At 39.5% G+C, this 115,343-nt stretch carries 86 protein-coding genes, 1 tRNA gene and 1 pseudogene (2 of these 88 running past the window's edge); 47 read left to right on the top strand and 41 right to left on the bottom strand.

Annotation, left to right across the window (positions count from 1 at the left end; translation table 11 throughout):
* Both porK and porN read left to right on the top strand, forming a co-directional pair.
* Positions 1–943: the 3' portion of a T9SS ring complex lipoprotein PorK/GldK gene (porK, locus tag AC06G9_RS20810; protein WP_480957096.1), read on the top strand. 341 nt of this gene lie to the left of the window's left edge; 943 of the gene's 1,284 nt are visible here — the last part of the coding sequence; its start codon lies off the left edge, out of view; its stop codon occupies positions 941–943.
* A gap of 13 nt (positions 944–956) precedes the next feature.
* The gene (gene porN / locus AC06G9_RS20805; RefSeq protein ID WP_480957095.1) at positions 957–1,907 is read left to right on the top strand and encodes a type IX secretion system ring subunit PorN/GldN; all 951 of its coding nucleotides are present in this window, start codon (positions 957–959) and stop codon (positions 1,905–1,907) included.
* A 151-nt stretch (positions 1,908–2,058) separates the two neighbouring features.
* On the opposite strand, the gene AC06G9_RS20800 is transcribed toward porN, so the two are convergent.
* Positions 2,059–3,159 (bottom strand): nucleotidyltransferase domain-containing protein, encoded by a 1,101-nt coding sequence (locus AC06G9_RS20800; RefSeq protein WP_480957094.1) that lies wholly within the window; start codon positions 3,157–3,159, stop codon positions 2,059–2,061.
* A 121-nt stretch (positions 3,160–3,280) separates the two neighbouring features.
* Here AC06G9_RS20800 and AC06G9_RS20795 point away from each other — a divergent pair, with 121 nt between their 5' ends.
* The gene (locus AC06G9_RS20795; protein WP_480958199.1) at positions 3,281–3,802 is read left to right on the top strand and encodes a hypothetical protein; all 522 of its coding nucleotides are present in this window, start codon (positions 3,281–3,283) and stop codon (positions 3,800–3,802) included.
* 222 nt (positions 3,803–4,024) lie between these two features.
* On the opposite strand, the gene AC06G9_RS20790 is transcribed toward AC06G9_RS20795, so the two are convergent.
* From AC06G9_RS20790 to AC06G9_RS20770, 5 genes are all read right to left on the bottom strand, one after another.
* Positions 4,025–4,132, bottom strand: a complete 108-nt coding sequence (locus AC06G9_RS20790) for a hypothetical protein (RefSeq protein ID WP_414713152.1) — start codon at positions 4,130–4,132, stop codon at positions 4,025–4,027.
* A 276-nt stretch (positions 4,133–4,408) separates the two neighbouring features.
* Positions 4,409–4,990 carry an ORF6N domain-containing protein gene (locus tag AC06G9_RS20785; RefSeq protein WP_434438983.1) on the bottom strand — a complete coding sequence of 194 codons (582 nt, stop codon included), beginning with the start codon at positions 4,988–4,990 and terminating at the stop codon, positions 4,409–4,411.
* 326 nt (positions 4,991–5,316) lie between these two features.
* Entirely contained in the window at positions 5,317–5,967 is a 651-nt protein-coding gene (locus AC06G9_RS20780; protein ID WP_434438981.1) for an HIRAN domain-containing protein, read from the bottom strand.
* Entirely contained in the window at positions 5,960–7,000 is a 1,041-nt protein-coding gene (locus AC06G9_RS20775) for a HipA domain-containing protein (RefSeq protein ID WP_480957093.1), read from the bottom strand. The genes AC06G9_RS20780 and AC06G9_RS20775 overlap by 8 nt, the downstream gene beginning before the upstream one ends.
* Before the next feature lie 85 nt (positions 7,001–7,085).
* On the bottom strand, positions 7,086–7,625 hold the full coding sequence (locus AC06G9_RS20770; protein WP_480957092.1) for a hypothetical protein: 540 nt from the start codon (positions 7,623–7,625) through the stop codon (positions 7,086–7,088).
* A gap of 895 nt (positions 7,626–8,520) precedes the next feature.
* Between AC06G9_RS20770 and AC06G9_RS20765 the strand changes: the two genes are divergently transcribed.
* From AC06G9_RS20765 to AC06G9_RS20750, 4 genes are all read left to right on the top strand, one after another.
* Entirely contained in the window at positions 8,521–9,138 is a 618-nt protein-coding gene (locus AC06G9_RS20765) for a hypothetical protein (RefSeq protein ID WP_480957091.1), read from the top strand.
* 112 nt (positions 9,139–9,250) lie between these two features.
* The gene (locus tag AC06G9_RS20760; RefSeq protein WP_480957090.1) at positions 9,251–10,621 is read left to right on the top strand and encodes a TlpA family protein disulfide reductase; all 1,371 of its coding nucleotides are present in this window, start codon (positions 9,251–9,253) and stop codon (positions 10,619–10,621) included.
* Positions 10,618–13,791 carry a SusC/RagA family TonB-linked outer membrane protein gene (locus AC06G9_RS20755; protein WP_480957089.1) on the top strand — a complete coding sequence of 1,058 codons (3,174 nt, stop codon included), beginning with the start codon at positions 10,618–10,620 and terminating at the stop codon, positions 13,789–13,791. Before AC06G9_RS20760 ends, AC06G9_RS20755 begins: the two co-directional genes overlap by 4 nt.
* Positions 13,792–13,802: 11 nt before the next feature.
* The gene (locus AC06G9_RS20750; RefSeq protein WP_480957088.1) at positions 13,803–15,161 is read left to right on the top strand and encodes a RagB/SusD family nutrient uptake outer membrane protein; all 1,359 of its coding nucleotides are present in this window, start codon (positions 13,803–13,805) and stop codon (positions 15,159–15,161) included.
* Between the two features lie 82 nt (positions 15,162–15,243).
* On the opposite strand, the gene AC06G9_RS20745 is transcribed toward AC06G9_RS20750, so the two are convergent.
* Together AC06G9_RS20745 and AC06G9_RS20740 are read right to left on the bottom strand one after the other, a co-directional pair.
* Entirely contained in the window at positions 15,244–15,615 is a 372-nt protein-coding gene (locus AC06G9_RS20745) for a hypothetical protein (RefSeq protein WP_346568664.1), read from the bottom strand.
* Between the two features lie 301 nt (positions 15,616–15,916).
* A complete protein-coding gene (locus AC06G9_RS20740; RefSeq protein ID WP_248755297.1) occupies positions 15,917–16,522 on the bottom strand; it encodes a Crp/Fnr family transcriptional regulator in 606 nt (201 codons plus the stop codon).
* 446 nt (positions 16,523–16,968) lie between these two features.
* Between AC06G9_RS20740 and AC06G9_RS20735 the strand changes: the two genes are divergently transcribed.
* The 4 genes from AC06G9_RS20735 to AC06G9_RS20720 all read left to right on the top strand — a co-directional run bounded on the left by AC06G9_RS20735 (position 16,969) and on the right by AC06G9_RS20720 (position 19,954).
* The gene (locus AC06G9_RS20735; RefSeq protein ID WP_480957087.1) at positions 16,969–17,208 is read left to right on the top strand and encodes a hypothetical protein; all 240 of its coding nucleotides are present in this window, start codon (positions 16,969–16,971) and stop codon (positions 17,206–17,208) included.
* 1 nt (position 17,209) lies between these two features.
* Complete coding sequence (locus tag AC06G9_RS20730; protein ID WP_248755299.1) at positions 17,210–17,647, top strand: RrF2 family transcriptional regulator; 438 nt, start codon at positions 17,210–17,212, stop codon at positions 17,645–17,647.
* Positions 17,648–17,700: 53 nt separating this feature from the next.
* Positions 17,701–18,906 carry an NO-inducible flavohemoprotein gene (gene hmpA / locus AC06G9_RS20725; protein WP_480957086.1) on the top strand — a complete coding sequence of 402 codons (1,206 nt, stop codon included), beginning with the start codon at positions 17,701–17,703 and terminating at the stop codon, positions 18,904–18,906.
* Positions 18,907–19,027: 121 nt separating this feature from the next.
* Positions 19,028–19,954, top strand: a complete 927-nt coding sequence (locus AC06G9_RS20720) for an Rpn family recombination-promoting nuclease/putative transposase (protein WP_480957085.1) — start codon at positions 19,028–19,030, stop codon at positions 19,952–19,954.
* Positions 19,955–20,084: 130 nt separating this feature from the next.
* Here the strand turns inward: AC06G9_RS20720 and AC06G9_RS20715 are convergent, their stop codons facing one another.
* From AC06G9_RS20715 to porL, 8 genes are all read right to left on the bottom strand, one after another.
* Positions 20,085–20,285, bottom strand: coding sequence for a hypothetical protein (locus AC06G9_RS20715; RefSeq protein ID WP_293926758.1), 201 nt, complete (start codon positions 20,283–20,285; stop codon positions 20,085–20,087).
* An 838-nt stretch (positions 20,286–21,123) separates the two neighbouring features.
* A complete protein-coding gene (locus AC06G9_RS20710; RefSeq protein WP_248755303.1) occupies positions 21,124–22,626 on the bottom strand; it encodes an alpha-L-fucosidase in 1,503 nt (500 codons plus the stop codon).
* 70 nt (positions 22,627–22,696) lie between these two features.
* Positions 22,697–24,691, bottom strand: a complete 1,995-nt coding sequence (locus AC06G9_RS20705) for a RagB/SusD family nutrient uptake outer membrane protein (protein ID WP_480957084.1) — start codon at positions 24,689–24,691, stop codon at positions 22,697–22,699.
* Between the two features lie 8 nt (positions 24,692–24,699).
* Positions 24,700–28,122, bottom strand: a complete 3,423-nt coding sequence (locus AC06G9_RS20700; protein WP_480957083.1) for a TonB-dependent receptor — start codon at positions 28,120–28,122, stop codon at positions 24,700–24,702.
* A gap of 244 nt (positions 28,123–28,366) precedes the next feature.
* On the bottom strand, positions 28,367–29,506 hold the full coding sequence (locus AC06G9_RS20695; RefSeq protein ID WP_480957082.1) for a FecR family protein: 1,140 nt from the start codon (positions 29,504–29,506) through the stop codon (positions 28,367–28,369).
* 67 nt (positions 29,507–29,573) lie between these two features.
* Positions 29,574–30,152 (bottom strand): RNA polymerase sigma-70 factor, encoded by a 579-nt coding sequence (locus AC06G9_RS20690; protein WP_293926769.1) that lies wholly within the window; start codon positions 30,150–30,152, stop codon positions 29,574–29,576.
* A 292-nt stretch (positions 30,153–30,444) separates the two neighbouring features.
* On the bottom strand, positions 30,445–31,977 hold the full coding sequence (porM, locus tag AC06G9_RS20685; protein ID WP_480957081.1) for a type IX secretion system motor protein PorM/GldM: 1,533 nt from the start codon (positions 31,975–31,977) through the stop codon (positions 30,445–30,447).
* A gap of 29 nt (positions 31,978–32,006) precedes the next feature.
* The gene (gene porL, locus AC06G9_RS20680; RefSeq protein ID WP_045752197.1) at positions 32,007–32,819 is read right to left on the bottom strand and encodes a type IX secretion system motor protein PorL/GldL; all 813 of its coding nucleotides are present in this window, start codon (positions 32,817–32,819) and stop codon (positions 32,007–32,009) included.
* A 1,938-nt stretch (positions 32,820–34,757) separates the two neighbouring features.
* Here porL and AC06G9_RS20675 point away from each other — a divergent pair.
* The 3 genes from AC06G9_RS20675 to AC06G9_RS20665 all read left to right on the top strand — a co-directional run bounded on the left by AC06G9_RS20675 (position 34,758) and on the right by AC06G9_RS20665 (position 37,177).
* Positions 34,758–35,813, top strand: coding sequence for a hypothetical protein (locus AC06G9_RS20675; protein WP_480957080.1), 1,056 nt, complete (start codon positions 34,758–34,760; stop codon positions 35,811–35,813).
* A gap of 12 nt (positions 35,814–35,825) precedes the next feature.
* Positions 35,826–36,578 (top strand): LytR/AlgR family response regulator transcription factor, encoded by a 753-nt coding sequence (locus AC06G9_RS20670; RefSeq protein WP_480957079.1) that lies wholly within the window; start codon positions 35,826–35,828, stop codon positions 36,576–36,578.
* A 152-nt stretch (positions 36,579–36,730) separates the two neighbouring features.
* Positions 36,731–37,177 (top strand): hypothetical protein, encoded by a 447-nt coding sequence (locus AC06G9_RS20665; protein ID WP_480957078.1) that lies wholly within the window; start codon positions 36,731–36,733, stop codon positions 37,175–37,177.
* A gap of 266 nt (positions 37,178–37,443) precedes the next feature.
* On the opposite strand, the gene AC06G9_RS20660 is transcribed toward AC06G9_RS20665, so the two are convergent.
* The gene (locus tag AC06G9_RS20660; RefSeq protein WP_480957077.1) at positions 37,444–37,599 is read right to left on the bottom strand and encodes a hypothetical protein; all 156 of its coding nucleotides are present in this window, start codon (positions 37,597–37,599) and stop codon (positions 37,444–37,446) included.
* A gap of 228 nt (positions 37,600–37,827) precedes the next feature.
* Between AC06G9_RS20660 and AC06G9_RS20655 the strand changes: the two genes are divergently transcribed.
* Positions 37,828–38,775 (top strand): Rpn family recombination-promoting nuclease/putative transposase, encoded by a 948-nt coding sequence (locus AC06G9_RS20655; RefSeq protein ID WP_480957076.1) that lies wholly within the window; start codon positions 37,828–37,830, stop codon positions 38,773–38,775.
* Positions 38,776–38,916: 141 nt separating this feature from the next.
* Here the strand turns inward: AC06G9_RS20655 and AC06G9_RS20650 are convergent, their stop codons facing one another.
* From AC06G9_RS20650 to AC06G9_RS20635, 4 genes are all read right to left on the bottom strand, one after another.
* Positions 38,917–40,881 (bottom strand): RagB/SusD family nutrient uptake outer membrane protein, encoded by a 1,965-nt coding sequence (locus tag AC06G9_RS20650; RefSeq protein ID WP_480957075.1) that lies wholly within the window; start codon positions 40,879–40,881, stop codon positions 38,917–38,919.
* Between the two features lie 12 nt (positions 40,882–40,893).
* Positions 40,894–44,337 (bottom strand): TonB-dependent receptor, encoded by a 3,444-nt coding sequence (locus AC06G9_RS20645; RefSeq protein ID WP_480957074.1) that lies wholly within the window; start codon positions 44,335–44,337, stop codon positions 40,894–40,896.
* Between the two features lie 155 nt (positions 44,338–44,492).
* A complete protein-coding gene (locus tag AC06G9_RS20640) occupies positions 44,493–45,554 on the bottom strand; it encodes a FecR family protein (protein ID WP_480957073.1) in 1,062 nt (353 codons plus the stop codon).
* Between the two features lie 74 nt (positions 45,555–45,628).
* The gene (locus AC06G9_RS20635) at positions 45,629–46,150 is read right to left on the bottom strand and encodes an RNA polymerase sigma-70 factor (RefSeq protein WP_281046656.1); all 522 of its coding nucleotides are present in this window, start codon (positions 46,148–46,150) and stop codon (positions 45,629–45,631) included.
* 160 nt (positions 46,151–46,310) lie between these two features.
* On the opposite strand from AC06G9_RS20635, the gene AC06G9_RS20630 reads away from it, so the two are divergent.
* Together AC06G9_RS20630 and AC06G9_RS20625 are read left to right on the top strand one after the other, a co-directional pair.
* Complete coding sequence (locus AC06G9_RS20630) at positions 46,311–47,711, top strand: alpha-L-fucosidase (protein WP_480957072.1); 1,401 nt, start codon at positions 46,311–46,313, stop codon at positions 47,709–47,711.
* Positions 47,712–47,721: 10 nt separating this feature from the next.
* Positions 47,722–49,209 carry a sulfatase gene (locus AC06G9_RS20625; RefSeq protein ID WP_480957071.1) on the top strand — a complete coding sequence of 496 codons (1,488 nt, stop codon included), beginning with the start codon at positions 47,722–47,724 and terminating at the stop codon, positions 49,207–49,209.
* A 744-nt stretch (positions 49,210–49,953) separates the two neighbouring features.
* Here the strand turns inward: AC06G9_RS20625 and AC06G9_RS20620 are convergent.
* The 5 genes from AC06G9_RS20620 to AC06G9_RS20600 are packed head-to-tail and all read right to left on the bottom strand — an operon-like array spanning position 49,954 to position 56,398.
* Positions 49,954–51,396 carry a SusD/RagB family nutrient-binding outer membrane lipoprotein gene (locus tag AC06G9_RS20620; RefSeq protein ID WP_480957070.1) on the bottom strand — a complete coding sequence of 481 codons (1,443 nt, stop codon included), beginning with the start codon at positions 51,394–51,396 and terminating at the stop codon, positions 49,954–49,956.
* The gene (locus AC06G9_RS20615) at positions 51,299–51,793 is read right to left on the bottom strand and encodes a hypothetical protein (RefSeq protein WP_480957069.1); all 495 of its coding nucleotides are present in this window, start codon (positions 51,791–51,793) and stop codon (positions 51,299–51,301) included. The genes AC06G9_RS20620 and AC06G9_RS20615 overlap by 98 nt, the downstream gene beginning before the upstream one ends.
* Positions 51,794–51,805: 12 nt before the next feature.
* Positions 51,806–53,239 carry an outer membrane beta-barrel protein gene (locus AC06G9_RS20610; RefSeq protein WP_480957068.1) on the bottom strand — a complete coding sequence of 478 codons (1,434 nt, stop codon included), beginning with the start codon at positions 53,237–53,239 and terminating at the stop codon, positions 51,806–51,808.
* Positions 53,179–55,200, bottom strand: coding sequence for a TonB-dependent receptor plug domain-containing protein (locus tag AC06G9_RS20605; protein ID WP_480957067.1), 2,022 nt, complete (start codon positions 55,198–55,200; stop codon positions 53,179–53,181). The genes AC06G9_RS20610 and AC06G9_RS20605 overlap by 61 nt, the downstream gene beginning before the upstream one ends.
* 22 nt (positions 55,201–55,222) lie before the next feature.
* On the bottom strand, positions 55,223–56,398 hold the full coding sequence (locus tag AC06G9_RS20600) for an ROK family protein (protein WP_094773309.1): 1,176 nt from the start codon (positions 56,396–56,398) through the stop codon (positions 55,223–55,225).
* A gap of 712 nt (positions 56,399–57,110) precedes the next feature.
* On the opposite strand from AC06G9_RS20600, the gene AC06G9_RS20595 reads away from it, so the two are divergent.
* The 4 genes from AC06G9_RS20595 to AC06G9_RS20580 all read left to right on the top strand — a co-directional run bounded on the left by AC06G9_RS20595 (position 57,111) and on the right by AC06G9_RS20580 (position 64,694).
* The gene (locus tag AC06G9_RS20595) at positions 57,111–58,304 is read left to right on the top strand and encodes an exo-beta-N-acetylmuramidase NamZ family protein (protein WP_480958198.1); all 1,194 of its coding nucleotides are present in this window, start codon (positions 57,111–57,113) and stop codon (positions 58,302–58,304) included.
* A gap of 125 nt (positions 58,305–58,429) precedes the next feature.
* Entirely contained in the window at positions 58,430–60,862 is a 2,433-nt protein-coding gene (locus tag AC06G9_RS20590) for a TonB-dependent receptor (RefSeq protein ID WP_480957066.1), read from the top strand.
* A 206-nt stretch (positions 60,863–61,068) separates the two neighbouring features.
* Positions 61,069–61,317 carry a hypothetical protein gene (locus AC06G9_RS20585; protein ID WP_045753003.1) on the top strand — a complete coding sequence of 83 codons (249 nt, stop codon included), beginning with the start codon at positions 61,069–61,071 and terminating at the stop codon, positions 61,315–61,317.
* Between the two features lie 896 nt (positions 61,318–62,213).
* Entirely contained in the window at positions 62,214–64,694 is a 2,481-nt protein-coding gene (locus AC06G9_RS20580; protein ID WP_480957065.1) for a glycoside hydrolase family 2 TIM barrel-domain containing protein, read from the top strand.
* A gap of 519 nt (positions 64,695–65,213) precedes the next feature.
* Here AC06G9_RS20580 and AC06G9_RS20575 read toward each other — a convergent pair.
* On the bottom strand, positions 65,214–65,357 hold the full coding sequence (locus tag AC06G9_RS20575; RefSeq protein ID WP_293926887.1) for a hypothetical protein: 144 nt from the start codon (positions 65,355–65,357) through the stop codon (positions 65,214–65,216).
* 40 nt (positions 65,358–65,397) lie between these two features.
* Here AC06G9_RS20575 and AC06G9_RS20570 point away from each other — a divergent pair, with 40 nt between their 5' ends.
* The 4 genes from AC06G9_RS20570 to AC06G9_RS20555 all read left to right on the top strand — a co-directional run bounded on the left by AC06G9_RS20570 (position 65,398) and on the right by AC06G9_RS20555 (position 67,078).
* On the top strand, positions 65,398–66,030 hold the full coding sequence (locus AC06G9_RS20570; RefSeq protein ID WP_480957064.1) for a fibronectin type III domain-containing protein: 633 nt from the start codon (positions 65,398–65,400) through the stop codon (positions 66,028–66,030).
* A gap of 9 nt (positions 66,031–66,039) precedes the next feature.
* Entirely contained in the window at positions 66,040–66,495 is a 456-nt protein-coding gene (locus AC06G9_RS20565; RefSeq protein ID WP_248755325.1) for a DUF5675 family protein, read from the top strand.
* Between the two features lie 108 nt (positions 66,496–66,603).
* Positions 66,604–66,924, top strand: a complete 321-nt coding sequence (locus tag AC06G9_RS20560; protein ID WP_480957063.1) for a hypothetical protein — start codon at positions 66,604–66,606, stop codon at positions 66,922–66,924.
* Positions 66,911–67,078 (top strand): hypothetical protein, encoded by a 168-nt coding sequence (locus AC06G9_RS20555; protein ID WP_293926898.1) that lies wholly within the window; start codon positions 66,911–66,913, stop codon positions 67,076–67,078. The genes AC06G9_RS20560 and AC06G9_RS20555 overlap by 14 nt, the downstream gene beginning before the upstream one ends.
* 24 nt (positions 67,079–67,102) lie before the next feature.
* Here the strand turns inward: AC06G9_RS20555 and AC06G9_RS20550 are convergent, their stop codons facing one another.
* Entirely contained in the window at positions 67,103–67,555 is a 453-nt protein-coding gene (locus tag AC06G9_RS20550) for a nucleotidyltransferase family protein (protein WP_480958197.1), read from the bottom strand.
* Positions 67,556–68,007: 452 nt separating this feature from the next.
* Here AC06G9_RS20550 and AC06G9_RS20545 point away from each other — a divergent pair, with 452 nt between their 5' ends.
* Positions 68,008–69,105, top strand: a complete 1,098-nt coding sequence (locus tag AC06G9_RS20545) for a sensor histidine kinase (protein ID WP_480957062.1) — start codon at positions 68,008–68,010, stop codon at positions 69,103–69,105.
* Here AC06G9_RS20545 and AC06G9_RS20540 read toward each other — a convergent pair.
* Positions 69,102–69,437, bottom strand: coding sequence for a hypothetical protein (locus tag AC06G9_RS20540; RefSeq protein ID WP_480957061.1), 336 nt, complete (start codon positions 69,435–69,437; stop codon positions 69,102–69,104). The two genes, AC06G9_RS20545 and AC06G9_RS20540, sit on opposite strands and share 4 nt — an antisense overlap.
* Before the next feature lie 445 nt (positions 69,438–69,882).
* Between AC06G9_RS20540 and AC06G9_RS20535 the strand changes: the two genes are divergently transcribed.
* From AC06G9_RS20535 to AC06G9_RS20520, 4 genes are all read left to right on the top strand, one after another.
* Positions 69,883–70,458, top strand: coding sequence for an RNA polymerase sigma factor (locus tag AC06G9_RS20535; RefSeq protein ID WP_094773101.1), 576 nt, complete (start codon positions 69,883–69,885; stop codon positions 70,456–70,458).
* Positions 70,459–70,566: 108 nt separating this feature from the next.
* The gene (locus AC06G9_RS20530) at positions 70,567–71,757 is read left to right on the top strand and encodes a FecR family protein (RefSeq protein ID WP_480957060.1); all 1,191 of its coding nucleotides are present in this window, start codon (positions 70,567–70,569) and stop codon (positions 71,755–71,757) included.
* 183 nt (positions 71,758–71,940) lie between these two features.
* Positions 71,941–75,276 (top strand): TonB-dependent receptor, encoded by a 3,336-nt coding sequence (locus AC06G9_RS20525; RefSeq protein ID WP_480957059.1) that lies wholly within the window; start codon positions 71,941–71,943, stop codon positions 75,274–75,276.
* Positions 75,277–75,284: 8 nt separating this feature from the next.
* A complete protein-coding gene (locus tag AC06G9_RS20520; RefSeq protein ID WP_480957058.1) occupies positions 75,285–76,961 on the top strand; it encodes a RagB/SusD family nutrient uptake outer membrane protein in 1,677 nt (558 codons plus the stop codon).
* 149 nt (positions 76,962–77,110) lie between these two features.
* On the opposite strand, the gene AC06G9_RS20515 is transcribed toward AC06G9_RS20520, so the two are convergent.
* From AC06G9_RS20515 to AC06G9_RS20505, 3 genes are all read right to left on the bottom strand, one after another.
* A complete protein-coding gene (locus AC06G9_RS20515; protein ID WP_480957057.1) occupies positions 77,111–78,247 on the bottom strand; it encodes a helix-turn-helix domain-containing protein in 1,137 nt (378 codons plus the stop codon).
* Between the two features lies 1 nt (position 78,248).
* Positions 78,249–78,422, bottom strand: a complete 174-nt coding sequence (locus tag AC06G9_RS20510; protein ID WP_248755334.1) for a hypothetical protein — start codon at positions 78,420–78,422, stop codon at positions 78,249–78,251.
* A gap of 161 nt (positions 78,423–78,583) precedes the next feature.
* The gene (locus tag AC06G9_RS20505; protein ID WP_260947914.1) at positions 78,584–79,540 is read right to left on the bottom strand and encodes a fasciclin domain-containing protein; all 957 of its coding nucleotides are present in this window, start codon (positions 79,538–79,540) and stop codon (positions 78,584–78,586) included.
* A 306-nt stretch (positions 79,541–79,846) separates the two neighbouring features.
* Between AC06G9_RS20505 and AC06G9_RS20500 the strand changes: the two genes are divergently transcribed.
* From AC06G9_RS20500 to AC06G9_RS20490, 3 genes are all read left to right on the top strand, one after another.
* Complete coding sequence (locus AC06G9_RS20500) at positions 79,847–80,380, top strand: RNA polymerase sigma factor (protein WP_293926928.1); 534 nt, start codon at positions 79,847–79,849, stop codon at positions 80,378–80,380.
* Positions 80,381–80,649: 269 nt separating this feature from the next.
* Entirely contained in the window at positions 80,650–83,100 is a 2,451-nt protein-coding gene (locus AC06G9_RS20495; protein ID WP_480957056.1) for a TonB-dependent receptor, read from the top strand.
* Between the two features lie 30 nt (positions 83,101–83,130).
* Complete coding sequence (locus AC06G9_RS20490; RefSeq protein WP_480957055.1) at positions 83,131–84,372, top strand: hypothetical protein; 1,242 nt, start codon at positions 83,131–83,133, stop codon at positions 84,370–84,372.
* A gap of 411 nt (positions 84,373–84,783) precedes the next feature.
* Here AC06G9_RS20490 and AC06G9_RS20485 read toward each other — a convergent pair whose 3' ends face one another.
* The 5 genes from AC06G9_RS20485 to AC06G9_RS20465 form a co-directional block, all read right to left on the bottom strand.
* Positions 84,784–85,842: a hypothetical protein gene (locus tag AC06G9_RS20485; protein WP_480957054.1), complete on the bottom strand. Its 1,059-nt coding sequence runs from the start codon at positions 85,840–85,842 to the stop codon at positions 84,784–84,786.
* A gap of 62 nt (positions 85,843–85,904) precedes the next feature.
* The gene (locus tag AC06G9_RS20480) at positions 85,905–86,528 is read right to left on the bottom strand and encodes a helix-turn-helix domain-containing protein (protein WP_480957053.1); all 624 of its coding nucleotides are present in this window, start codon (positions 86,526–86,528) and stop codon (positions 85,905–85,907) included.
* A gap of 1,560 nt (positions 86,529–88,088) precedes the next feature.
* On the bottom strand, positions 88,089–89,666 hold the full coding sequence (locus tag AC06G9_RS20475) for a RagB/SusD family nutrient uptake outer membrane protein (protein WP_480957052.1): 1,578 nt from the start codon (positions 89,664–89,666) through the stop codon (positions 88,089–88,091).
* A gap of 10 nt (positions 89,667–89,676) precedes the next feature.
* Positions 89,677–90,669: a TonB-dependent receptor domain-containing protein gene (locus tag AC06G9_RS20470; protein WP_480957051.1), complete on the bottom strand. Its 993-nt coding sequence runs from the start codon at positions 90,667–90,669 to the stop codon at positions 89,677–89,679.
* Positions 90,636–92,807, bottom strand: coding sequence for a SusC/RagA family TonB-linked outer membrane protein (locus AC06G9_RS20465; RefSeq protein WP_480957050.1), 2,172 nt, complete (start codon positions 92,805–92,807; stop codon positions 90,636–90,638). Before AC06G9_RS20465 ends, AC06G9_RS20470 begins: the two co-directional genes overlap by 34 nt.
* 703 nt (positions 92,808–93,510) lie before the next feature.
* Between AC06G9_RS20465 and AC06G9_RS20460 the strand changes: the two genes are divergently transcribed.
* Positions 93,511–94,695, top strand: a complete 1,185-nt coding sequence (locus AC06G9_RS20460; RefSeq protein ID WP_480957049.1) for an acyloxyacyl hydrolase — start codon at positions 93,511–93,513, stop codon at positions 94,693–94,695.
* A 421-nt stretch (positions 94,696–95,116) separates the two neighbouring features.
* Here AC06G9_RS20460 and AC06G9_RS20455 read toward each other — a convergent pair whose 3' ends face one another.
* Positions 95,117–96,289, bottom strand: a complete 1,173-nt coding sequence (locus tag AC06G9_RS20455; RefSeq protein ID WP_480957048.1) for a thioredoxin-like domain-containing protein — start codon at positions 96,287–96,289, stop codon at positions 95,117–95,119.
* Positions 96,290–96,488: 199 nt separating this feature from the next.
* Here AC06G9_RS20455 and AC06G9_RS20450 point away from each other — a divergent pair, with 199 nt between their 5' ends.
* The 3 genes and pseudogenes from AC06G9_RS20450 (at position 96,489) to uraH (ending at position 97,491) form a co-directional block, all read left to right on the top strand.
* Complete coding sequence (locus AC06G9_RS20450) at positions 96,489–96,749, top strand: hypothetical protein (protein WP_480957047.1); 261 nt, start codon at positions 96,489–96,491, stop codon at positions 96,747–96,749.
* 15 nt (positions 96,750–96,764) lie between these two features.
* Positions 96,765–97,037, top strand: a pseudogene (locus tag AC06G9_RS20445) (heme-binding protein); the annotation flags it as partial.
* A 46-nt stretch (positions 97,038–97,083) separates the two neighbouring features.
* Complete coding sequence (gene uraH / locus AC06G9_RS20440; protein ID WP_281046701.1) at positions 97,084–97,491, top strand: hydroxyisourate hydrolase; 408 nt, start codon at positions 97,084–97,086, stop codon at positions 97,489–97,491.
* Between the two features lie 65 nt (positions 97,492–97,556).
* On the opposite strand, the gene AC06G9_RS20435 is transcribed toward uraH, so the two are convergent.
* Together AC06G9_RS20435 and AC06G9_RS20430 are read right to left on the bottom strand one after the other, a co-directional pair.
* Positions 97,557–97,631, bottom strand: a tRNA-Val gene (locus AC06G9_RS20435).
* 302 nt (positions 97,632–97,933) lie between these two features.
* Positions 97,934–98,518, bottom strand: a complete 585-nt coding sequence (locus AC06G9_RS20430) for a TetR/AcrR family transcriptional regulator (protein ID WP_260947931.1) — start codon at positions 98,516–98,518, stop codon at positions 97,934–97,936.
* A gap of 504 nt (positions 98,519–99,022) precedes the next feature.
* Here AC06G9_RS20430 and AC06G9_RS20425 point away from each other — a divergent pair.
* Both AC06G9_RS20425 and AC06G9_RS20420 read left to right on the top strand, forming a co-directional pair.
* The gene (locus AC06G9_RS20425; RefSeq protein WP_045752771.1) at positions 99,023–99,982 is read left to right on the top strand and encodes a glycoside hydrolase family 43 protein; all 960 of its coding nucleotides are present in this window, start codon (positions 99,023–99,025) and stop codon (positions 99,980–99,982) included.
* A 601-nt stretch (positions 99,983–100,583) separates the two neighbouring features.
* Positions 100,584–102,341: a family 16 glycosylhydrolase gene (locus tag AC06G9_RS20420; RefSeq protein ID WP_480957046.1), complete on the top strand. Its 1,758-nt coding sequence runs from the start codon at positions 100,584–100,586 to the stop codon at positions 102,339–102,341.
* A gap of 139 nt (positions 102,342–102,480) precedes the next feature.
* Here the strand turns inward: AC06G9_RS20420 and AC06G9_RS20415 are convergent, their stop codons facing one another.
* Positions 102,481–105,201, bottom strand: coding sequence for a DUF5695 domain-containing protein (locus AC06G9_RS20415; RefSeq protein ID WP_480957045.1), 2,721 nt, complete (start codon positions 105,199–105,201; stop codon positions 102,481–102,483).
* Positions 105,202–105,404: 203 nt separating this feature from the next.
* Here AC06G9_RS20415 and AC06G9_RS20410 point away from each other — a divergent pair, with 203 nt between their 5' ends.
* The 8 genes from AC06G9_RS20410 to AC06G9_RS20375 all read left to right on the top strand — a co-directional run.
* Positions 105,405–106,268 carry an AraC family transcriptional regulator gene (locus AC06G9_RS20410; RefSeq protein ID WP_248755377.1) on the top strand — a complete coding sequence of 288 codons (864 nt, stop codon included), beginning with the start codon at positions 105,405–105,407 and terminating at the stop codon, positions 106,266–106,268.
* Between the two features lie 112 nt (positions 106,269–106,380).
* The gene (locus AC06G9_RS20405; protein ID WP_346573376.1) at positions 106,381–107,283 is read left to right on the top strand and encodes a dihydrodipicolinate synthase family protein; all 903 of its coding nucleotides are present in this window, start codon (positions 106,381–106,383) and stop codon (positions 107,281–107,283) included.
* 92 nt (positions 107,284–107,375) lie between these two features.
* Complete coding sequence (locus AC06G9_RS20400; RefSeq protein WP_281046736.1) at positions 107,376–108,860, top strand: aldehyde dehydrogenase (NADP(+)); 1,485 nt, start codon at positions 107,376–107,378, stop codon at positions 108,858–108,860.
* A gap of 21 nt (positions 108,861–108,881) precedes the next feature.
* Positions 108,882–109,880 carry a 4-hydroxyproline epimerase gene (locus AC06G9_RS20395; RefSeq protein ID WP_045755845.1) on the top strand — a complete coding sequence of 333 codons (999 nt, stop codon included), beginning with the start codon at positions 108,882–108,884 and terminating at the stop codon, positions 109,878–109,880.
* A gap of 23 nt (positions 109,881–109,903) precedes the next feature.
* On the top strand, positions 109,904–111,163 hold the full coding sequence (locus tag AC06G9_RS20390) for an NAD(P)/FAD-dependent oxidoreductase (protein ID WP_480957044.1): 1,260 nt from the start codon (positions 109,904–109,906) through the stop codon (positions 111,161–111,163).
* A gap of 16 nt (positions 111,164–111,179) precedes the next feature.
* Entirely contained in the window at positions 111,180–112,955 is a 1,776-nt protein-coding gene (locus AC06G9_RS20385; protein WP_480957043.1) for a DUF885 family protein, read from the top strand.
* A gap of 21 nt (positions 112,956–112,976) precedes the next feature.
* Positions 112,977–114,398: an APC family permease gene (locus AC06G9_RS20380; protein WP_480957042.1), complete on the top strand. Its 1,422-nt coding sequence runs from the start codon at positions 112,977–112,979 to the stop codon at positions 114,396–114,398.
* A gap of 69 nt (positions 114,399–114,467) precedes the next feature.
* Positions 114,468–115,343, top strand: the beginning of a protein-coding gene (locus AC06G9_RS20375) for a S9 family peptidase (protein ID WP_480957041.1). 1,368 nt of this gene lie beyond the right edge of the window; the window shows 876 of its 2,244 coding nt (coding positions 1–876); the start codon lies at positions 114,468–114,470; the stop codon falls past the right edge of the window.

Genomic DNA, 115,343 nt, shown 5'->3' with positions numbered 1-115,343 from the left:
TAATGATGGTGCTCCTGCCGAAGAACGTAAAATTGACTGGAAAAAGGTGAAGAAAGTATCTCCCTTATGGAAAAGTAATGATCCAACAGTAAGAGAGCGTTTAGCGCCGATGTTGCTCGTACAGGGAACAAAAAGAATCCTGAATCCCGAGATGCTGCGCTACGAGTTTTCCTATCAAAAATCAAAAGGTAATGCCAAAAAAGAGTTTGTCACAGAACGCGTTCCGGTCATGCCTGTCAACGATATCTGGTCGAGTGATTTCCCCAATGCACAGCTCGCTTCCCTCGATATGAACTATTTTACCCATGAGTCTTTTGATTATTACCCGGTAGTAGGTGTAACCTGGAGACAAGCGCGTGCTTTCACCGACTGGCGCGGTAAGGAGTTTATGGCTACGATCATGAAGAATTCATACCTGAGTGGTTACCAGTTGACATTAAGTCTCCCTACAGAAGCGCAATGGCAATATGCTGCGGAAGGCAAGTTGGATCCGAGAGATACGACGACCACAAAACGCTTAACGATTGATGGTGCCGAAGGTAAAGACAGATTAGCGGTCAACTTTAAGCAAGGGGATGGTACTTATGCACGTGATGGTGCTACGTTTACCCTACCGGTAAAGTCCTATACCCCAAATGCATTTGGACTTTATAATATGGCTGGGAATGTGTCGGAATGGACCTTAGATGCTTTTAGTCCGTCTGCAACGGTATTTGTCAATGATCTGAATCCTGCACTTTTATATGATGCCGATGAGCAAGATGCGGATGCACTCAAAAGAAAGGTCGTCCGTGGTGGTTCTTGGAAAGATAATGGGGAGCAGCTGAATACGGATACACGCAATTATTCGGTGGACTATGAGCCACATTCGTACATCGGCTTCCGCTGTGTAATGGCTGCCTTTGAAATGCCTACGGTACAAAGTAAGACTAGAAAATATTAAAAGCATAATGCTCATGAAGATATGGATAACAATGGCAATGGCTGTAGGATTGATGCCAGCCTTTGCACAACAAGAGATACCAGATAGTTTAAGATCGCAACAGGTCACTGCTGCTGCCCAGGGAGAGATATTAATGGATACCATACCGACAACGGATGGTTTTTACCAAGCGAATAACTTGGAAGATGCCGTTCCTTTTGCGTATCCGGAAGTGAATATGAAGAATATCCGCTTCTATAAACGGGTATGGCGCGATATTGATCTAAAAGATGAAAAAAATGCGCTTTTGGCGACACCGGGGAATTCATTGATGGAGATTATTATGAAATCGATCGAAACAGGCAAATTGTCCCTGTACAGTCCTGATGACGATTCTTTTAAATCGAGAATGAATGCCAATGAGGGCATGGCTCGTTTTACCGATAGTGTACTGGTGCCCATATTTGACGATGAAGGAAACCAGATCGACTCCAAGATGACCTTAAATGAATTTGATCCGACCCGCGTCACGAAATTCCGGATCAAAGAGGATATCTTCTTTGATAAACAACGTAGCCGTTTAGAAAGCCGGATCATTGGCGTAGCGCCCTTAATGAATATCACGACTTCTGCGGAATTGGCTGAATCGGTGGGTTCAACTCCTGCATTTTGGTTGTATTTCCCACAATTGCGCTATAGCTTGGTCAAAGTGGATATTACAGATCCGGATAAAGGTTTGTATGATATGACGATGGATGATCTGTTTGTTCAAAAAAAGTACGCCAGTACCATCATCCGTGAATCCTCTGCGGGTGCCCTTAAATTGGGTGATGAAGCACAGCAGGCACAAGATGCACAGCAGATCGAACAAAAGATCGACGCGTACAAAAAGCAATTGTGGACGAGCCCTAAAGGTGTAAAAGAAGAAAATTTGGAAGAGTTTATCCCAAATGCACAGAAACAGAAAAAAGCAAAGAAAAAATAAGCGCAACTTAATTTTGCTATTATAAAAAAAGCATTCTCAATTTGCTGAGGATGCTTTTTTTGTTTACTGAGCCAATTACTATATAGTTTTTCGAAGTGAATATCAACGACTTTTAAATTATGTCGAATTTTCGTTTTTCAATCTTATAATCTTAATCTTCATCCACTCCAAATAGTTTGGAATAGAGCTGTACAAATGGATAAAAAAATACTTCTTGTGGCGCGTATTTAAAATAACGCTTCATGTTAGACCAAATCCGATGTGCTCCTGCTGGTCGAGCAGATAATGGTGAAAATGAGCCATCTTTATAGCGATCATCATGATATCCGAAATTACCAGAATAAAAAATTTCATCCATCATCCAGTCAGCCTGCCAGTTATCAGGATAGGGAAAGGGAAGGGATTGTGAGGGCAAACCTAGATACTTGACCAAAATAATATGTAGTAAATGTGTCCAACCTAAAATTCCGGTATGCTTGTAGATCTCTTTCAACGCTCCAGAATCAATTTGTGAAGAGACCGTGTAATAAAGACGAGCAGAGTCGCAGAGTTGTCGTAACCCTATTCCGAAGGAGAGTAAATGTTTAAAGATGTGTACATTAACTTGTAGTAACTGTAATTCTGGAGCCAAGGTTTTAATGGTCGTGCCATTTATTAAAAGATCTTGTTGCTGCTTGTGATATATTTTCTCGAGCTTCCTTAGATAGCGATATTGAAGTGGATTGCGAATATGAAAGAGGCGTTTATGATGCTCAATCGTAATGCTCTTCCAATCATAAAATAGACTGAATCCAGCAGTATCCTGAAATGGTATATTTTTTTCTTTTAATAATTCTCGCGCTTGTGCATAACCTTTATTTTCAAAATACCAATCGATATCACCGGACATACGATGTTCGGGAATATCGTAACAGCAAGCAACACCTTGTCCTTTTTGTAAGATAGGCTGAAGGCCCATTTTGGTGAAAGCGGTATATTGAGCTGCAATTACTTCATTCATTTTCTTATTATGACGTTCGATCTGATCGACTCTAACTGTCCATTTTATAAGTAGTGCTTGTGGAGGAAGTTGATCATCTTTAAGATATTTGAAGCTATCATAAATTAGTCCTTCAACGGTATGGTTTTTAGCATAGCATTGAATCTGTGACCAATCACTTTCATTTAATGGTGTTTCAATTATAAGAGATTCTTTCCCCCATAATCCAATCCGCAATAATTGAAAAAAGATATCTTTAAGTTTATTGTCCATTTACTTTTAAGTAACGTTCATTTCAAAAATAATGATTTTATATGATTTTTGTTATAATTTAATTATGTTCATATGATAACCAATTAGGCAGGACCCTCTTTACCGATAGTCTCCCGGTTCCATTTTTGACGATGAGGGTAACCAGATCGATTCCAAGATGACCTTAAATGAATTTGATCCGACCCGCGTCACGAAATTCCGGATCAAAGAGGATATCTTCTTTGATAAGCAACGTAGCCGTTTGGAAAGTCGTATTATTGGCGTAGCGCCCTTAATGAATATCACGACTTCTGCGGAATTGGCAGAATCTGTGGGTTCAACTCCTGCATTTTGGTTATATTTTCCGCAGTTGCGCTATAGCTTGGTTAAAGTGGATATTACCGATCCCGATAAAGGTCTCTACGATATGACCATGGATGGTCTGTTTGTACAAAAGAAGTACGCCAGTACCATCATCCGTGAATCATCTGCGGGTGCCCTGAAATTGGGTGATGAAGCACAGCAGGCACAAGATGCACAGCAGATCGAACAAAAGATCGACGCATACAAAAAGCAATTGTGGACGAGCCCTAAAGGTGTAAAAGAAGAAAACTTGGAAGAGTTTATTCCGAATGCACAGAAACAGAAAAAAGCAAAGAAATAATAAGCTCAATTTAATTTTGCTATTATAAAAAAAAGCATGCCCACCTACTTTGAGCATGCTTTTGTTGTTTCATGAGTTTTCCCTTTAAGATTTCATGGTATTTGATTTTCCCTTCTTTTTTTCGGTAACAAGCCAATATCTGGACGCTCACTGTTTCTAAGCGTTAATAACTCAAACATAAATTCCTTAGGGAATCAATTTCACAATCAATCGTGCAAGGACTTATTGTACTTTTTTATCTTCAAGAATTGTTATCAATTTTTTATTTAGATAGAGTTTTTCTTTACCAACTTTGACAGATTGAAGGATATCTGCTTTTTCTAATGCTATTAAATAGTTTTTTTATACGAGTAAAAATAGCAAAAATTTACTCTCGTTTATCAAATACAGGTAATATTACCCTTGTTTATATATTGTTAATAATTTCTTTAACTACCAATAGCCTTATCCTTCACTGTCATTTCCATCAATTGGTTTCCGTGATAAGCCAATAACTGGACGATCATCGTTTTTAGATATTAAAAGGTATTGAGGTGAGTAAGTTAGACTCTAATGTCCACCAGACAATTCATGTTGTGATTAAAAATAAATTCTAACCATTATGAACTACTCCTGTTTATCACCAACATTAAATCCTATCTTTTTTCTTTCTTTTGGGATGGGTTCCTCTATCTTGTCTTGGAGACGGTCAATGTATTCGAATACAAGCTCCATATTTTTATCTTGACCATCTTGTTTTCTAGAAATTTTTTCGACAGCATTTTTTATTTCAGCGATTTCGAGACGGAGGTCTGTGTTATCCGTTAATAACTGACGCATGCGTGTAAATACACGCATTATCTGTATGTTTATCTTGATAGCAATGTCGCTTTTCAATACGGAAGATAGCATTGCGACTCCCTGTTCAGTAAACATCATTGGCAAATATCGACTACCACCTCTTTTATCAGCTTTTGAGGTCACAATTTGTGACCTCAAAAATTCAAACTCATTTTCTAATAGCTCAAACATGAAATCATCAGGGAAACGGCTTATATTTCTTCGTACTGCTTGTTTTAAGACCTTAGTTTCAATGCCATATAATTCTGCGAGATCACTATCCAGCATTACTTTATGCCCTCGGAATACATATATTTTATTCAGGACCACCTCTTCGGGTAGTATTGATAGCGTTTCTTGTTTCGCCATAATTGGTTAAATGTATTGGTGTTCAATGTCTAAGATAGTCAAAAAGTAATGATATAACTTAACCTTTAGACTCATCTCCCGTATGTGGTTGAGCTAATCCTAGTATAGGCCGTTCACCATCACCGTAAAATTGTCGTTGCGACAATCCATGATGCCTATTGAAAGTAAATCAACTTATTATGAACTATTCGAAGAGATAGTTGAATTTTAATACTTTTTGGTACACCTTTTTAGAAATAGTAGCGGTGTAGTTGGTCTTTTTATTTAATTTTTAATTCCATCAAAGCCGATGGAATTAAAAAATCATGGGAAGTCGTGTGTCTACGCTAATTAGATACTTTAACGAATATTTTTCTGATTACGCCATTTTGCTCAATAGCCTTTACACTCAATAATAAATTTGGAGCCTCTTGAAATACTCGACAATGTATTCTTTTTATATATCCAAGCTTCGTACCGTTGAATGTTACAATTACAGCTTCTTTATCATGTTCATTATCTTTTTCCAACGCATATTGGAGTAAGTCTCCGTTCTTTACAAAGTTTCGAGGAATCTGAGCATAAGAAAGACCTGAAATATCGGTTAAGAAATGAAGGTCTGTAGTAGTATGGTATTCTGCCAGAAATTCAAAGTTGTCAGTTGCCGTTAAACCTTGAGTTTTGCCAAGCAAATAAAATTTGTCATCTGCCTTATCAGGATTAACTTCCCAAAAGTCTAAAAAATTTTTAACATCAGGACGATCCGTTTTTATTAATCTATGGGAGAAAATAGAAAGTACATTTACATCATATATCTTGTCCAAGTTTTGAAACTCGAAATAGGGTATAAATCCCTCTTTATTTCTTAATGCTTTAGCTTCAGGTAAATATTTAAAGGTAACGTTATTATCGTTGTCTTTTTCCAAAAGTCCAACAATATGCCTACGGGATCCCGACCCCTTACGCCATGCAAGATATATTTTTGAAAACTCACTCATTGATAATAGATATTATGTTTTTGTACCGCAAAGTTAGCAATTTTAATATCAACTCCTTCCTCATAGAAGATAATTTATAAAAGGAGTGCTCTTCAGGAAGCACATGATCTATATTAAGTATAATTTCCTCAATCTTTTGAAAATCCCAATTTTTTAAAAAAGCCGTTGCTTGCTCGAAGTCGGACTTCAGCTCCAGCTTTTTAAAGTGACGTAGTAAATCAAAATGTGGCACCTTACGCTTATCTTCCCAATGCAATTCGGAGGTTCCTCTTCGGACATAAGCATCCATCATCTGTTTATCCTTCAATATCTTTTCAATTCTATCTTCAGTAAGTTCTCGACCTAATGAACTCCCACTATCGTAAATTGGCGCCATATTTTTTATGGTTAATTTTCTAAGTTCAAACTCTTTACTGACTAATTCTCGACTATAGACAAATCCTTTTTCTTTCTCTTTTTGAGCTCTTTCGAGCATATTACCTATGTCAACGTCTTCTTCGGAGATAAATGAATCTGATATAAAAGCCCAATTTTCTTGATGTCGGTCGGAATTCCCAATTAGAGCATCAAACATCAAAGTCTGTAGGAAGTTGTGTATATGTTTTGACAGATTGAAATGATGCAGTGTATTTTTTAGAAGCTGATAAGAATATTCATTTCTCGTTTCATTTTGCTCCGGTATAAATTTAGGATTGAATGTGACCATATAACGTCCAACTTCTACAAGTTGTTCATTATCTCTGTTAATCATGGATCTGCTTATACAGCCGATCTCACCTTTGCTTTTAGCCACGTCATATCTTAATACTTCTAAATTGAGTAATTTACCTATTTGATATGCAATTATTTCAGACCAAAATTCGTCTTTATAATACTTTTCTGGATTATTTCCTTTACCAGGCTTTCGCTCAGATCGTTTAAAATACCAAAGATCATCATTCTCATCCTGTAGAATATGTTTTTCTCGCGTACCTCCACTATTAAGCCAATAAGTTTCCTGCCAGCCAGTTGTATCTATAAATTTAACATCCATCTATGTTTTTAATATTACTTGTTACGTATTGGTTTGATTTTTAAATAGATAACCTAAATGATAGTATTATTTATAATGATCATCCTTATCCCTCAGCTGATTTCGATAATAAGCCAATAACTGGACGTTCGCCATCTCCGTAAAAGTATTCGAATAGTTGGCTAGGTAGAAGATTGAAAGCGGTGGCTAATCCATAAACTTCGTCAGCATATAGCTCATTTAGTTTATTAAGTTTTAGCAAACGACTAAACCTAGTTTTATCTATGTCAGCAGCGTTATAAAAATCCGACTGTGAATGTAAAAATGGATGGACAAGTGCTTTTAGTAAATTCTCTGATTCAATTACAAGATTCAATTTATTAGCTTTTGATGACGCAAATACTTTTTTACACAATATATTTAAGTCAAAATTATATTCGACAGAAAAATCATAAAAACGTTTCCCCATTAGAAATACTTTATCTGACAACAACTTTTCAATATTGTCTATTTCTTTTGTGATTTCTCTTTCAGCATGCTTTTTTTTACTGATGAAATCTATAAGTTCATTCTTGAATATAAGAATATACTGTTTTTTATATTCAGGAATTTCTCTTGATTTTAAAATCTGAGAATTTTGTTGCATATTTATTTTATTATTCTTATATTTGTTAAACAATCAGTTAGCTGATTGAAGTCTCGTTAACGAAACCAGCAAATTTTATTAACGCGAGACCTTTAGGAGCATATTGTCCCAATTTTGTATATTCGTACATTATTTGGGAGTAGCTCCTACTGGAAATCGTGTTAGGCCCTTGCTGGTGCCAGTTAGCGATGGAAGGTAGGAGCTATTCCCTTTTTATATAAGCCCTTTTTCTTCCGCGCGAGACTTATTTTCATTGACCAATGTTTTATTAATCAAATCATGATGAAAAGAAAAGAGTCCACAAATCCGATTTTACATCTGCCGATCCAGGATCGGGCAGGGCAAAGCGCTATCAATGCACTGATAAAAAACAAGCTCCGCCAGCCGGAATAACTTGTATACCACTAAAACCAAAAGGACCCCATCTACCGATGAAAGGCGATCAATAGGAATGGCGAAGAGCCACCTTGATAGCTAAACCCCTTGTTGGTTTTACCGATTCATCTATGCAGTCTATCATGCTATAGCAATCAATTTTTGTTCTTTTATTCTTGACACACTAAAAGTAATGAATTATTTACTGCAAAGCAACACTATAGCTGCTCGATGTATAGAAATTCTGTATAGAATGAATCGGTTTTTTAATCTAGTATAACACAAAATGCAATCGCGTACACGAATGATAACCCTTGATGATGACCATTTAATTGCATTTTTTCACCTTATTTTTTAACTGTTGAGCTGTTGTAGCAGATCGTTGGATTGCTAGCGTCCATCCCGCTTAACTAGACTTAACGTAATCTTTAAAAATATGCTAAAAAATAGCAAAGGGGAAAGGTATGCCCTGTCCCCAAAGGAAGAAATATGCTTGGATGTAAGTCAAAAACGGGATCTAATGACTAAAAAGAAGCCTATGATAACAGACTTACAAGAACACATGCAGGCACATGCTCCTGTGGAATGGAAGGACAGCCTCCTCGATCCACTGGGCATCGCGGGCCATACCTATGCGGAAAAAAAGGAACACTATGATTCCCTGCTGATCCGTACAACTGGCCAGGGGGACCCCTGGACTGCTGTGGTGCGGCATGAACGCGCAGATATGCTTCGGATATCGCTGGTCAATATGACCCTCTGCCAATGTTACCTATTTGCGCTGGATCTACCGATGGACTTTCCGCTCGATCATATCCTGGTACTGGGCGGACCGCGACATGCCTATATCCCTGATGCCACAGATGCCCCAGCGGATCTGTACAGCTATGAGCTGACGGTGCCCGCAAATACCGAACGGGAAGAATATAGGCAGCGGATATTGAATGAGCTGAATGCCCACTTTGAACTCGAAGTGCGCACGGAAATGCTTCATATCGTAAAGGGAAGCCGTCCGATAAGCCATCTGGAGCATGAGGAGGTTGAGATCCTATGGGATGAGCAACTGACCGTGATCATGAAAACAAAAAAAGGAGCGCGAGTAGGGAAGACCTATCCTATACTGGCGCAAAGCAATTAAATAGTCAAGTTTCAGTGTTTATAAATCCCCTTTCTACCGAGGGCTAAAAAAGACCTTAGGATCAGGTCTACCCTCGGCATGAAAAGGGTATAGGCACATTATGTCTAAAAATATGATAAAATTATTAAATATATATAGCACCAGTTTTTGGAAATTGATCCAGAAGCAGCCTGGGGGAAAGGATTTTCTGTTTGCTGGAAAGATGTTGCTCGTGATCCTGATGATGGGAGGTGCCATGGAAAGCGGGGCGCAAGTTGATGGGATCAGACCACTGAAAATTGGTGATACCATTCCTGAAGCATTATGGAATATGCCCTTGTCAGCTACGAATATTCGATCTGGAGAAAAAAGTATCAAATTAGGTGATTTCAGAAATAAAAAATTGATTATTCTCGATTTTTGGGCGACATGGTGCAGCCCCTGTATAAAAGGTATGCCCATATTAAATGATATTGTAAAATCTAATAGCAACATCACCGCGATCTCGGTGGGAACTGAAGATCGGCAGAAAATCGAAAAATTTTTAGAAAATCAACCCTTGACATATCAGACTGGATTTGAACTCCCCGTGCTCGTTGAGGATAAGCACTTAAAGCTATTTTTCCCTCATGCACGTATACCACACTATGTGTGGATAGATGCAGATGGAAAGGTAATGGCATTTACTTCTTCTGATGCGCTATCGGCAGAAAATATCACCAAGGCGCTGGAAATGGGACATGTAAAAACTGAAATGAAAATCGATTACGATAAAACAGGTCCCTTATATGTAGTGGATAATAGATTGCCACAATGGGGGGACTTGCAGTATTTTTCGCTGCTCAGTAAAGGTTATAAAGAGGGTATGGGATCGAGTAATCGCCGCCGCGTAGTAGATGGCAAATTGGTCGGCAATTTATTTACCAATGCAAGTATCTATAAAATGTATAGCTACCTGATTGATCAGATCGACCCGGACAATTTTAAAAATGAGTTTCAATTTGACGTCCGAGACATGGAACAACTGATGGTAACCCCTCATTCGGGAAGGGACATCGAATGGAAAAAAAAATATTTTTATTCTTTTGATTATTGGAATTTGAATTCAGCACCTTCAAATCAATACCTCGATATGATCCAGGCACTCAATTTGGCCTCTCCGTATGAGCTCATCATTTCCAAGAAAAAAAGATCTTTTTATGTACTGCAAGATAGAAATAAAAAGACGAATAAATCTGCAGATGCACATCTGGATCAATCAGACTTTGCATTTGACGTTAAATCAACACCCCGACACCTGACCGTATATCTCAATAATAACGCACATCTTGATCTCCATGTTATTAACCGCGCCACTACAACAGTACTGCATCGGTATGCTTTAAAAAATGCTGTAGGGATAACTCAAATCAACAAAAGACTCAAAAATTACGATTTACAGTTGGTGAAGAAAGATATGTTGGTCAACAGCTATTTGTTTAAAGAAAAAGGAGGTCATCTATGAAAGCGAGCTATATCTTAAGTGGTGTAATGCTACTGTTTTCAATGCAGTTATATGCCCAAAAATCGATCAGGATTATGGTTCGGGATGACCATGGGCTTCCGATAAAGGATGTAAATATGATGCAAGTAGGGAGTTCTGATGTATTGGGTGTCTCTAATGAAGAAGGAGAGGCTGTTTTGACTTTCAAAAGACAGGATTCTGTGGTTTTCTCTAAAATGGGCTATGCACGATTAGCAATGCATTTCTCGTCTTTCACATCATCATCCTTGCAGGTCACCATGTTTCGCACTTTAAAGCAGTTGGAAGAAGTTACGGTCAGTACGGGATATCAGGTGATTCCCAAGGAACGTGCTACAGGATCCTTTACGCTGGTTGATCAAAAAACATTGAATGAACAAGTTGGAATGAATGTCGTAGACCGATTGCCTTATGTAGTGGGGAGCATGACGAATGATCAAAGGAGCAATAGCCCCTCCATCTCTATTCGTGGACTGAGTACCATACAGGGAGAAAAACAACCCTTGATTATCTTAGACAACTTTCCTTATGAGGGTGATCTCCAGGCGCTAGATCCTGCAAGCGTGGCAACGATTACTATTTTGAAGGACGCTGCAGCAGCAAGCATATGGGGGGCTAAAGCAGGTAATGGCGTTATTGTGATCACAACGAAGAAAAGTCAGTTCAATAGACCTGTGCAAATAACAGCCTCCGCTCGGTATAATATAACTGATCGCCCTGACCTGTCGAAAGTACATCAGATCTCTGCGATAGAAAATCTTGATCTTGAAAAATTATTATTTGAAAAAGATCATTATGCGAGCAACTTTCGGGATATGCCCACTGCTGTGACACCATTTGTGGAATTGCTTAGAAAAGAACAGCTCGCTGATATAGACCGCGAAACGTTGGAAGAATATTATAAATTTTACCGTAATAAGGATGTTCGGGATGCCTATAAAAGTCATTTTTATAGTGCAGGAACGCTGCAGCAATATCAAATAACTTTGGCTATGGGCACGCAGAAACTTGCTTCGAGAGGTGCAATCGGATATGATCGCAGTTTTTCGAATACAGGTGCTGCGATGAAAAGACTGAATATTGACTTCAGTAATAAATGGCAGCTCACTAACGCCATCGCATTGGAAACAGGTGTGCGGTATACTGATTTGTCGACGGCAAATGGAAGACCTGCATTTGGTAGTATAACGGCAGGCGGAAAGGCTTTGCCTAGTTATTTTTCGTTTACCGATAGGGATGGAAGTCCTCTGGCTATTTCAAAAAGTTATGATCAGTCTTTTCTTAACGGTCTTTATTCGGGTAAACTTTTAGATTGGACTTATATACCGCTCACAGATTATACGCATGTGACCAATACGTTAGCACAAAAGCAATTGCTCCTGGATGCTAAAATAAATATAGGAATCTGGAAAGGACTGCAAACGTCTATTGAATATCGATACACAAAACAACCTCAAGAAAATGTTGTGCTGAATTCGGTTTCCTCTTTTTACACCCGCAATTTGATAAATCTATATAGTGAAATAAATGGGAATACCGTCAAGCAGCACATTCCTAATGGTGCTATTCTGAATACAGAGGATCAGGATTTTACAGGTCATAATGGACGTATGCAGTTCAATTATAATCTGACAGCTGGCAAACATCAGGTACATGCGCTGCTCGGTGCAGATATGACCAACAATGAGCGCTACGGGAACAAATATATGCGCTACGGATATCAACCAGAACTACTTAAATATAAGGAAGTGAATTTCCTGTCTCCAGTAAAAAATAGTATCACGGGAGCAATGGAATTTATTCCCAATGAAGCTGGACTGAGAGGAGTGCAAAATCGTTATTTATCTTTTTTCTTTAATGGAGCTTATACCTTTAATAACCGCCTGAGTGTAACAATGAGCGCTAGAAAAGATGGTTCTAATCTCTTTGGTGTAAAGACAAACGATAAATTTAACCCTTTGGGATCAGTAGGAACAAGTTATGTACTGCGTAAAAGAGATCATAGCGATCACATGTGGCTGAATTACCTCAAGTTAAGAACGACTTATGGGATCAGTGGAAATGTTGATCAAACGCGCAGTGCGGTGCCCATAATAAGCTATTTGTCCGTCAATAACTATACACAAAATATCTATGCAAGGATCGAAAGTTTTGCAAACCCAAATTTACGATGGGAAAAGATAAAAATGTGGAATGTTGGTGTGGATCTATCTGCTTTTAGCGATCGCCTAAGTTTATCTGTAGAATATTATAGAAAGGATGCATATGATTTATTCGGTTTTGCTGAAGTCGATTATACGACTGGTGTAGGCACTTCGATGGTTAAAAATGTTGCGGCTATGACAGGAAATGGAATGGATATCGAGTTAAAGACAGTCAATGTGGATAAAACGGTCAAATGGATCAGTTTTCTGAATCTTTCTTATTATCGGGATAAGATAACACATTATTATCAAGGATCTACCTATGGTTACAACTACGTAGGTAGTGAGTCTCCCAATATATCAGGACTGGTCGGAAAACCGATATATGGCGTGTATGCGTATCAGTGGCGCGGACTGGACGAACAAGGAAATCCAGTTGGTGTACTTGGAAATCAAAATTCGATAGATTACAATCAAATCACGAATACGGGTACAAAGATCGATGATCTGGATTATCACGGCCCTGCATTACCGACTTTTTTTGGAAATTTTAGAAATCAGATTTCCTATAAAGGGTTTGAATTATCGGCACTTATGCATTTTAATCTGGGTTTTTATTATAAAAAAAATGCATTGTCTTACAATAGCTTGGTCAATAATGGACAAGGGCATGAAGAATATAGTCAGCGGTGGCAACAGGCGGGTGATGAATCTTGGGCTACAGTACCTTCTTTTCAGTATCCGTTAAATGCCGCAAGAGATGCCTTTTATCGTGCTTCTTCCATAAATGTCATCAAAGGGGATATCATTCGACTGCAATACATCAATCTTTCGTATCAACTTCCATCAGGATTGATAAAAGGTATTAATAATATCAATGTGGGTATTAATGCGCAGAACTTGGGTGTATTGTGGCGTGCAAATAAATATAAAATCGACACTGCTTTATTGGATGGAGCTCTTGCTAGTCCTAAAAATTATAGTGTTTCTTTAAATATGACGTTTTAAACTATGAAGATATGAAATATAAAATAAAATTAATAATCATAATTGTATTGCAAATACTAACCATAGGCTGTGATCAGTTTTTGGATGTCAAGCCAAATAAAAATCTTGTTGTACCAGCTACATTGGATGATTGTCAAGCTTTAATGGATAATAAGGTTTTGATCGAAAAGGGTTTGGGTTCGGGAGAGGTCTGGAGTGATGATTACTTTCTGACAGATGCTAATTATCTCAGTCTCGCTGAGAACTTTAGGACGATGTATCGTTGGGATCGTAGCTTTATCTATGAAGGAGCATTTAATGACTGGAAAACTACTTATGACCAAATCTACTTGTGCAATTTAGTACTGGAAACCTTAGGCAAAATAGATGCTAAGGAAAATGAAAAAATGTTTTATAACGATGTCTTAGGACAGGCTCTATTTCATAGAGCGCACTATTATTTCCAGGCCGTTATCCTCTGGGGAGCGGCTTATCATCCCAATAATGCAAAATCAGAACTTGGAATCTCATTGAGATCCAACTTGGATGGTGATGAAAAAACTGTTCGCGCTTCTGTAGAAGAGTGTTATACGTATATTTTAAATGATTTAATCCGTGCTCTGGATGTACTGCCCGAAACATCAATATCACCTGTAAGACCGACGCGATATGCGGTAGCGTCATTGTTAGGTAGGGTATACTTGTCCATGGGTGCTTTTGATAAGGCACGTCAATATATCGAAATCGCACTCGATCATAACGCATCGCTTATGAATTTCAATTCGATGAATAGTAATCTCGCAAATTCATTTAAACAATTCAACGTTGAGGTTATTTTTGAATCGAGAGGTGTGTATCCAGCCATGTTGACAGCAAAGAGAGCCAATGTTGCAAGGGAATTAATCGATCTTTATGATCAGAAGGATTTACGGTTGAAGTTATACTATGCCTATATAAGCGCAGGGCAGTATACTTTTAAAGGAAGCTATGAAGGCAATGCTACTTTTTTTAATGGTATATCGACCAATGAGAACTACTTAAACATGGCTGAATGTTTGGCTCGAGCCGGGACTCTAGATTTAGCTATTGATCACATCATCAATTTATGGAAAAACCGCATGTCAGATTTTAATATCGATCAAGCAAGATCGGACTTGAAAGCAATGAATCAACATAAATTAATAGCGATGATTTTACTGGAACGCCGAAAAGAGTTACCATTTAGGGGATTAAGATGGATGGACCTCAAACGGCTCGCTGCATTGGGAGAAATATCGACCATGACTAGATCAGTAGATGGTCAGGTATACGAGCTCAAAACAGATTCTCGTCATATGCTTTTACCGATACCAGAAAATATAGTAGCACTGACAGGCATCAAACAAAATTAGTTTGAATGTATCAAAATAAACCAGCCCATAGTTAATTTACTATAGGCTGGTTTGTTTGGTAGAAACTTTTCAGTATAATGTTTTACTCACTTCTGGTCTCGATAGCGGCCGCAGTCACATCCGAAGGATCTTGAAACGTATTGAGGTACGATTGTAAATCTGGTGTGGATGGATTGCTCGTATCAAATTCAATAGTGCAGGGTACTTCAGGGATACCGTCGCAATCTGGAAGTGTGTTCATACTTGAAACAAGCTCGTATGCACTTGCATTTTTAGCATTTGATAAAGGCTCATTATTCTTCAAATGCCATTGCTGCGTTGTTACGGTCTTGTCAACCTTCGCTACTTCCTTCTCACCATCGTTTTTCGTAAAGGCATTTGCTCCTAATACCATTCCTGCTGCCAGGGCACACACACTTGTTGCGCCGATGGCTCTTTTTAATAATGTTCTCATATTGCTATTTTTTTAATAGACAGCTGCAAGCTCAACTGTTGTTTTGATCATGTCTCGGCAATGTGCTCTTTTTTGTCCTATTATTCCGCAGGGGAATCTGTATATCTGGTATGTCGCAATTCCGAGAGATGCTATCCCTTTCTGGGTCCTATTCTTCTTTTTATAGAACTTCTGAAAGGCAGTTGAATACCGCATCTGTTTATATATCAAATGTCAAGCATTTTATTGTGGTCTGCTGGATGCACAACTGCTACATATTTTGCGCGGTTTTCCATATTGATGGATGCATATATGACGCTTTTTACGGAATTCGCCGGTTTGCGCGCTGGATCGTACTACGAGAGATGGATAAAAGCATCGCCATTTCGCGTTGCGAAAGGATGGCTCTGAGCATCGGCATATCACGGTAAAACCGGAGATAACGCTCTGATGGATTTTGGATGAGGGATAGCCGCCGTAGCTGAACGAGCTGTTTTTTCTTTTTACTGTGGAGTACATCGACCAAAACCGCCACTTTAGCGTCTTTTTTCTTGTATTTATGTACCGTCTCATATGGTAATGCGAGGATATGGCTTGGCCGTATACCAACGATATGTCCCTGACTGGGACGGTCTGAATATAAATGCTCCGTAGTCGTCAGAGCCATGCCGGGGAGAGCGACGGAAAAGATTTTATCTGTTTCAGACGCGTCATTTTCATAAATGCGGGCAATCAATCCACCACACACGATGTAAACATTTTTTTCTCGGCTTCCTTCTTGATATAAAACTCCCCGAGTCGAAACTTGGTGATAGGTGCTATGGTCTAAAAGCCAATTGAAATGGGATCTTTTTATTTTGGCATATTGACTCCAATACGTGAGCAGCTGCTCTACAGCCTGCTGATGTAAGACGGTATGTTTTTTCATTGATTTTGTTGTTAGATGGTTAGAGAGTTAGATGGTTAGAGAGTTATTGGGTTAGATGGTTAGAGAGTTAGATGGTTAGACCACTCCGTCACTCGTCACTTGTCACTTGTCACTCCGTCACTCCGTCACTTGTCACTCCGTCACTCCGTCACTTCGTCACTCGTCACTCCATCACTCGCTTATTAAAAGAAAAATTAGTCTATAATAATAATTGCCGGTTGAATTGATGAAAATATTTCTGAATAGGTGTTTTTATAGGGTGAATGCAGGGGTTTTAAAAGGTTAACTGTTTTCTGTAAATTTTTAAATGTCAAAAAGTTTGAACATGATATTCCTTTATGGGATTAGTTGACTATTTTGTTGCAGTAACACTTGTAAAACGTGTTTTTGTAATAAAAGATAATTTTGTCTTTTATTATTTAGTTCTTATCTTTGTTTCCATGAAAATGGACATTCAGAATTTGGAAGATATAAAAGTATTGGAGCTTTTACCTGATGAATTTGTTCTTGATGAAATTTATCGTTTTGAAGAAATGTCGGACCCGGGCCGTGGACTTATTTTGTTTGCTATTTCGTCTCCGATGTACCATATAAAGGAATCTGTAATTCATAGTTTTGGCGCTGATTTTGGTTATTGTTCTTCCAAATGGGTACAATATTTATATCAATCCAAGACAATAATCTAATATGGGTTTTTTTTCAAAAACATGTGAGTATGCTTTGAGAGCCGTATTTTATATCGCCAGTAAATCTCAGGATGGACAACGTGTAGGTATAAAAGAAATTGCCGAGAATATTAATTCACCAGAGCATTTTTTGGGGAAAATATTGCAAAAATTAAGTCGGCAGGATATCATATTATCAGCTAAAGGACCTAATGGGGGCTTTTACATGGATACAAAAGGGCTAAATCGACCCATAGCCGATATCATTAGTGCTTTAGAAGGTGATGATATATTTACGGGCTGTGGTATGGGCTTAAGTTACTGCTCAGAAAGCAACCCTTGTCCGCTACACCATGAATTTAAAAAAATTCGTAACCAAATGACGCACATGTTGCATATGACCTCTATTGGGGCATTTAATACCGAATTACTCCATGGAACATTAACACTGAATAAATAATTTTTTTAATCAAATAAAAGACATTTTTATCTTTTATTAATACTTTTTATAACATGACAAACGAGCAAAAACAATTGGTAAAAGCTACTGTACCTGTATTGAGAGAGCATGGTGTATTATTGACCACACACTTTTACAACCGAATGTTTCAGCACAATCCCGAATTAAAAAACATGTTTAATATGGGTAATCAACAAAATAGTAAGCAACAAACTGCTTTAGCAATGGCTGTGTTAGCTTATGCAGAAAATATTGAAGATCCTTCGGTATTGCTACCTGTAGTAGGCAATATTGGTCATAAACACACGAGTCTTGATATCCGACCAGAACATTATACGATTGTAGGTAATCATTTAATAGCATCTATTCAAGAAGTTCTCGGCGAAGCTGCTAGCCCAGAATTGGTAGATGCTTGGACAATTGCTTACCATCAACTGGCCTTATTAATGAGCGGCCATGAACAAGGTCTGTATAAAAAGCATACCGAGCAAAAAGGTGGTTGGACAGGTTGGAGACCTTTCGTTGTAAAACAAAAAGTAGTAGAATCAGCAGAGATCACTTCATTTTATCTTTACCCTGCTGATAACGGTTCTGTAGAAAATCATCTTCCAGGACAATATATTAGTTTGCGTTTATTTCTTCCTGAATTACAATTATTACAACCACGCCAATACAGTATTTCAAGTGCTCCTAATGGCGAATATTATCGTATATCTGTAAAAAGAGAAGCGGGTAGCCCATATCCCGATGGTATGATTAGTAACCGTCTTCATGACTATATTAACCCAGGCGATATGGTAGACCTTTCAGCACCTGCTGGTACATTTGTGTTAAATGTAGCAAGCGATTCACCAAAAGTTTTTATCAGTGGTGGCGTGGGACAGACGCCTTTGTTATCTATGTTTGAGGATTTAACTTCAAATAAAAACATCAATGTGCCAATAACTTGGGTACATGGTTGTAGAAATGAAGAAGTACATGCTTTTAAAGATAAGATTAATGAAATAACTGCTGTAATTTCCAATATCAATCAGCATATCTTTTATGAACAAGTGAAAGAGGAACAAAATGACAAATACGAAGGTTGGGTTGATCTTGAAGTGCTAAAAGATAGCATACTTGAAAGTGAGACAGAATATTATATTTGTGGACCTGCTCCCTTCATTAAAAAACATTATAATTTTCTAATAGAAAATGGTGTGCAAAAATCGGTCATCTATTTTGAGGAATTTGGACCAGCATCATTGCAGTTGAATTAAGATGATCAGTAGCCGACAGCAAACGACTACTGTCGACTACAAACGTTTAATAACCGGCTAATATTTTTAGTTTTTATCATATTTGGTTATCTAATTAATGATTTAAATAAACCATATTATTATGAAAAAAACAAAAAGTAACTTAGGTAAGTATGTTGGTTTTAGTGGAGACTGGAGTTTTAAATTTTATTTTGGCAGGGAAGAAAATAAGCCGATTTTAATTGGGTTTTTAAATGGGCTCTTTGAGGGAGAGAAAGTTATTCAAGATCTTCATTATCGGCCTGTGGAGCAGGATGGCGATCTTGAAAATGAACGGAAGGTTATTTTCGATCTGTATTGTACCGGCATTGATGGTGAGCATTTCATTATTGAGATGCAGCAGCTTTATCAAGATTTTTTTAAGGACCGAACCGTTTTTTATACATCCAGGCTGATCAATAAACTTATTCCCAAGGGCTATAAGGGAAATACATATGAACTTCCCGAAGTCTATTTTATCGGTATTTTAGAGTTTGAATTAGGAGAAACAGAACCCGGAAAGTATTTTTACGATGTTGCCCTCTGCGATAAGCAGAGTAATCGTGTTTTTTATGAAAAGCTTGGTTATAAGCTATTGGTATTACCAAATTTTAATAAGGATGAGACTGATATCAAGACGGATATGGATATGTGGCTATATCTATTGAAAAACATGAGTAAACTTGATAAAATACCGGATTTTTTGGATAAGCGGGTATTTGGTCTTATCTTTGACATAGGCGAAGTCGCAAAATTAACACCGGAGGATAAGATGGCATACGAAGCAAGTTTAAAACATAAGCGTGATGCAGAGAATACCTATGCTACTGCTCAGCGTCTTGGTCATGATCGAGGTTTAAAAGAAGGTTTAAAAGAGGGTATAAAAAAGGGTTTAAAAGAAGGTCTTGCCCAAGGCGAGCAAAAAAAAGCCATGGAGACAGCTTTGAAATTTAAAATGATGGGTTTACCACTAGAACAAATTGCTCAGGGTACCGGGCTTACCATCGACGAGATCGAAAAACTAAAATAAATCAAATAGATCATATAGATAAACCTATAAAGCCATTCTGGCCAGAATAGCTTTATAGGTTTTATACCATCCTTACCGTATCCGTTAATGAAACTAATCCATTATTTTCGGGCTTTTAAAACAGTACTCATCATAGACTATGATCGTTACCAGTACCCATACCATCGAGGGCAGAGAAGTCCTGTATTTTTCCGTTACTACTTTTGAATATTTCTTTTTCCCAGCGCTTCAATAGGGTAAATTCTTGCGGTTTTTCCTCAGGCTCCTTCGGAAAGGGCAATCTACAAAAACAAGGATTTTTTAACATTCTGCTCCTTTGATCTGTCATCATCTACATTCATTTTCATAAAAAAAGACTTCAAAATTTTTGAAGTCCTTTTTATAATTATTATAGGTAGATGAATAATCAAATGAGTGGAACAATATCTTGTTAGTAAAAGATATTGGTATATCATATCTATTTATTGGAAAGCTTTTTTCTGAGAATAGTAAAAACTGAATAATATGTACCGCTATTACCGTTCTTATGTAGAAGATCTAATCCGATGATAGATTCAAATTTACTAAAAAGTATTACATAACGCAAGATAATATAGGTTATTATAGCCTATTTGTTTACTTAACTTTCTGTCAGCAGTTCTATAGCGCTCTGTTACAGCTCGCTGAGGTAACCGATGACGGTACGGTCTGGTGGCAAATGTGCTTCATCAGGAGATATTGCTGTTATTTGTTTTTTTAAAGAAGATCGAGAATGCATCTACATTAAATAATTTTGGGTTACTTTTTTTATGATATGGCGTTGACTGCAGCCGCAGGTTTTATGATTTTTAAAGCTATGGAAATTGATCTCGTTGACATATTTGTTTTTCAAAAGTTGATGATAAAACGTTAAAAATGTTTCATATTCCGTTTGAAAAGAGAGGTAAAGATGGTTGTAGTAGAAATCATTCCAATCTTTTTATTAAAAGAAAAACCCGTAACATCAAGTTACAGGTTTTCTTTTATAAGCCCCATTATGAATAGAATCCTATGCATACTTAAATATAGTCATAAATAGTATAAGTATCAAATGCGGTTAAAAATATCGTTGATTTTGAATTTTGTTTTGGTCAATTTTGGATGTCGATTACAATCACATTAAAAAAGGATACGCTCTTGTCTATTAATAATTATTGGATATAATGGTAGAGACCAATATTTTGTATCATGGGATTTAATCTGCTTTCAAGTATTTTTAGGCGAACATGTTTTCCTTTGATGGTGTTAAATTGTAAAATTCTTCTTGAGCCTATTGTTGTTCCAGATGCAACTTTAGTCCAAGCATTATTTTGTAGCACCTCCAGCTCAAATTTCTCTACACGCTGTCCATATTTGATAAACTCTGAAATATCGAGCAGATTAAATTCTTGCTCTTTTCCAATGTCAAAGACAAAGGTTGCAGTATCGACTCCTTTTGTTGTCCAATATTGACCTGTTTTCTCCTTTTTTGTTATGATTTCTTTATGCTGATTGATGAGTTTCGCAGAAGTTGTTTTCAACAAATTATTAGCAAAAATTTGATCTCTTAAATTTTTCCACCCAATAAGCGCCTGTTCATCCTTTTCGTGAATGAGACCATCTTGTGATGGAGGGATATTCAGTAATAATACACCATTCTTGCCGACAGAGTTAAAATATATATCCAAGAGCTTTTCGGGGCTCTTTACTTGGTCATTTTGATTTTCATGGAAAAACCAGCCCGGTCTGATGGAAACATCTGTTTCGGCAGGATACCAAACTAATGCTTCTGCTTTTTCGATCTGACTTCTTGATCCTAAATCGCTATTTCTCATGTCACCTTTAGGTTTTATAGTCATGTCCTGCTGCGATTCACCTGCTACGGCATCCTGTCTGAGCGCAGCAGTTGGTACGACAGACCACTCTGTATCTCTTCCATAACCTGTCTCTGTACCTACCCACCTGACATCTGGTCCCATCACGGCGATGACGGCTTCGGGTTGAATGGCTCTTATGGTCTTATAATACCTTTCAAAATCGTACTCTTGTTTTTTGCCATTTGGACCTTCTCCGTTTGCACCGTCAAACCATACTTCATCTACTTGGCCATATTGTGTCAATAATTCTGTCAGTTGTTTGACAAAAAAATCATTATAAGCTTCTGTTCCGTAAACGGCTTCGTGTTGATCCCAGGGAGATAAGTAAACACCAAATTTTACACCATGTTTACGACAGGCATCGGATAATTCTTTCATAACATCGCCTTGACCATTTAAATAGGGTGAGTTTTTAATGGAATGTTCAGTTGTGGCTGTTGGCCATAAACAGAAGCCATCATGATGTTTTGCTGTTAAGATCAATAGTTTTATCCCTGCTTTTTTAGCAATTTTTACCCATTGTTCGGCATCTTGTTTTTTAGGGTTAAATAATTTAGGATCTTCTTTGCCATCTCCCCATTCTTTACCGGTAAAAGTATTGATCCCATAATGTATAAATCCGGTTACTTCAAGCTCTTGCCATTTAAGTTGACGTTTGGTAGGTCTTACATGTGCCGCTTTTCTGATGATGTCTTCTTTTGTGTCCTCAGGTTTTAATTCCACATAATTCTGCTGTGCAAGTGTGATTGATGCAAGACAAATAAGCCCGCATAAAATCGGTATTTTGATGTTTTTCATTTTTGTTGATACTACAATCACCATACTGCAGAAATGCAATATGGTGATTTAATTTTTGGGATTAGCTTAATTATTTTGCACCTTGATTGGCCATTAATGGCCATCCCGGATTTTGGTATATACTTGACGATTCCGGTGAACCGTCTGGTGAAGTTATGGTAAAGTGGCTCATAGCAATTGGATTTAAATAATGTGCACTGATCCATTTATACCCGTCGAGGACTAAATTGGTTGCCGCTAAGTTGATGCGGTAAGGTCTAAGATAATTGCTTTCTGACTTTAAGGAAACATTACCCGTTTTTCCGGGAGTATTAGGCGGTATCAATGTTGAAACTCCTTTTTCATCTTTGTACCAGTCTTGCATAGGTCCCCATATTTTCATGCCTTCAACAATATAAGGTTTAGCCGCCAGTTGGTCCAATGCTCTCCAGCGTTTTAGATCGGCAAACCGCATGCCCTCTGCCACTAATTCCAAACGTCTTTCTCGTCGGATATTATACAAAACTTTATCCGATAATAATTGTCCCGCAGAGTACGCCCCAAAATCACCTTTTGCTTCCATATTCATATCGGTGTTATTCACCGTATTCATATAATCGGGATTGACTCCAGCACGCTCCCTGATTTGCGTCCAGTATGCCTGCGCCTTAGCGTTGACCGAACCATTTTTAAGGTAGCTGGCTTCGATATAATTTAAGTAAGCTTCAACGGCTCGGAATACAATAGAACCGGTGGTACTGGTTGCACCTTCAGATTGTGCGATCAGGTAACTGAACCCTTTCTTAAGGGCATATCCTGTTACATATCTGGTTTCAGCAATACCTAAAATATCTGGGTTTCCCTCTAGGATATCTTGTCCATTGGTATTCTTTCGATCGGTATAGCTTAACTCTCCCGGGGCTTTCATAAAGATCTGCAAACGATTGTCACGACCAGCTTTTACACTAGCGATAAGATCATCTCCTTGATAGCCTGAGTTGGCCGCATAAATCGGTAGGCCATTGGCCATGGTGAAGTTTTCCACCAGTCCTTTGGAGTAACCCGAATTGCCTGCATTTCTATTCATATAGTGGTTTACAGCGTGCGTTACATTTAAGGGGAGACTATATTGCCTCCAAAGAAGCACTTCACTATAGGCATTTAGGTCAAAATCACCAAACATCTTGAAATAAGGATTGTTTGATGAGTTAAATCCATTATCTTTGGTATTGTTGACTAAAGTCACTCCATCTGCTACCAACTGCGCAGACTCCATAGCCTGTGTCAAGAAGTAATCGATTTCTTGATCGATATTCATGGCGAAATTAGGATTTGATTTTGCTCCGGGCCATCCGGGGCCACCCGGTACTTGAGCAGTTCCTTTATGGTATTTCAGCCAGGTCGCTTCATGCAGTGCAACCCTAGACTTTAATAATAAAGCTGCATTTTTAGTAATTCTTGTTTTACCGGCAGATGATGAGATACCTAATAATGAAATAGCGGAGTCGAGGTCCGAAATAATAAAACGAGCGACTTCATTTCGGGGTTTGCGCACAGAGATGGCGGTTAATTCCTCTAGATTATCTTTTAAGGTATTTTTTAAGATAGGAAAATCTCCCAATGCCTGTACTTTGTTGAAGTATTCGTAAGCCCGTAAGAAATAGGCTTCACCGATATAATGCTCAATATTGAGTTTATTGCCGGTGATGCTGTTACTTTTCCATTTGGGTACTACCGATTCGATGAAATAATTGACCTGACGGATATTCGTAAAATCCCAGTCTCCCCCTGTGGCACCTACCCGCCATTCGCCAGGTACCCATCGTGTAGCATAACCTGAGGTTACTTGATTGTCTGTCCCGTTATCATTCGCAAATGTACCCAACCCCCAACCTGCATGTGTCGGGAAATTGTAACGGGTTATGGTATATGCAGCGAGATCAGCTTCGGTATTTAAATACTCGGACGGTGTTACATTGGACAAAGGTGCTCTATCCAAATATTTATTACAGGATAGCAATGTGCTGAAGGCGAGTACAGCTGTGCAGAGTTGTTTTATATTATTTATATAGCTTTTTTTCATCATTCAAATCATTAAAAATTCACATTTAATCCAAAAGAATAGATGGTTGAGAACGGGTAGGATTTACCATCGTTCCAGCCTCCTAAACCAACCGTCTCCGGGTCAAATACTTTTGCCATTTTTGTAAACGTCAATAGATTCTCTCCGGAAGCATATACACGGATTTTTGACAGTCCGATCTTTGATAGTAATGCTGGATGGAAGGTATAACCGATCTGTGCATTTTTTAACCGTAGATAAGCGGCATTCTGTATGTAGCGTGTCTGGGTCTGCTGATTTTTTTGTGTGTTGAAGTACGGTCTTGGTAGGTATGCATCTGTATTGACACCTAATACATCATTTTGTACCATCACTGAACTTTCGTCTCTGAAGAAATCCATATTTTCCTGGAAACCTGCCGATTGCCACATACCGCCATTGGCACCCCAGAAATATGGTCCATTAGGCACGTGGTCCCGTTTCCCAATTCCCTGAAGAAATACTCGAACGTCAAATCCTTTATAAGCTGCAGTAAGATCTAAACTGTATCTAAAGCGGGGCAGGCTATTGCCGATAATACTCAGATCACCTGGATTGGTCAAGGTATTTGCTCCGTTGTTGACCTGTCCATCTCCATTTTTATCCAAGTACATCACATCACCTGCCTGCCACTTGGTCGCAAAAGATTGCTTTGTTTGCGCTATGTGAGCATCCATCTCTTCTTGAGTCTTAGCTAAGCCGATGGTCGTATACCCCCAGATTTCACCATTCTTGCGGCCATCATACCATTGATTTAAATTGCCGTTTGGATTAGGGTATTTGGTTACCGTCTGTTGATCGTCTGATAACACAGCACGGACGCCATAGTTGAAATCTCCGATATCGTCTTTCCAGGAAAGTTCTACTTCAAATCCTTTGGAATACATTTCTGAATTATTGATGCGAGGTACCGCTGTTCCCAGAATCGCAGGTAGATCGGGTGCTGGACCAATCATGTCATAAGTATTTCTTTTATAGATATCAAATGCCAGTCCTAAACGATTGTTGAGGGCAGCGACATCCAGTCCCAGATTCCAGCTCGACACACGTTCCCAGGTTAAAGAAGAGGAAATTAAATTTGGAGCACTTGCAGAATTTGGTTTCACACCATTGAGTAACCAGCTTCCTTGTCCAGCTGTAACCGGCATGATGGAATAGAAAGGATACCAGTTGTCTGTTCCCTGATTACCCAGCTCTCCGTAAGATCCTCTAAGTTTGAATAACGATATTTCAGATTTTAAAGGCCAAAAGGCTTCGTTGGAAATATTCCAGCCTGCAGAAAATGAAGGGAAGAGATTCCATCTTAGGTCGGTTGGAAATCGGGATGAACCGTCATAGCGGGCATTTAATTCCAATAGGTATCGGTCTTTATAGCTATAGTTGACCCGGCTAAAAAATCCTGCGATAGCCCAATGTTGATAACCACCATTGGTTTTCGGGTCTAATGTTGCGGTATTTAAAGTAGGGATATCGTCTGTGATCAATCCGCTCATCGTTCCGCCTAGTGTTCTGTACTTATTCAATTCTGAATTGAATCCTGCTAGAACGGTAAACTGGTGGTCTTCGGCAATATTAAAACTATAGTCCGAAAATAGATTGGTACTGAAGTATTCATCTTTTTGCGCAGTTTCGCCTACACTGGTTCCTCCAGCACTGTTGTAACCGACTGGTACAAGGAAAGGTTCTTTGTTTACAGCATAAGCATAAGCTTTTAGGATTTCGCTGTGATCATTTCTATTGGTGATTCTGTAATTGACATTACCGGTGATATTCCAGCCTTTGATCGGTTGATATTTTAACTGGATCTGCTGATATAAAAAGTCTTTTTGGTAATTGGTGCGTCCTCCGTCCAATAATTGATTTATTTCTGAAGGTTCTGAAAAGAATCCATTATCATCGCGTACAGGAACTGTTGGCCAGCGTCTGGCAATATTGTGATAATAAAGATCATTCATATGCGTTGCTTTATCAAAATCTTCTCTTACAAAACGGGTATTTGTCAATAGATCTAGTTTATCGGAAATTTTGATATCTAATTTTGTAGCAAATGAAAAACGTTTGAAATTATCGTTAGCATATTTATTTAAACCATCCTGATCCATATAATTCAGTGAAGAATAATATTTAACACGGTCTGATCCACCGTTCACACTCATGGTATGTTCATGTGAAGTGGAGAAGTTTTTGTAAAATTCTTCAAACCAGTTGGTATTGGCGTTCGATCCCGTATAGTATTGCCATTTTCCATCAGCCCCTGCTGTGGAGACTGTACTGATTTCGCCATTTTGATAGGCCATGATTTTATCAAGGACAGTTTGTGAAAATTTGGCTGCTTCGCCATCATTAGCCGCGACTTCATTGTAATAGTAAGCAAATGTTTTAGAATCCAGCATCGTTGGTAAACCTCTTGGAGCACTTAACCTGATATTATTGTTGTAATTGACCACTGGTTTTCCGATTTTCCCTGCCTTTGTTGTAATTAAAATAACACCGAAAGGAGCTCTAGATCCATATATCGCGGCTGAAGCTGCATCTTTTAGAACCGAGATATTTTCGATATCCTGCGGATTTAGCGCATTCATATCACCTTCCATACCATCGATCAATACCAATACAGATGAAGAGGAACCCACACCGATTGTACCTGCTCCACGGATATTGACACTCATGGTTTGATTGAGTTCGCCTCCAAGTCCTGCAGTCTGTAAATTTAATCCAGGAACCATTCCCTGTAGTGCTTGTCCTAAGTTTTGAACGGGTCTGGATTCGAGTTGCTTTGCGCTTACTGTAGAGACGGAACCGGTTAAATTTATTTTTTTCTGTGTTCCATAGCCGACAACCACGACTTCATCCATGGCTGAAGAGTTTTCTTCCATGATGAAATTCATCTGAGAACCCGCTGGCTTTTCTGAAGTAGTATGACCTACATAGCTAAAAACGAGTATTGATCTAGCGTCTTTAACAGATAATTTAAAGGTCCCATTTTCACTGGTTGTGGTCGCGTTGCTTGTTCCTTTCTCTTTGACAGTCACACCGGCTAAAGGTTTGTTGTTTGCATCTGTGATACGACCTGAAGCAATGGTTTGCTGTTGAATAGATACAGTTGGCGTTGTCTTTGTATTTTCGTCCTTTGGCGTGATTAAGAGTGTTTTTCCATTCAATTCGTAATCAAAGGGTTGATTTGCAAATAATAAAGTCATCGCCTGTTGCAACGAAAGCTTGTTGAAGTCGATAGAAATCAGTTTAGCATGATTAATTAATTCGGTATTGTATACCAAGTTATACCCGGTTTGTTTACGGATACTGGATAATATTTCTTTTAAGCGTGCATTTTTTACATTTATGCTAATCTCTTGAGAGAAGACATTAGCAGAGACTTGTAAACCTGCGATAATTAATAAAGTTGTTATTTTCATTTTCAGGAAAAAACCATGACATAATATTGTAGAGATCCGATTCAAAAAAATGAATAACAATTCCCTACAATGCATCAGAATATTCATACATTTGTTCATTAGGTTAGTGATTAGTAGTATTTTAAGTTTGTTTCATTACCCTTTTTGATAGGGTCCAGCTGCATGGCCGTGCGGCTGGATTTCTTTTTTAGATTGTTGTTTAGTTGTTTTTTATCATAAGCTTTTTATTAATTGGTTGAATCGGTTATTGTTTTACAGCATGGATCATCTGCTCATTATACTGAAATGTAACAGGTCCAGTTTTTTCCAACATTTTTAGTACATCTGAAAGTCTTACATGCTTTGATATCTGCAGGGTATAGTGCGTATTGGGAAGTGAGTTGTAATCTACTTGTACATTATACCAGCGCGATATAGCACGTAATATGGTAGACAATTTTTGATCTTCAAAATGAAAATCACCATTTTTCCAAGCCATTATTGCTGCTATATCAGCTTCACTTTTTTTAGAAACACCAGAGGTATTATTGGTCGTTACACTAAAGTTTGGCTTCATCAATATGGTTTGGTTTTTATTATTTAGAGCGCTTATTTCGACCTGACCTTCTAGGAGCGTGGTTTGTGAATAGGCTTCATCTTGATAGGAATTGACATTAAAATGAGTTCCTAATACGCGTATTTCTTGCATTTCGTTCTGTACGATGAAAGGGACAGTTTTCTTTGCGACTTCAAAATAACCCTCTCCTTTCAAGTGAACTTTTCTTTGTTTTTTAAAGTCGACATTATAGGTTAAAGAGGATTCCGAATTTAACCAAACATGTGTGCCGTCAGGAAGTATAACTTGATATTGCCCACCTCGAGGTGTCTCAATCGTATTATTGCCCATAGCATTTGTGTTCTGTTCATTTCCAATGATATAGACAAGCTGTCCACTCTTATTTCTTTGGATCGTCAAACCTTGTTCTCTTAATATGGTGTGTGCATGGATGTCAGCCTCATCCAAGGAGATAACTTTTCCATTTGCCAATCTTAATATCGCCTTATTTTTACCAGGCAATACATTTTCAGCATTATTCGCGATTTGCTGGTACGTTGTTTCATTCCATCTTTGATAATAATACGTGATACCCGACAGTGTGATCAATACAGCTGCTGCTATGGCCGCCCAGTGCCTCCAGTTGTAAATCTTTACTTGATGAGTTCCGATACGATTTTCTATCTTTGATAAGATTTCAAGCCTAAGATCCTCCGTAAAAAAAGAATCATCCAAATGTTCATGATGGCGATATGTCGCATGAAATTTGGATAATAGTTCCTCCTCTTCAATAGATGTTTCGCCATTGAGGTATTTATCTAATAAGGTTAGAAATTCTTGTTTTCTCAAAATTTAAGGTTATTTATATATAAGAGTAAATAAGGGATGGCTATCCCTAGTCAATTATTTATTTTTTTTATCGATTGATTAAAAAAAGTATAAATAGCTCTATACTGAGTGTTTTTCCCAATTGACTACGCAAGTAAACTAATGCATTGGCAATGTGATATTCGACAGTTTTAGTACTTATAGCCAATTTTTCTGCAATTTCTTTATGAGTGAGATGCTCCAAGCGGCTCAATTTAAATACTTCTTGGCAACGTGAGGGTAGCTCTTCTATGATCTGGTCTATTTGCTGTTGCAATTCTTTATATTCCATGAGTTCCTCATTGGAATTATCTTCCAACGTGTCAATAAAATCCAATATATCATCATTAATAACCTGTTTTCTAAGCTGCCGCAGTACTTCATATTTAACAGCTGCATAGAGGTATGATTTTAAAGATAGTTTTATGAAAAGTTTTGAACGGATTTCCCAAAGATTAACAAATACCTCTTGTATGACATCATTGCATTTTTCATGATCTTGGAGTATCCGAAAACTAGATTGATATAGATATTTCCAGTACTTATTATAAATTTCTGTAAGTGCCGAATGTTTGCTCTCCCTTAACTGAGCTAATAGCTCGGCATCCCCATTTGGAGTATTTTTCATAAAATTTGGTAGACTAATGGTACAAGATATATAATTACCTTGCTAAAAACAAATTATGTATGACATAAATTGTTTTTAATTTATCTCGGATATCTATTTGATAGTTAGTTTTTTATGGCAGGTTTAGGTTTTTATGGATGATTATAAGATAAGAAGACAGAAAGTTACCTTCAGCAGGATGTATATTCGTGGGGAGAAAGCTGGGAATTGATGGAAGGAAACTATGAGCTTCAGCGTTTAAAAAAGGCCTAATCAATTGATCAGGCCTTTTCTATAGAAGATTAAATTAAGATTAGTTTGCTGTTAATGCTACTGCATTTAACTGTCTTGATGTACCATCGGGACCTACAGCGACGATATTATCAAAGATAACACGGGTGCCCGGTGTGATACCGTTTAAGGCAGATGCCATGCTGGAGCTCAATTGATTGCCTGAAGTAGACAATACAATCGCATCAGCACGAGGCTTTGCGATAATCATCGTAAATTTAGTAACTTTAAAGTTAGCGTCAAAATCAAAATTATCCAATTTTGCAAAGATGGCATTCTGTGCTTTTAGGGCTACGGTAGCCATGGAACCACCGGTTTTGCCTGCAAATTTTGCAATGGGATCTGGGATACGTTTGACACGGAATTCTGTCGTGCTCAAAGTCTGCATCTTACCAGGTGCTACTTCAGCAGCAATTGATATCCGTGCGGTACCTGGCGATGATACGCGCGCAATGTATTTACCGCCCGATCCAGATAGGCTTCCACCGGTCATACTCACTTTTACTTTATCTGTCGGCGTACCAGCTGCTGAAACAGATAACGGATTATCAACACCGATATACAAGACATTCATCTTGTCGGGAGATACCACTGCGGATGGACGTGCGACCTGATAGGTCTGTGTCGCCGTGCGGTACTCTTTCATCGAACCGTCTGTTTGTTTCACTTGAATCACACCTGTCCAAGAGAAAATCCCTTCTTTGCTCGTCGATACATGGTAAACTCCCTTTCCATCGACAATCTGTAATGGCGAACCATTCACACTGATGGCAGGCTGGGATTTGGAATCTGAAGCGGTCAGAAATACTTCAGCTTGATAAGGTTGTCCTTGTACCAAGTACGATGTAGGCGCTACTGCAACAGCTGCAAATTTGTCTAAGTTAACAACCGCCTGATCCATTTTGCCCAAGATTAATTTCACCACATCCGATTCCGCATTTTGGGCATCCGTCTGGATTTTGGTTAAGATCGTCATGGCTGCGGTCAGGGGTGTGCCGCTTCCGAAATTAATCTCTTCCCAAGTTTTCTTGCCATTGACAGATTTTTCTGGGTCTTTTGCCTCTAATGAAAAAGAAACACTTTTTTGTTCTTCAGGACTTAATAAGGCCAGGAGTTTTGCCCGGGTCTCATTAATTTTATCCTTAAGCACGGTTCCCTTTTTCTCATTGATCATGAGATTGGGCGATATATCTTCGTTTTCTCTTTTGACAAGATCTCCTTTTTCTGGATCGATGCCGCCACCTTGTTTGGTGAAGTCTTCTTTTAATGCATTGATATAGGTATTCAGTTCACCGATAATGGATTGTGCTTTTTTAGCTTTATCGTAGATGGGTTTTGCACGGGCAGGCTCCTCTTTCAATTTGGTACTTTCAAATGCCGCAAACAATTGCTGTACAGCCGTGTTGACATTTGAGCGTGATGTTTCGAGACTATTGTTGATGTTCTTAAATGCATCCAAGATGGTATCGGGTACATTCAATGCAAGTAATGCAAGTAGTACCAGATAAAGAATGCTGATCATTCTCTGTCTTGGAGTTTCTCTTCCTAATGCCATTTTTAGTGATTTATATGATACATGGATGATTAAACTCGTGGCTGGTTCATAGCACTTAACATATTGCCATAGATGGCATTTAAAGCGTTTAGGTTTTTGGCCAACTTGCCCACTTCTTCTTTGAATGCCTTGGAATCATCTAACGATTCATTGAAGTTTTGCATGGTATAATTTAAATTCTCGTAAAATTGGTTCATCGATTTTAAGTGCGAAGCAGAATCTTGAAGTTCGCGCTCGTACATCCCGTTTAACTGCTGCAAATTGGTGGTCAACTTACTCACTTGCTCGTGGTAACTGGTCGTATCTGCAGAAGAATGGGACATCTGTACCAAATTGGCCGATGCCTGCTCAAAAGCGAGACTCATGCTATCAAATTTGGATGTTGCTAATTTCAGTTTTTGAGTAAAATCTTCCGTTGCTAGGGAAACATCAGAAATTTTATTGATCGCCGACATCTTCTCACTGAAATCACGTAATCCTCTTCCTAAATTGCCGATACTGGTCTCGTCAATATTTGCATCTGCAAACATTTTATCCAAAGCGACAGTTGCTGATGGACCGGTAGGGCTATGGACAACTGGGGTTCCACGTACTGGAAGTTCTCCCGTATAATTTTCATCCAATTCGGGATAGACGCGGCTCCAGTCTGGTTCTGGTGCAGGTGGATTGAAACCCATTAGAAAAAATAAGATAGCTTCAACTCCCAATCCGATTCCGATCATATAGTTGGCATAAGATCCTCCAATATGCAGGATCTTAAAAAGTACGCCGATGATCACGATACTTGCTCCCCAAGAAATGGCGACGTTCAACCATTTCGAATTGTCTTTTTTCTTACTCATAGTTTTTAATTTTTAAGCTGATTATATGTGAAATATGATTATGACAAAAAATCGTGCCATTGATACCTGTATTTCGATTTAGTTTTTATCTCTACGTCTAAACCTCGAATATGTTTATACGTTCAGATCGAAACAACGCAGATGCACATGGAATCGCTGCCCACTCCCGTTCAGTAAAATAGATCTTTAGGTACAGTTGATTTTTTTCCATAATCCAATGCGCAAATTGAAAAGAATCTGTAGGTTCATTGTACAAGTCATTTTAAGTAACGTTGATATCAAAAATAATGATTTATTGCCGTCTTTTTTGTTATTATTTCATTATGGCCATTATCGTGGTCAGAATGCCTATGTAGCGTTTGCTGGTTTACTGCATGTAAACTCCTTTGATTTTGATCCCTTATTTTTTTGTGCATAAGGGTTATTCTTCGTTCAGCTTCGCGTACTCTCTGGGATTTTTTACGCCTAGTTTTTTCAGCTCTTACTACTTCACTTGTTGTGAAATTTCTCGTTCGGGTCAATGAAGTGCGGGCTTTTTTGCTATAGCTTCATCTGCTTTTTACTTTCATTGGTACCATTTCAACCCTTATCACTCACTTTCATCTCCATGAGCTGGGTTGGGTCATAAGTCAATTACTGGACGATCACCAACTCCCTAGAATTTTTTTTATACGGTCATGATACGGCTTGAAAGCAATTCATCATGTTGATATTATGGTTTCTACAAGCTCTTTCTTACCTTTATTCTGTTCTGCTTGGTCAACCCTCTTTTCTTTCGGAAACGTAACCAAGTTAAGGTTTAAGCCATGCTCCGTGGTCGTCAGAACCATGCCGGGGAGAGTGAGGAAATGATTTTATCTTTTTTAGCCGCTTCATCTTCATGAATGTGCTAATCAATCCCGCACACACGATTTAAATATTTTTTCTCGGCTTCCTTCTTTATATAAAACTATTCGAGTCGAAACTTGGTGATAGGTGCTATGGTCTAAAAGCCAATTGAAATGGCATCTTTTTATTTTGGCATATTAACTCCAATACATGAGCAGCTGCCCTACAGCCTGCTGATGTAAGTTGTTAGGGTTTTTCATTGATTTCGTTGTTAGTGGGTTAGAGCGTTAGATGGTTAGTTATCCACCGATTGTGAATAAATGTTGTGGATTTGTGAGTTGGAGGTTACGGCTATAGGAAAATGTTAATATTTTGTGGATAACTTGTTTATTTGTGTGGATAACTCTACTGCAACTCATCCGGATGTATATTGGCATAAATTTAAAATTCTGTTTTTTGTCCAGTTATGAACAATTGATGTGTATTCATAAGCTCCATGTGGAAAAATGGAGTGTTTGTTCTTTTGTGGAATACGTTTTCCACATTTTTTCGTCACTTGTTCATTTCTTCACTTGTCACTCGATTATTAAAAGAAAAATTAGTGTATAATAATAATTGCACGCGGAATAAATAAAAATATTTCTGAATAGGTGTTTTTATAATGCGAACCTAGGGTTTTTAGGAGGTTAAATATTTAAAGGCTTTTTAAAGCTTGTATATCGAGATGCGATGTGTTTTGGGAAATTATTTTCATCAACTGCGATCGTATGTTGAATTTAGGGTAAATGCAAGGGTCCTAAATAAACGATTATCGGCGCCAGATAATCGATGGTATTACTAATTATTAATGAAAAATCATGAAAAAATAGCATGTATCCTGATCCAGATCAACCCACCTAAAGGTATTCCTGATAGGGCTGGCTGATTAATAGTTTTAATTCAAAAGAACGATAAAACTTTTAACGATTCTGATGGCGTAAGTTTTCGATAGATGATGAAAAATATCGACATCGGATCAGTATAAATTTGTATTGATCTAAAAAATAAGTATATTAATGATTTGTTAAGATAATTTCTTGTTGTCTGTAAACCTATTTTAAACTTTTTGTTATGCTCGAAAAACGTATCGTCTATCGCTTTCCCTGGTATGCTGTACTCGTTCTGATAACGGGTTATAGCGCTGTATTCTATCAGGTCAACTGGGATAGCTTTGTTGACCTCCCTTTTCTACAATTTTTGTTTATTGCCATCGGATATAGCGTTATATTTCTAGCGGTCAGGTACTTTATGGTCGACAAGTACGGATATTTTCGGTCTGTTGTACAGATTCTGTGTGCTCTACTTGGCTTATACATACTTTATGTGCTGCTGATCGTGGCGCTATTGTTTTTACTGCCGAGACCATGGACGAGTTCGATCTATAATCCTGACCTCCCTATTTCTCTTGTGCAGGTGGCGCTGGGTGTGGCCGTTTTCTTTTTTAAATATAGTGTGTACGCTTTTATCCTGGTTTGGCTGGAGTCCTTCCAGCATGTTTGGATATGGATGGAAAAGCGGTTGTGCCTGGTGAAAAAGCTGCAGATCCGTAAGACAATATACCGTCGCGATGCCTCTAAAGGGGAGCTGCGTGCACTGGTCCGTGACGAGGTTGCGCACCTGTTGCGCAATTTGCTGCAACAGCTATATGCGTGGAATAACACGGTTTCTCAAACGAAAAAGCAACATGTGGATCGATTGCTGCACTATGTTCTCGACGGCTTGTCGGATGAAAGGAATCATGTTGTGACACTGGAACAGGAAATGGAAGCGGTAGAAAGGCTTAACCAGATCTACCCCGGAAAGCAGGTGAGGCTGCAGTACCCGGATCGCTTGGCAGGCCATCTGGTACCCCGATTTATGCTGGTATCCCTTCTACAAAACTGCCAGAAATATGCTCTGTATGATGGCTCGGCGTTGTTGGAGGTCCAGTTGAGCAGAAGCAGGATGGATATCCGAGTGTATAATAAAATCGCTCCAGCGCAAAATTGGGACAGCATGACGGGTGGAACGGGTATGAACAGGTGGCGCGATATGGTCAAGCATTTTTATGCCGGTGCCGCTGAGGTGGTAAATCAGGTACAGGAAGATCGTTATCTACTGACGATCACGATTGACTACACGAAATAAATTTGATAAATTATGCTGAAGAAAATTAGAGTAGGAATAATCGACGATGATCAAACCGCTATTGATTTTTTAAGTGCCTATATTGCCAAGACCGATGGGCTGGTAAAAGCTTTTGAAACCGTTGATCCACAAAAGGGATTGACAAAGGTGAAGACCGGTACCATCGATCTATTGATCGTGGATATGATGATGGCCAATCTTTCGGGTATAGAATTAATTGCGCAGATCAAAGAACTGCAACGGCCAAGCCGAAAATCCAGCCTAGGGATGCAGGTAATCATCTGCTCGGGCACCAATAAATATGCTGCCGAAAGCTATCATTATAATGTGACGGATTATATGTCCAAACCGGTTGAATATTCACGTTTTATAGAGGCTATTGATAAAGCCAAGCAACATTGGAAAATCAGGCATCCCATGCTGATACGCGATGAGCAGATTTTCCTGGTCAAGGTCGGTCATCAATACCACCAAAAAATGGTACGGATAGATGAAATTATATGTTTGGAAGCGGATGGTATGGATTGTAAGTTGTGGTTTGCAGATGACAAACTGGTCGTCGGAAAGCCCATGTCCTACGTCGTAGAGCGCTTACCTCGTGACCGCTTTATTCGATGTCACCGCTCCTTTGTGGTCAACACGGATTATATCGTTGATATTTTCACCAAGAAAATTAAGATGCGGTATTTGGCAAAGGAGGTGCTGGTCGGTGACCGAAGGATCTATAAGGAATTCAGTTTGTGGGAAATGTCCAATAAATTGTGATGAAACTCAATTCTAGGACAGTTCTTCGAGTGGATACCAGGCTCGTGAAGTCTTCGGATTGAATCGTACTGAAATAGGAGTGTTCAATCTTCACGGTGCGCCCACCAGGGAGTGCCTTAATCGTTTATGTTCTTGTATGATGCCCAGTCGCTATGTCCAAAATCAAGCTTATCGAACAGATGCAGGAGATTATGGCTCAGTATGTACAAGAGCAGCTGCAGGAAGACCTTAAACATTATCCTATTGAAGTTTTGCTGAATGAAATTATTCAACGTTTTCCTTTACAAAAGCATTCCGACCATATACATGCGCTGTTGAAGCAGCTGACTGATATCACGGTCAGATATCTAAACATCCCCGGTGTCATGATCAATGAGGTACCCGAACATGTCGATACAAAATGGGTCATGCAGACCCTGGGCATTACATCTTCCACTTTTTATCGATCGGTCAACAAAATCTTACTTTTTCCGGTCATCACAATCGGAAGCCGCCCGTATTACTTAAAGTCTGATGTCATCTTTCTATTTAACAGATCCAGAGGAAAGGGACCCTATATTTTTGGAAAGTTTGCTCGAATAGCAAGAAAGCAACAGTAGAGGACGATCAAAGTCCACACAATCTGTGATCACTTCTTGTGAATCTGTAGCCACATCTTTCAAAGAAGTGACGCCTTCTTTGAAAGATGTGGCTGCTTCTTTGAAATTTAGAGGTACTTCTTTGAATCAAGTGAATGCTGTAGGCTGACTGAATCTATTGCCGCACAAGATGTGACCGCATGTTGGCAAGATCAAAGCCCTTCTTGCCAAGATGGGATCACTGCCGGTCAACAAGTCGTTGGTTCTTCCTAACAAGGGACTACTTGTTAGGAAGAAGTAGTCCCTTGTTCAAAAGTTGTTGTCGTAAATGGTCTCGAAGTGGTACCTTGTTTTGCAGAAGTGATCACATGTTCTAAAGATAGGGTCACTTGTTTAAAAGACTTGGTGGATGGTTTAAGATATGCAGCACGTAGGACAAACATCTAACTACTTCTTTCCAAGATGTGATCACTTGTTATCAAGATGTGATTACTTGTTTTGATGATATGATCCAAACTTTAAAAGATGGTCCTCCTGAATATCAAGAAGTGATCCCTGTTTGCTATCAATTTTTAGTTTGATCATCTATTAGTTCTTATAAAAATACTAAATAAATTAGTATTTCAATGTTTTTATCTTTATATTTGCCTTATAACCAATACTTAATAATTATGGCAAAGTCAAACCGACATCTCGGGAAATACGTTGACCCCAATACAGACTTCGGGTGGAAGTTTTATTTTGGTAGAGAAGAAAACAAAATTTTATTGATTGAATTTCTTAACAGCTTATTCGAAGGGCAAAAAGTAATTTCTGATTTGAGTTATAAAGCGGTGGAACATGATGGAGATCATCAGGATATGCGTCGTGTTGTCTTTGATCTGCTTTGTAAGGGGAGTAATGGCGAGTACTTTATTGTAGAAATGCAACAGTTATTTCAAGAGTTCTTTAAAGATAGAGCGGTGTATTATACTTCTCGATTAATTAATAAACAATTGTCACGAGGTAAAAAAGGCAACGATTATTTTCTTCCTGAAGTTTATTTCATTGGTATATTAGAATTTAGAATGGATGGAATTAAATCTGCTCGACCTGTTCATGAGCCGGAAAGTCGCTACTTTTATGATGTCGCATTATGCGATAAGTATACGCATGAAGTTTTTTATGACAAGCTGGGCTATAAAATGGTGTCCCTTCCGTCTTTTACAAAGAAACCAAATGAACTTAATAGTGTCATGGAACAGTGGTTGTACCTACTTAAACACTTGAGCACCATGGATAAATTACCGTATTTTTTGGATAAAAGGATATTTGGCCTTATCTTTGAAATAGGAGAGATAGGTAAATTAACAGAGGAGGATCTCATGTCATACGAAGCAAGTTTGAAACATAAGCGTGATGCTGAGAGTGTATTTAATTCAGCATTGAAGGCAGGTCGAATATCTGGTCATGCTCAAGGAGTGATTGAAGGAAAGATTGAAGGAAAGATTGAAGGAAAGATTGAAGGTGAGCGAAATAAAGCTATTGAGACGGCCATTAATTTAAAAAAAATGGATATTTCGATTGAAAAAATTTCTAAAGCCACAGGGCTTTCTATACAAGAGGTTGAACAGCTTTAGCTGTCTTTATATAAGTGATGAGGCTTTGAGTAAAATAGAATATGCTGTAACTGTAAAAAGTTACAGCATGTTTTTTAATAATTTGTCATAAAAGAGGCCTTCCCCGGTCAAGGGGAAGGTCCTGTGTATATGAGGTAGGTATTAGTCTCCTTCGGCCAATGAATTGGCCTGTGTGCTCCAGCCCGGATTTTGATAAATAGAAGAACTCTGATAATCACTTGATCCTGGAGTTTCTGTGGTTAATCTAAAATGTGTTGTTGAAATGGGATTCAAATATTTATTTTGATTCCACGTGTAACCATTAAAAGCGATGTTGCCACTATTTACCCGATAGGGAAGTAAATATTGACCATCATTTTTGGAGGATACATTGGCACCATTGTTCCCAAATTCTATTAAATTAACCTTGCCGATACCGTGGCTAGGTTCGGTATATAATTTATAATTTTCATCCCAAAGATTGAATCCTGCAACCATAAATTGTTTGACTCCATCTAATGCCCGCCATCTTTTGAGATCATTCCAGCGCATCGCTTCTGCTGTAAACTCAACTCGTCTTTCGCGACGAATATTGTAAAGCGTAGGAGAGATGAGGGTAGCTGCCGAATATTTAGCCCAATCTTCCTCTTTTGAGAGATCGGTATTGGCAATTGTTTTATTATAGTCAACATCCACGTTACTCCTTTTGCGAACTGCTTGCCAATACTTGGTACTATTGGCATCTAATGAACCGTCCAGTTCATAATTAGCTTCGACATAATTTAAGTACGCTTCTGTTGCTCTGAAGACGACACTGGCTATGGTACTGGTTTTGGTAGGGGCTTGCGCGGCATCGGGGGTAAGTCCTTTTTTTAGTGAATAACCAGTAGGGTTTCTATTTTCATTTTGACCGATAACAATTGGAGGTCTGTAATAATATCCTTTTCCATCGATACTCCATTCGTTAAATGATGGATCATTGGCTAACAAATCACCGGTTTTTAAAATATTGTACCCTATTCGAGGGTCTCGATCCTTAAATACAGCTTCGTAAGAGGCATCTCCAGCATAGCCTGAATTGGAAGCATAAATAGGAATCCCATTTTTCATTAAAAAGGATTGGACCATGCTTTTTGTAAACCCAGCATTTCCTCCTCCATTTCGTTGAATATAGCCAACTACATAATGAAAGACATTAATATCAGCACTTGTGCTGTAAACACGAGAGAGGAGTACTTCAGCATTTCCTTCTAGTGAATTGCTATTAAACATGGCCGGATAATCTGCTGCCAATGTATATTGATCTGCGACAATTTTTGCAGATGCTTTTGCATTGTCCAAAAAGAATTTAATTTCCTCTTCGATATTAATCGAAAACCCTTTTAGGTAATCTTGGTTAGCGCCTGGCCATCCCGGGCCTCCAGGAACACGATTGGTGTTTTTGTGGTATTTTTCCCACGTTCCTTCAAATAGTGCTACTCTACTTTTAAAGAGTGCCGCACAGAAACGATTTAATCGATTTGATGCAGGTGCTCGATCGAGCATTAATTCAAAAGCTTTATCCAGATCAGCTAAAATAAAACGTGCGACCTCATTCCTTGGCCTACGTCTGCTGAGTTCTCTAATTTTGTTATAATCTTCAGGAACTTCTTCTGTAATAATCGGGAAATCACCTAATGCAACGAGTTTGTTAAAATATAGATAGGCTCTAAAGAAGTACATCTCACCCAAATAATGTTTGATATGGGTTAAGCTTCCTGTAATTTGTCCGTTTTCTATCCGAGGGGTGACGGTATTGATAAAATAATTGACTGATCTGATTCCTGAAAAGTTCCAATCTCCTCCTGTATCACCAACACGCGTCTGACCGGGAACAAAAAGTGGTTCTGGAGTGGATGCTGCCTGATTGTCGGTACCGTTATCCAATGCAAATGTCCCCAAGCTGTAAGAGCTTGGTGCGTGGGAGGTCAGTGCACTATATTGTCCTGCTGCATAAGAAGCAAGATCTTGCTCTGCAGTGAGGTAAATTTTGGTAGATATATCACCTAAAGGTTCTCTGTCTAAAAATTTGTTACATGAAGAAAGAGTTCCGATAAGGACTATGCTCAAATATATAATTTTTTTCATGATCGTATCGATTTAAAATGTAAGAGATGTACCAAAAGAAATCGTCGAAGACAATGGATAAGTCTTTCCATTTCCATAAGGGCCATTGGTCGCTTCAGGGTCGTATATTTTAGAGATTTTGCTCCATGTAAGCAGGTTCTCGCCACTGACATAAATGCGCATACGCTGAATTTTGACTTTATTCAATACTGCCGCGGGCAAGGTATAGCCTAATTGTACATTTTTAAGCCTAGCGTATGCGCCACTTTGAAGATATTGGGTCTGTACCTGCTGGTTCATGCTGTTGCCCAGGTATATTTTCGGGTAATAGGCTTGTGTATTTGCTCCAAAAACAGAGGTCGTGTTTTCGGGTCTGTAATAATCCAGATGGCCTTCTAAACCTGTGGATTGCCATTGTCCGCTTCCTACTCCCCAAAAATTGGGATCGCTAAGCCAAACATCTCTTTTAGCAACTCCTTGGATAAAGGTGAAAAAATCAAATCCTTTCCAATTTAGACCGATATGAATACCAAAGTTATAGCGAGGGGTACTGTTGCCGATAATACGTCGATCGCCAGGATTGTCAAGCGTATTGGCTCCTGAATTCACTTCGTTGTCCCCATTTAGATCTTTATACATGATATCTCCTTCACCCCAATTGGCACCCCAGGTTGGTTTATTATGGGTTAACCAACTGGTCATCTCTTCATGACTATGTGCTATACCCTGCGTTTCATATCCCCAGATTTCACCTAACACTTGACCATCATAATAGGTGGATAGGGATCTGGATTCATTTGGATATTTTTTTACGCTGACTTTGTTGTCGGATAAGTTTACGCCGATACTATAGCCTAATGTATTTATTTTATCTCTCCAATTGACTTGAAGCTCCCAACCTTTATTATCCAATATCGAATTATTGGTGTTCGGTAATCCTGTTCCATATACTGCGCCGATTTCTGCAGCGGGTCCTACCATACCGTCTGTGGTACGGATGTAGTAATCAAAATTGACATCGAGTCTATTTTTAAATGCTGCAATATCCAGTCCGGCATTGACATTTTTTACTTTCTCCCAGGTCAGTGACTCACTGATCGTGCCTGGTACATAGGACACCGTGGGTTTAACGCCATTTATTAACCAATTTCCTCCATTTACGGTGATAGGCTGTGTCAAATAAAAGGGGTAATATAAGTTTGTGTTCTGATTGCCCAGTTGTCCCCAAGAGATGCGGGGTTTGATCACAGAAAAAATCGTGCTGTTGTTTTTAATAAAATCTTCTTCTGCAGCATTCCATCCTAAGGAGAAAGAAGGAAACCAGGACCAGCGCTGGTCGTTTAAAAACCGTGAAGAACCATCATATCGGAGGTTGACTTCCACCAAATAGCGGTTTTTAAAATCATAATTTAAACGGCCGAAAAATCCGGCTGTTGACCAGTCGTATACGGTAGCGGAAGTGATTTTGTCGGTCCCTCCTGCAGCTGAAATTTCTGGTATAAGGGAAGAGAATAAACCTGGACGCATCGCACCTAAATTTCTGTATTTTAGCATTTCGGTATTCATGCCCAGCATACCTTTGAAATAGTGGTGACCGGTACGTTTTTCGTAATCAGAATAAATACTGGTTGTATACATATTTTGATTTAGAAAAAATTGATTGGCTTCTGTTGCACCTGCAGTTCTACTGCCATCAAATTGGAGTAGCAAAGGATCACCTTTTACATTGTACTCGTAGACCGGGTTGATGTTACTTTGGTTGTTTTCATTTATGGTTCTAAGCCCTGCTTGCAGATAGATATTCCAATCCTTTACAGGGTGGATCACGAGCTGTCCCTGTAGATAGATGTTATCGTTGTTGGTCATGGACCGACTTCCATTGGTCAGCTGAGCCAGTTTTCCATTACGCATATAATTCCCATTGGGATCTTTAAAGGGCATCATGGGCCACATTCTCTCTATATCATGATACAGCAATCCGCCCATATCGCTGTAGTACGGATTATCCAATTTGGTTCTTGTAAAACGAGAAGTAACATTGATATCTACAAAAGGATTAAGCTTGGCATTGATCTTAGCCATGGTGTTGAATCGCTTATAATTGTCTTCGCCATATCTTAGATTTCCATTTTGATTCAGATAATTTCCTGATGCATAGTACTGTATTTTTTCAGAACCGCCATTAAAATTGATATTATTTTCTTGTGACCAGGCTCTTTTATAGTGCACGTCATACCAGTTAACATTATCGTTGGCCTTTTCATGAAATTGCCAATTTCCATTGCCTTCATTTGGAATCGTGGTGGTGGTAATTTCACCCTTTATAAACTGTTGTATACGCTCGATGGTATTGGCATCGAAAATGGCTTGTCCACCTCCATTGACCGAAGCTTCGTTAAAATAGTTTGCAAAATCATAGGAATTGAGTAGAGTGGGCATATTGATCGGTCCGGAATTTCGGAAATTATTGGTATAGCTGATCGTGGAGTGACCTGCCTTACCTTTTTTTGTGGTGATCAAGATGACTCCAAAAGCAGCGCGAGAACCGTACACGGATGCTGCTGATGCATCTTTCAAAACAGAGATACTTTCGACGTCATCTGCATTAAGATTATTGATATTGCCTTCAATTCCATCAATCAATATAAGTGCGGAGGCTGAAGATCCAGTTCCTATGGTGCCTGCTCCTCTGATATTTACATTCATCGTTTGTCCTAGCTGCCCACCTAATGCATTACTGGTGATATTTAGACCGGGAACGGTACCTTGTAAGGCTTGACTTAGATTGGTAACAGGCCTGTTTTCGAGAACTTTGGTGTCTACAGTGCCAACAGCACCGGTGAGATTACGTTTCTTTTGTGTTCCAAAACCGACAACAACAACTTCGTCTACGGTAAATACATTGTCCAGTAGCGTAAGTGTTAAGATGCTGTTTTCGGACAATTTAACGCTCGTAGGTTGATATCCTAATGATCGAATCAGAATTTCGTCGCCAAGCGAAGCCATAATCGTGAAATGACCATCTTTATCGGATTGTGTCGACGAATTTTTGTCTTTGATCTGAATAGTTGCCCCTTCAATTCCTTTTCCTGCCGCATTCAGGAGTTTGCCTTTAAAAATACGCTGCAAAAAGCTATTTACGTGATCGGCACTATTGCTTGCCTGTGACGGTATTGTTTTTTTAGCAACTTCTTTTTTAACAATGATAGCCTTATTTTCTATAACATAGTCTAAATGGTGCAATTTTAGAACTTGATCTAATACATTTTTTAGATTTTCTGCTTTGAAGTTGACGCTTAACTTCATGTGATTGATGATGGAGGTCTGTGAAATGACGTCATACCCTGTTTGTTTCTTGATTTCAAGAAAGAGGTCGGTCATTTTTATTTCCTTTTTGTTCAAAGTGATCTGCTGACTATGAACTTCTGCGTAGGTATTCATGAAGAATACGAGCATCAAAATAGGGATTAATTTCATTGATAATATCAATTTGTTAGATGGACGTAGGAGAGACTTCCACCTAAAATAATTAGGTTTTTTCATTATATTTGATTGGTTATTAATGTTTACATGGACTTTTGATGACTATTTGCCGGAGAATTGCCGTTCTCCGGTTATTTTTTTAAGTACATTTATTTTCGAATCTGTAACCTCCTTCCTGTTAAATCAAAATGTGCAGCCCCAGTTTTTTCGAAGATATCTAACACTTCATGAATAGATCTATATCGCGAAACGGTGGCCCAGATGTTAACGTCTTGTACCGGGTCGATGAACTCGATCTGTATATCATACCAATCGGCTATCTTACTCATGACTTCACTAAGGGGATCATTATTAAAAAAGAAATAACCATCTTTCCATGCTAAAAAGGGTTCCACATCGACGTACTTTACCTTTTGATTAACGCGATTGGTGGTCGTGAGCTGCTGTCCCGGAGCTAGAATAATACGGTCATTGTTGATGGATACTTTCCCTTCTAATAAGGTGGTCTGACCGGATTGATGAGAAGCTCTGACATTGAATTTTGTGCCCAGTACTTTTATTTCTTGTTGTTCGGTATGTATTTTGAAAGGTTTCATTTTATCATGTGCTACTTCAAAATAGGCCTCGCCTTGTAGCCATACTTTTCGTTCCTTGCCGGTGCTATTGGCAAAAAATCGTAATGAGGAGTTGCTGTTGAGCCATACCTTGGTGCCGTCGACAAGTACCATTTTATATTCACCACCGCGAGGAGTACTGAGGGTATTGTATACGGGCTTCTCATTTTCTGTGTGTTGAGCAGTATAGGTTAAAAACCCATCCATTGATTTGCTGATCTGTACACCTTGGATGGAAATATGATCATTGGCTTTCATTTGTTCGAGATCTAGTTTTTCACCTGTTGAAAAAGTAAGATGAGCTTTCGATGATCCGATGGCGACCGGTTGACTGTTGTTTGTGGAAGCCATATACCAACTCCCGATGATGAGCAGTAAAATTGCAGCAGCTATAGCCGTATATTTCACCCGGGCTCTTATCGGTCTGATGGTATCTTTTATCTGGAAATTGCTCATTTCCTGGAGATGCTCATAGGTCTTATTTTCAATGTTTTCTGGCAATAGGGTGTCTTTGGACTCCTGAATATACCAAGTGTCGAGGAGCTTTTTTTTCCGCAATGGAAATCGTTCCATTGCGGAGTTTTTCGAATAGTTCAAAAAGTTTATTATTCATAATTGCAAATGACCTATATCCAAGGACGGGATCAGGTTAAAAAAGAATGACAAGAGTATTAAAAAAATAAATGCGTAAACTTAAATCTGATTTTTTTTAACGCTCTGCCTATATGTGTTTTGACCGTATTAATGGAGATGTGGAGTTCTTCTGCTATTTGAGCATTGGATTTTTCTTGAAGATGACTCATCTCAAATATTTTTCTCATCTGTTCCGGTAGAAGGGATATTTCTTTTTCTACCTGTGCCAATAGGAGATCTGCATCATCCTGTTCTTGATGATCGATGTAAAAATCGGAAGGGATCGTGTGTTGAAACTTACGAACAACGACCTGATGGGCATAGATATCCAATATCTTATTTTTTACGGCTTGTACTAAATAGGATCTGGGGTTGGTTAGTTTGGTTAATTGATCTCTTTTTGACCATAAATGGGTAAAAATGTCTTGAACAACATCTTTAGCAAGATCTCCGTCTCCCAACATCTTGAATGCATGTAAGTAGAGCATAGCATAATTGGACTGATAGAGTTTGTTAAAATGGGCTCCATCATCCCGTTCTGGCGCATCATATTTATTCATGTTGTTTATTACTGATTAGGTAGCAGTTGTTCGTGAAAAACAGTACAATATTACAAATTATTTTAAAATGCACGTAAAATAAAAAATGTTGAGCTGTCATTCTATTGGATACCCTTGCCGTCTTACTTACATAATCGATATCAATTTTATGAGTTACCGTATGATGAGATCATTTTTTATTTTTCTATTCACATTCGTGCTTTTTGGTCAGTCTACCCGCTGTGGTGCACAAGAAATAATCACGCCTAATGAGCGGCAATTAAAATGGCAGCAGGCTGAATTGGGTGCAATTTTTCATTACGACTTGCATGTTTTTGATGGCAAAAAGTATAATCAAGCGCGCAATAGACTGGTTCCTGTGCCCGATATCCAAATTTTTAATCCCAGTCAGCTGGATGTGGAGCAGTGGGTATTGTCTGCCAAGGCCATGGGTGCAAAATTTGCATTAATAACCGCAACACATGAAACGGGATTTGCGTTATTTCCTTCTCAATATAATCCCTATAATGTCAGTCAATTAAATTTTAAAGAAGGTAAGGCCGATCTTGTTAAAGATTTTGTCGACGCCTGCCGCAAACATGGTATTAAACCGGGTGTCTATCTGGGGATTCGTTGGAACAGCTTTTTTGGGGTACATGATTTTGTTGTGGATGGCACGGGCGAGTTTCAGTTGGGGCGTCAGCAGTATTATAATAAGATGGTCGAAGGGATGGTGCAGGAAATCTGTACGAACTATGGTGAGCTCTTCGAAATCTGGTTTGATGGGGGGGCGAGCTCCCCGGCTAAAGGTGCGCCGGATGTGCTGCCTATTGTCAAAAAACTCCAACCGAACTGTCTCTTTTATCATAATGATGAGCTTGCTGAAGCCAGGTGGGGCGGTTCTGAATCGGGGACAGTGGGTTATCCGAATTGGTCTACTTTTACATTTCACTATACCGGAAGTGGTGAATCTGCTCCAGCAGCAATTGCGGCAAATCATTATCAGCTCCTTAAGCAGGGTGATCGTGAGGGCAAATATTTTATGCCAGCGATGGCGGATGCTCCTCTTCGGGGAGCTCAGGGTCGCCATGAATGGTTCTGGGAACCTGGTGATGAGCACACGATTTATCCGCTGCAAGATCTGCTGAATATGTACTATAAATCTGTTGGAAGAAATGCGACCTTGATACTGGGGATAACACCAGATACAAGCGGATTAGTTCCGAAAGGAGATTTCGATAGGTTGAAAGCATTTGGCGATGCGGTCAATAAACGTTTTTCTACGCCATTAGCAAGAACACATGGTACAGAAAAAATAATTCATATCACACTTCCTAAAATACAGCATGTGAATCAATTGGTGATACAGGAAGATATTAAATATGGACATCGGGTATTGTCTTTTGTGGTTGAAGCTAAAATTGGAAGCGGTTGGAAAGTAATAGACCAGGGCACCGCAATAGGGAATAAATACATGAAGTTGCTTGCAGAACCTGTCCATGCAAAATCTTTTAGGCTTCGTCTAGTGGAAACGAAAGCTACCCCTTTCATTAAAGATTTTTCAATTTATGATGTCAACTAAACGCAAAGAAATGAATAGAATAACATTACGGGATTTTTTAATTGGAGTATGTTGTATACCTCTGTTGGGACAAGCACAGCAACGTCCTAATGTCATTGTATTTATGGTTGATGATATGGGCTGGCAAGATACTTCTTATCCTTTTTATAAGGAGGTAACGCCATTCAATACCTATTATGAAACACCCCATATGGTGCAATTAGCAAAAGAGGGAGTTGCCTTTACCGATGCTTATGCTACTCCTGTCTGCACGCCATCGCGCGCTAGTCTGATGAGTGGTATGAATGCCAGCAGACATGGTATCACCAATTGGACCTCTCCATTTAAAGACCGTCCAACAGATGCCGCTGATCTTACTTTTAATAGACCCGAATGGAATTATAATGGATTAAGCCCCGTTAAAAATATAAATAATACAGCTGTTGCTACCACTTTGCCTCAATTACTTAAAGATAACGACTACTTCACGATCCATGTGGGTAAAGCCCACTGGGCATCAGCCGGTACTCCGGGTTCAAACCCTTATTCTATGGGTTTTGTTGTGAACGTTTCTGGTACATCTACAGGTAGACCTGCAAGTTATCATGGTCGGGATAACTTCGGAAGGTTAACGACAGATTATCACGGTACTGAAAATCTTCAGGAATATTTTGGTCAAGATATCTTCCTGACAGAGGCCATTACGCAGGAAGCGTTGAAAACACTTGATTTCCCCATTGCACAAAAACAACCTTTTTTTCTGAATCTGTGCCACTATGCCCTTCATGATCCGTTGATGCCCGACCCTCGTTTTTATCAAAAATATGTAGATAAAGGTCTTTCAGAACAAGAGGCGAAATATGCCTCTATGATTGAAGGGATGGATAAAAGTTTGGGTGATGTGATGACGTATCTGGACAAAAAAGGGATCGCAAATAATACGTATATCATCTTTATAAGCGATAATGGTGGCTTGACACTCCCGCCTTCTAGAGGAGGGAAAGCATATACCCATAATAAACCGCTCCGGTCTGGTAAAGGTTCTATTTATGAGGGTGGGATCCGTGTGCCTTTAATCATTAAGGGACCGCATGTCCAGCAGGTTGGTCGAAGGGTCGGTGAGCCTGTAATAATCGAAGATCTATTTCCTACTATACTGGAAATGACACAAACAACAGGTGAAATACAGCAGATTGTGGACGGTGAAAGTATGGTACCTTTATTGAAAAGTAGAAAAACGGTTGATCAGAATCGATCCTTAATTTTTCACATCCCGAATAAATGGACGGCAAATGATGGTGACGGATTTAATTTTAGATCGGCCATTAGAAAGGGAGATTTCAAATTGGTGAAAAATATACGAGATCAGTCATTAGAACTCTATCATCTTGCAGATGATATCGGAGAACGTAATAATTTAATTGACAATAGGAAATACAACAAGATCAAACAAGAACTGATAAGTGAACTAGAGCGTATATTGACCAACAATAGCGCGCCAATGCCTGTTCGTAAATAAATATTTTGAGTAGCATTGCTTTTATTAGATGGAGTGACGGCTGGACCATATGTCGACAATCTAGATGAACTCGTCTTCATATATAAAAAGCCTTAGATCGAATTGACCTAAGGCTTAAAGATAAACATGGTCAAATAATTCAACTTTTAAATTTAGATATTGATTTTAAATTTTTACATATAGGCCAAAAATAATTCAAGTATTAGGCTGGAACTATTGACCAAGATATCGTGATGCATAGATGCCCAATCTGGACCAGCACTAAAATAAAGATATACAAGTACAGTTCAAAATAAGAAAAGCTCTTTCACCTGCTTGAAAGAGCTTTTACAAAGAAATATACGCTATAAAGCTAACTATAGCTAATATCAAGATATACTAAATCAATTAGATCTGATCAAGAATATTAAAATTCCGTGTTTCTATCCGAAGTTATCCAGTATTTTGTACGTCAATATGGTGTTCATCATACGTTTTTTAAAAGAGCAAAATAATGAGGAGCCCAGGCTCCCCGATTTCCAGTAACCCTTGTAGCGACCCAATTGGAGCCTTTATAATTTAAAATTGTCTATTAAATTTTAATGGTCGTGTTTCGGAAGTGGTGTAGCGGGTAGAAGATGATTCATGTATCTATGTGATAAAACTGCAAATAATGAGGTCAGGTTATTATTTTAACGATTACCGATAAGAGATCCATAAAAACGGCCTGATCAATTGATCAGGCCTTTTCTATGGATAAGGAGATTATTGTACATCCCAGAATATTCTTCCTTCTGTCTTATTCTGTTCGAGATATAATGGATTAGCAATCAATTTATTTAATGCATCATTATAATTGTTATTATTTGCCGCGTTTGGTACCGGTAGGGTAGATCTTCGAGGTATTAAAAATGTAGTGCCTCCAGATTTTATCTCATCTAAGAAAGCAGTACCATCTGCAGGATTAGCTTGTGTAAAAGTCTTAAATTTAGGAAGGCCTGTCCGTTTCCAAGTAGCCCACGCTTCTTCGGGTCTCATAAAGAAATTGACCCAAGCTTGTGAAATGATTAATTCCAATTTATGCTGCTGGCTTCCGGTGTACTGTACTTGTGGCTGTGCCAGGTACTGATCGATCTTTGTATTGTCTATCGGATTGTAATCGGAAGCTGTATTATTTGCGGCGGCAAGAACCTTCATTCTCACTCCCCATTCTTGATACTGCTCCATAGATGCTCTTATTCCAGATTCATACCATGTTTTTGCATCTTTTCCACCTTTTGAAGCACCTGCTTTCTCTGAAATTTCGGCCATCATAAAGCATACTTCCGCATAGGTGATCTGCGGAGAAAATAATTTCATCTCATCATTATTGTCATATCTCGGGTAGTCGATATTTCTTGCCCCACCAGCGGTTTCTGCATTTCCTCCATTTTTGACAAAATAACGGCTTTGGATCTGAGAAATAGCACGAACGGTATAACTTACAGGTCCTGTGCTGGTCGTTTCGTTAAAACTCACATATTCGTTATATTTTTCATCGGTAGACAAGTCGGGTGAGGCTGGCCTGCCAATATATCGGTCTGTATATAATTTGTAGGCAGCATCAGTAATGTAGTTCGGATGATATTGCTTTAATCTAGCTTCAACGGCGTCATTGTCTGGATTATTATTTCCTGTACCAAATCCGTTTCTTCTCACAAGAAGCGGAAGCCGGGGATCACTATTCGATTCCAGAAAGGTGACAAACGCATTACTTGCTAAATATTGGTATGTCAATACAGCTGTATCCCAAGTATCGTTATTGTGTTCGATATTGTGGTAATAGATACAGGATTCAGCATTTGATGCTATCAATCCTCCTGGATTTGCGAGTACATCGGTGAGTACAGATTGAAAATGAGCATTGTCTACTTTTTCAAATCGTTGCGCCATTTTTATACGAAGGGTATTTCCAAATTTAATCCATTTATTCACATCTCCTCTGTAAAAAAAATCATTATTACCTAGCGCGATCTGATCTGCAGGTTTAGAATTCAGTAACGCAACGGATTCTTTAACCAAATTATCAAATAACTTGTAATTTTCCTCGTACATATCATATTTGGGCGTGCTATTTCCTAATAATCCCTGCAATGCGTCGGCGTATGGAGCAGCACCATGGGTGTCGAAGACCAAGAAAAGCTTGATAGGTCTGCAGTATTTTGGCAATTGCCGCAATATTTTTAAAACGGTCTTTATCAATTCTATTTTCAATGACTGTACTGATCAGATAATTGAGTTTATTTCCATAATTATTATAATAATAATTATAATACGGTAGATATGGTGTAGGGTTTTTGCTTGCCGTTGGGTTTGCATAAATGGCGTCAGACCCACCATTGTTGCCGACAATATATTGCATCAGCTGCATGACACCACTGTATTTACCCGCTAAATCTCCGCGGGATGCATTATTCCAGTTTAAGGTCGCATTGGTGAATACAAATTTTGGATCGGTCGACACTAACAGTTCTTCGTTTGTATTCATCTCAACCATATCTTTTTTACAGCTTGCTAAAGTCAACGAGAAAAGACTAAAGAGCATTATTCTATTTATTTTTTTCATGATTTAATTCTTTTAAAATTTAACATTTAAGGAAACCGAGAAACTTCTGGAGTAAGGTACACCGCCATATTCATATGGAGTCAATGGGTTATTGGATTGTATGGATTCAGGATTCAAGCCAGCCTTTAATCCATTATAAATGTAAAATAGATTTCTTCCCGTGATCCCCAATCGCGCATATTCTAATTTGAATTTCTTCGTTAGTGATGCGGGCAGTTTATATCCAATCGTTATTTCACGCATCATGATCCATGAATTATCCATAATCGGGTCCTCCACATTGGCTCCCCACCCATAATTATAAGCATAGAAACTAGAAGCCATCATCGGATTTATTAACCCTGATTCTACCGCTTCCTTATAAGTCATTCCACCGACTGCTACCGTTTTGCTCGGATCCAATTTGGAGGGTGCTTGTGTTCCTTCTTTAAATACGCCATCTAGCATAATACCGTCATAAACAGTATTCCCTTTATAATCTGTTCGCGCAATGCCACCATGCGCTTGATCTCGGCCATAAAGTGATTCTTCAAGTGCTCCTCGTCCCATCGCATACTTATAGGTGTGGGAGTAAAACTGTCCACCTATACGTCCATCTGCCTGAGCATAGAAGTCGAAGTTTTTATAGTATAAACTGGTGTTAAGACCTCCAATGAAATCGGGTTCAATTTTTCCCAGAACTTTTCGTTCAGGCTTGCCCATATCTGCTTCGGTGCTCCAATAATAGACATAGGCAGGATTAGGACTGCCCGTTTTACCTCCGTATTCCAGTATTCTTTTTCCATTGTTTGGATCATTGGGATTACTTTCATTGTTGTATAGGGCTGGTGCAGATGCATAAGTATTATTATATCCAGAAGTAATGACTCCAAAATCGCCACCTTCGTAAGCCCATATCTCTGGTCCCGCATCAACTGAACTCATTAATTGCCATTCTTTGATGTCGGGATGCAATTTTTTGATCTTACCTCTATTGACCGTGTAGTTGAATTGAACATTCCAGCGTAAGTTTTCATTTTTTATCGCATCTACGTCCAACATCAGCTCAATACCTTGATTTTGAATATTTCCGGCATTTATTCTTCGTGTTGAGGATCCTGATTCAATCACATTTCCTAGCGTTAATATTTGATTGAAAGTATTAGTCTTATAGTAGGTGAAATCAATGCCAAATCGATCCTTTAAGAAACGGATATCGGTTCCGAGTTCTATGGATTGCTGAATTTCAGGTTTCAAATCTGTATTGGGTATACTGGATATATTAGGATTGGCTGAGATGATGCTGTTTTTATCCTGATCATATATCGTAGACTGGTTAAATCCTCCTGCACCCACACTTGTGGCATAGGCGGCAGACCCCATTCCTACTCTTGACCAAGACGCTCTTAATTTTCCAAATGAGAACGCTTCAGGAAGTTTGTCCCAAAGGTATCTGTAAATACCCAAGAGGCATTGGCAGATGGATAGAAAACAGAGTAGTTATTTGTTCCTGCTGTGATCCATGTTGGATAGAGTAAGGACGAGTTCCAGTCATTTCTAGCAGACATTTCTAAGAATAATTGATTTTTATAAGCTAAGTTCAGCACTGCAAATACACCAAGAACTTTATAATTCCCTTTTGTATAATTGTAAGTTGGATAAATGGTATTGACAGAATTGGAGAAAGCAAATAAGCCAGGAACCACCAACCCGCCATTTGTATTTTTACCCCAATTTTCATTAGCACCGTTCCCGTACATTTCTGACGCTACCTTTAAGTTGGTCGTTAAATCGCCATTTAAAAAATCCTTACTGCCATCCAGCATAAATAGGAAGTTATAATTATTACGTCTGCTACCATTAACCGCGTAATATCCGCCATTGCCTAAATATGGACCTGCACCATACTGTTTATTTGTGGTCAAGGTGTTGTATGTGGTGTAATTGGCTTGAGCTGAAGCTCGGATGTTTTCTGTTATTTGCGCGCGCAATGCCACATTCCCAATGATGCTTTCTTCATCCCTTACCTCATTATAATAATCGAGTCGGTGTAAGAAGTTGGCGAGTGTTCCATAGACTGATTGCGATTTTACAGCGTTTGTGACTGGATCGCGGTATTGTTTATAAAAGCTTGCCAAATCTAAGCTTCTAGGCATATAATAGGTGGTTAACAAGCCTAAATTTTGTCCTTCGCGATAAAAACCTTGATCATAGGCATTCTCGGCAGCTGATTTTGCATAGTTAATACCAAAATCAACCGAAAATATATCGTTGATCTTTCCACTAGACTTTAAACTCAGGGCATCTCTTTTAAATGAATTATTCTTTAAAACGCCTTTGTTGTCTGTGTGCGAATACGAGATTCTGAAAACAGCTCTTTCGTTACCGCCGTTGATCGCAAAGTTGGTATTGGAATAATGGCCGTCTTGATAGAGTGCTTTCCAATTATCTTTCTGTGGAGAAAACGGTACTTTTTCTCCATCGGTATAATACTGGTCGACGAGCTGTCCTTCCATAGCTGGACCAAAATTTGAAGTCGAGGTATTGGGATTGCCCGAAGGTAGAAAGTTTCCCTCATAACCATTGCCGACACTACCTGCTCCAAATATGTTTTGTAGCTTGACATGCGGTGCATAAATTTTTTGGATTTGATAGTTTTGAGAAAAATCTATTCCCAATCCTTTGCGTGCCATTCCCCCTTTGGAAGTAATAACAACTGCTCCGTTTGCACCTCGAGATCCATATAATGCGGTAGCGGCGGCACCCTTCAAGATATCAATGCTCTCATAGTCATCTGGATTTAAGTTTTTTAACTGCGACCCCCAGTCTTTCCCACCATAGGTGTCTGTAATGTTGTTTTCCATAACAATACCATCGACAACAAAAATCGGAGAGTTGTTTTTGTCGAGAGATTTTGCTCCACGTATGGTGATGCTTGACGATGACGTAACTCCTGATGTACCGACAGCATTGATGTTCACTCCTGCTACTTTACCTTGTAGAGCATTGACAACATTCACCGCATTGACCCGCTGAATTTCTTCTGGTTTCACACTGCTCGCCGCATATCCCAATGCGCGCTGTTTTTTGGTAATACCCATCGCGGTCACGATCACTTCATCTAAAGCGCCAGCATCTTCTTCTAGCGTCATGTTAATCGTTTTAGTTGATCCGACAATAAGTTCGGATATTTTAAACCCGACGTTTGAAAAACGCAGCGTTTCACCCTGCGCTGCCTGAATCGTAAACTGACCATTTGCGTCTGTCTGTGTGACGCGGGTTGTACCTTTTACCGCTACCGTTACCCCCGAAATAGGTCCTTTTGCGTCTGTTACTTTTCCGGTAATAGACTGCTGTGCAAATAGGGAAGAGGCACTAAATAGGGTACATAAGGCCAAACCCGCACTTTTTTTGTAAAAATAACTCATAATAATTGGTTGATTGTTGTGGTTAGTTTTTGTGAAATAGTGTTTGTAAAAAGTTGTCTATAATAAAGGCTGAAGTACCTAGACTCTGAGCCTGTTTGTTGAAATCAGAAATTTTGAGCTGCGTTGCCTGTGCTAACCTGGGGATACAGAATTCGTTGATTGCAGTCTGTATCTGCGGAAGCAGTATTGTCCCTGCACGAGCGCCTCTTCCACTAATAATAATAGCTTCCGGATTGAGGATATGGATAAGTGTCGCAATGCCCTTTCCTAACATATAACCTATTTTGCCGAGGTGGGCAACGGCCAGCTGATCCCCGTTTAATGCACTTTCTAGCAGAGCGTCGCCTTGAACCAATAGGTTATTATAGTGCTCGCTTTCTAAACTTGATTTTTCTCCAGAATGGATGGCGGCCTGAACATTCTTTATTGCTGCAGTCAAGGAGGCCTCAACTTCTAGGCAACCCTTTTTTCCGCAGGAACATAATTCATTGCTGTTACTCAGTGGGATATGGCTAAATTCTCCGGCATATCCACTTGATCCTTTAAATATGTGATCATTGACGATCATACCTAGCCCCACTCCCCAATTGAGATTGATCACTAAAGAACTTTTAATATTTTGAGCTGCTCCAAATTTTTGTTCGGCGAAGGCAATACAGGTAGAGTCATTCTCAATAATAGTAGGTACCTGAAAATGATCGGATATTGTCTTCTTGATATGGTATAGTACAGACTGCTTGTCAAAGGAATCATTGATACCCTTGTCGGTATCCACAAAGCCTGGCATACTGATCCCTATACCCAGGAAATTAGTCAATGGAATCTTTGACTCGCTTATTATTTCCTCTGTCAATGCAATGATGAGTGATAAAGCGCTATCGTTGTCTGATAAAGGATTATAAAAATCAACTTTTTCGACGATGATACTGTTTCCTAAATCAAAAATATAAACGGATGTATAAAATTGATCGAGCGAAATCACAAGTGTATAAGTGTCTAAATTGGTGTTTATTTTAAATTGAACAGCTCTTCTGCCCCCTGTAGAGGTTGCAAATTCATTACCTTCTATGAGCTCCATCTGTAACAAAGACTGGATAGACTTTGTAATAAGCGGTACACTTTTATTAAATGTTTTACTCAATTGTGCAATGGACTGTAACTTTTGAAAGTACAGCGCCTTTATAATTTGGTTATTCATAATTGGATTGGTTTTCCGTTGAGATGAAATTACAATAAATATTATGAATGACATAACACTTATAGGTTTTTTTTAAAAAGTTTTTTTTCTTCGTGCCAGAATTTCAGAAATAGAGGCTCTTTTATCTATTTAAAACTAATTTGCATACCTTTAATAATTTTTTTTGAAATGCTTTTTTGTAACGTTTTACTCAGGTTTATTATTATGTTATATATAATATTTTTGAAACGCTCATATGAGCACCATAAAACGATCATTTTTTAATATAAATTGGTGTTGAAAAATTTACATAACAGGAAAAATGTCATTGCCTCACACTTTTTTATAATCTGATCGGGGTAGTCGACCGATGAAGTTTTTTATTGTGCTCACGCGCTGAGCAGATGAATGTCTTTATTAATGCTGGATGAAAATTTATGGTTTAATTCGTTGAGTGATTCTTAGAATATTAAAATGCGCTTTGTCATATGCTTTTGGATAGGCTGGATCAACACTTAATTATAATAGCTGATCTTGCTATAATGGTCGATAGGTATCTCCTTCATACTCAATACTTATAAAAAGGTGCGTTTTCTTGCGTATTTTATTTTTTATGCTTATCCTTACAGTAAAATAGAATAGTAAACCATTTATTTTAACGAGTATAAACCATTATAGCCCCATTAAAGTCCTGTTTAAAAACGGACGGAAAGGGTATAACTAAGCTTACATGATGATGAAAACCGGTCAATATATCTTTGGATTTTGCATACTATTGCTGCTTGTCCAACCTCTTTTTGCGCAAATCCGTACAGGTGCGGATCAAACTTCTGAATATCTCGACGATTTGAAAGGGAAAAGAATTGGTATGGTGGTCAATCCTACTTCACGAATCGGAGATCAATCCAGTGTGGATAGCCTGATCGCACTTGGGGTCAATATCGTGAAAGTATTTGGTCCGGAACATGGCTTCCGTGGCGATGTCGGCGCAGGGGTAAAGGTGACAGATGCCATCGATCCGAAGACCGGGGTCAAAATCGTTTCTTTATATGGTAAGACCAATAAGCCGACTAAAGAGATGCTGGAAGATGTGGATCTGATGATTTTTGATATTCAAGATATCGGTGTTCGCTATTTTACGTATATCGGAACCATGCACCGTGTCATGGAAGCTTGCGCCGAGCAGGGGAAAGAGCTGTTGATCTTAGATCGACCTAACCCTAATGGATACTTTATCGACGGACCTATTTTGGATATGGCGTTCAAATCAGGAATCGGTATGCATCCTGTGCCTGTCACCCATGGTATGACCGTCGGGGAATATGCGCAGATGATCAATGGGGAAGGCTGGCTGGCAAATGGCGTGCAGTGCAATATCAAGATTGTGCCAGTGGCAAACTATAGACACGACATGGAATATATACCGCCTGTACATATGTCTCCGAATATCAATACCTATCAGGCTGTCCTGTTATACCCCTCGACTTGCTTATTTGAAGGTACAGTGCTCAGTGAAGGAAGAGGCACTCTATTTCCATTTACCGTGATTGGTGCGCCTGAATTAAAGGATATATATGATTTTTCGTTTACGCCAGTCCATATACCCAATATGAGCGCAACCCCCATTCACCTCAATAAAGCATGCTATGGCTTGGATTTAAGAACAGTCGATCTACAAAAATTAAGAGCATCTAAACAAATCGACCTTTCGTGGTTGATCGAGACCTATCAGAACTATCCGAATCAAAAAATATTTTTTGATCATAAGCAAAGTAAAGAAATTGTCGTATTTGATAAGTTAGCGGGGGGACCTGCGCTAAGGGAGGCTATTATTGCGGGTCAGTCTGCGGATGAAATTCGTAAAAGCTGGGAACCAGGACTAGCGACCTATAAAGAAATGAGAAAGAAATATTTAATTTATGATTAATGTTAGTCCTTTACGATACTTGGTCACTTCGTAACTCTGTCACTATTGGTAGAGTTAGAAGGTTAGATAGTGAGTGGGTTAGTTAGTTAGTTAGTGGGTTAGATAGTTTATGTCATATTAAACCGATGATATCATCTCCAATTTTAAGATCCTTATGGGTTGGAATAATTGTTTTATTTTGCACACAGCTGTATGGACAGGTGCAGGATAAACGCATTAGTGGAAAGGTTGTTGATGAGAACCGATCGCCTATATCATTGGTTACGATCAGCCTGTATGATCACACTGAAAAGTTAGTTTTGAGTACTGCAACAGATCGTTTGGGGAAATTTCAGATGAAATTTGATCAAACAGGACGCTATTTTGTAAAAGTGAGTCATATGGGCCATCAAGAACAGCAGTCTGCAGTTTTTGATGGGGCAACGATCGATCTGGGGACCATTATGCTTAAGCCAGTGGCCAGTACATTGGCAGAGGTGACTGTGGAAGGAAAGAAAAAACTGATCCAAATCGACGGTGGTACACTTATTTACCATGTCGACGGCACGATTGGAGGACAGGATGTTTCTGTTTTGGAAGCATTGAAAAGAGCTCCAGGTGTCTATGTTGAAAATGAAAGTGACATTACGCTCCATGGAAAAAGTGGGGTGCAGATTTTATTGGATGGTCGTCAGACTTTTCTTTCTGGAAAAGAATTGACAGATCTGTTAAAATCATTGTCATCCAATAATCTCAAGTCCATTGAAATCATCAATAGCCCAACGGCTAAATACGATGCTACCGGATCAGCAGGTATTATCCATATTAAAACGAAAAAAAATCAAGTAACAGGGCTTAATGGTACGATCAGCAGTACTGTAGCGTATGGTATCAGTGCTAAACAGCTGCAAAATGTAGCGCTCAATTACCGCAAAGACAAATTAAATGTATACGGTAATTATAGCCATACTTTGGGCAATTACCACTATTTATACGGCACAAATCGTCAGCAAAATGGAAAGGCCTATGATAGCCATACGGATGATGTGGATAAACGCCAGAAAATGTCTACGCAGGTGGGGGTGGATTATAATCTGAACGATAAAAATACCATCGGTTTTATGGCAAACGGTAATTTTATCTTTGGAGGGGGGATCACCGATACCCGGACAGCAATCAGTACCCTGCCGTCCTTCGTGATGGAAGAAACCCTAGATGCTATCAATGATTATTATGGACAAGGTACTGCTCGTTATCATGTTAACTTCAACTACAGATACGAAGATACGCTGGGCAGGAGTTTGAATATCGATGCGGATTATGGTTTTTTTGATAAGTGGAATAAAAATTTACAATCCAATACCTACCGCGATGCGCAACAAAGCATTTTTCAGGAAAATCTATATCGGACGCTCAATGGAATCGATATCGATCTAAAAGGAATCAAAATAGACTATGGTACGAAGCTCTGGCAAGGTAAGCTGGAAACAGGTTTGAAATATTCGAATGTGGGTTCTCGAAACAATTCGAGGTTTTATCATGTAGGTGCTGCCGCTGATAGTTTGGATAATCGACGCTCCAATGATTTTCATTTTGATGAGCATACCTCCAGTGCTTATGTGGATTATAAACGAACGCTAGGAAAATGGTCGCTCCAGGGTGGATTAAGATTAGAAAATTCGCGTTCAACAGGCCAGTTATTTTACAAAGAGAACGGTGCGGATCTGGACGATGAAATTAATCGTAATTTTACCAATCTCTTTCCATTTTTTTCTGCTACCAGACAGTTTGGTGAACAGCAGACCCTTTCTTTGTCCTATGCCAAACGGATCGAAAGACCAGCTTATGCCGATCTGAACCCGTTTATTTATATGCTGGACGAATTATCTTTTTGGCAGGGAAATCCGTTTTTAAGTCCATCGCTCACCCATCGCTTTACAGCTTTATACTCTTTAAAAAGTGCCACGGTGATCTCGTTTAACTTTGCTTATACGGATCAGTTGAATGCGAAGGTAACGGATACGCTCGATAGCGATAAAATGGTGATGATCAGCAAGAATGTAGGTACTCAAAAACACTGGTCGCTATCGCTGACACAGAATTTTGCACCTAAACCGTGGTGGGATCTTACTTTTAATGGTCTTTTTTATTATATCCAAAATGATGTTTCTTTTGATCAGTATAGAAATCTGAACTTGCAACAGACAGCAGGTCGTGTGAGTTTAATACAATCTTTTAAGCTGCCTTATAAGATGAAAGCCGAACTGGCGGCTGTCTATCATTCAAGACGTCTCAGTGGTGCCAATACGCTGAGCAGGGCTGTTAGTCAGGTTGATATTGCTTTTCAGAAAACGATGCTACAGGATAAAGCGACGGTCAGGTTTGCGATCAATGACATCTATAAAGGGAATCAAAGTAAGTACACGCAAAATTTCCCTGGATTTGTTTCGAATAGCTATGGTTACTACGAGTCCAGGCAGGTGCGGTTGAGTTTCAGTTATCGATTCAGCAGTGGAACGGCAAAAGCACAACGCGCACGGAAATCGGCATTGGAAAGTGAAACTGGAAGAATTCCCTAATTATACCACATCAGTTGAGGATTTATTCAGGCTTATGGTGCTAAATCGATCAAGATAGCACCTATTTTGTTACATTTCTAATTTTTGATCTTTTTTAAAAATTTGGACGTTTAATGCCTAATTATACCTGTTTTTCTTACTTTTCATGTACTTTTTAGCTTAAAATTGAAATAACATTTCATTTATTTTTTGTACATTAGTATAATATGGAATTAGCAAATATTACAAAAGAGCGGCTTGTAGAAGCTCAAAAAAATGGATATACTGCAATTATTACGAAGTACAATTCAAATCCTTTGGATCCCATCTGGATCTTTGAAAAGGTAAAAAAAGATCAATTTTTTCAATTTTCGGAAGACCTTCAGGACACGTATCAACTATGTTACCCCATCTCGGATGCTATTGAAACGGTAGAAGAATATCCGTTTATAGGAAAATTAAAATTACCGGATTAAAGATGGCGCATGAGGTCGGCCTGATATGAGGGGATGATGAGATTAAATCATAAAAAATAATATCAATATCAAGACGACGAACAATAAAATAGCCTTCTAATAAAAAACCCGCAACATCGAGCTGTTACGGGTTTTCTTTATATAAACCCTATTATGAATAGAAAACTATACATAATGGAAGATAATAAAAAATATGATCACTAGCAAATATAGTGAAACATATTAGGATTTTCGGGTCCTCACAATTGATCTTTTTTGTACGCTGATCTTTTAAATACATGCTCTCTAGCCAGTACCTGACATAAAGCCTTGCTGATGAAAATAGCATAAGTGATTTGAAATGGGGTTGCGAACTTTTGGTTGATGGCAAAGATGATGTTAAAGCGATCGGTGGTGGTTATGTGCCTGTATGAGTCCTAACTACAGAGTTATTTTATAAAACGGATAGCACGATTTTTAGAAACCAACGACCGCAAATTGGTCGGATGGGACAAAATTTTGGAAGGTGGATAGCCTAAAAATACTCGATCAATACCTTAGCACGGGTATATGCTAATGATCCCTACCCTCGGGCACTGACGGCAGTGCAACGCAAATAGGTAAAAGGCATACAGCTGGCGCTGTGGAATGAATTTATTCCAAATCGAAACCAATTGGAATATATGCTTCTGCCCGCAGCGGAAGTGGCGTGGTCAAAACCGGAAAATAAAAATTTCGAAAAATTTATTGAACGCTTGAATCTGGGACATTTTCAGTCTTGGAGCTGGAAAGGTTGCACCCCCATTATTATACACGTTAAATTCGCCTTTTCTCCCTTTTCTATTTTGATAAGCGGTGTATTTTTTGTTAATTTTGAGTTGTGTCATACATAACACTAACAACCTAATTTGCTATATATGAAGTATTTTTTATTATTATGTTCCACTTTTTTGATGTTCTGTTTGGGCCACGCGCAGAGCCGTACAGAAATTCTCCTGGATAAAAATTGGAAATTCTCCCGAACTGAAGATCCTACTTTCACACAACCTGCCTTTGATGATCAAAAATGGCAGTCTGTGCGCATTCCTCATGATTGGGCTATTTATGGGCCATTTTCATCAACAAATGACAAGCAAGTCATGGCTATTGCCCAAGATGGACAAAAGGAGGCTTTGGAACACGCTGGACGTACTGGCGGTCTGCCTTTTGTTGGCGTTGGACAATATCGGACGCAATTTAGATCACCTGAATTTACGAAGGGTAAAAGAGCTCAGTTGGTATTTGATGGTGCCATGAGCAATGCCCAGGTATATATCAACGGGCGGAAGGTAGGCTATTGGCCGTATGGCTATAATACTTTCCATTTTGATGTGACGGAATTTCTTTACTCGGATGGTGCCGAGAATACGTTGGCGGTTCATCTGGAAAATCTTCCACAATCATCACGATGGTATCCTGGAGCCGGATTATACCGCAATGTGCATTTAATCATTACAGACGATATTCATATCCCCGTTTGGGGTACACAGGTCACCACGCCAATTATTAAAGAAGAATATGCCCAGGTGCAGATCAAAACAAAAATTAGAACAGGCAATGGACAAATAAGCAGCTATACGCTAAAAACAGTTATATTAGATGCTAAAGGTAATACCGTCGGGCGTATTTCAACCGATCTATCGGCTTATGATGATCAAATTTTTACGCAGGAAATCAGGGTTGATCGTCCGGCACTATGGGATTTAGACCAGCCTCATCTGTACCGTGCTGTATCACAGCTGTATGGTGATGCACAGCTGAAAGATGAGGTGGAAACCCCATTTGGTATCCGCAGTATAGCGATTATTCCTGATCAGGGCTTTTTCTTAAATGGAAAGCGCCTGAAATTTCAAGGGGTATGTAACCACCATGATCTTGGGCCGTTGGGGTCTGCTGTCAATGAAGCTGCCATACGTCGACAAGTGCGTATAATGAAGGATATGGGTGCAAATGCCATTCGAACTTCACATCATATGCCTGCTCCGGAACTGGTTCGTATCTGTGACGAAATGGGCATGATGCTGATGATCGAAACTTTTGACGAATGGAAAATACCGAAGATGAGCAATGGATACAATCGTTATTTTGATGAATGGGCGGAAAAGGATTTAGTAAATGTTATTCATCATTATCGCAATAATCCATCTGTGGTGATGTGGTGCATCGGAAATGAAGTGGAAGAGCAGAGTGTCAAGACGGGGGCTAGAGTGTCGCGTTTCTTGCAGGATATCTGCCACAGAGAAGACCCTACGCGTCCCGTGACAAACGGTATGGATAGACCCGATGGCGTTTTATTTAACGGTATGGCAGCATCTTTGGATGTCGCAGGATTTAATTACCGCCCGCATCGTTATCAGGAAGAATACGAACGTCTCCCGCAGCAGATTATTTTAGGAACAGAAACAGCATCTACCCTGAGTTCAAGAGGAATATATAAGTTTCCTGTACAACGAAGATCGATGGCAAAGTACGATGACCATCAGGCATCTTCCTACGATATGGAGCATTGTGGCTGGTCTAATCTGCCTGAAGATGATTTTATTCAGCACGAAGATCTACCTTATACGATCGGCGAATTTGTTTGGACAGGATTTGATTATCTGGGCGAGCCGACTCCTTATTATACGGACTGGCCAAGCCATAGTTCCTTGTTTGGTATTGTCGATTTGGCCGGTATCCCTAAAGATCGTTATTATTTGTACAGAAGCCATTGGAATAAAACGGCAAATACCTTGCATATACTGCCGCACTGGACATTTCCGGGACGGGAGGGTCAGGTGACCCCTGTATTTGCCTATACCAATTATCCGACAGCTGAACTCTTTATCAATGGGAAAAGTCAAGGTAAAATAAGTAAAGACACTTCGGTCACACTCTTTAATTCAAATGATAAAACTGTTGATAGACAAAAACGGTATCGCTTGATGTGGATGGATTGTAAGTATGAACCAGGCACAATAAAAGTAGTTGCTTATGATCGAGACGGCCGTGTCGCAGCAGAGCAGGTGGTCCATACAGCCGGCAAGCCTCACCGTATTCAGCTCAAGGCAGATCGTAAAAACCTGAAAGCTGATGGAAAGGATTTATCTTTTATTGAGGTCAGTATGGTTGATAAAGATGGAAATTTGTGTCCAGATGAAACACGTGAAATACAATTTAAAGTGAAAGGTTTGGGCCAATTTAAGGCTGCAGCTAATGGAAATCCAGCCAGTCTGGAGTCTTTTCAATTGCCTTTTATGAAATTGTTCAGTGGCCGACTGACAGCTATCGTCGAATCTTCGGAACACTGTGGGAAAATCATCTTCGAAGCCTCTGCGAAGGGTGTTAAATCTGCTAAGCTAGAGCTGATATCCGAATAGATAGATCACCTGCAGTAGCGATTTGAATGGAGGTCAAACCGCAGCGTTCTAGACTTGTGCTCCCAATTTTATGCCTACCGAAAGCCTGATTTATTGATCAGGCTTTCGCTTGATAGGAACTGATCACTCCGGCAGTCCCTCATGCGCTGAATAAAGGAATAATGAGCCCATAATCACGATGATGTGCTAAATCAATAAATATTTCGAAATAGCTGTTTTATACTGCACGAGTATCTATTTAAACGGTTAACGAATTACTCGTATTTTTTGCAGCTGCCACCGGGCATGCTAATTTGTAGGAAATAATTATTTTCATCAAGTGCGATCGTATGCTGAAGTTAGCGGGCAACCACTTCACTAAAAGTCTTGATCGAGTGTTCTCGATATGCAACCGCTATGACAAACAAACCCTCTTCTTTCCAAGATGTGATCACTTGTTGTCAAGATGTGATCCAAACGTTAAAAGATAGACCTCCTGAACGTCAATAAGAGATGACTTTATGGCATCAATTTCTGATTTTATAGAAATTGTTGTCCCACATTTGCCGTTTCTTGTCCCACATTTTGATTTGCTGTCCCATTTTGTCCCACATTTCGATTTGTACTCCGATTCGATTTTATGTTTGCTTCATGATGTTCGTCCGGAAGGGCATCAGTTATCATTTATTTATTCATGGAGCAAGAGCTCAAAAAAGTAATGACTATGAGAAAGAAAAAAGTAATCTTAGACTACTCACAAATTAACGATGATGGGTTTAACACGTTGGTTGGAAAAGTACTGGACTGCCTGAAAGATCATGCGGTCCTGGTTGATTTGCCTGTAAGTTTGGAAGATCTTCAAAGTCAAGCAGATGATTTTAAGGTAAAGTGGCAGAAAGCAAGCCGCGGCGGCAGTGTGTTGGAAATTGCAGAGAAGAATGATAGTAAAAGGATCGTGGCGGATAGTCTTAAAAAGACGGCATTCTACGTTAATATGGTAGCCGATGGATCGCGTTCCATCTTATTGAGTTCGGGTCTTATCTTGGAAAGTGATGCTAAAACAGCACAGATCCCGGTGCAAGTGCAAGGTGCTGCACTTGTCGATGGTAGACAGAGCAATCAAATGCAAGTCAAATTTAAGCCGATCAAAGATGCTTTGTTGTACGAGTACCAGGTGACGAGTGATTTAGATCAGTTTGATCAACCTGTATGGGGGGAAATCTTTCAGACGAGTACGAGCTATGCTAATATTTTCTCTCCGGTAAAGCCAGGTTTTACCTATCATTTAAGGATACGTGCGCGTAATCGAAGAGGTATCGGGGATTGGTGTGAGCCCGTTCGTCTAACAGCACGCTAAACGATTGATATGGCGAAGATGCTGGTCAAGCGAATCAGACAGGGGAACAACAGTACCCTGTCTGAAATCTATGTCGACGATGTGATGATTAGCTATGGTCTAGAAGATGCGGTAAGGGAACGTAAAATAAAAGGTGAGACTGCGATTCCTGCTGGTGAATATCCGCTTATATTAAATACCTATGGCGCCATGAATGCGCGATATAAACGTAAATTTCAGGCCGTACATCAAGGTATGGTGGAGATCAAAGAGATCCCGAATTACAGCTATGTATATATCCATATCGGAAACAATATCGGTGATACGGCAGGTTGTCTGCTGGTCGGACAAAGCTGGGAGTTGATCGAAGGCGATTATGAACTTCGACGTTCAAAAAAAGCCTATATCGCTCTTTATCAAAAGCTGATCAAGCTCATGGCGAAGGAACAGGTTTTTATAGTGATCAGTAACGAAGTGAACAAGTGACGGAGTGATCTATTCATAAACTCCTGCTTAACTATCTAACCGTCTAACTATCTAACCGTCTAACTATCTAACCGTCTAACTATCTAACCCTCTAACTTTAAAATAACAATGAAAAAAATTATCAAAAAAATAAGTGGAGCTATCCAGGTGATTTTGCTTGCTCCGATCCAATTGCCAGGTAAATTTATCCATATCATCAAGTATATTGGTCTTGGACTTGGTATAATCGAATCGGTCATTACGGACAAAGATGAACAGGGGCAAAATAGCGAGGAACCAGACTGTAAAACTACGCCTGCACAATTGCTTTCTGATGGTGATGATTTAGTGCCTCCTGCTAAGGAGAGTTCCGAATCTAAAAATGTATCCGGTCGTGTGATACGATACGATCTGGAAACTGGTAAGGAGGTGTCGGATGAAACCGAATGATATCCGGCTATCGGCATGGGGAGGTACGATATGCTCCATATGGGGAAGTTTTACTTTTGGAGACCTGTTACAGACCATAATCTTAGCGGCTGTGGGGACGCTCGTTAGTTTTGTGACCAGTCGTTTACTGGGGAAATTGACCAGACGTAAGTAGCCAATCCATACTTTTGTCGTTAATTTAACTACTCAAGAGCCGTTCTGATGGTGGAACGGCTCTTTTTTGTTGATTCTCAGGTGAATGTAATCGATAGATACTCATGGAGATCATCCGCGTAGGAAATATTGGGACTTCTGCGTAACCTTTGTTTTCAAAATATTGGTCGATATCTCCCGTCATACGGTGCATAGGAACGTCATAGAAAGCAGCAATCGCTTGCCCTTTTTTTAAGATCGTCTGGAGTCCAGAATTTGTAAAGGAAGTATATTGTGCCGCAATGACTTGGTTCATTTTGGTATTATGGCGTTCGGTCTGGTCGACCCGAACAGCCCACTTTATGCGCAACGATTGTGGAGGCAGCTGATCGTCTATGAGAAAGCTTAAGCTATCGAAAATCAATCCTGCTACGGTATGGCTTTTCGTCCAGGAATGTAGTTTTGACCATTCTGAATCCGATAATGGATCAGAAAGTATGAGCGATCCTTAGCTCCATAATCCCATGCATAATAATGGAACAAAATACTTTAAGTCAATTGTCTATAAATATGAGCGCAGGCTTAATCAAAAATAGTCATTTTTATGAGTATTCAGCACATCTGTACGGAGGAATGTATACTGGATCAGCTGATGCTTTCAGTCCCTAAAGAAAAGACATGGAATAGTCTGCGCTTTTGCTTGTAAACTCAAATTAGTACAGCTTTCTTAATAAAATAATCATCATCATATTACAAAATTATGCTTATATTAACGCTACCTTTACCGGAATTTTTATCATCGTTTGATAGTGTTTGAATGCAAATCTTTTGAAGTGCCACAAATGAATTAAAATGATTTGTACTTAAAAAGAACACTCCATAGAGCTCTTGTGCGATAAGGATTCTTTTATAGATGTTTATTTTTTTTGATTTATTTTAATTGTTTTATCAATGATCGATCATAACAGCTTTATTCTGTCGGTTCTAGACCATTCGCCGCAAGCAACCGCAATCTATGACCATGCTGATCTAAATATTGCGTATGCCAACCAGGTCATGCTTGAGATTTGGTGTACTGATACATCCGTGATTGGCACCACTCTGTGCAAAGCTTTCCCCAATTTTGCACAGGAGGGTTTTTCTTCTATTCTGAAAAATGTCTGGAAGACAGGGATTACATATCGTGCGCAGGATGTAGCAGCGACGATCGTAGCTGGGGACAAACACATAAAACGTTTTTTTGATTTTGAATATAAAGCGCTCCTTGATGATGCGGGGCAGACCCATGCCATATTGCACACGGCAAGTGATGTCACGGAACGCAATCTCACTAATAGACGTATGGAAAGGCAGAGCGATGAACTGTCGTTGAGCTATAAACTTGACCGCTTTGCAAATACCTTGGCTCACGATCTCAAGAATCCCTTGTCAGTATTAAAATTAGGGAATGATTTTTTGAGCAGAAATACATATGCCTCTGCTGAGGTTACCAAGCGATGGTATAAAAATTTTGCCGAATCGATACAAAATATTGAATCTATTATCAATCAGACGCTCCAGCTTAATGAAGTAAGAGGGGTAAAAAATATAGCTGCACTAGTAGAGATCGATAAAAAGATCGGAGGCTGGATCGATGAGGTAAAGTTGAATTTTCCGAATCAGCACATGGAATTTAAGTTGGGACAATTATATCCTGTAAGTGCAGATAAAGGCACGGTCTATCAAATTTTTGCGAATCTAATCGGTAATGCTGTTAAATACGCCAAGGAAGCAGATGCTTATCTGCACATCTACAGCGAGTCTACGAACAATGGCATCGTGTATGTTTTTGAAGATAACGGGATCGGTATTCCTGAAGATGAATTAAGTCAAATTTTCATGATGCAGGTGCGTGGTAGCAATGCGGCACATCGATCAGGGACTGGAATCGGATTGTCACTGGTCAAAGACCTCATGGAATTTATGGGTGCAACCATCAACCTCTCCAGTGCCTTGGGCAAAGGAACAATCATCCGATTGTTTTTTCCGCACGGTGTTGAAGAGTGCTAGAAGAAATCGAGCGATTGTTGGGTGATGATTAGAGCACAAACTGTCAGGTCTTCAGATATTTGCGAAAATAGAGGGTCATCACGTTTGGAACGGCATGAAAAGTAAAATTTTGTACCATGTGCATCTCGGTTATGCGCAAAAAAATGGGGTATTTCATTTAGGATACTACAGGCCATTGCGAAGTGTATTGCTTTGTTGTGGTCAAAACCTGAGAGCACTCCCAATAGCTGCCCTATGACCTGCGCGACAACGCTAAATTTGGGTCGAATACGCATTCTTCTTCTACGCTTTGCGTCAGCGCTACTGACACTTTCCAGTGGTATAGCGCTCATGTAGGTATCGATACGCTAGTGAGTTGATACAGATCGTCAATCATTGTGCACTTAAGCGCTAAAGCCAACTATTTTCAGCTAAACATGTGCATCATCCTTGCAGACAGGTCAAGTTCAAGCTTTTATTGCGATATATGGTATGAGGTAGTCTGACGGCATGAACTTTCTTGATTATAAATCGGCTACTAAAATGATCTAATAAAGTGGTGATAGGGGGGGGATTTGTGTCTTTTTTATTCATGGAAGGAATTTAGAACGATGGACTGCTCAAATTTAAAATTTTATTAATATATTCAGCCTGTGCCAATATAAAATAAAGATTAACATTATGTTATGGTTTCTTTTTCACTGAGCCTTTTATGATTTTTGATGCTAATATTTAATATTTTTGGTGCCTTGATCAAGTCGATAAGACTTCGTCTGTGATTTCGTAAATTAAATTTTAATGAAGCAATCATCTATTATTGAATCTCTGCGTCAAGAAAATGAAGACGGCTTGGTCGCCATCTACCGGTTATATAATCGTTCGCTACTTTTTTTTGCTCGTAAATATGGTGCATCTGTGCAGGAAGCAGAAGAGGTGGTGTCCGAAGCTTTTCTAAAAGTTTGGGAAAAAAGGACCGAATTTGAACATCTGGATAAGATCCGCTCTTTTTTGTATGTGGTGGTCAAAAATTTGTGTTTGAACCGCAACAGAAAAAGTAGATTTGTTGTGCAGATCGATGACATCACTGATTATGAAGAGGTGCTTGTGGAAGATACGGATTTTTTGATGCAAATCGTGCGTACAGAGTTACTTGCGCAGATAAATCAAGAGGTGAATCTGCTGCCTGAAAAACAGAAAATGATTTTTGAGATGAGCTTTATGGAAGATTTGACCATCGAGCAGATCAGTGCCAAATTGGCGATGACACCAAATGCGGTGTACGCTAACAAATCCCGTGCTTTGACCACTCTCCGCCAAAAATTGGACCTGAAGAATTCCTGTGTTTTCTTGCTGATATTTAAAGATTTACTCTAATCTTATGCGCTGCTAAGTATGTTTAGGCGGTTTTTTACTTCTGCTGTATAAACTGATGTAAGGTTTTTCAACTTGTTGTGTTATAAGAGTAGGGACTACTTATTATTTATGCAACACATCGATCAGATCGTTTCTTTAATCAAGGATAAACTGCAAGGAACACTGTCTCCGGAAAAAGAACTCATGCTAGAAAAAATACTGCTTGACCATCCGAGATTGAAGGAAATCTTTCAAGAATTTGATTCATCGGAGCGGATCCTTCATGCCGTATCGGAGTATCAGCAGTTTCTCCATGTCCATGCTCAGGAACGGGAAGAGGTTTTATTGCACGATCTCTTGATCAAGGTAAAGCAACAAGGACATCATCAGGGCGCTGATACTTTCCGATATCTGATCAAGAGACGTCGTTATTTATATCTTGCAGCTTCTTGTTTTATGATTTTTTTGCTTGCAGGCTATTTGATCTTGGAGCCGCAAAGGAAATCACAATATCTGCACCATAAAATGATCGCTGATTTTGATCCAGGAAAGAAACGTGCTCTGTTAAGCATGGATAATGGTGAAAAGATTGTCTTGAGCGATGCTCATGAGGGTATAAGTCTGATGGGTGCATTAAGCTATACAGATGGCACAGTGCTAGCAGATGAACGCGAAATTGCTGCTAAAGTAATGACTCTTCGTATTCCTAGAGGTGGCGAATACCAGGTCGTCCTATCCGATGGAACTCATGTATGGCTCAACGCCGATTCTAAATTGATCTATCCCCAATCTTTTGCAAAAAATCAACGCGAAGTAACCTTAGTCGGGGAAGCGTATTTTGAAGTGAGCAGTGACAAGAACCGTCCTTTTATCGTGCATACGGAAGATCAGAAAGTTGAAGTATTGGGTACACACTTTAATATTACAGCTTATCCGGAGGAGGCTGTGTCATTGGTATCACTGGTTGAAGGTAAAGTTAGGGTTTCGCATGAAAACCAGCCTGCGCATCTTTTGATACCGGGACAGCAGGCAGCCTTTAGGGATGGACAGATACAGGTTTATCCTGTCCATATGGAGGAGTTTACCGCTTGGAAAAAGGGTGAGTTTATATTTAATAATGAGCCGCTGTCTACGGTTGTTCAAAAATTGGCCCGTTGGTATGATGTAGAACTGATCTTGGACGAAAAACTCAAAAATATGAAAATCTGGGGCTCTATTGGAAGAAATAGCCGTTTTAGTCATGTGCTGCGACTGATCAAAATGACCGATGAAGATATCCACTATAAAATTGAAGGAAGGAGGGTAACATTCATGAAATAAATGTACTCAGGGATGTTGAACAAAATACCGGAATAGCGCTAACTATCCCGGGAATAAAGTTCAAGTGATGATAATCGCATATTGTAGATACTATATTTAAACTTAAACCAGTCAAAGGTAATGAAAAAAAATAATCTCGGAATGGACAAAAGGCTCCATTCCCAGCACTTTAAATACTTCGTCATGATGAAATTTTTGATCCTGTTTATTTTCTGTTCTGTTGTGCAGCTTCAAGCAACTGTACGGGCGCAGACGGTCACGATTAAACAAAAAGATATGCCCTTTGTGAAATTCCTAACGGAATTAAAGAATCAGACGGGTTATCATATTTTATGTAAAAGTGACGTCATCAAAGAGGTGAAAAATCTAAACGTCGATCTGAGCAATCAACCGATAACTGCTGCATTGGATCAATTGTTGGCTACCCGTAATCTCCAGTATACGATCGATCAAAAGTCGATTGTGATTCAAAGAAGAAAGGCGACTGTTCTTCCAGATCGGCGCGCTTCGATCCAGGCGGATGTCGACCAGCAGCAGCATTTTTCTGGACGTATTACGGATGTTGCGGGTGAGGTACTTTCGGGTGTCAGTGTTGTGGTGAAAGGGAAGTCGGCGGGCGGAATTGCTACGGATGCTGAAGGACGCTTTTCGATCTTAGCCCATTCTGGCGATGTCGTGGTGATATCTTTTATAGGATATAAAAAGCAGGAAATTGTGCTTGGTAATCAACAGGTCTTGGAAATTCAGCTTCAACAGGAAGAGAAGTTGATGGATGAAGTCGTGGTCGTAGGGTATGGCGTACAAAAAAAGATAAATATGACAGGTGCCGTTGCAACCTTGTCTGGCAAGGAATTGGAAAGCCGTCCGATTACCAATGTCGGTAGGGGACTACAGGGACAGCTCCCTGGACTAACGATCCGAAGTCAGAACACAAGTCCGGGAAATGCTGCTCCTGAGATGCGAATCCGTGGTGTAGGGACTTGGGGCGATGCCAATCCGTTGGTGGTGATCGACGGTATACCCGGTGGCAATCTCCATATTTTGAATCCGGACGATATCGAAAACGTGTCGGTGCTGAAAGATGCGGCCTCTTCATCGATATATGGTGTACGCGGAGCAAATGGCGTAATATTAATCACGACTAAAAAGGGAAAGACAGGTACAACGAGTCTCAGTTTCAATAGTTACTATGGACTGCAGACTCCTACTGCTTTACCACATTTTTTAGGTTCTGTAGATTATATGTTGCTGCAGAATGAAGCTAACCGAAATGCCAACCAGGGTCCGACCTACAGTGAACAGGATATCGAAACGGCGCGAAACGGTAGTGACCTTAATTATTTTGCCAATACCGATTGGATCGAAGAAGTATATAAAAAGAATGCTGCACAGCAAAATTATAACTTGAGCCTGCAGGGCGGTACAGACAAGAGCAACTACTACGTTTCTTATGGTTACCTAGGCGAGGGGGGACTGGTGGTCGGTGATAATTTTAAAGCGGGACGTCATAATGCGCGTATGCGATTCAATACTGAACTGATCGATCGTATTAAGATCGATGCCAACTTGGGGTACATTGATCGTGGTTATTACGGTTCGGCGTCGGGTACGAGTGCGCTTTCGGGTGCGACTTCCATCCGTCCTTTAGTGCCTGTAAAATTTTCAAATGGAAGCTGGGGCTATCATGGTGGACAAAGTAATCCGGTGGCGGTGGCAACAGATGGCGGTACCAACCGTTTTACTTCACAAGAAATTACGGCCAATATCGCAGCTACACTTAGCTTGATGAAAGGTTTCGATCTTAGGGGGCAATATGGCTTAGTAAAATATAATTCGAAGCGAAACACGCTTCTGAAGACAATCAATTATTTTAGTCCCGATGATAATAAATTGATCTATCAGACCAATAATCCAAATAGCATCAAGATGGACCATTATTCGGGCACTTATCAAACATTCGTGGGTACGGCCAATTACATAACAAGTATTCAAGATAAACACAATATCACCGGACTGTTGGGGTTTTCAGTAGAAGAAACTTTGGGAAATGACTTTTGGGCTTCAAGACAAAATCTCCCGGTCCAGGAACTGGAATCGCTTGCTGTCGGTACGGACAACCAGTTGAACAGCAGCTCCAGTAACCAGAATGCGTTGATGTCTTTTTTTGGAAGGATTAACTATGACTACAACAGTAAATATCTGCTGGAAGGTAATTTTCGCCGTGATGGTTCCTCGCGATTTCATAAGGATGTGCGATGGAACTGGTTTGGCTCTTTCTCTGCAGGTTGGGTTTTGAGTGAAGAGCAATTCTTTGAAAATATGAAGGGATTCTGGGATCTTGCCAAGATTCGCTTCTCTTATGGTACACAAGGAAATGACAAGGTAGGACGTGATTTCCCGTATATGGCGACCTTAGCTTCTGTACAGATGACCAGTAACAATCCGATTGGCGATGAAGGGCAGGTAGGTTTTAGGCAAACGTTTATTCCTAACCAGTTTATTACCTGGGAATCTGCTGAAAAAACAAATATAGGGGTAGATTTAGCATTTTTAAATAGTCGGTTAAGCTTGACCGGAGAATATTTTATCAATAATACGAATGCGATTATTTTAAATCCGCCGTTGCCCGATGTGATCGGTGTGGGTACTGCTTATCCTGCACAAAATTCGGGATCAGTACAGAATAAAGGATGGGAACTGGTTATGGGCTGGCGTGATCAAATCGGAGATGTTAAATATGCGGCCAATTTTAATCTTTCGGACGTCAAAAATAAAATCACCAAGCTTGAAAATTTCGCGAATAATCTAGGAGATCAAGTTCGATTGGAAGGATATCCATTGGATGCATTTTATGGATTTGTGGCTGATCGAATTGCTCAAGAAAGTGACTTTAATATCGTAGATGGAAAATACGTTCCTAAATTTCCATTCCAAAAGGGTGATCTGGTGGCTCCTGGTGACCTGATTTACAAACCTGCAGATGCAGATGCAACAGAAATAACGGTATTGAAAGATCGTGTAATTCTTGGCAGTGAAATTCCTCGTTATACCTATGGATTTAGAGGTGATCTGGACTATAAGGGGTTTGACTTTAGTTTCTTTCTGCAAGGGGTAGGCAAAGCCGATGGCTATTTGGGCGGCGCTGCACGTCACCCTTTTATTAATAACAGTGCTATGCCTCAAGATGTGCATCTGGATCGCTGGACTCCAGAAAATACCGATGCTTCTTATCCCAGATTGGTTTATATGCGTACTCATAACACACGTCTATCGTCCAAATGGATCGAAGATGCAGCTTACCTGAGGTTAAAAAATATACAGATTGGATATACTTTTCCAAAAGCGATGATGGAAAGAATCAGGGTTTCCAAGTTGAGAATATATTTCTCTGCGGATAACCTATTGACCAAAACTAATTTCTACAAAGGTTATGATCCGGAAATACCTGCTGGTAATACCGGTGGTTATTATCCGCAAGTGAAAACCTATGTTGTCGGCCTCAATTTTAACCTTAAATAGTCAAGATCATGTTACTTCAAAATTATAAAACCCGTACCTTAAAAATGATGATGCTCATTGTGGGATTGGCTGCATTGACCAGTTGTACTAAATTTCTGGATCGCTATCCGCAAGATGAAATTGTGGACGATACGTACTGGAAGACACAAGAGCAGTTGGAAATGGCGGTTACAGCGATATACTCGCGTGTAAAAGCGAAGAATATCGTGGATATGGAAAACTTGGCCGAAAATACGATGTGGCCGACCACAACTGAATATAAAGATATTGGATCTGGTGTATTTCCGGTCACTCAGCCTACAGTGGATGCTGAATGGCGCAATATGTATCGTGATATACGAGAATGTAATGTCTTTTTGGAAAAGTACGAAAATGCGGAAGAAACTACTCCAGGTGCTAATGAACAGCTTGCTGCTGAAGTACGCGTGATCAGAGCTTTGGGATACAGTTTTTTGACGTCTTTTTACGGAGATATTCCGTTGTCTTTGGTACCCCTGAACCCAGGTGATCCTGAGCTCTATGATGGTAGAACGGCACAAGCAGAAGTGGTTGATTTCCTATTGGAGGAGCTGGATGAAGCTGCTGCTGTGCTCCCGAAAGCAATTCCAACAGCGAAAAATCTAGGACGTATTAGCAAAGGTACTGCCCTTGCGTTAAAAGCGCGGATTGCGCTGGCATATGGACGATATGAAATCGCTGAAAAGGCGGCCAAAGATGTCATGGATCTAGGTGTATATAGGTTATATACCACTGGTAGTCCCAAAACTGCTTATCAGGAACTGTTTACACGCAATGGCAAAGTGGCCATGGGGAAAAATCAGGAAACGCTGTTTGCCAGATTGCATAAAATGGATATTATTATGCATAATTTAAGTAGGGAAATTCAGGTCCCTGATCAGTTTGCACGTTTTGTGCCAACCAAATCGCTTGTTGATTCTTATTTAGCATCGGATGGTCTACCGATCGATAAATCACCATTGTATAAAGACGATACTTATGAAGATGTTTTCAAAAATAGAGATCCGAGAATGACACAGACGATCTTGGTGCCGGGTGATAAATGGGGTGGACGATATGATGGGAGACCGATTGCGAGCAATCCGGACCCCACCATCTTCCAAGTTCCTAAATTTAGTCAAGATGGCCGTGGATCGGTAACGACAACGGGGTACTATTATAAAAAATATGTGGAGCTATCTGCTGTTCCAAATTATAACAGAGATGATAATGATATTCATCATATCCGGTACGCAGAGGTATTGCTGACCTATGCGGAGGCGCGAATGGAGCAGGGCAAACTGACCCAGGCTGATCTGGACATTTCGATCAATCTGTTGCGTGATCGTGTGGGGATGAAACGTATGGAGCTTAGTTTTTTAGCACAGCACGGTATGGATATCCGTACCGAAATCCGCAGGGAAAGGCGGGTAGAACTGGTGTTGGAGGGACAACGTTATTTTGATGTCCGAAGATGGAAAGAAGGAAACCGTCTAGCGGCTGATATCGAGGGCGTAAAAGCTTCTTGGTTTCCGCAGCTAGCAAGTGCTGCTTATCGTAAAAATAAAGATGGTTTTTTGGTCGTGCAGTGGAACCGTGCTTTTGAAAATCCCAAAAACTACCTGTGGCCTGTGCCGCAGACACAGTGGGAAAGAAATCCAAATCTAGGACAAAACCCGGGTTGGTAATATAGACCAAACTGCTACTCATAATGGTAGTTCTTTAAATAACCTGGGTGGTAACATGCGGAGAAATAATCCTATTATTCTCCGCATGTTGTGTTTCATGTCGCTATGGGTTGTAGGGTATCTTTTTTTATTCTTGCTCTAGCTCTTTATTATCCTTCTTTATTGATCGCCCAATAGCCTCCGCTTTTACGGGTACCACAATATTCGATTTTACCTTGTTCTTGTAGTTTTTGTAATTTGCTTTGCAATAATGTGGCCTTGACGTCAAATACGGTCAAATAAAAGGAGAGACGTTGGTTAGGGTGACCCGCAATCAGCTCATACAATTGATCTAAAGATACCGGATCTTCTATTTGCTCCTGTTGGTCGAGCACTCCGGAACTATATTCATCCCTATTTTTGGTCTTTTTTATGATCATATGATCTTCTGCGTTTTTATTCTTTGCACGTTGTGGTCGAGATTTAATATACGTAACTGTAGGTTTGTTAGATCGTGTTCCGATCGCGGTGTACTGGACCGCTTTAATCTTTGTGAGTTCATTATTCGTATATTTTTTCAAATAGGAATAGACATTGCCTGCACTTATTGATAGATTATATCGGAGTTTGAGGTCTTCAATAATATCCTTGGGGCTTCGCGGTGTCGAAAAGTAATCTGTATGCTTGACTAGGTCATCAAAAGTTCTACTATGAACCTTCCTTAAGGTGCTTGTCGTCTTGTCCTCTTTAACTATATGATCGTTACCCGTGGATTGATCCATGAACAATACCTCATTTGGCTGCCTATTGATGTCATCTACCAGTTCAAGCTTGAGGACCGCTTTCTTTTTTGTACCATCATAAAAATATTCAAATAGTGTACTAGGTGTTATCCCAAATGCGATCGCTAATGAACAGATTTCATAGGCATAAAATTGATCATATGATCTATTAAATAAATCGTTGATGCGAGCTTCACTTAAGCCTGTTGCGGCGGAAACATCGCTTTTACTGTTTAAAAATAGGCCAAATAGTTTTTCTAATGGACTGCCAAAGGTCTGTAACCGGGTTGACGGCAGGTTTTTAAAAAACTCATAGCACACTACAGTCAGGTCCAATTTTAAAGCATGGGAGACCCTAAAGAACGATTTTGCGGTCAACTGTTGCTCCTCGTTCTCAAGTAGATGCGCAAGTTGATGTATCGTTTTATTGACAATTGATTTGTCAGGATATACCGAGGAGATTTGTGCTCTCAATAAGATCTCGAAAGCACGTACATCGTATTGTTTTGGGTCAATTTTTTTCATTTTAGGCTGATGCTTTAAGGTTGGTCAATTTAGCATAAATAATTAATTTTTTAGCCATTAGTTTTGACACTGGAATATCTGGATGAAAGGATGGAATAAGCAGTTTTTTACGAGCAGGGTGCCATTCATGATATCCCAATCCAGTAGGTAACTGATAGGGTAGCGGGATGTCCACTTATGTTGTGCTAAAGTCAGCGATTTGATCGTGGTTACTTCATTAAAGACAACTATCAATATTGAAGTACAATGGCGTTGGCTCTTGAGATTTTGAGAAAAAATAAGCACGATAAGTTTGAAGCTTATCATGCTTGGAATTGGAAAACTAATCGATGTTAATTAAGGTAATAGTACTTGGTCAATGACGTGGATCACGCCATTGGTCGTTAATAAGTTCGCTGGCGATATCGTCGCTGCTGTTGCATTTTTATTTCCTTTTACTTTTGCGCCACCAGATAATGAGATCATGACTTTGCCACCATTGACAGTCGCTGGCTGTGCAGCTTCGGTCAGATCACTCGATAAAACACGTCCTGAAATGACATGGTAAGTCAGAATGCTGGTCAATACCGCTGGATCGGCAGCTTGAATAGCCGCAACTGTTGCAAATCCTGCCTTTATAAAGGCGTCATTTGTAGGAGCAAATACTGTAAGTGGACCTGTTCCGGATAACACTTGTGCAACATTGGTCGAACCTTGGCTGGCTCTTAATACAGCAGCTACTAAAAAAGTGAAATTCGAATTTGCTTGAGCAACCTGTACAATATTGCCCGTGGGTGGCATCAAAACCGTATTGATCACATGAATCACACCATTAGTAGCCATCACATCAGCTTGGGTTACTGCCGCGCCATTGACAAAAACACCATTGTTGTTTTTAGTAATAAATACATCAGCTTCTGCTTGGGTTTTGACAGCTGTATTGGCTGCATTTGGAAGTGATGATGAAACCGTCTTTTGACTTAAAACATGATACAATAAGATCTTCTTTAGATCGGCTACTGGTAATGCTTTAATTTTGGTTTCGGAATCCAAGCCTGCAGCCACAAAAGCAGCATTGTTAGGCGCAAATACAGTAAATGGTCCATTTCCTGCTAATACATCAACTAGATCCGCTTGGATCAAGGCAGACTTCAGTAAAGAAAAATCTTTGTTTGTACTAACGATCGCAGAAATAGTGGTTACTTCTTGTTCTGGATGATCATCATCTTTACAAGAGCCCATAAAAATTAACGTCGCTATGCCCAGGATAGCAGCTGACTTTTTGAAGAGTGTAAAATTTAATTTTTTCATCATTTAGTATATTTATATACTAAAATTACAACCAAACATCATACCAAAGGGATTAAAATAGACCTTAATTTCTTTTGATTTTTATTTCTTCTTTCGATATGGTATATATTAATACTTTTTTTAATGCCAATTAGGACAGATAATTATAATTATTGAAAAGTTGGATTTTCATTTATTCCTATACAAGATAACTTTTACTCCATTATTTTTAAATAGGCAATAAGACGAGACATGGCTTTTACGGGTTTATTTCATTTCTTATTTGGATTGTATCTAAATTAAGTTAAATTTGTCGAGCCAGTGAACGATATGAGCGATCAAAATAAAATATTGTCTTGTAAGTCAATCGATGCCAAGAGCTTCGAACAGATTTATATACGGTATTGGGATCAAGTTTTGCAGTATGCGATCTGTATTGTCCATGATGAATCTTTGGCAAAGGACATGGTGCAGCATGTTTTTGTGTCCCTCTGGGACAAGAGAAAAGAGCGTCAGATTGAACATATCGAAATTTATCTCAAAAGGGCGGTAAAATATGCCGCATTGCACGAAATCAAGAAAAGATTGATTATTGATGATAAAATGGATCTGAATGATGTTGATATCATCTCCGATCAGGAATCCGATCAGGACATGATGTATCAAGATCTTCATCTGGCCATCGATCATATGATGACAAAACTCCCCTCCAAGAGTAAAGATATGTTTGTGCTTAAATTTAGAGATGGGCTAGACAATAGTGCCATTGCTGATGCGCTAGACCTATCCGAAAAAACAATTCGTAATAAACTCTCTATTTGCCTGAAATCGGTTAGAATGAACCTGAAAAAAGTAGGTTTTTAAGGCGCTTTATTTCCTTATTTATATTAAGTATAAATAAATCGGGACAATTTCTACAAAAACGACACTATACTCATAGAGGGTGTTCGTCAATCACCATCAACAGATATCCTAATTTCCTTATGACAGCATAAGAAGGAATGGCGTCTTGCTCTTTCCACTGATTGGAAAGCGGTGTGCATTCCTGTTATTCTGTGAGGTACCAACAAAATGAGGTGTTTTTTAAAAAGTTGTAAACATTTGGAAAATTTAAAGCGATAATAAAACAATTAATGCAAGCTAAACAATTATTTTTAACAGGATTTTTTTTACACATCTCGCTCTTACTGTGTGCACAAAAAATAGAAACGTTTAATCTATCGGGTTACGTAAAAGACACTTTTGGAAAACCTATCGCTGGTGCGACTATCTCGATAAAGGAATTGGATTTGGGAACAACCAGTGATGTCGATGGATCCTACCAATTCTTGAAATTAAAGCAGGCACATTTCAATGTGCGCGTATCAAGTGTCGGTTTTCATTCGGACACGAGGAAAATTAATCTGGCAACAAACACCGGTACCTTTTTGGATTTCCAGCTTCGTCGGGATGAAAAATCACTCGATGAGGTCTCTGTTGTTGGGAAAACCTTAAACCAACGTAAGGTGCAGGAAATAAAACAGTCGGGCTATGCGGTCAATGTGATCGATTTAAATACACAGGTGGATAAGGTGGCTGATCTCAATCAGCTGTTGAGACGCTCTCCTGGGGTGACCATTCGTGAAGACGGGGGAATGGGGTCTGACTTCTCCTTTAAAATCAATGGCTTGGATGCCAAAATATTTATCGATGCGGTACCCATGGAAAATTACGGGAGCTCCATGACCTTAAATAATATTCCGGTCAATTTAGTTGACCGTATTGAAGTGTATAAGGGAGTTGTGCCCGCTTACCTGCCAACGGACGTGCTGGGTGGTGCTGTCAATATCATCACCAAACGTAGAAATAAACAGTTTTTTGATTTTAGCTATGGTTATGGCTCTTTCAATACCCACCAAGCCTCCTTGATCGCCAATATGAGGGATGCAAAGACCGGATTGATGGTGAAAGCGGATGCGTTTTTCAACCATTCGGACAATAATTATAGGATGTACAGCAATCCGAAGTATGGGATTAATCTCGACGGATACTTCAAATCCTTTGTTGATGAAGAAACAGGGATCGTGCAGAATCAGTTGGTGAAAGTCGATCAAGCGCGACGTTTTCATGATGCTTACACCTCGGGAATGGGAAAAATAGAGGCTGGTTTTGAAAACGTGAAATGGGCAGATCGTCTCCTTTTTGGACTGGGCTATTCGGAAAATAACAAGCAAATCCAAATGGGATCCAATATCAAATCGGTATATGGTGGTCGATGGTCTGAAAATAAATTCCTGACTCCAAGTATCCAGTATCGAAAAAATGGGCTTTTCCTTCCGGATTTATATGTGGATATTTTTGCAAGCTATGGTGATAGCCGGACAGATGTGAGGGATACCGCAAAATATATCTATTACTGGTCTGGGATACCACAAAGTAATGGGATATTCAAGGATGAAGCTTATGATCAGATTGTCAACAAGAGTTATATCGCAAAGACCGATTTTTCTTATAATCTGAATAAACAAAAATCGCAAGTGATCAATTTGAGCTATAACCTCAGTACCAATCAGCAAAAGAATTTTGATCTGATGAAAACCGAGGAATATCGGGAAATCAACAGCAGGCCAAAGCGTCTGAATAAACACCTGATCAACTTGGCTTGGCAGGGGCAATGGCTCGATGAAAAACTAAGTTCTGTGGTATTCTTTAAATATTATGGTATGGATAACAGCTATACGGCAGATGAGCGGAAATACGATAGTGAGGGCAATCTGATTGCAGGGGATGTGGTCAAGTATGACAACTATAAAGATTATAAAAGCGGTGGTTTGACCTTGAGATATCTCTTGAAGAAGGATATAGGAATCAAAACATCGATTGAAAAATCATATAAATTACCTTCGGTAGAACAGCTCTATGGTAACGTAGTCTATGTATTGTCCAATATTGACCTGAAACCTGAAGAAGCGAATAATGTAAATCTAGGGGTGTTTTATAATGGCTATTTCAGGGATAAACATTTTATCAATTTGGATGTCACTACGTTCTTACGCAACACCAATAATTATATCCAGATGGTCAGTGCTGGTAATTATTATCGATACTCCAACTTGGACGGAGCACGATTGTATGGGATCGAGTTTGATGCGAAATATGGCTATAAAGATTTATTTCGGGTCAATGTCAACGGGAGTTATGATAAAGCAATTGTAACCAAATTGCAAACCGATGAATCTATTGATCCGGCAGCATCCATCCTACACAAACAACTGCCCAATAGACCGTATCTGTATGGAAATGTGGATATTTCAATTGGAAAAAATGACTGGTTGGGAATGGGAACCCGTATTGAACTGACCTATATGAATCAGTATACGCATAAATTTTATATGAGTTGGGAGAACCTAGCATCGCAATCGACCAAGCTCTATATTCCGAATCAAGATGTGCATTCTGCGATTTTGTCTTACTCTTGGAAGCGTAATAAATACGGGATTTCTATGGAAGCTAGAAATTTTACCGACGAAAGACTTTACGATAATTTTGGACTGCAAAAAGCAGGTCGTGCATTCTATACAAAATTGAGAATGTCCATATTTTAATTTAATTTTTAACAATTATACTATACAACTATGCGTTTTTTTAATACTTATTTTAAAAAATCATGTCTACTGGCCACAGTGGCTTTAAGTTTTGCTGCCTGTAAAAATTCTTCTGATCATCCGGCTCCAGAGGAAATCACGAAAGACTCCAAATATGGTGTGACCATTCAAGTGGAAGCAGCAGGTGAAAAGCACGATTATATTTTACCTGTAGAGGATCTGATGAAAGAAGGTTCGGTATCACCTGTAGGATTTGGTATTGACGTAACAGGAAAAATAGACCAGACCTATGGTGTACGGGAGGGATCCAATATTTTTATAACGGAAGGTAATGCTGTTTTTAAATATTCGGTCGCAACGGGTGATATTGTTGAAAAAGGAAATGCGGTAGTTTCTAACCCGGGCAACTATATGGGGATGATGAAATCCGCATTTATGGATGGCCGTTTAAACTTTATCAATTGGGCGGCTCAATACAATGCGACAACGGAAGCTATTGATAAGCGCTTATTTATTATCGATACAGCAACGATGATCGTGAAGGGCGAATCGGCATTGAACTTTAAAGTTCCGGCAATCGCTAAAGCGGGTAAACCAAATGAATTTTATGAAAAATCAACAATCCAATTGTCTCCAACTAGTTTAGGTATTAGAAATGGGAAGATCTATGTCGGATTTTTATACCTAACACCAGAATGGGCTGCTCCATCAAAGCAAGTCGCTTATGTATTGACTGCGGACTATCCAAGTTTGCAAAATCAAAAGATTGCATCTAATGATCAATATGGACATACAACAGGTACTTGGTATCAAACAAAATCAAGTTTCTTTGATGAAAGCGGGAACTATTATTTTACAACGATCCGCGAGGATAAATTCTACACCTTGTTGCGTGTCAAAGCAGGTACTACAGAGATCGATCCGGATTATGCCTTTGATCTGTCCAACTACAGCTTGTTCTCGGAAGGATTTATGGGGCAGCAATCGGATCAGCATACTTACCTAAAAGACGGAAAAGCACTATTGGGCGCTTATATTTTTGATATCAACAAGAAGGTGATGGTCAAAAATCTGAATGATTCTGGATTAGGGAAAGTTCAAATTGTACCTTCCAACGGTGTACTAATCGAGGGTAGTAAAGCATATGTTTTTGTTAAAACTGTAGATTCTCAATGGTATATCGCTTGTTATGATACCGATAAAAATGAATTTAAAAGAGGAATTCAAATCAAAGGTGGTATGACATCGGCATACGGTATCGTTAAATATTAATAAACACGATCAAAAGAGCTTTATGCTTTTTTAGCTATTTAAAGAGGTTATCTTTTTGAGATAACCTCTTTTTATGTTTTATTATAAACGTTTATCAACTGAGGTAGTGTTTTTAATATGATGCTTAATACCGTTTTTAAAAACGGATCATCTGTTTTTTCATATTGGCAATGTGAGCAATTTCTGTTATTCCTCAATCTCCTATTTGTTCAAGGTATTCTAATAGGTTTAGAGTATGTTGTTCCCGACTGATTGGAATTACTTCTGAGTACAATTGGCTGCATGGAAGAAGCCGCTTTATTGAATAACCTAAGATGCATTATTGTACTGTACTGACTCTTAGGTCATAATCCTATATGACTACGCTGTCCATATTCGTAGAATTGAAACATATAGAATCCTTTATACCTTTTATTGACTTGTTTTTTCACGGATGATATACATGCTTTGGCTGTTTGAAGAATAAAAAGCAAATCCATTAGGGGAAATGTAAAATGACGGTCGAAATGTTATTGCGGGATAGGATGATTCTACAATGGTATAAAATCTATTTTTATAATTGTCAAATTTTTCTTTTTCCACCGCAATATGAGGACTGAAAAAATTAAAGTCATTTTCTCCAATTTTTGTTTGAAAAAAAGCTTTACCTCGCCAGTTCGTGACGCTAAACCCCGGACTTCCGCCTCCAATATTATGGCTGTATTTTAATTTTTCTTCTGGATGAAAATACAAAAAATTAACATTTTCGGGTAGATAAGGATCTATTTCTCCTGTCCAAAAAACATCCTTTCTGAAGCGATTGGCTGTCTCCTGATCATCAGGACTTTTGTATTCCGATACTTTTTGCCACAACAGGTACCATTGCTTGTTTTCATAATAGAAAAACTGCATATAGTATTGATCATTTTTGGTCACATTTTTTAAAAACCAATATGGTACATTCTTTTTTACCTGTTCAATTTTTTTATTTACTTTTTCTTCGTTCCAATTTAGGTCTTGATTTAAAATTTGAATAGCATGTCTTGAGGTACCGCCATTTTGAGGCCAAGTAGTATAGTAAGATTGATCATCAGTGGTGAAAATTATAAAATCATCAATGAAATCGGGCCAGTATTGATTTAGGTTTAACTGTAAGCTGTCTTCAACAGTCCCGTTGTTTTTTATCTTATAATAAACCATATCACCTTGGGTTTTCACATTTTTTTCGGCATCACAAGAAACAATGAGTTGGTTATTGACGGACTGAAATATGCGTATCGGATTGGGTGAACTTGAACTCGATACTTGGGTTTTACAAAATAATTTTACCTCGAAAATATCAGAACGATAATTTTCATTGATTTCTTGAACAGCTATATATGCGGAATCCAGTGGTTGTTCGTTACGTTCTAAAATACCATGACAGGAATAAGAAAAAATTGAAATGAGTAAAGTAATGAAAGTGGAGGTATTCACAGATTTATCTTGCATGTGATATGATTAACATATTATTTTACATCGTGTTTCAGGTGATATGGTGACTCCCCAGATTTTTAATTCGTACGCTTATTATTATCCGGTAATTTACTGTAAAGGAATATTTTTCTTTTGGCTTTAGTTTGATCTTTATTCTTACGAATTGTTTCGATTTTTTGAATTTCATTTCCTACATATTTGCGTAGTAACTCATAAATACGACCAGACTCTAGCACAAGTTCAAAATCTTTAGTAAAGTCAATAATCATTTCAGCAATTGATCTTGGTGTATGGAAATAATCTGTATGAAAAATAATGTATTTCATCATATCACGTTCCCATTTATTGCCGGATCCGATGGGTTTGGTAACAAATTTATCTCCCTCATCTTTTAACAGCTTATTTTTGGCAAGCACGTATTTTATTTGAAATTCTTGGGCATGTTTAATGACCTTTGGATTAATGGACAATGCTTGATCGGAATTGAAAAAATCAGTAAGCGTAATTTGATAAGCGTCGCATATCTTTTTCAATGTTTCGACCGAAATTCGAATGGTTCTGCTATGGTAAGTTCTGAAATTACGGTATCCAATCTTTGCATACGCAGCAAATACTTCAAGTTCCAATTCTGTTGCTTTCATCATTTCATTGAAACGGTCTGAAATAAATTTTGCTAACTCTTTATTGACTGTTTTTGCCATTATGTTGTATGTAAAATATTTTTGTTCATTATATTTGTATATTTCATACAGTTTTATTATGTTTGTATTACAATCAGTTGACTGATTGGAGTCTCGATACCGAAACGGCAAATTTCAATAGACACGAGGCGTAGGGTTTGCAGCCCCCCAGACTTTTTGTATTTTTACAAATAGAGGGGGCAAGCTCCCTATTCGAAACTGTGTCTAAGGTTCTTTGCCGTACCAGGTGTCAGTGTAGAGTAGGGGGCTTGCCTTTTTATGTAAAGCCTGATTACTCGACTACAGACTCATTTTCATTGAATACATATTTTAACCAATGATATGATGAAAAGAAAAGAGCTTAAAAATCCAATTTTATGGCCGCCGACTCCAGATCGGGAAGGGCATCATGCCATTGATACATTGCTAAAAAACAAGCTTCGAGAACCGGAATAGTTTGCAGATTCTTAAAAACCAAGAAGGACCCATCTACCTGTGTCGGGCGATGAAAGCTGGCGATAATGGTTTGCTGCCATGTTGAGAGCCCTGACCTTGCTGGTTTTGCCGATTCATTTATGCAGTCTCGTATGCTATACCAATCAGTTTTTGTTCTTTTATTCTTGACACATTAAAAGTAATGAATTATTTATTGTAAGCAAAGCTACATTTGCTTGTTGTATAGAAATTCTGCATATTTGAATCGGATTTTATTTCAAATACATCCATATAAAAGCGCGATGACCAAGTTAACCCTTGACGAGAACTTAAATGTATTTTTTTAATCTTAATGATTAGCCGCAGAGGCTGTCTTGGTGACACGAAGATTTCTAAAGTATTGATCGCAGGACTGCGCCTACTGTAATCTTTAGCATGATGCTCATATTAATAGGGAAAGTTACTCGCGATCATCGATGGAAAAAATATGTTTTTGTGCTTCTTAGGGCGTAAGTTGATCATGGGTCAGAATATAAATGATACGTCGCGGTAAATTAATGAAACACCATGCAGCTATGATCCTTGAGAAGCTGATCTGTAGGAATATAAAAAATAAGGTTTGAGTGTTTATAAATCCCCTTTCTGCCGAGGGTAAACAAATGACTTTGGGATCGAGTCTCCCTCGGTATGAATGGGTACATTAGAGCTAGCAATCAGATAGATCACGATAATGAGTAAACTTTATACATATATTCCGGTTGATTCATTTAAATGTTATCAAGTCCGGATCTTGAAACAGAAAAGGAGGTCGTGAATGAAATGGAATGATATTCGTCTTTCGTGTGTAGGAGGTACCACCTGTTCGATCGGAGCTAGTTTTTCGTTTTGAGATCTTGCTCAAACAGCGATGATGCCCGCTTTAGGTATCCTGATCAGCTTTGTGACCAGTCGATTCTTTGTCAAGTTGAATAGGAGAGAATGCTAGAAAGGTAATGGAGTAAGACTAATGATTAACGAATAGTGCACTAAATTGGGTATAGCTCAAAGGTTAAAAATATTCCGTTAGGATGTCTCTAATCCAAAAATAACAAATAAGACTGCCCCAACTAAGTAGAGGCAGTCTTTTAACAGGAGATCAGTGGTATGTTAATAATTTTTATTTTGAACTAAACTTCCTTTTCCTGCATCAATGGCACTTTGCGGTATCGGCCAAAGTTCATTTTTACCAGCAGTGAAGGTTCTTTTTTCCACTAGGAATCGATCGGTTAAATTTGTAAAAGTAACTTCACCTGTAGTGGCATTGACGGATCCTTTGGATAGACTTCCGTATACGGTTGCATTCATCACATCGTTGGCAATACCCCAACGGATAATGTCAAATCTGCGTCTACCTTCACCGGCTAATTCAACTCTAAATTCGCGCCTAACCAGCTCCCTTAACTTGCCTTGAGAGGCATATTCAGATTCATTTACTTTAGGTAAACCTGCTCTTACTCTTACCTTGTTGAGTTGATCGTAAACGGTCGCATTAATTTGATTTAGTTCAATTTTAGCTTCAGCATTTAGCAGTAAAATCTCCGCATATCTTTGTAAAATAATATTCACGCCTACATTCCACACATTACTATAAGATGAAGGGTTTTGAAGATATTTACGGTAATTATATCCTGAATTAGATGCGTTATCTGCACTTGCCGGATGATCTTTGGTATCGCCTAATGGGTCGAAGTATTTTCCAGCATACAATGCGCCTGGGTAGACGATCGTAGCAGCTAGTCTTGGATCTCGATTATCATAAGGTTTAGCAGGGTTGTAAGTCGTAGAGGAAGCAATGGTTTTTCCGTCCTTCGTTTCGTAAGCGTCTACCAGGCTTTGGAGCGGAATAATCGAACTCCAACCTCCAATGGTATTCGGCATCATAATACCCAGCTCGGTATAACCAAATGTATTTTCGATGTACTGGATATCTGAAATGACTTCTAAGTTATTTTCGTTGGCAGCCTCAAACAGATTGGCATAGTCATTAAATAATTGATAATGGTTGAAATCTATGATTTGCTGCGTTGCCTTCAAAACATCAGCATGTTTATTCTGAAAAGCATAAGTTCGAGCTAAAAAACCTAAGGCTGCGCCTTTGGTCATTCTTCCTTTTTCAGCTTGAACGACAGGTAGATCTGCTGCCGCGGCTGTTAATTCATCTTCGATAAATTTAAATACCTGTGCCCTTGGGTTTGCAGGAACTGCGGATTCTTCAATGGTTAAGGTTTTGGTGATTAAAGGCACGTCACCAAAAAGAATAGCTAAATCTAAATAGCGATAAGCGCGCAGTGTTTTGACTTCTGCTATTAATCGTTTCTTTAAATCTGCCGCAATTGGAGCTTGATCAATATGCTCTAAAATCCAGTTTGCCCTTCTAATATGTGTGTAGGTGTATCTGGAACTCGCATTACCTGGGTTTGTCGGGTTGAACGATCCATTACCGATCTGTTGAAAGCCTTCATGTGAAAAATCATTATGTGAATTGTCTGAGGCACAATCCATGTAAAAGATCTGACTTCCGGACTCCCATCCATTATATAATCCCGTTACCGCAAAAAGCGTTTCTTTTTCTGACGTCCAAAATGTTTTTTCACTTAATCGGTCTAATGGCTGTTGGTCTAATGACTCGCAAGAAGCTAATCCTAAGGCACATGCCAATACGATGTATTTATATTTACGTAACATTCTTTTTCTTTTAAAAGTTAACATTCAAACCAAAAATATTGGTCTTTACCTGTGGGTAATAATTTCCTCTTGAATCTGCTGGTGCTTCTGGATCAAATCCATTGGCAAATCCTGTAATTGTCAATAAGTTTTGACCACTGTAGTATACTTTTGCTCCTTTGATACCAATTTTGTTCAATACACTTTGTGGTATATTGTATCCTAATGTGATGTTTTTCAAACGGACATAACTTGCATTTTGAACCCAAAAATCGGAAGGATTTGTGGAGGCCGAATTTTGACTCCATGAAGTTAGCGCACGAGGCATCGATCCATTTGGATTATTGACAATATGGAAACGGTCGGCATAAATTTCTGTTGGTTTATCCGAACCGGTAATGCTACCTAAGGCTTCACCCCAGAGGTATCCTTTTACATCAGCAGCTCCTTGCCAAAACATGTTGAGATCAAAATTTTTGTAGGAGAAATTCGTCGTAAGGCCGAAAATAAATTTAGGATCAGGTGAACCTAAATAAACACGGTCATTTCCATCAATTTTACCATCACCGTTTTGATCTTTGTAGATTAAATCGCCTGCACCAACATCACCCGTTACACCTTTAACTTTTGAATCCACATATTCTTGATCGGAACGGTAGATACCCAATGTCTCATAACCATAAAAGGAACGAAGTGGTAAGCCACGATCACGGACATAAAAAGTAGAATGTGGCTCCGCAGCATCTGATTTCCACTCTAGGATCTCATTCTTAATATAAGATGCATTTGCACCGATGTCAAATTTAAATTCTCCAGCTCTGTTAGCATAATTTGCTTGAACTTCAAGACCTCTATTTCTAACTTTTCCGGCATTTTGAGTCGGAGAAGGAAGTCCAAATTGAATTGGTATAGGTAAAGTTGTATATAAACGATCGGTCGTGCGATTGAAATAATCGATTACAAAACTCCACTTGTTTTTAAAGTTTAAATCTAAACCGATGTTGGAACTGACCGATCTTCCCACAGCAAAGCTGGATTTGCTGCAACAGAAACGGTGCCTCCAGACGCCAAGGCATTGCCAAATGCATAGTTAAAACCAGAGTTGATGGTATAAATGCCTGGATACCACTCGTCGTTGGTCGGGTAAGCGTTTTCGCCTACACCAGTTAACGTTTGATTACCTAAGATACCCCATCCGCCTCTAAGTTTTAATTCAGATATGGAATTTGCTAAACTTGAATTTTGAAAGAAATTTTCTTGTGCTATGCGCCATCCTGCAGAGAATGATGGGAAGGTATTCCACTGATTGCTACTGACAAATCTGGATGAACCATCTCGTCGCACATTGGCTTCAAATAAATACTTATCAGCAAACACATAATTGATACGACCAAAATAGGATCTTAAAATCAATTTTTTAGCTCCACCATTTGCCACTTGTCCAGATGGGTCTCCTAGTACTAATTCTTGCAATTCAGTGCCTAAAAAGTTCTGACGGTATGCACTTGAAAAATCAGCACGTCTGGTTTCGTCCATAAAACCACCTAACACATTAACTTGATGCTTGCCAAAAGTCTTGTCGTAGGTTAGTAAGGATTGAAGCGTCAATAATTCTTCTTGATTGTTATAAACCGTTAAGTTATTTACACCTTGTTTTTGACTGGGTAACCCCGTGGTGTTATCATAGAATTGAATTTCCTTTACAAATTTTGAAGACATATTATCTCTAGGCTGGAAACTCACGACCTGTTTAAATTTAAGCCCTTCTACAATTTGGTACTCAGCGGATACATTGATGTTGGCATGTTTATAGATCATGGCATCAGTCGATTTCATGTCTAACCAGGCAATGGGATTTCCATCGCCATAATAGCCATAATATCCATTGGAGTATTTATAGGGAATAAAAGAGGGGATGCGGTTGGCTTGTCTAAAAATTTGAGCCATATCTCCTGTATATGGATTTACAGGCTCGTTGATTCGTTGATAGTTATAGGATAAGCCTAAATTCATCGAAAGCTTTGACGTAATTTTAGCTCCCAGATTTGTTCTAAAGTTATAACGGTCGGACTTAGCGACGTCGATAACACCTTTCTGGTCCATGAAACCCAAAGAAGCCATGTAATTTACTTTTTCGGTAGCACCAGAATACTGCAGATTGTGTGACTGCTGTAGACCGCTTCCAGAATATAATAAATCTAACCAATCGGTATCGGGATATTTGTCGGGATTAGATTTATTTTTGAATCCTTCTAAGTCTGCTTCTGAAAATCGTAGTGCTAATTTTTGATTTGCTAATGCTTCATTCAAGATAACGGCATGATCGTATGATCGCATATATTTGGGTAAGCGTGTCGGATCTTGCCAGCCCGCATAACCGCTATAGGTTAATTGCGGATCGCCCATTTTCCCTTTTTTTGTGGTGATTAAAACAACCCCATTGGCCGCTTTAGATCCATAAATTGCGGCACTAGGACCATCTTTTAGGACAGAGATGTTTTCAATATCATTGGGGTTGATATTGTTCATGGAGCTCTCAACACCGTCTACCAAAACTAAAGGGTTGGCATTGTTGGTAGTACCCAGTCCACGGATACGAATCGTTCCGCCGTCTTTGCCGGGTTGTCCCGAGTTTTGAATGATCGTGACCCCCGCAAATTTACCTTGTAATGCCGTTGACACATTGGTTACTGGACGATCTTGTAGATCTTTACTGCTGATTGCTTGTACTGCTCCAGTTAGGTTCACTTTTTTCTGGGTTCCAAAACCAACAACTACAACTTCATTCAACGTTTCGTTGGATTCGGTAAGTTGTACAGACATATTGGCTGATGTGATGACCTGTTGTAATTTTTCAAATCCAACTAAAGAAAAAACTAAGGTTTGGCCCGACTTAGCTTGGATTGAAAATTTCCCTTTATTATCCGTTGAAGTCGCTAATGCAGGATTTTCTTTAACAGTTATCGTGACACCGTTAAGGGGACCGGAACTGGAAGATACTGAGCCCGAGACAGCTTGCTGCTGGTTGAGCTGAGATTGCATACTGTTATTATCTGCATGATTTGCACGTACATGATTGGGCAAAGTCAAAGCCAACATGAGGGCAGATGTCATGGGATAAAAGCTAGTTACAAAAAAAGGTTTAGTAATCTTTTTTATCATAATGTATTAATTAGTGAGTGTGGTTTAGTTATGATTTGACATCATAAGTGTCCAAAATACACCAAAAAAAATTAAAACAAAAGGAGTGCAAAAAGACAATCGATTGCGTAAAATGAGGCGTTCAATATTTACAATTGAAGATTAAAAACATATTCTCACCTGTCTTAGCTTGGGACAAGGATAATCAAAAACGCCTATATTTTGTTGAGATTTTATTCTTGTACGTAGCTTATTTTAAGACCAAGCAAGCTGTTTTTTTAGGGTAACTAGGTCAGGTACTCCTATCTCCTTGCGCCAATTAATTTGATATACCTGAACATGTGTACACACTGCTCTATGCATAAGCATGGCCTGGGGTTAAAGGTGAAATATAGCTGATGTTGCTACAGAACAATCAGTCGATGGAATCTGGAATATCGCTGCATCACGCTGTCATTATGATGTTAAAGGGTCACTGTGTTGCGATTGTGAGCCCGCCAATATAAACCCCCATGATGTAACGTGATTGAGTGATAGGGTCACTGTGTTACGATTGTGAGGGCTATTAAGTGAGTAGCAAACGACCTTCTTGGTCTTTTGATGTAACATCTTATTGTTTTGCAATTGAACATGGAGTTGTTACCTTTGTGCGTTTTCAAATGTTGACTCCGAGTTAACCATTTTTTAAACACATTAATCCGCTTTTAAATTAAGTACCCATTTCATGACAGTAAGAGTTCTGATTTTTATCGCCCTAGCATTTACTTCCTTTTCATTGGCCGCTCAGGTGACTCCTCGTATTTCAAGTTCCTTAGATTCCAGTAAAGCGACCGTTTCGGGCAAGCCTAGATTGATCTTTCAGCTTGAACATGAAAGTGGCGGCGAATTGAAGATGAATGAACGTACTAAAGAGACACTGGCTGATTCTTATTACAATGGCATCAACTTTCGCATTGGTTTCCAGAGCCAGTATAAAGATTCGGTGCAGAGTGTGTACAATGAATTGTACCATTACCCCATCTATGGTATTGGTGTGTACAGCAGTACCTTTGGTCAGGAGCATCTTGGAGACCCCTTTGCAGTATATGGATTCGTAGCGATTCCGATCGCTCCAAAAGTAAATAGTAAATGGAATTTTAACTATCGCATTGCACTGGGTTTATCGGGTCGATTTAATCCTTATAATGAGGAAGAAAATCCATTGAACTTGATCATTGGAAGTAAAAATAATGTATATATCGATCTGGGGGTACAGGCCAATTATCGATTGAGCTCAAAATTTCAACTGGGTGCTGGACTTGCGTTCCATCACTTTAGCAATGGTGCCTTGGCATTGCCCAATACAGGGATCAATTTGTTGCCCTTAAGCCTATCGGTTTCCTATAGTCCATCAAGCCAACCTTTTGATTTTAGAAAATCGGTGATCCGTCCAATGGATGATAAACAGGAGCTTCGCTTTAATTATGCTTTTGGATTTAAGCAGATCGACCGTGAAAATGATAAACAATATTTTAAATCAACACTCGGTGCTTACTACAGCAAACATCTGGGCTATAAGTGGCGCATCGGTGCAGGAATGGATGCTTTCTATTCGGCAAGCGGTCACGACCAAAAAGTGGCGGGAGACAAAGCGGGTTCGTTTGGAGCATTGTTCTCGTATGGTCCTGCGTTTTATATCGATCATGTGCTCAACCCCAGATTATATTTAAATGGTAACGTGGGCGCTTATCTGCACCGCAACAAATTTAATGGGGAGAGCAGCCCGATCTACCTCAGGGCAGGGGTGCGGTACAAAGTGTATCGTGATATCTTTACGGGAGTTTCTATTAAAGCACATGCTGGAAAGGCTGATTTTATCGAGTGGACCATGGGGTATGGGCTTCAGTTAAAAAAGAAAAAAAACCACTAATACGTATTGCTTAATGAAGATGAATTGAACGGCTAAATTTTAATGGTTTGATCAATGTCCATATTTCTTGTAGGAATTAAGAGGTTCATATTCGTGAGTGGATCACTACATGAGGTGTACGGTCAATATGATCATCTGATATATGAAGACATTTAGCATGGATAGGATAGCTTTTAAAGCAGATTCCAGAATATCATGATGATGGAACATATCTATAAGGAGGATTTCAGAGATTTTCAGACAGCTCTGAATAAAGATGAAGTCAGAGCTATTTTAGTTGGTGGGTGTACCGTTATTTTGCATGTTTATTTTCGTAGAACTGATGATAAAGAAGGTGCCCTCTTTATGGCGCACCTTCTTTATTTAAAATAATAGCGCAGTTAAAATGGGGTTGTTTTTACAGGGCTAAACTTGCGTGTTATTATTTTAGAAGTTCTGCTAAAGCTTGATCTAGGCTTGCACCACGCATATTATGTTTAATAATACGACCTTCTGAATCGATCAAAAGTGCATAGGGTATACCTTGGATATCATAGCTTTTGGCAATTTGACTATCGAAACCTTCCCGTGCATTATACTGATTCCAGGTCATATGCTCTTCGGCCATAGCCTTGGTCCAGTCTTTTTCCTTCTCATCCAAGGAGATGCTGACAATATCAAAACCCTTATCTTTCCATTCGTTGTAGGTATGTCTTAAGTGTGGAATTTCTCCGCGACATGGACCGCACCACGATGCCCAGAATTCTAATAAGATGTACTTCTTGTCTTTTGGAAAAATAGAGAGCAACTGAACAGGGGTGCCAGCTTGATCAACCAACGGACCGTCTATGATTTTGGCCCCTATTGCTGTTGCTCTAGCTCTGGAGATCATTTCTTTTAAATCGTTGTACGTTTTTTTGCCATTCCAATGTGGATCAAAAATAGTCAGCAGCTCGTCCATTTGAAGGTTAGAAAGTGTCTCTTCTCCGTACCCCATGATCATGTAAGTCGCTTCATCTAAGGAAACTCGTTCTTGAGGATTGTTTTTAATAAAGTTCCATTTGCGTTCAAAAATTTGTTTTTTAAGTGGATCTATTGCTTTCAAAATAACGATTCCTCTTTCGGTATTGAACTGTTCTTTTTGAGAAGGACCATAGCATTCGGTCATATAGGCCTGATCGAGAACGTTGATCTCCTTCTTTTCTTTTTGGTTCATGTTGGTCAATTGGTCTGCCATGCTTTGTGCATGTGAACCTTCAACAATAGGCTTGACCTGAGGTAGATTGGGTCTATAATAATAGGAAGGTAAACTGTCGATGTAGCCCGTAAGGCGGATATGGCCTTTGTCAAATAGAATGTACTGGCCTTCCAGGTGGACTCTTCGGCCGTTGCCGATGATGCAATCGTCATCCTGATCACGCTTGGTCCAGATCTTCATAAAAAGATCTTGGGTAAGATCTTGGGCGTCTTCTTTGGATTTTACTTTACGAAGAGCCTGTGAAAGGAGTATATAGTATAGGCGGTCATAGAGGTGTTGAAATGCAGTAGCATTTCCAAGCTTAACAAGCTCGAAAAGTTGCTCATCGCTACAGTTCTGGTATTCCGTCAGGTGCATCAACAAATATAATATTAATTTGTATTACATAATGTAGTCTGTTGTGAAGTACAGAATCATTGTTATAAAAATGTAAATTTTGTTATAGTGCGACCTGTGAATATGTGTTTATGTCCTGCTAACAAGCATATTTGACAAAATCTTGATGTAGATCAAGATTTTAATCCTATTTAAAAGCGTACGTGTTTTAAAAAAGATCATGTTATTAAAAAAATATATGTTATTTCTGGCCGCAATGTGCGTGCTTTCTTTTGCTGAGGCCCATAGTCCGGTGCCTGCAGATTCGCTCCGTACAACAGAGAAAAAAGATCGTTCTGCATATTTGATGGTCAGTCAGCAGTTGACTTTATCTGCGGCGAATGATTTGAGCGCCTTAGTGAGGGCAAAAGCATTGGAGTTGGGCAAACAGGTTTCTGTTGCTGTAGTAGATGTGAATAGTCAGGTTATACTGATCAATTGAGGAGATGGTGTAGGGCCACATAATTCGGAGGCATCTCGACGCAAGGCTTGCACGGCCCTTTCGACGAAAACGGCAACATTGATTTTGGCTAAAAATGCGCAAGCCAATCCAGCAACAGAAAATTTAGCGCATCTTCCCGAATTGTTGCTGTTAGGTGGTGGGGTGCCGTTATATTATCAAGGAAATGTTATTGGCGCAATCGGGGTATCGGGGGGGGGAGGTCTAGAAAATGACGATCTGGTCGCTCGAGCTGCTCAATTGCTGGAATTTGAGCTTGTTGCAAAGTAGGAATATGTACAAAATGAAATAAATTTTACTCTAAATAATAATAGCTATGAAAAAAATAATTTTAGCCGCTTTACTGTATCTTTCTTGCAGTGCAGCTTTCGTTCAGGCACAGACCTATCAACTGTCAAGCCATATTCTGGATATCTCGACGGGTCTTCCTGCTCCCGAGGTGCCTGTTAAACTGCAGAAGTGGAATGAAAAAGATGATACTTGGACAGTAGTAGATCAAAAAATTACGGATGAAAATGGACGTATTAAAGATTTTTTGGAACAAAAAAGTGCGGCAAAAGGAGTTTATAAACTGACCTTTTTAGTTGCCGATTATTTTAAAAGTAAACAGGTAACCAGTTTTTATCCCTTTATAGAAGTGGTTTTTGAAATCAAAGATAATAAGCATTATCATGTGCCGATTACTTTATCTCCTTTTGGATATTCCACCTACAGAGGAAATTAAAAACTGTCCCCTAAAAAGGCAATCATAAAAAAAGAGCATCTTATTCAAGATGCTCTTTTTTTATGTGGAGACTACTGGGTTCGAACCAGTGACCCCTACCTTGTCGAGGTAGTGCTCTAAACCAGCTGAGCTAAGCCTCCATTGCGTATGAACTGGTGCAAATAAAACAATTTTTTTAGAAATAAAGAAACAGTTGGGATAAAAAAGATTAGTGGATTATAATACGGTATTGTTAAGTGATTGTAGCGCAAGTGGTTATGGAGTTATTAGGTTATTAGGTTAGTGGGTTAAGAAGTTAGTAGGTTAGTGGGTTAAGAAGTTAGGTTACTTCGTTACTAGATCACTTTGCCACTGGTTACTAGGTTACTTCGTTACTAGATCACTTTGTTACTGGTTACTTCGTTACTGATCACTTTGTTACTGGTTACTTCGTTACTGGTCACTAATCACCATAAGTTTCTTGTAGAATAAATTTTATTGCTTCTCTAATGCGGTTCATGCCTTCTACCTGCGTAATGTCGATTTCGCAAAATGTACTGTCTGTTGTCTTGGTATGGAGTACTAAGTAATAAATTCCGGCAATCAATAAACTGGTCACAGCTCTTAGATCCACTTGTTTGTCTTTTAATTCTTCATCTGCAAAAGGAAAGAATAATGCGCTTACATCATCTCTTGCTTGCGATAGTTGGGACATCATTTCCGATCGTTCACTGAGTTGCCACAGGATTACCTTTTGCATTTCTTCGTTAGCACTAAATTGTACGATCTGATCCAGTAACATGTGTTCGAGCAAGTGACGTGAGCTTGTTTGCGCATTGTTTTTGAATAATGCTTCAGCACTATCGCTCGCAACGATCCAGTAATCTTTTGTTTTAATATAGGTTGCTATTAAGTGATCAATGTGTCCAAAATATGCTGAAATAAGTTTCCGGTCTACCCCTGCAGCTTTTGCAAGATTGGTGGGCGTTAGACCGGTATAGCCTTTTGCTGCTAATACGGTACCAACAGATTGTATAAGTTTCGACATCGTCCTACTTTTGTCGTTTTTTTCTCCTTGATATGTTTTTCTAACCATTTTAAATAGTTTCGGATTCTTATGAGCTGCCTGGCGCAAGTTAACTCCATCTATGTAGACAATTGTGTGTACAGACTGTTTTAAAATATCACTGTAAATCACTTAAATATATACGTACAGTTTTATTTTTTTACGAGGTCTAAATGGCGTTGGCAGATATCTAAGTCAAACATATAAAAAATATTTTTCTAATCAACGATAATTATCGCATATTTAGGAAAATTATAATTTTACACCGTCTGAATTAGGCTTAATTGCTTTCCAAATTCATCTGTTTATTCTTTTTATCGAGAGATAATTTTAAAATATAAGATCTGTACGACTAAATAGAAAAAAGGGAGGGCTAAACCGATATTGTGGAGAGATCATATGCTGGGGCCGACGTTTTTTATTGACTTTAAAATTGGATTTTGTATTTATATTTCCTATTTTCAACTCTACTAAAACCTTTTAATTATGAAAATTGTCTCCTATTTGCTGACAGGTATTACTTTATTTATTGCAGAGGCTGTGTTTGCGCAGAAGAATCCTGTGTTCCCCGGTTGGTACGCTGATCCTGAAGGTATTGTTTACAACAAGGAGTACTGGATCTTTCCAACCTATTCGGCACCATATGAAGATCAAATATTCTTTGATGCATTTTCATCCAAGGATCTCGTGACCTGGAAAAAACATCCCCGAATTATCGATACGGCGGAAGTAAAATGGGCCAAGAAAGCGATGTGGGCACCTAGTGTGTTACAAAAAGATAATCAGTACTATCTATTTTTTGGAGCCAATGATGTACACCAGGGTGAAATTGGAGGAATTGGCGTAGCTGTTGCCGATAAACCTCAAGGACCGTATCAAGATGTACTTGGCAAACCGCTGATCAATGAGATCGTCAATGGTGCTCAACCCATTGATCAGTTTGTCTTTAAAGATAAAGATGGTCAATATTATATGTATTATGGTGGGTGGCAACATTGTAATGTGGTCAAATTAAGTGCTGACTTTAAAAGCTTAGTTCCTTTTGAAGATGGAACAATCTATAAAGAGGTAACACCTGAGAACTATGTCGAAGGACCATTTATGTTTATCCGCAACAATAAATACTATTTCATGTGGTCGGAGGGCGGATGGGGTCTTCCAAATTATAAAGTGGCTTATGCGATCGCTGATTCGCCATTTGGTCCATTCAAACGAATAGGAACGATCTTAGAACAGGATCCCGCTATCGCAACTGGCGCTGGTCATCATTCTGTCATTCAAGTGCCAAACAAAGATCAGTATTATATCGTGTATCACCGGAGACCATTGGGCAAAACAGGTGCAAATGAGCGGGAGACTTGTATTGATGTAATGACATTTGACGAAAATGGATATATTAATCCTGTAAAAATGACTTTTGAAGGGGTAAAACATAAATTGAAATAATACGACATGATCATTTGCTTGCTTTTATGACACCTATAAGCCTTGATGATGATCGCTTAGCTCTAGTATGGCCAATGAACGAGTTATGCACAATATGTTCAAATCAGGCTATATGTTGTGGAAACCAGATTTGTTATGCACAGCGGATTCGACATGTGTTGATAAAATAATAGATAAAAGCGTTTCCACATTTGCTTTTGAATTATTTTTCGTCTTTTATTGACAAAATAAGTGTGTTATCCACAAAAATGCTATTTCATGCTGAATATGTACAGGATCGTTTATGCACATATTGTGAATAAACAAAGCTTGTTTGTGTATAAACACTATAGGCTCCTAAAGCGGATCGCGAGTTAAGCATGTATCATGTTATGTAGAGAGATATTGGTGAAAACTTTTATTCATTAGAAAATTGATGAATTTCTCCCTCCAAATTGTTGAATTACCCCCTTCCTTTAATCAGAACTGTTGATTAATATTGGACGATTGATTACCCTTTCGTTATACCTATTAAATAGCTATAACGAAAGGGGTAAATCTTCAGCCATGATAAACGCAATTGGCTTCTTAAATAAGTACTGATCAAAACAAATATATTTTTATGAAAAAAGCACTTTACTTTATTTTTCTATTGCATCTTGTCACGCAGGTAGGGGCGCAACATTTGCCGAAGAAGGGTTATACTTTAGTCTGGTCTGATGAGTTTGATGAAGAGGGATCTGTAAATAATCAAAACTGGCAATTTGAGAAGGGCTTTATGCGTAATCAAGAGCATCAATGGTACCAGCAAGAAAATATATCCTGTAAGGATGGCATATTGAAGATCGAAGCACGCAAAGAGGTTAAACCCAATCCCACTTATAAACCAAATAGTCAAGATTGGGCAACTTCACGTAAAGACATTAGCTATACATCTGCCTCAATCAATACTTCTGGCAAACATAGTTGGAAGTATGGCATATTTGAAATGCGCGCCCGTATTCCAGTAGGGAGTGGGTTGTGGCCGGCATTTTGGACATTAGGTGTAGAAAAAGAATGGCCTTCTAATGGTGAAATTGATATTATGGAATATTATAAGGGTGATATTCTTGCAAATATTGCTTCCGGTACGGATAAAAGATGGCAGGCAAACTGGCATAGCCAAAAAAAAGCGGTTTCCGAGCTGGGCGGAAAAGAATGGGCAATGCAATTTCATGTTTGGAGTATGTATTGGGATGAACATGAAATTGCATTGTATGTCGATGATATCCTGATGAATAAAGTGAAGCTGGATCAATTGGTCAATCGGGACGGGACAGGATTTAACCCTTTTAAACAGCCGCACTATATCTTGCTCAATTTAGCTTTGGGTGGAATGAATGGTGGCATTATTGATGAAAAATTGTTACCTGCAACTTATGAGATCGACTATGTGCGGGTCTATCAAAAGGGAGTTCAAGATCAGGAAAATACAGCATTTGTCCCAGGAAAGCTGTGGTTGGATGATCAAGGTAATTCGATCAATGCCCATGGTGGCGGAATTCTTAACCACAATGGCACCTATTATTGGTACGGTGAAAAAAGAGGGGGGACCGAATCACAGGGGGTCAATGTCTATTCTTCCAAGGATCTCTACCATTGGAAATTTGAAAAATTAGCTTTTTCACCTGCAGATGATCCCAGCAGTGATGTCGCATGGGGATGTATCATCGAACGGCCGAAGGTCATCTACAATAAGAAGACGAAAAAATTTGTGATGTGGTTTCATCTGGAGCTGAAAGATCAAGGTTATGCTGCAGCACGAGCTGCGGTTGCTATTAGTGATGCTCCTGCCGGTCCATTTACGTTGGTGGACAGTTTCAGACCAAATGGTCATATGTCACGAGATATGGGACTCTTTGTGGATGATGATGATGTTGCTTATCATATCTATTCTTCAGATGAAAACTATGAACTGCGTTTGGCAAAGCTTACGCCTGATTATTTAACTCCTACGACCGCGGATACATTATTGTTCAGAAATCATCGAGAAGCTCCGGCTTTGTTCAAATATAATCAGAAATATTATCTCTTTACAAGCGGCTGTACAGGTTGGGCTCCCAACAGGGCGGAACTACATGTAGCGGATCATCTGTTTGGACCTTGGACATCTTTAGGTGATCCGATGCGCGGACCCGACGCGCACATCACTTTTGATGCACAATCTACTTTTGTATTGCCTGTTGTAGGTAAGAAAAATGCTTTTATATTTATGGCTGACCGTTGGAAACCTAAAAACTTGTTGGATAGTCGCTATATCTGGCTCCCGGTTGATCTACAAGATGGTAAAATAACCGTTCCGTGGAGAGACAAATGGAATCTTGAGGGATTTCATTTTTAAATAACGGAGCCTCTAGGAGCTAAGGTCTCTAGGATGCTGCGATTTGGGGGGGTCGCGGTTTTTGAATAAAACCTGTGGCTAGCCTAAGCTAACCACAGGTTATGTATGTTGTTTAGAAAGAAAGATCGTTTGATCGAGGCTACTTTGTTTTCACTAGTGTCACGCTCGCAGTAGAAGCTGGTATGGTATAGCGATTGAATGGATCTTTTTGGAGTCCTTCAATCACATAGCCACTCTCGGGATTGATATTTAGCAAGATATTTGGCACCCTGTCCGATTGACTGGTATTAAAACTCAACACCACACTTTTATCTTTTTGGTTGTAACGCAGCTTTTCGATTTCTCCGGCATCCGTAGTCAGCCAGAGATGCTCTTTTGCTAGAAAAACACGGCCTCTGGAAGCGGTTGTGATCCTCACTTCGATATTGTTTTTATCTGCTTGAAGATGGCCGCTAAAAGCCAACCAGCCAAATTCTGGATGTTGGATAATATAGGTTCCTGAATTAACGGCGTAACCATAAAACCCGGTACCATAATCACCCGATATGCCATCGTTGGCTAATGTCGAAGGATAGGAGTGAAATGCTGCAGGACCAAAACCATCTGCTGTAACATTGGCCAGTGCACCCATCATACCGGCATGACCGACACGAAGAAGATAGAAATCATCGGGATGGTCACGGTATTCGGTCAGTACAGGGATGGCGTTGAGTGCCGATCCATAATGGTGGAGTTGACGTTCGATGCGGGATAGTTTTCCGCCATATACAAAATCCCAATAACGACGGGCACTACCGTTGTACCCCCAGTGTGGTACGGTTGGCATATAAGCCAAAATTGCATTTAAGGTGACTTGAGTTTTATCGTCGAAACCAAAGTAGCGCGACCATAAATATACCTCCTCCTGTCCGGTAGAATCCCAGGGCATTTCACTTCCAAAGGGATAATCTAGGCTTTTCCAGTGTTCTGCACGTTTGCGCATCGCGGCTTCCAGCTTATTAGCGGCATCGGTTAGTCCTTCCCGACGAAGATCATGGAGGATCAGCAAAAATATACTGCCTTCCATCTGTCCAAATTGAGCGTAATAAGGTGCTTTCTCGATCATAGCCATGCTGGTTTGAAAAGCCCGATCTAAATACACATCCCAGCTTTCCTCTTGTACAAGATTACGATAGTCGCGAGCCAGTCTGTACATCACCCAATGTGCTGCTGCCACATGGGGGTAGTTGTAGGAACGGCCGATGTTGTCCGCTTCTTTTTTTGGCCATGCTGACCATACTTTCCAATTGATGTCGGCATCGTAAGTGCCTGCTGGCAGCGAGTCTGGCTCGTAGTAAAATAAACTTTTGACGACACCATATTTTTGATCCCCTTCTTTATGCTGAATACGGCCATACATCGTTTCGTTGACAAATCGTTTAAGTTTGTTGATCTCTGTAGGATTAGGTTGGACGACTTGCTTCATAATCGCAGCTAGCCAGCTAGCCGCTCCTGCTTCATCACTGAGGCCGGCATACCAAGCGCGTTGTTCTTGGGTGACAAGCTTTTTGTCCTCATAATCGTAGGTGATAACAGATGGAGATCTGCCAAAGCGGTCTTGATCATTTTCGTACCACTGTGCGGTCGTTAAGAAATTTCCCAGATCATTCACCACATCTTTTTCGGATTTGATGACTTTATATTGAATGGTTTGCTCGGCACCATCCTGATAGGTGATGGTCAATCGTGCCCGTCCCCATTGTTGGCCTTTTACTTCATATTGATGCCATTTGTGTGGGGTATCTTGCTGTTTAGTAACAGTTAATGCGCCCTCTGGATAAACTGAGATATGGGCAATGGCTTGATCATGTTTGATAAAAAGTTTGACCGGATTATCTAAAGGAACAACATATCCAGGAGCACCAATAGCAACAGGTCTCTTGTTTTTCAGAAGCGTGTTTTCAATTTCTTTGATACTGGGCGATAGCACAAACTTAAGGGCAAATGTCTTGGATTCTTTTGGCTTCAAAACAGTAGAAGTCGGTGTGTTCCATTGTTCTACTCCTTTCCAGTCGGTTTCTGCAAGTGCCTTGCTGTGGATCATCCATTCGTGGAAACCTTCAAAAGTAATGCTTTTTGGTGTCGGATCACTGTTCAGCGGGTTATAGGCCTCAAATCCTGCATTTGTGTAAGGAAGTACTAATAAGCTCGGACCGTTTCCATGTAAATGGTTGACCTGCATATAGCCTGCATCTTGACCAATATAAGGATCGAAAAATACATTTTGAGCATGGGCTTGATTCAGATTTTTCCAATCCATATTGTTGTTGAAGGGAAGTGGGATGCCCAGAGATCCGATCTCAATAGCTTGATCAGTAGGATTGCTGATTTGAAATTTCAAGATGAGATCGCCATCCACATTCTCCCAGCTACGCACCACTTTTAAGGGGATATTTTCCAATGTTGGAGTGATATCTGCTGCGGCTAAAGTAGTTTTAGAAACTGCGATTTCGATTACTTTTTTACGGTCTTTGGCTGATGAATAACTGGACCATTTGGTTTCTCCTTCATATTTCAGGCGGATGTTGATATCGCCGATATGAAAAAAATTGTTACGGTCCCGTTTCGCTAATAGCTCAACAGGTGTATAGTCGAAAGCGGCATCACCGTTCACTTGTTGAAAGGCGGATAAGGTTTGTGATGCATGGAGAATCTTGATCTTCAATTGGTTCAGCGCAAAGCTTTTGGCCCCTTGTTCTATACCCAATGTCGCCGGCTGGCTTTTGGTCGCCTTCCATACAGGATGCTCATCCTGTTGGCTAAATGCGGGATGGATATAGAATAAGGTTAATAGGAGGTAACAACTTTTCTTTAAATTCATTTGGTAAGATTTAGAGATTATAATACTTCAACACATGATCAAGTGCAACGATTACAAATTTGACTTATTAAGTCCTTTTTTAATTACCACATTTTAACCGAATATACCATGTTATTGATATAAAGTGATAAATATTTGCTTTGTGAACCGCTAAATCCTAAATTTAATGTACTAATGACATTAATCGAAAAACCATTCTATTTATGAAACCAATTCAATACCGAGTTCCTGTTCCCAAGGATAGGACCGTTTTTATTCAGGAGGATTTTTTGGATAAGTTTTATCCCCATATGCATTGTCATGAGGAGTATCAATTAATCTGGATCAAGGAGGGCAATGGACAGTTGTTGGTTGATGATCATGTCCATGATTTTGAGCGCGGGGATATTTTCCTATTGGGATCAAACCAAGCCCATGTCTTTAAAAATGATTTTAGGGTTGGGTATGTGCAATCGGTTTCTGTTTTTTTTAATGTGAAGGGATCCTTGTCCGCGATTTTGAATATGCCTGAATTAAGTATGCTGTTGGATTTTATAGATAAAAATGGTCGCGGTTTTAAAGTTCCTACCATACACTTGGCACAGATCAGTAGAAGGATAGAGGCGCTTAAGAACTCCGATAGCTTAGGTCAGCTTGTCAGTTTTTTTTATTTATTGAAATCTTTGAATAGACTTTCCCTCAAACTTAAACCGCTTTCGGGTGTCACTTCTGTTGATTTTGGTACGGGAGGTTCTTTTCGGATTACGGCCTTATGTGATTTTCTTGAAAATAACTATAAGGAGAATATTGGCTTAAATGAAATCGCCGAAAGGGCAAATCTGACTCCGCAGGCTTTTTGTCGTTATTTCAAAAAAAGTACAGGGAAGACTTTTGTTTCCTATCTGAATGAATTGCGCGTAAGAGAAGCTTGTCGCCTATTGGGAGGTCAAGATTATGATTGTATTTCCATCGTGGCTTATCATTCTGGGTTTAATAGCATCACCAATTTTAATCGGGTTTTTAGAAGCATTGTAGGTATATCGCCTAAAATGTATGTGGCAAATTATAAAAATTTGCTCTATGAGTAGACGGTGCAGGTTAATATCCAATAAGTAATGATTAAAACGCGGTTAGTTTAGTTGTTTAATAGTTCCTTTCTTTGATAAAGAAAATTATAAATTAATTAAGTAAAGAATAACTATGGCTGAATTAAATTGGAAGGGCGTATATCCGGCAGTGCTGACCCCCTTCAAGGAGAATGGTGAGATTGACTTTGATATGTTTGCTAAAAATACGGAAGCTCAGATCGAAGCGGGGGTACATGGTATTATCATTGCAGGATCATTGGGTGATGCAGCGGTGTTGGATACAGATGAAAAATTTGAATTATTGACTTATGCTATTCAGGTGATTGCAGGCCGTGTACCGGTGATCTTGAACATTGCTGAAAATACCACTAAAAATGCCATTAATTTTGCAGTTAAAGCAAAAGAATTAGGTGCAGATGGTTTAATGTTATTGCCGCCAATGCGCTATAAAGCAGATGACCGTGAGGTCGTTACTTATTTTAAAGCCGTAGCAGATGCGACAGACTTGCCTATTTTGATTTATAACAATCCGGTGGATTATTCGATTTTTGTGTCGACAGCTATGTTTGATGAATTGAAAGATTGTCCAACGATTGTGGCGGTTAAGGAGTCCACTCGCGATCTGACAAATATAACACGAATGAAAAATAAATTTGGCGACAGATTTCATATCTTAGGTGGTGTAGATACCATCTCTTTGGAGGCGTTGGTTGTGGGTGCAGATGGTTGGGTTTTTGGATTAGTAGACGCTTTTCCAAAGGAGACAGTTGCGATGTATAACCATGCGGTAAATGGTGAATACGATAAAGCTTTGGATATCTATCGCTGGTTTATGCCTTTGTTAGAATTGGATATTCACCCTAAGCTCATTCAATATATTAAGCTGGCTGCAGCTGCCGAAGGAATATGTACGCCGCACCTACGTGCGCCGAGACTGCCATTGGTGGGTGAAGAAGCTGAAAAAATCAATCAGATTATTGCTGATGGTATTGCTAATCGTCCTCAGTTAAATTAAGATCTGCGGATCAAAAATAATTAAGGTACTGTAGGCGATTGGTGGATACTATTCGCCTACAGTTCGTTTGTAAAGAAAAATTCCGATATATAATGAATCAATCACAAGTATTTTTAGATGAGCGTGTTCGCATAGCGGCAGAAGCATTTCAATTTTTGAAATCCACGACGATCGGTGAGCGTGCCGTATTTATGCATGCTGTTGCGGATAAAATTGAAAAGCTAGGACCGGAGCTGTTGGAGACTGCTCATGCAGAGACCGCACTGCCTTTGGCCCGCCTCACAGGAGAGAAGGCGCGCACAGTAGGACAATGGCGCAGTTATGCCAATGCCGTAGCACTAGGGATTTACACCGAAGCTCGCATTGATTTAGCAAATAGTGAAACAGGTAAAAATGATATTCGGAAATTTAATTTGGGTATAGGTCCAGTAGTTGTATTTGGAGCAAGTAACTTTCCATTTGCCTTTTCTACTGCCGGTGGAGATACCGCAAGTGCCATCGGTGCAGGTTGTCCAGTGATCGTGAAAGGCCATTCGGGACATACCCGTACGTCTACGATAATGGCCGAAGCCATCGCTGCTGTTGTCAAAGAATTCGGCTGGCCAGAGGGGGTGTTTAGCCATATTCTTGGAGCCAATATCGAAGGAACTGATACCAAAATAGGGGCCTATCTCACGGGTCATCCTCTTGTAAAAGCGGTCGGTTTTACAGGATCTTATTGGGGCGGGAAAGCTTTGTTTGATATCGCCAATCAACGCGAAGAACCGATTCCGGTATTTGCCGAAATGGGCAGTATCAATCCGGTGTTTGCCTTTACGCATATGCTGCAAGAGCGTGCTGAAGCATTGGCTAAGGAATACGCGAGTTCACTCACCATGGGTGTGGGACAGTTTTGTACCAATCCAGGTGTATTTATCGCGGTTAAAGGCGATGGCTTAGATCGCTTCAAAAATGCACTGGCGTTAGAAATTGGGGCAATCCCACCAAGTACAATGCTTAATTCGGGTATCTATACGCATTTTGAAAAAAATAAGACAACATTAAGTAACCAAGAAGCGGTCACGGTAATCGCCGAATCGGGGATAGAAGCTAGCCAGGGACAAGGTCGCGCAAGAATCATCAGTACCTCGGCAAGCAATTTTTTGAAAAATCAGGTTTTGAGCGAGGAAGTGTTTGGTCCTTTTGCAGTATTGGTGGAAGCGGACAGTGCAGAAGAAGTACTGACTATTGCGCAGGAACTTAAAGGTCAATTGACCATTACCATTGCGGGTACTGCGCAAGATGTGCAGGAGCATCATGATGTTTTCAATGTCGTGAAAGATAAGGCGGGTCGACTTTTATTTAATGGAATGCCAACTGGAGTAGAGGTAGTTTATGCGATGCAGCACGGCGGTCCTTTTCCTTCCTGTACGGATCCTAGATTTACTTCTGTAGGACCAGATGCGGTGAAGCGTTTTGTACGACCTTTATCGTTTCAGAATTGGCCCGATGAATTTTTGCCTGTGGAGCTGAAAAATGAGAATACACTAGGCATTTCACGTATCGTAGATGGTAGTGCGACAAAAACAAGTATTTAGCACATTTTTGTATAGCAATTGATGAAGAAAACATTTTTTTGTATTGACTCCCACACCTGTGGTTGTCCAGTTAGGTTGGTAGCAGGAGGGGGACCGGTGCTGAATGGCCATTCGATGATGGAGCGCCGTCTGCATTTTATGGAAGAATATGACTGGATCCGTAAAGGATTGATGTTTGAACCCCGTGGTCATGATATGATGAGCGGGAGTATTCTTTATCCACCTACAGATCCCAATAATGATACCGGTGTCCTATATATTGAAACAAGCGGATGTCTTCCGATGTGTGGTCATGGTACCATTGGTACCGTGACGATTGCCATTGAAGAAGGATTGGTCATCCCCAAAGTACCAGGAAAGTTGCGTCTGGAAACACCAGCCGGATTGATCCTGATCGATTATGTGCAAGAAGGTCCAAAAGTAAAAACGGTCAAGCTGACCAATGTGAAATCTTTTCTTTATAAAGAAGGACTTACGGTGATGTGCCCAGATTTGGGAGAGATTGTAGCAGATGTAGCCTATGGTGGAAATTTCTATGCCATCGTTGATCCACAGAAAAATTTTAGAGATATCAGCGATTTTTCGGCTAGTCAGCTTATCCACTACGGTAAGATTATTCGCCGATTACTCAATGAGCAAACGGAATTTGTTCATCCTGAAAATGAAAATATCTATGGTCTCAGCCATATTCAATGGACGGGAAAACCTACGCATGCTAATTCTACGGGACGTAATGCCGTGTTGGTAGGTGAGAATGCCTTGGATAGATCTCCTTGTGGTACCGGAACTTCTGCTCGTATGGCACAGTGGTATGCCAAAGGGAAGTTGAAAAAAGGCGAAGAGTTTGTGCATGAGAGTTATATCGGTTCGCAATTTGTCGGTCGTATTGAGGACGAAACAACCATAATCGGACAGCCTGCGATTATTCCTTCTGTAGAGGGATGGGCAAGAATTACGGGATATAGTCAGATCATTATTGACGATGACGACCCATATAAAGAAGGATTTCAAGTTATGTAATTACTATTAAAACATCAAATAACGTGTCAACACATAATAAAGGAAAAGTTGCTATCATAGGAGCAGGTATTGCAGGATTGTCTACCGCTTATTACTTGCTACAAGATGGTTGGGAAGTTCAAATTTTAGAGAAAAGTGACGGGCAGGACAATTGCTCTTATGGCAATGCAGGAATGATCGTTCCTAGTCATTTTACTCCGCTGGCAGCTCCGGGTATCGTAGCGCAGGGGGTAAAATGGATGCTGAACAGTAAGAGCCCATTTTACGTCAGACCCTCCTTGAATTTCTCCTTGATAGACTGGGGACTGAAGTTCTTGAAACATGCCAACGAAAAACACGTCAACCGAAATGCAGCGGCTATACGCGATTTGAATCTTGCGAGTAGCCGGTACTATGATCAACTGGCTCAACAGGAGGGTTTTGATTTTGAGCTGAGGCAGAATGGGATTATGATGCTCTACAAATCCAATCACGTGGCGCATGAGGAAATAGAATTGGCAGAAAAGGCTCAAAACTTGGGATTGGATGTAGAGGTTTTTGATCAAGCGGGTATCCAGGCCTTAGAGCCTAATCTCCGAATGGACACAATAGGTGGAATATTGTATAAATGTGATGGTATCCTGTATCCACCCAAATTGATGGAAACATTAACAGACTATTTGCTTGCTCATGGTGCCCAGTTCAGCTTTCAAACGGAAGTAACAGGATTCAAGTTTTCCGGTAGAAAAGTATCCGAAATCGTTACTTCAAAAGGAGCGTTTCATGCGGATGAAGTAGTCGTAACTGGGGGAGCATCGCTACCCGCATTAGCTTCTAAGTTGCAGTTGAAGTTGCCGTTAATGCCAGGGAAAGGGTATTCGTTTATGCACCATACCACAGACAATAGCCAGATGGTACATGCCGCGTTGTTACTGGAAGCACGTGTAGCGGTGACGCCTATGAACAATCAGATTCGCTTTAGTGGAACGATGGAATTAGGTCCTGCTAATGATAAAATATATACCAATCGGGTCAAAGGAATCGTCGAATCTATCCCTAAATATTTTCCTGATCTACAGGTTGACTATCCGCAAGATATCTGGTTTGGCTACCGACCATGTTCGCCAGATGGGCTTCCTTATTTGGGCAGAACTTCAAAATACAGCAATGTTAGCATTGCTGGTGCAGGTGGTATGATGGGGTTGAGTTTGGGTCCTGCTTACGGAAAAGCGATCACGGCTCTATTGTCCAATCAGCCCACAGAAACGGATATCACAGGCTTTAATCCAGATCGATTCCAATAGACCATAATAAACCTAAATGATGAAGAAAAACAACAATAACCCTAACGTAAAGCAATTTATTGTCATTGGCGTACTTTGTATGGCTTCTTCGCTAACAGATGCCCAAGATATGGATTTGTACCAACATACGACACCCATTGAGCCTTATATCATTCAATATCGTCATGACCTGCAGGCTGTCAATTATTTCTACGGTCCAATGCCTAAAAACTGGGGCTTTCAGCAATCAGCAGCCTCACCCCAACAGATCAATCGACTGATATCGATAGATGACGATTATTTGGCGAAACTGAAAAACTTTGATTACAAACGGCTCAATACCAATGGTCAAGTTGATTATATTCTGTTGAACCAAAAAGTGCAGCGACATCAGGAAGAACTCAAAGAATCATTAGCATCTTATAACCACCTGAAGTCTTACTTGCCCTTTGCTGAAAATATTCTTCAATTTGAACAGAAGCGTCGTCGAGGAGCTGCTGTTGTCGGAAAGGATGTCGCCATCGTTTTAGAAAAAACAACCGGTCAGGTCGAGGAAGCGATGCAGAATCTTGAAAATGGATCAGCGATTGAATCTGCTGATGTCAATTTTTTGGTCAATATGGTCGAGTCATTGCGAACCCGATTGGAAAGTTCATTTGACTTCTATCATGGATATGACCCGATGTTTACGTGGTGGGTGCCTAAATCTTACGAAAGGTTAAACGAAAAACTGATCCAGTACAAAGCTGCTCTGCAAGCGAAGAGCAACTGGAAAGTGTTTAATGATGGCAGCCATATCGGGGGCCAGCCTATTGGAAAAGCGGCACTCAATAAAAAGCTGCGGGAAGAAATGATTGCTTATAATGCGGATGAGCTTTTGCGAATTGCTGATCAGGAATGGGAATGGTGTGTGGCGGAATTATTAAAAGCTTCTCGTGAGATGGGATTTGGAGACGATTGGAAAGCTGCACAGGAAAAGGTTAAAAATACCTATGTGCCCGAAGGTCGACAGCCCGACTTGATCAATGAACTGTACGACAGAGCGCAAATGTTTATTAAGCAGCATGATCTCATCGCGATTCCTGAATTGGCGGATGAGACTTGGGGGATGATTATGATGACTCCTGAACGGCAATTGGTCAATCCTTTTTTTACGGGCGGACGTGAGATCAGTATTTCCTATCCGACCAATACGATGACTTATGAGCAGAAGATGATGAGCATGCGGGGCAATAACCCACACTTTTCATTGGGTACGGTTCAGCATGAACTGAATCCAGGCCATCACCTACAGTATTTTATGAATAAAAGATATAAGCCTTATCGTGAGCAGAATTTCAATACACCATTCTGGACCGAAGGCTGGACGTTATATTGGGAATTACTGCTCTATAGAATGGGTTTTGCAAAGACACCGGAAGAACGTATCGGGATGTTATTTTGGAGAATGCATCGCTGTGCGCGGATCACCTTTAGTATTAAATTTCATCTGGGCGAATGGACACCGCAGCAATGTATAGATTACTTAGTCAACAAGGTCGGTCATGAGCCTGCAAATGCACATGGCGAAGTGAAGCGATCGTTTGAAGGTTCTTATGATCCTTTATATCAGTTGGCTTATTTGATCGGTGGTTTACAGTTGCTGAGTATCAGCGATGAATTGGTAGGATCGGGGAAAATGTCCTATACCGAATTTCATGACCGTGTCATCAAGGAGAATTACTTGCCCATGGAGATGCTCAGGGCAATATTGACCAACCAGAAGCTTGAAGCTAACCATCAAGCGAAATGGAAATTTTATAATTTTAAATAACCGCAATCTAACCCTCAATCTATGAGTAGTCAAGAAAATAGTCAAGATTTCAAAAAGTTATTGGGTTTATTGGACGCCACGATGCTGGTTGCCGGAAGTATGATTGGTTCGGGGATCTTTATTGTATCGTCAGATATTGCCCGAAATACAGGTTCTGCTGGTTGGCTGATGGTCGTATGGTTGATCTGCGGATTTATGACTTTAGCGGCAGCTTTGAGTTATGGCGAGCTCAGTGCCATGTTCCCCAAAGCTGGTGGTCAGTATGTTTATTTGAAAGAGGCCTATGGACCTGTGGTCAGTTTTACATTTGGATGGACTTTTTTTGCGGTTATCCAGACGGCCACGATTGCAGCTGTGGGGGTTGCTTTCTCTAAGTTTACGGCTTATCTGTTTCCGGTGCTGGATGAAGATGTTTATCTGCTGGTGATCGGAGATTATCATGTATCATCTGCTCAGGTGTTGGCTATCGCTGTTATTTTACTGCTCACCTTGATCAATACCGGAGGGGTAAAAAATGGGAAAACGGTACAGACAGTGCTGACGCTGATCAAGATCTTAAGTTTGGTCTTATTGGTCATTTTTGGTTTTGCGGCTTTTGATCTGGAGGTGTGGAATCAAAACTGGTCTTCGGAGCATATGTGGAACCTGCATCGGTTAAATGTGGATGGATCGACAGCAGATTATGCTACGTTTGGTGCGTTTGGTGCCATGTCTGCTGCACTAGTAGGGGCATTGTTCAGTAGTGATTCGTGGCACTCCTCTTCTGCTGTAGCGGGAGAAATCAAGAATCCGCAACGCAACATTGGTTTAAGTTTAGCTTTAGGAACCTTGATTGTGACGGTGATCTATATTTTAACCAATTTGATGTATACCGGTGTATTGACGATTGAGCAAATGGCCAGTGCTCCTAAAGATCGCGTGGCGATGCTTGTGGCACAGGAAATCTTTGGCCCCGTTGGAATCGCCATCTTGGCGATCATGATTATGGTCAGCACTTTTGGATGCAACAATGGATTGATTCTGGCTGGTGCAAGGATCTATTATTCGATGGCTAAGGATGGCTTGTTTTTTAAGAAAACGGGAACCTTAAATAAGAATGCCGTACCGGCATATGCCTTGTGGTTGCAGGCGGTGATTGCCTCGATATGGTGTTTGACAGGTAAGTACGGGGATTTGTTGGATATGATTACCTGTGTAGTTGTCATCTTTTATGTGTTGTGCATCATCGGCATATTTTGGTTAAGATATAAACGTCCCGAAGTACCAAGACCTTATAAAGCATTTGGCTACCCATTTATACCGGCGATCTATATCGTGATGGGCTTATCGTTTATTATTTTGTTGGTCATCTATAAACCACAATTTACTTGGCCGGGCATCATCATTACCCTTTTGGGTATTCCGTTATACTATGTTGTGAAACAAAAGGAAGCGAAGACTTAATCTTACTTATTTTCATCATGCCTGATTATGGATAAAGGCATGATCTATACGATATAAAAAATAATACCTATGAAGTTAACATTAACCGCTGCTTTAGTGCTGCTCTTGCAGCTTACGACAATGGCGCAGGGGACATTGGACGATTATAAACGAGCCAAAGACATCAGAAGTTCATTTGCTAAGGTGTACCAAGTACCGCAGCAGATTATCTGGTCTGAAAAAGGAGATAGTTTTTCCTACCGGGTCACGCAGAAAGATGGCAAGAGGAGCTTATATCTGGTCGATGCGCTGAACAAGAAAAAAATAGATACCGATGTTGCCGCGATTGAAAAGCAGCTCTCATCGCAGTTGGGCAAAGAAGTGAAATTAGGCGTTTTGTGGGGGAGAGATCTGAAAGTGCTGACGGCAAACGAGGTGGAGTTTACCGAAGAGAAAGTGGTCTGGAAGTGGAATGCGCAGGAAAATAAACTGAGCAAGTTGCGGGATGTTCCTACAGCAGGTGCTGATCGGAGATCGGATGGCTATTGGGGAGCACGATGGGATGATAGTAAGGGTGAGCCTGTGGATTCTCCCGATAAGGTCTATACCGCATATATTAAAAATAGTAATATTTACATCAGCAAAAAAGGCGATTCGAAAAGCGAGAAACAAATGACCTTTGATGGTAGCCCCGGAGCGTATTACAGTGCTCGTATCCAATGGTCCGATGATTCAAAAAAATTGGCCGCTTCCAAAGTACGAAAGGCAGAAATTAGGCAATTGACTTTATTGGAATCTTCTCCTGTCGATCAATTGCAACCTAAACTACAAACCAGAGACTATAATAAACCTGGAGATGCTTTATCACAATATTATCCTACTATTGTTCATCTAGCGGATGGTCGTGTGATGTCGGTAGATCCAGCTCAGGTGGACAATCAATTTTCATTATCTGCGATCGCATGG

Source organism: Sphingobacterium sp. MAE, assembly GCF_056711605.1.
This window is presented reverse-complemented; position numbering and strand designations above follow the sequence as displayed.

Bases quoted from the DNA above. Each gene is read 5' to 3' on its own strand.
- AC06G9_RS20535 (WP_094773101.1), top strand. From the start codon at position 69,883: ATGAAGCAATCATCTATTATTGAATCTCTGCGTCAAGAAAATGAAGAC.
- AC06G9_RS20710 (WP_248755303.1), bottom strand. From the start codon at position 22,626: ATGAAAAACATCAAAATACCGATTTTATGCGGGCTTATTTGTCTTGCA.
- AC06G9_RS20750 (WP_480957088.1), top strand. From the start codon at position 13,803: ATGAAATATAAAATAAAATTAATAATCATAATTGTATTGCAAATACTA.
- AC06G9_RS20485 (WP_480957054.1), bottom strand. From the start codon at position 85,842: ATGCAAGATAAATCTGTGAATACCTCCACTTTCATTACTTTACTCATT.
- AC06G9_RS20690 (WP_293926769.1), bottom strand. From the start codon at position 30,152: ATGAAAAATACTCCAAATGGGGATGCCGAGCTATTAGCTCAGTTAAGG.
- AC06G9_RS20455 (WP_480957048.1), bottom strand. From the start codon at position 96,289: ATGCACCTGACGGAATACCAGAACTGTAGCGATGAGCAACTTTTCGAG.
- AC06G9_RS20660 (WP_480957077.1), bottom strand. From the start codon at position 37,599: ATGTTTGTCCTACGTGCTGCATATCTTAAACCATCCACCAAGTCTTTT.
- AC06G9_RS20450 (WP_480957047.1), top strand. From the start codon at position 96,489: ATGTTATTAAAAAAATATATGTTATTTCTGGCCGCAATGTGCGTGCTT.
- AC06G9_RS20780 (WP_434438981.1), bottom strand. From the start codon at position 5,967: ATGAGTGAGTTTTCAAAAATATATCTTGCATGGCGTAAGGGGTCGGGA.
- AC06G9_RS20570 (WP_480957064.1), top strand. From the start codon at position 65,398: ATGAGAAAGAAAAAAGTAATCTTAGACTACTCACAAATTAACGATGAT.
- porN (WP_480957095.1), top strand. From the start codon at position 957: ATGAAGATATGGATAACAATGGCAATGGCTGTAGGATTGATGCCAGCC.
- AC06G9_RS20410 (WP_248755377.1), top strand. From the start codon at position 105,405: ATGAAACCAATTCAATACCGAGTTCCTGTTCCCAAGGATAGGACCGTT.
- AC06G9_RS20425 (WP_045752771.1), top strand. From the start codon at position 99,023: ATGAAAATTGTCTCCTATTTGCTGACAGGTATTACTTTATTTATTGCA.
- AC06G9_RS20755 (WP_480957089.1), top strand. From the start codon at position 10,618: ATGAAAGCGAGCTATATCTTAAGTGGTGTAATGCTACTGTTTTCAATG.
- AC06G9_RS20395 (WP_045755845.1), top strand. From the start codon at position 108,882: ATGAAGAAAACATTTTTTTGTATTGACTCCCACACCTGTGGTTGTCCA.
- AC06G9_RS20665 (WP_480957078.1), top strand. From the start codon at position 36,731: ATGTCCAAAATCAAGCTTATCGAACAGATGCAGGAGATTATGGCTCAG.
- AC06G9_RS20645 (WP_480957074.1), bottom strand. From the start codon at position 44,337: ATGAAATTAATCCCTATTTTGATGCTCGTATTCTTCATGAATACCTAC.
- AC06G9_RS20605 (WP_480957067.1), bottom strand. From the start codon at position 55,200: ATGAGTTATTTTTACAAAAAAAGTGCGGGTTTGGCCTTATGTACCCTA.
- AC06G9_RS20740 (WP_248755297.1), bottom strand. From the start codon at position 16,522: ATGAAAAAACATACCGTCTTACATCAGCAGGCTGTAGAGCAGCTGCTC.
- AC06G9_RS20405 (WP_346573376.1), top strand. From the start codon at position 106,381: ATGGCTGAATTAAATTGGAAGGGCGTATATCCGGCAGTGCTGACCCCC.
- AC06G9_RS20745 (WP_346568664.1), bottom strand. From the start codon at position 15,615: ATGAGAACATTATTAAAAAGAGCCATCGGCGCAACAAGTGTGTGTGCC.
- AC06G9_RS20735 (WP_480957087.1), top strand. From the start codon at position 16,969: ATGGACATTCAGAATTTGGAAGATATAAAAGTATTGGAGCTTTTACCT.
- porM (WP_480957081.1), bottom strand. From the start codon at position 31,977: ATGGCATTAGGAAGAGAAACTCCAAGACAGAGAATGATCAGCATTCTT.
- AC06G9_RS20575 (WP_293926887.1), bottom strand. From the start codon at position 65,357: ATGATAACTGATGCCCTTCCGGACGAACATCATGAAGCAAACATAAAA.
- AC06G9_RS20515 (WP_480957057.1), bottom strand. From the start codon at position 78,247: ATGAAAAAAATTGACCCAAAACAATACGATGTACGTGCTTTCGAGATC.
- AC06G9_RS20540 (WP_480957061.1), bottom strand. From the start codon at position 69,437: ATGAGCGCTATACCACTGGAAAGTGTCAGTAGCGCTGACGCAAAGCGT.
- AC06G9_RS20650 (WP_480957075.1), bottom strand. From the start codon at position 40,881: ATGAAAAAAATTATATATTTGAGCATAGTCCTTATCGGAACTCTTTCT.
- AC06G9_RS20775 (WP_480957093.1), bottom strand. From the start codon at position 7,000: ATGGATGTTAAATTTATAGATACAACTGGCTGGCAGGAAACTTATTGG.
- AC06G9_RS20635 (WP_281046656.1), bottom strand. From the start codon at position 46,150: ATGAATAAATATGATGCGCCAGAACGGGATGATGGAGCCCATTTTAAC.
- porL (WP_045752197.1), bottom strand. From the start codon at position 32,819: ATGAGTAAGAAAAAAGACAATTCGAAATGGTTGAACGTCGCCATTTCT.
- AC06G9_RS20585 (WP_045753003.1), top strand. From the start codon at position 61,069: ATGGAATTAGCAAATATTACAAAAGAGCGGCTTGTAGAAGCTCAAAAA.
- AC06G9_RS20630 (WP_480957072.1), top strand. From the start codon at position 46,311: ATGATGAGATCATTTTTTATTTTTCTATTCACATTCGTGCTTTTTGGT.
- AC06G9_RS20525 (WP_480957059.1), top strand. From the start codon at position 71,941: ATGATGAAATTTTTGATCCTGTTTATTTTCTGTTCTGTTGTGCAGCTT.
- AC06G9_RS20530 (WP_480957060.1), top strand. From the start codon at position 70,567: ATGCAACACATCGATCAGATCGTTTCTTTAATCAAGGATAAACTGCAA.
- AC06G9_RS20720 (WP_480957085.1), top strand. From the start codon at position 19,028: ATGAAAAAAACAAAAAGTAACTTAGGTAAGTATGTTGGTTTTAGTGGA.
- AC06G9_RS20700 (WP_480957083.1), bottom strand. From the start codon at position 28,122: ATGAAAATAACAACTTTATTAATTATCGCAGGTTTACAAGTCTCTGCT.
- AC06G9_RS20385 (WP_480957043.1), top strand. From the start codon at position 111,180: ATGATGAAGAAAAACAACAATAACCCTAACGTAAAGCAATTTATTGTC.
- AC06G9_RS20595 (WP_480958198.1), top strand. From the start codon at position 57,111: ATGATGAAAACCGGTCAATATATCTTTGGATTTTGCATACTATTGCTG.
- AC06G9_RS20730 (WP_248755299.1), top strand. From the start codon at position 17,210: ATGGGTTTTTTTTCAAAAACATGTGAGTATGCTTTGAGAGCCGTATTT.
- AC06G9_RS20380 (WP_480957042.1), top strand. From the start codon at position 112,977: ATGAGTAGTCAAGAAAATAGTCAAGATTTCAAAAAGTTATTGGGTTTA.
- AC06G9_RS20495 (WP_480957056.1), top strand. From the start codon at position 80,650: ATGCAAGCTAAACAATTATTTTTAACAGGATTTTTTTTACACATCTCG.
- AC06G9_RS20655 (WP_480957076.1), top strand. From the start codon at position 37,828: ATGGCAAAGTCAAACCGACATCTCGGGAAATACGTTGACCCCAATACA.
- AC06G9_RS20670 (WP_480957079.1), top strand. From the start codon at position 35,826: ATGCTGAAGAAAATTAGAGTAGGAATAATCGACGATGATCAAACCGCT.
- AC06G9_RS20785 (WP_434438983.1), bottom strand. From the start codon at position 4,990: ATGGCGAAACAAGAAACGCTATCAATACTACCCGAAGAGGTGGTCCTG.
- AC06G9_RS20625 (WP_480957071.1), top strand. From the start codon at position 47,722: ATGAATAGAATAACATTACGGGATTTTTTAATTGGAGTATGTTGTATA.
- AC06G9_RS20480 (WP_480957053.1), bottom strand. From the start codon at position 86,528: ATGGCAAAAACAGTCAATAAAGAGTTAGCAAAATTTATTTCAGACCGT.
- uraH (WP_281046701.1), top strand. From the start codon at position 97,084: ATGAAAAAAATAATTTTAGCCGCTTTACTGTATCTTTCTTGCAGTGCA.
- AC06G9_RS20520 (WP_480957058.1), top strand. From the start codon at position 75,285: ATGTTACTTCAAAATTATAAAACCCGTACCTTAAAAATGATGATGCTC.
- AC06G9_RS20705 (WP_480957084.1), bottom strand. From the start codon at position 24,691: ATGATGAAAAAAAGCTATATAAATAATATAAAACAACTCTGCACAGCT.
- AC06G9_RS20770 (WP_480957092.1), bottom strand. From the start codon at position 7,625: ATGCAACAAAATTCTCAGATTTTAAAATCAAGAGAAATTCCTGAATAT.
- AC06G9_RS20565 (WP_248755325.1), top strand. From the start codon at position 66,040: ATGGCGAAGATGCTGGTCAAGCGAATCAGACAGGGGAACAACAGTACC.
- AC06G9_RS20560 (WP_480957063.1), top strand. From the start codon at position 66,604: ATGAAAAAAATTATCAAAAAAATAAGTGGAGCTATCCAGGTGATTTTG.
- AC06G9_RS20590 (WP_480957066.1), top strand. From the start codon at position 58,430: ATGATATCATCTCCAATTTTAAGATCCTTATGGGTTGGAATAATTGTT.
- AC06G9_RS20555 (WP_293926898.1), top strand. From the start codon at position 66,911: ATGAAACCGAATGATATCCGGCTATCGGCATGGGGAGGTACGATATGC.
- hmpA (WP_480957086.1), top strand. From the start codon at position 17,701: ATGACAAACGAGCAAAAACAATTGGTAAAAGCTACTGTACCTGTATTG.
- AC06G9_RS20715 (WP_293926758.1), bottom strand. From the start codon at position 20,285: ATGATGACAGATCAAAGGAGCAGAATGTTAAAAAATCCTTGTTTTTGT.
- AC06G9_RS20760 (WP_480957090.1), top strand. From the start codon at position 9,251: ATGATAAAATTATTAAATATATATAGCACCAGTTTTTGGAAATTGATC.
- AC06G9_RS20800 (WP_480957094.1), bottom strand. From the start codon at position 3,159: ATGGACAATAAACTTAAAGATATCTTTTTTCAATTATTGCGGATTGGA.
- AC06G9_RS20420 (WP_480957046.1), top strand. From the start codon at position 100,584: ATGAAAAAAGCACTTTACTTTATTTTTCTATTGCATCTTGTCACGCAG.
- AC06G9_RS20400 (WP_281046736.1), top strand. From the start codon at position 107,376: ATGAATCAATCACAAGTATTTTTAGATGAGCGTGTTCGCATAGCGGCA.
- AC06G9_RS20580 (WP_480957065.1), top strand. From the start codon at position 62,214: ATGAAGTATTTTTTATTATTATGTTCCACTTTTTTGATGTTCTGTTTG.
- AC06G9_RS20490 (WP_480957055.1), top strand. From the start codon at position 83,131: ATGCGTTTTTTTAATACTTATTTTAAAAAATCATGTCTACTGGCCACA.
- AC06G9_RS20615 (WP_480957069.1), bottom strand. From the start codon at position 51,793: ATGAAAAAAATAAATAGAATAATGCTCTTTAGTCTTTTCTCGTTGACT.
- AC06G9_RS20475 (WP_480957052.1), bottom strand. From the start codon at position 89,666: ATGTTACGTAAATATAAATACATCGTATTGGCATGTGCCTTAGGATTA.
- AC06G9_RS20675 (WP_480957080.1), top strand. From the start codon at position 34,758: ATGCTCGAAAAACGTATCGTCTATCGCTTTCCCTGGTATGCTGTACTC.
- AC06G9_RS20600 (WP_094773309.1), bottom strand. From the start codon at position 56,398: ATGAATAACCAAATTATAAAGGCGCTGTACTTTCAAAAGTTACAGTCC.
- AC06G9_RS20545 (WP_480957062.1), top strand. From the start codon at position 68,008: ATGATCGATCATAACAGCTTTATTCTGTCGGTTCTAGACCATTCGCCG.
- AC06G9_RS20415 (WP_480957045.1), bottom strand. From the start codon at position 105,201: ATGAATTTAAAGAAAAGTTGTTACCTCCTATTAACCTTATTCTATATC.
- AC06G9_RS20505 (WP_260947914.1), bottom strand. From the start codon at position 79,540: ATGATGAAAAAATTAAATTTTACACTCTTCAAAAAGTCAGCTGCTATC.
- AC06G9_RS20465 (WP_480957050.1), bottom strand. From the start codon at position 92,807: ATGATAAAAAAGATTACTAAACCTTTTTTTGTAACTAGCTTTTATCCC.
- AC06G9_RS20500 (WP_293926928.1), top strand. From the start codon at position 79,847: ATGAGCGATCAAAATAAAATATTGTCTTGTAAGTCAATCGATGCCAAG.
- AC06G9_RS20765 (WP_480957091.1), top strand. From the start codon at position 8,521: ATGACTAAAAAGAAGCCTATGATAACAGACTTACAAGAACACATGCAG.
- AC06G9_RS20430 (WP_260947931.1), bottom strand. From the start codon at position 98,518: ATGTCGAAACTTATACAATCTGTTGGTACCGTATTAGCAGCAAAAGGC.
- AC06G9_RS20460 (WP_480957049.1), top strand. From the start codon at position 93,511: ATGACAGTAAGAGTTCTGATTTTTATCGCCCTAGCATTTACTTCCTTT.